This is a genomic window from Variovorax sp. Varisp53 (assembly GCF_059491555.1).
This window is the reverse complement of record NZ_CP168512.1, coordinates 3,658,546-3,770,037: the sequence shown is the minus strand read 5'-3', so window position 1 is coordinate 3,770,037 and position 111,492 is coordinate 3,658,546. Positions and strand designations below refer to the sequence as shown.

Below are 111,492 nucleotides of genomic sequence, written 5' to 3'. Positions count from 1 at the left end.
CTGGTGTCCTTGAGCGGGCGCAGGTCGAGGATGCACTCGTGCGCGACGTGGCCGTTGGGGCTCGCGTACAGCGTCGGGTAGTGGTCCTTCAGGCGCGCGCTGATGTAGTTGGCGCTGAGGATGGCCGTTTCGGTCGCGGCCTGCAGGCCCTTCGCGCCCATCATGCGGCAGTACATCCAGCTGATCGGTAGCACCGCCGCATTGCCGAGCGGCGCTGCGGAAACCGCACCGACGCCGTTCGATGCGACGCCGGCCGTCGCATGGCCCGGCAGGTACGGCACGAGGTCTTCGACCACGCAGACCGGGCCCACGCCCGGGCCGCCGCCACCGTGTGGAATGCAGAAGGTCTTGTGCAGGTTCAGGTGGCTCACATCGCCGCCGAACTCGCCCGGCGCGGCCACGCCGACCAGTGCGTTCATGTTGGCGCCGTCGACGTACACGCGCCCGCCGTGCTCGTGCACGAGCTCGCACAGTTCCTTCACGCGCGTTTCGAACACGCCGTGCGTGCTGGGGTAGGTGATCATCACGGCGGCCAGGTTGGCGCTGTGCTTCTCGCAGGCGCGCTTCAGGTCGTCCATGTCGACGTTGCCCTGCGCGTCGCAGGCCGTCACCACCACCTGCAGGCCCACCATCTGCGCGCTGGCCGGGTTGGTGCCGTGCGCCGACGACGGAATCAGGCAGATGTTGCGGTGGCCTTGGCCCTTGGCCTCATGGAAGGACTTGATGGCCAGCAGGCCCGCGTACTCGCCCTGCGAGCCGGCGTTGGGCTGCAGGCTGATGCCGGCGTAGCCGGTGGCTTCGCACAGCCATGCGCGCAGCTGCGCGTCGAGCTGCGCATAGCCCTGCTGCTGCTCGGCCGGTGCGAAGGGGTGGATGTTGGCGAACTCGGGCCAGGTGATGGGGATCATCTCGCTGGTCGCGTTGAGCTTCATGGTGCAGCTACCCAGCGGGATCATGCTGCGGTCGAGCGCGAGGTCCTTGTCCGACAGGCTGCGGATGTAGCGCAGCATCGCGGTCTCGCTCTTGTGGGTGTTGAACACCGGGTGCGTGAGAAAGGCGCTGGTGCGGCGCAGGTCTTCGGGAATGAGCGGCACGGTGTTGGCGGCCAGGTCGTCGAAGCGCGGCATCGGCGTGCCGGCGGGCACGAACAGCGCCCACAGCGTCTCGATGTCGGCGCGCGTGGTGGTCTCGTCGAGCGAGATGCCAAGGTGCTGCTGCAGGCGCTGGCGCAGGTTGACGCCGCCCGCCTGCGCGCGCTCGATGATCGCCGCCGTGTCGTCGCCGGTGCGGATGGTCAGCGAGTCGAAGGCCGTGGTGTTGACCGGCTCGCGGCCCATCTGCGACAGGCCCCGGGCGAGGATGGCCGTGAGCGCCGCCACGCGCTGCGCGATGCGCGTGAGCCCGTCGGGCCCGTGGTACACGGCGTACATGCTGGCCACCACGGCCGGCAGCACTTGTGCGGTGCAGATGTTGGAGGTGGCCTTCTCGCGGCGGATGTGCTGCTCGCGCGTCTGCAGCGCGAGTCGGTAGGCGGGCTGGCCGTGCGTGTCGACGCTGACGCCGACCAGGCGGCCCGGCAGCGAACGCTTGAACGAATCGCGGCAGGCCAGGTAGGCGGCGTGCGGGCCGCCGTTGCACAGCGGCATGCCGAAGCGCTGGGTGGTGCCGCAGACGATGTCGGCGTCGAACTCGCCGGGCGCGACCAGCAGCGTCAGCGCCAGCAGGTCGGCCGCGACGATGAGGGCGGCGTCGCACTGGTGCGCGTGGCCCGCGAGCGGGCGCAGGTCGTGCACGTGGCCGGTGGTGGCGGGGTATTGCGCAAGCACGCCGAAGAATTCGCCGCTCACCATCAGGTGCGGCAGCGTTTCCGACACGGTGCTCACCTTCACCTCGATGCCCAGCGGCGCGGCGCGCGTCCTGATGACTTCGATGGTCTGCGGATGGCAGTCGCCCGACACCAGGAACACGTTGCTCTTGCTCTTGACGCTGCGCTTGGCGAGCGTCATGGCTTCGGCCGCGGCCGTGGCTTCGTCGAGCATCGATGCGTTGGCGATGGCCATGCCCGTGAGGTCGCACACCATCGTCTGGAAGTTGAGCAGGGCTTCCATGCGGCCCTGCGAAATCTCGGCCTGGTAGGGCGTGTAGGCGGTGTACCAGGCGGGGTTCTCGAGCACGTTGCGCAAGATGACGCCCGGCGTGTGCGTGCCGTAGTAGCCCTGGCCGATGAAGTTGCGGAACACCTTGTTCTTCGACGCCATCACCTTCAGCTCGGCCAGCGCATCGGCTTCGGTCGCCGGTGCGGGCAGCCGCATCGGCTTCGCGCGGCGAATGGCCGCGGGCACGATGCCGTCGATGAGCTCAGCCCGCGTCTCCGAGCCGATCACGGGCAGCATGCGCGCCTCGTCCGCCGCATCGATGCCGATGTGGCGGGCGAGGAATTCTTCGGCGTTCTCTAGTTGTTGCAGGGAGGGGAGGGCGTGGCTTGACATGGCGGGGAAGTAGGGCGGAAGGGGCGGGAGCGGTGGTCCGTATTCAGCAGCGCATCAAGACTCGGCGGCGAACTTGTCGTACGAGGCCGCATCGAGCAGCGCGTCGAGCTGCGCCGGCTCGCTCAGCTTGACCTTGAAGAACCAGCCGCCGGCCAGCGGGTCGCTGTTGGCGAGCGAGGGGTCGGCGCGCAGCGCTTCGTTCACTTCGGTGATCTCGCCCGACACGGGCATGAACACGTCGGCCGCGGCCTTGACCGATTCGACGACGCCGGCGACTTCGCCCTGGGCAAAGGTCTTGCCGACTTCGGGCAGGTCGACGAACACCACATCGCCCAGCGCGTCCTGCGCGTGCACGGTGATGCCGACGGTGGCCGCGCCGCCTTCGGCCGAGACCCATTCATGGTCCTTGGTGTACTTGATGCTCATGTGAAAAACTCCTCGTGGAAAAAATGATGATCGGGGTGCGTAGCCTAGCCGCGGTAGTAGCGGGTGGGCACGAAAGGCATGGTCGAGACTTCCATCGGCACCGGCTTTCCGCGCACGATGGCCTGGATGCGCGTGCCCGGCTCGGCGAAGGCGGTGGCCACGTAGCCCATGGCGATGCAGCGGTCGGCGGTGGGGCCGAGCAGGCCGCTGGTGACGAGGCCGATGTCCTGGCCTTCGAACGATTGCAGCACCGTGCCGTCGCGCACCGGAATGCGTTCGAGGGCAACGAGGCCCACGCGCTTGCGCTTCAGCGTGTCGTGGTCGGTGTGGCCTGCCGCGCCCACGGTGGATGCGGTGAGCTGCGCCAGGATCTTCGCGGCGCCCGGAAAGCCGCCTTCGCGCGCGCCGCCGGTGCGACGCACCTTCTGCATCGCCCAGTTGAGCGAGGCCTCGACCGGCGTGGTGGTGGTGTCGATGTCGTGGCCGTACAGGCAAAGGCCGGCCTCGAGCCGCAGCGAATTGCGCGCGCCCAGGCCGATGGGCTTGACCTCGGGCTGGGCCAGCAGCAGGCGGGCGAGGGCGTCGGCGTCCTTGGCGGCCACCGAGATCTCGAAGCCGTCCTCGCCGGTATAGCCGCTGCGGGTGACGAAGGCGGGAATGCCGCCGATCTGCACCGCTCCGCCCGTCATGAACACGAAGCGCTCGACGCCGGGCGACAGCCGCGCCAGCGTGGCGGCGGCCTGCGGGCCTTGCAGTGCGAGCAGGGCGTGATCGGGCAGGGGCTGCACGTCGCAGCGGGCGCCGATCTTCTGCTGGATGTGCGCGATGTCGGCCACCTTGCAGGCCCCATTCACGATCACGAAGATCGAGTCGTGGCCTTCGTTGAAGAACATCAGGTCGTCGAGGATGCCGCCCTCGTCGTTGATCAGCAGGCCGTAGCGCTGCTTGCCGGCTGGCAGGTCGATCACGTCGACGGGCATCAGGGTTTCGAAGGCGGCTGCCGCATCGGGCCCGACGAGGCGCAGCTGTCCCATGTGGGAAATGTCGAACAGGCCGGCCGCATCGCGCGTGTGCTTGTGCTCGGCCATCAGGCCGGCGGGGTATTGCACGGGCATCGAATAGCCGGCGAAAGGCACCATGCGGGCGCCGAGCTCCAGATGGAGGTCGTACAGCGGCGTCTTGAGAAGAGGGGCGTCGGAGGGAGCGGAAGAAGCAGCCACGGGGCACTCCAAAGGGGCAGTCGAAATCCATGGCTGCAACGCCATGGGCCACCCCTGCTGTCCGCTTTACCTGAGAGATTCGCCCCACGATCGGGGTTTGCTCCTTCGGTGGGCCGTTGCTTGGCAACGGCCTCTCTCCAGCAAGGAAACACCGGTGTTCACCAGTGCCTTGTCAGTCCTTTTGCCTGAGCGTTCGGGAATCCCCTGCGCCTTCGGCGGCCCCGGCATGCGGGGCTCTCTCCTGACCCGGCGAGTGTAGTGGATCGCGCAGCCCGCAGCCCCGGACTTGCCCCTCGTCCCTATCGCGACCACAGGCGCCACGCCGCGACGCCGACCGCGATCCACACAGCCACGACAAGCGCGGCGCCATACCGGCTGGTCGGCCTGGCGCCCGACTTCTGCATCCAGTCGTCGGCTTGCCGGCGGCACTCTGCGAGCACCGGCGGCGGAATCAGCCGGATCGCAAGCCAGATCAGCCCCGGCAGCAGGAGAACGTCGTCGAGGTAGCCCAGGACCGGGATGAAGTCGGGAATGAGGTCGATCGGGCTGAGCGCGTAGGCGACCACGAACATGCCCAGTGCCTTGGCATACCACGGGGTGGATGCATGCCTGCCCGCGAACCACAGCGTGACGCCGTCGCGCTTGACGCGCCGGGCCCAGGCGCGAAGCCGGGCGGACAGGGACGGTTTTTCAGCAGCGGAGTTCACCTCGCGATGGTGTCACAGGCCGCGTTCGCGCCCGTGGTGCGCTCTTCAATGAACGATTTCGGCCGGCGGCAGCAGCCGGTCGATGCGCTCGCGCAGCGATTCGGCCCGCTCCACTCCGGCGGTTTTCTCGATCTCGGTCAGCATCAGCGCGGCGATGGTCAGCATCGCCTCGCGGTCGCGCGCCTCGCGCAGCGCGTCGCGCATCTGCAGCGCGAACTTCGGGTCGCGCCGCACGAACATGCGCTCGCAGATGTCGAACAGGAACATGCGCGTGGTGGCCAGCGAGCGCTTGCCGTCGAAGGTGTCGGCCGAGGTGGGGAGACGGATCGGTTCGTCGGCAGGGATCGGCGCGGGCTGGGCGGGTGCCGGTGCGCCCGCGGCTTGCAGGCCCTGCAGATAGCCCCTCTGGATCAGCGCCCGGATCGCCAACTCGGCTTCATGCCGGTCGGGGAACAGCGCGCTGAAGTCGGTCAGCGAGCGCCGGCCGTCGGCCATCAGCAGCAGGGCGCGCTCGCGCTGGCTGAGCGTGCGCTGTCCGCCCTGGAGTTCGTCGCGCGCCTTGTCGGTCTTGGTGGGAAACATGGCAGCCACAGCTTTGGGGAATCGATGGGCACAGCATCGTTGCAAGCGGTGACATCTTTATTACCCGTTTTCCTCGCAGGGCCAATGGCCGCCCCGGCCGGCCCGCGTGTCCGCCGCACGCCTGGCGCGCTGCCCGGCGTGGACCGTGCCTCGGCTACTTGGTATAGACCAGGTCCCGCAGCGCGAGCGAGATCCACGGCACGTAGGTGATCACCATCAGGCAGGCCAGGATCACCAGCACGAAGGGCACCAGGTATTTCACGATCCGATCGAGCGAGATGCGGGCCACCGTACAGGCCGCGAACAGGTTCACGCCGAAGGGCGGCGTGATCATGCCCAGCGCGAGGTTGACCACCATGATCAGCCCGAAGTGCACCGGGTCGATGCCGAAGTGCACCGCCACCGGCGCCAGGATCGGCGCGAGCACGATGATGGCCGCACTGGTCTCGATGAACATGCCGATGACGAACAGCGCCGCATTCACGCCCAGCAGGAACATCGCCGGCGACTTCAGGACTTCCTGCAGCCAGTGGCCGATGGCGTCGGGTACGCCCGCGCGCGTGATCAGGAACGCGAACAACCCCGCGTTGGCGATGATGAACATGATCACCGCCGACGACAGCACCGACTTGCGCAGGACCGCGTACAGGTCCTGCAGCTTGATCTCGCGGTAGATCAGTATGCCCACCACCAGCGCGTAGAACACCGCCACCGCCGAGGCCTCGGTCGGCGTGAAGATGCCGCCGTAGATGCCGCCCAGGATGATGACGGGCATCAGCAGCGCCCAGCCGGCCTGCCACAGCGCGCGGCCGAAGGGCATGCGGCCGTCGCCGTCGTTCTTGCCCCAGCCCTTCCACTTGCAGAATGCCCAGACGAACAGCATCAGCGCCACGCTGATGAGAATGCCGGGGCCGAAACCCGCGATGAACAGCTCGCCGATGGACACCTCGGCGCTCACGCCGTAGAGGATCATCGGGATCGAGGGCGGGATGATCACGCCCAGCTCGGCGCTGGTGGCCTGCAGCGCCGCCGCGTACGCCGTGGGGTAGCCGTGCTTGATGAGCGCCGGGATCAGGATGGCGCCGATCGCGAAGGTGGTGGCCACCGACGAGCCCGACACCGCCGCGAAGATCATGCAGGTGAGCACGCAGGTCATGGGCAGGCCGCCCTGCACGCCGCCCACGATGCTCTTGGCGAACTCGACCAGCCGGCGGGAGATGCCGCCGGTTTCCATCAGGTTGCCGGCCAGGATGAAGAACGGGATGGCCGCCAGCGGAAACTTGTTGATCGCGTTGAACATCTCCTTCACGGAGATCAGCATGTTGGCGTTGGCCACCTGGATGCCCAGGATCGACGCCAGCCCGATGGACACCGCCACCGAGATCGACAGTGCGAAGCACACCACCATCGTTGCAACCATCACGACACTCATTGCGCGGTCTCCAGTTCGAGCCGCTTGGGATCGAGAAAATTGCCGACGATGCCGAACAGGCAGAACAGCGAGCCGACCGGCAGCGCCAGGTAGGACCACATCATGGAGAGGCTCTCGAGCCCGGCCATCGATTGCACGCGCCCGCGCATCGCATAGTCCCAGCCCCACCAGAGGATGACGAGCATGAGGGCCAGCGCCGCAATGCTCACCACCGCGTCGAGCACGCGGCGCACACGCGGCGGGCTCCAGCGGTAGAGCACGTCCACGCTCACCATCGCGCCCTGGCGGAACGCCATCGGAATGCCGAGGAACACCATCCAGATGAGGCTCACGCGGATCAAGATCTCGCTCCATTCGGCCGGCTGCTCAAGCACGAAGCGGGTGATGATCTGGAACACGCCCAGGGCCGATGCAATGACCAGCATCACGCAGGCCAGGACCATCGAGACGCCGGTGGTCCAGCGCTCGATGCCGAGGAATTTTTCTTTCACTTGTAGTCGCGGATCTTGTCGAGATTCGCCTTGCCGAATTCCTTCTCGAACTGGGCGTTCACCGGTGCCAGCGCGGCAACGAACTTGGCCTTGTCGACGTTGTCGATCACGGTCATGCCCTTGGCGCGCAGGTCGGCCACGCCTTTGGCGTCGTCCTCGTCGACACGCGCGCGGTTGGCCTTGGTGCCTTCCTTGGCGGCGTCGAGGAAGGCCTGCTTGTCGGCGGCGCTGAGCTTGTCGAAGCTCGCCTTGTTCATCAGGAAGATGCAGGGCGAGTAGACGTGGCCCGTGAGCGACAGGTGCTTCTGCACCTGGTCGAACTTGGCCGAGATGATGACCGGCAGCGGGTTTTCCTGGCCGTCGACCGTGCCCTGCTGCAGCGCGGTGAACACCTCGGGGAAGGCCATCGGCGTGGTGATGATGCCGAAGCCCTTGTAGGCCGCGATGTGCACCGGGTTCTCCATCGTGCGCATCTTCAGGCCCTTGAGGTCTTCGGGGGCCTTCACGTCGCGCTTGCTGTTGGTCATGTGGCGAAAGCCGTTCTCGGCCCAGGCCAGCGCCTTGAAGCCCTTGGCGTCGAACTTGGTCAGCAGGTCCTGTCCGATGGGGCCGTCGAGCACGGCGCGCGCATGGGCCTTGTCGCGGAACAGGAAGGGCACGTCGAGGATCTTGGTCTCGGGCACGAAGTTGGGCACCGGGCCGGTCGAGGAGAAGGCCAGTTCCTGCGTGCCCAGCTGCACCGCCTCGATCGACTCGCGCTCGCCGCCCAGCGAACCGTTGTAGAAGGTCTGCACCTTGTAGCGGCCCCCCGTGCGCTTCTCGACTTCCTTGGCGAAGGTGTCGATGGCCACGCCCTGGTGGGAGTTCTGTGCCGTCGAGATGCTGATCTTCATGGTCGTCTGCGCGAAGGCGACCGAACTCAGGGCGAGCGAAAGGCAGGCGGCGGCGATGGGGCCGAATTTCATGGTGTCTCCGGGGAGTTGGGGTCAGGAGCGCGTCAGGCGCGCTTGACCTCGACTATGCAACACCGGGGAGCTTCACCGCGTCGGGATTTTCACGGACGTACTCGCGGATGACGGTCTCGAAGCTCTGGTCCGCCGACAGGCCCAGCGCCTTCGCGCGCGCCGTTTCGATGCGCCCGGGCCAGGTCTTCACGATGCGCATGATCGCCGGGTCGGGCGTGCGATCGAGCAGGGCGGTGGCGGCCTTGCCGGCCACGCGCTCCAGCGCCGCGGCCATCTCGCCGACGGTGGTGGCCAGCGACGGCAGGTTGAGCGCGGTGCGCGGACCCCACTGCGCGTCGCTCGCCTCGGCGGCGCGGATGATGCCCTCGATGGTGCGCGCCGGTGACGCGATGGCGACAGGCGTCGAATCGGGCACGGGGCAGGCCGCGCGCAGGCCGGCCAGCGGCTCGCGGATCATGCCGCTGAAGAAGCCCGAGGCCGCGCCGTTGGGCTTGCCGGGGCGCACGCTCACCGTCATGAGCCGCACGCTGCGCCCGCGCACGAAGCCCTTGCGCGTGAAGTCGGCCACCAACTGCTCGCCGATGAATTTCTGGATGCCGTAGCTGGTCTGCGGCGTGGGCAGTGTGTGGTCTTCGATGACCTTCGGCAGCGGCTGCTCGGGCGAATCGCCGAACACCGCGAGCGAGCTGGCGAACACCAGCACTGGCTTCGTGCCGAGCGCACGCACCCGTTCGAGCAGCGCATGCGTGGCTGCGAAGTTGCTGCGCATGCCGAGGTCGAAGTCGGCCTCGCATTCGCCGCTCACGGCTGCGGCCAGGTGGAAGATGGCATCGGCTTCGCGCCAGACGGTCGTGTCTGCACTGGGCGAGAGTTGCGCGTTGAGATCGCCCGTCACGGTGGCGATGCGCGCATCGGACGCGAGGTCGGCGGGCGCGCCCACGCGGTCGACCAGCGTGATGCGCTCGATCGGCCGGGCCGGTGCGCCGGCCAGCGAGAGGGTGCCTTGCTTCAACAGCGTGCGGGCGAGGCGAGCGCCCAGAAAACCGGCGCCGCCGGTGATGACGATGTGCATGGGTTTTGTCTCCTGTGAGCCGCCAGAATACGCGACGCTCCGGCAACACGAAGCGCAGCGGGGAGCGGAAATGAAAAAGCCCTCCGAAGAGGGCTCGCCGACAAGGCAAGGAGGCCTTACATCCCCACGTAGTTCGGCCCGCCGCCGCCCTCAGGCGTGACCCACACGATGTTCTGCGTCGGGTCCTTGATGTCGCAGGTCTTGCAGTGCACGCAGTTCTGCGCATTGATCTGCAGGCGCTGCTTGCCGTCCTCGGTGCCCACGAACTCGTACACGCCGGCCGGGCAGTAGCGGCTCTCGGGGCCGGCGAACTTGGCGAGGTTGATGTTGACCGGCACCGTCGCGTCCTTCAGCGTCAGGTGGGCCGGCTGCTGCTCTTCGTGGTTGGTGTTGCTGATGAACACGCTGGAGAGGCGGTCGAAGGTGAGCTTGCCATCCGGCTTCGGATAGACGATGGGCTTGCACTCCGCCGCGGGCTTCAGGTACAAGTGGTCGGGCTTGTTGCGGCGCAGCGTCCATGGAATGTGGCCCTTGAGCAGCCACTGCTCGACGCCGTTCATGAAGGTCGCGATGCCCAGGCCCTTCTTGAACCAGGCCTTGAAGTTGCGCGCCTTGTTCAGCTCGGTGTAGAGCCAGCTCTTCTCGAACGCGGCCGGGTAGGCCGTGAGCTCGTCGTGCTGGCGGCCGGCCTGCACCGCCTCGAAGGCGGCTTCGGCGCACAGCATGCCGGTCTTGATGGCGGCATGGCTGCCCTTGATGCGGCTCACGTTCAGGTAGCCGGCTTCGCAGCCGACCAGCGCGCCGCCCGGGAACACCGTCTTGGGCAGCGACATCAGGCCGCCGGCCGTGATGGCGCGCGCGCCGTAGCCGATGCGCTTGGCCGGCTTGATGCCCTTGGCCTCGTCGCCTTCGAGGTACCAGCGGATGTTGGGGTGCAGCTTCCAGCGCTGCATTTCCTCGAAGGGGCTCAGGTAGGGGTTGCTGTAGTCCAGGCCCGTGATGAAGCCCATGGTGACCTTGTTGTCCTCCATGTGATAGAGGAAGGCGCCGCCGTAGGTGTCGCTCTTCATCGGCCAGCCGGCGGTGTGAAGCACGAAGCCGGGCTGGTGGCGCTTGGGGTCGATCTCCCACACTTCCTTCACGCCGAGGCCGTAGGTCTGCGGGTCCTTGCCGGCGTCGAGCTTGTACTTCGCGATGAGCTGGCGGCCGAGGTGGCCGCGTGCGCCTTCGGCGAACACGGTGTACTTGCCCAGCAGCTCCATGCCGAGCTGGAAGTTCTCGGTCGGTTCGCCGTCCTTGCCCACGCCCATGTTGCCGGTGGCCACGCCGCGCACCGAACCGTCTTCGTTGTAGAGCACTTCCGCCGCGGGGAAGCCCGGGAAGATTTCGACGCCCATGTTCTCGGCCTGCTGCGCCAGCCACTTGGTGAAGGCGCCGAGGCTGATGATGTAGTTGCCGTGGTTCTGGAAGCAGGCCGGCAGGAACAGGTTGGGGGTGCGCAGGCCCGACTTCTCGCCGAGGAACACCATCGCGTCGTCGGTCACGGGCTGGTTGAGCGGCGCGCCGAGTTCTTCCCAGTCGGGCAGCAGCTCGTTGAGCGCGCGCGGGTCCATGATGGCGCCCGAGAGGATGTGCGCGCCGGGCTCCGAGCCCTTTTCGAGCACCACGACCGAGATCTCCTTCTCGTGCTGCGCGGCCAACTGCTTGAGCCGGATCGCGGTCGAGAGGCCGGCCGGGCCGCCGCCGACCACGACTACGTCGTATTCCATGGCTTCGCGAGGGCCGAACTGGGCGAGGATTTCGTCGTGGGTCATGTGGGTTGGGTCGATAATGATTTTTCGAGGCGCGGGGCATTTTATGCGGCGTCCACGGGCGGTCCGTGTCACTCGCGGACGGGTCTGTTTCGTCACCTGCGCGACTCCACAGGATCCAGTTCATGGCTTACAGCATCGATCTTTCCGGCCGCGTGGCCTTCGTCACCGGCGCCTCCAGCGGGCTCGGCGCCCAGTTCGCGAAAACCCTCGCCCGTGCCGGTGCCGCCGTGGTGCTGGCCAGCCGCCGCGTCGAGAAGCTCAAGGAGCTGCGCGCACGCATCGAAGGCGAGGGCGGCGACGCCCACGTGGTCGAGCTCGACGTGACCGACATCGGCAGCATCAAGGCCGCGGTCGCGCGCGCCGAGACCGAGGTCGGCCCCATTGACATCCTGGTCAACAACTCGGGCGTGAGCACCACGCAGCGCCTGCAGGACGTGACGACCGACGACTACGACTACATCTTCGACACCAACGTGAAGGGCTCCTTCTTCGTCGCGCAGGAAGTCGGCAAGCGCATGCTGGCGCGCGCCACGGGCACGGCACCGGGCACCTACATCGGTGGGCGGATCATCAACATCGCCTCGTCGGCGGCGCTCAAGGTCATGCCGCAGATCGGCACGTATTGCATGAGCAAGGCCGCGGTGGTGCAGATGACCAAGGCCATGGCGCTCGAATGGGGCCGCTTCGGCATCAACGTGAACGCGCTGTGCCCGGGCTACATCGCGACCGAACTCAACGAGGAGCACTGGACCACCGAGGCAGGCGCCAGGCTGGTCAGCATGCTGCCGCGCAAGCGCGTGGGCAAGCCCGAGGACCTGGACGGCCTGATCGTGCTGCTGGCCAGCGGCGAGAGCCATTTCGTGAACGGTGCCGTCATTGCGGCCGACGACGGGTTCGCGCTCTGAGTCCGCGGGCCTGGACCGGCATTGCCGCCGGCCTGGGCGCGGGTGCGCTCTGGGGGCTGGTGTTCGTGGCGCCGCGCATGGTGGGCCACTTCGGCATGGTCGACATCACCGCTGCGCGCTTTCTCGTGTTCGGCGCGGTCTCGGGGCTTGCGGTGTTCGCGCGGCCGGCCGCCGTGCGCTGGCCGAACGGTCGGCAGGCGCTCGCGGCGCTGGGGCTCAGCGTGCTGGGCTTCAGCGGCTACTACCTGCTGCTGGCCTTCGGCATCGCGGCTGCCGGCACCGAGGTGCCGAGCCTCGTCATCGGCACGATCCCCGTCTGGATGATGCTGCTGGGCCGGCCCGCGGGCCTGCACATGCGGGCCTTGCTGCCCGGCCTGCTGCTCACGGGCGCGGGCATGGCACTCATGATCTGGGGCGTCTGGTCGGCGCACGGCGGCGCGGGCGGGGTCGGTGGCGCGCGCTTCGGCGGGGGCATTGCGCTGGCGCTGTGCTCGATGGTGAGCTGGACAGTCTACGGCCTGCTCAACGCTGCCTGGCTGCAGCGGCACCGCGAGGTGCACGCGGCCGACTGGGCCAACTGGCTCGGCATTGCCACCGGCCTCGGGGCCTTGCTGCTGTGGGCGGCGGCGGGCAGCGATGTCGCCACGCTGCAGTCGCAGCCCGACGGCATGCTGTTCATCTGGATCGCGCTGGCGAGCGGCTTCGGTTCGTCGTGGCTCGCGACCATCCTGTGGAACGTCGCGAGCCAGCGGCTGTCTGCGAGCCTGTGCGGCCAGCTGATCGTGAGCGAGACGCTGTTCGCGCTGCTCTATTCCTTCCTCTGGGACGGCCGTTGGCCGCTGGCCACCGAATGGCTGGCGGCCTTGCTGTTCGTCCTGGGCATCCTCGCATCCATCAAGGCCCACCGATGAGAATCGAAATCCCCGAAAAGAAGAAGCTCGTGTACGAAATGTCGATCCCCATCCGCTGGGGCGACATGGACGCCATGGGCCACCGACATATATGTAGTTAGCGGCATTCGTCGAGCACACAACCCCAACACTGGGGCGGCTCTGCGACCAGATGATGCTCAGATAAGTTCTTGCTTCTTATTTGAGCACACAGATCGCACATCCTAGTCGATGCTCGCATAATTTGGAGCGGCCAGCGTGCGGTCACCCTGGCGTTGCAGGCCGATAGTCAGTACGGCACTTCAGTTCCGGATGGCATTCAGGCATCCAGCCTCCACCCCTACCAAGCTACTCGATTGCGTCAGATCAAGCCGAGCATGCGGGCAAAAAAACGGCGCATCGGACGCGGCGTCAGGCTCCCACCTTCTTAGACCCCAATGGGACTACTCGACCATCCGTAAATGCGGACAACTGAACCCGGAGACCTTCGAGCGCGAGATTCAGGTCGGCCGTCAGCGCTTCAAGCTCAAGAATCCTTTGGTCGGCGACTTCGCGCAAGGCGCGGTCTTCGCGCCAACGTAGGGCGTCGATAGCGTAAGCATTGCCAATCTCCTTGTACATTTCTTCCCAGGTTCGAGGTGCTGGTTCTGCGACCCTTGTGTCACTGTCTTCAGTTCGCGATTTAAGGATTCTTTCCTTGATTGCACTTAGCCAGTCGTCAATCTGAGTCTTCAGCTCGCGATGCTTCTTGCCGTACAAGGTGACTTTTCCAATTCCCCCGCGTTTGCAAATCTCTTCCAAGGTTAGGCGCCCTTCGTTGTACGGGTACACATCGCGATGCTCGATAAGTTCCTGATCGATCAAGGCCATAGCGTTCTTCATCTTTGTGCGGATCTCCTGACTGCGGCTCTCGCCGTTGGCTGTGGCCGCCGCCCGCTTCAAGGCGTTGACCGAATCCCTGCGAGGCTGATCCATAGACGTTTTCCCAGGCATACCCTTTGATATGAACCTGGAGTCACACTGGTAATGCCAAGCCGCAACTATCCAAAAAATTATCCAAGTATAAAAAAATGTACTACGATCAAATTGCTGAATGCGAGGAGGGGGTGCTCTTCATCATTCGGTGACAAGGGGGCTTCCGAGCCGACGCAAGCCGGATGCTCCGTATCAAAGACCGCAACTTTGGAGAAGAGCATGAAGAAAAGTTCGCTTCCCTGTGCAGCAATGCTGGCGACTACGGGAGCCTTTGCACAGTCGTCCGTTACCGTATACGGGGTCGTCGACACCTCGATCGGAAGCTATTCCAACGGCGTGGCGTCGACGGTCAAGATGGTCCAGGGGGGGCTGATCCCCAGTCAGTTGGGGTTTCGCGGGACGGGGGATCTGGGTGGAGGTCTATCCGCAAAATTCATTCTCGAGACCGGCATAAACACGGACAGTGGATTGGGCATTGCCTCGAACTCTAATAACCAGAGCACCGGAGCGAGCACCAGCGATGCCATGACCTTTAATCGACGCGCGGTCGTTAGCCTGCTTGGAAGCTGGGGCGAGGTGCGGCTGGGGCGCGACTATACGCCGGCCAACTATGGCCTAGTCAAGTTTGACCCGTTTTTTGCCAATGGCGTGGCACAGTCATCCAACCTGAATCTGCAGGGTGCAGGTTTTACCGGTGTGCGTGCCTCGAACAGTATTGCCTACCTATATAACGACGATGGTTTCAGTCAATACAACGACGGCCTCTATGGCAAGGTCATGGCCTGGGTCGGTGAGAATTCGAGCACGGCCGCCAACCGCGATGACGGGAGTGGCTTCGGCTTTCGTGTCGGTTATCGCCAAGGCCCCCTGAATGTGTCGTTCGCCACGCAGAAGTCAAAGGTGCTGGCATTCGGAGACATGCGGATGACCAACATTGGTGCGTCCTACGACATTGGCTTCGCCGAGCTGGTTGCCCAATACGACGTAGCCAACAGCGGCTTGCCAGGAACCCGGCATGGGAACCTGCTCGTCGGTGCCAAGATTAAGGCGGGCAACGGCTATATCCCGGTGTCCATGAATTCGTTGAGGGTCAACGATGCTGCGGGGCGCAAGGCGATCATGCTGGGCATCGGCTATGTTTACACGCTATCCAAGCGTACTTCGCTGTACACGAGCTTTGCGTACTTGGACAACCGCAATGCCGCATCCGCGTTCGGCATCAATCCCGGAGGCTTGGGGGGGGTGGCTGGGCGTGATGGGCGCGCCGTCGAATTGGGCGTCAAACACTCGTTCTGACGGTCAGGAACCGTCCCTTCGCCGACCAAGCGCTGTTGTACCGGTGGATGTCGGAAGCAACTACCCCAATGAGCTCCTCAATGGTTGTGGTCGTCCAGTCCCGAGGGTAGAAAAACTCCGATTTCAGCCGGCCGAAGTAGCCTTCGCATGCGGCGTTACCGGCGGGCCTGTGCTCTGGTGACCGTCTGCGCACCGCCAAGGGCGCCGCACGGGTCAATGCCAAACGCGTCTACCGCGTCATGGCCGCAGTGGGCCTGCTGTTGCCCAAGGCACTGCGCAGGCGCCAGTCCACACGCGCGCACGAGGGCCGCGTCGCGCGTTGCGCGCAGCGACCTGCGCTGGTGCTCCGATGGCCCGGAAGTCAAGTGCGACTCGGGTCAGACGGTAACGGCCACGTTCACCAAAGACTGCTGCGACCCGGGAGTGATCGCTTGGCGAGCATGGGAAGGAAAAGGCTTGTCAGGCGAGCCGGTGCGCGAGATGCTCACCGAAGTCGTGGAGCGACGCTTTGGCGCCGTGGAGGCTGTGCCGGCGGGACACGAGTTGGAGTTCCTTGGCGACAACGGTGGCGCCTACATCGCTGCTGACACGCGGGTACTGGCACGCTCGCTGGGCCTCAAGCCCGTCAAACGCCCGTGTGCAGCCCGCAAAACAACGGGATGGCCCGGGGCTTCGTGAACACCTTCAAACGCGATTACGTGGCGCGCTTGGACCTGCGCGACGCACGGACCGTGCTCGCGCAGTTGCCGGCGCCCCGCGAGCACTTCAACGGGGTGCATCCGCACTCGTCGTTGAAAATGCGCTCACCTCGGGAGTTCAGGCGCCAGCAGGCCGCAGTGACTGACCAGGCGCCTTATTGCGAATAGGTCGGGCCTGGAATACGAGGAGCAACATCAGCCTCGATGTCACGAAGCGCATGCGCCAGAAATTGCTCCACACCCTGGTCTGCGAGATCATTGCTGATCTCGATGAGAAGACGCGAGAGATCGTGCTGGCTATCAGTCCACGAGGGGCAGGTTGCTTGGCCAACCCGACGGTTTTGCGTTTGGCTTGATCGCCTTAACCTGCTGCCACAGGGTTGATGCGATCCGCTCTAGCGCCGATTGAGTGACGCCTTCGAACCGAAGGACCAGCACTGGGTTGGTGTTCGATGGGCGCACGAGGCCAAACCCGTCGCTCCAATCGATGCGCAATCCGTCGATATTTGTGACGACTGCAGGCGCGTAGCAGTCGCTCCCCTGAACCAGCCGATGCATGATGTCGGTGGCTTCGACTGGCGTGCAGGGGACATGAATCTCCGGTGTTGAGAGCGCATCGGGCAATGTCTCCAGCACGGCGCCAGCATTTGCGTATGCACTCACTATTTCAAGAAGGCGGCAGGCGGTGTACGTGCCGTCGTCAAAGCCGAACCAACGCTCCTTGAAGAAGATATGGCCCGACATCTCTCCACCGAGGAGTGCGCCCAATTCCATCATCCGGCTGCGCACGAGAGAATGTCCCGATTTGTACATATCGGCGCGGCCACCGAAGCGGTGGATCCAGGGGGCTAGCTGCTGGGAGCACTTTACGTCGAACACGATGGTCGCGCCGCCATGCCGCGCCAAAACATCGCGCGCGAACAGCATGATCTGCCGATCGGGCACGATGTTTGCCCCGCTGCGCGTAACCACGCCCAGCCGATCGCCATCGCCGTCGAACGCGAGGCCCAAGTCCGCCTCGCCGCTTTGTACCGCAGCGATCAGATCGCGTAAATTCTCCGGTCTGCTTGGATCGGGGTGGTGATTCGGAAACCGCCCGTCGACTTCGGTGTGAAGCTCCTCCACCTCACAGCCGATCGCCCGGAGGATGGAGGGGGTCGATGCGCCGGCGATCCCGTTGCCGGCGTCGACCACCACGCGCAAGGGGCGCGCAAGGCAGATGTCGCAGATGATGCGCTGCCGATATGCCGGCAAAATGTCTACACGGCGAGACGATCGGTGCGAACGGAGCACCCACGCTTCGCTCTGGATAATGCGCTTGAGGGTCTGGACGTCGTCTCCGAAGAACGGTGCCTCAGCCAGCACCATTTTGAAGCCATTGTCTTGACCCGGGTTATGGCTGCCGGTGACCTCAATGCCGCTGCGGCATATCGTATGGGTCGCGAAATAGAGCATTGGGGTCGTCACCATGCCGAGATCAATGACCTCCATACCGGCTTCTCCCAGTCCGGCGCGAAGCGCCTGTGCCAATTCGGGGCTGCTCAGCCGCCCGTCGCGTCCCACTGCGATGACGCGCTCGCCACGCGTCCACGCCATGCTGCCGAATGCTCGCCCGATGCCCCGCGCCAGCTCCGCGGACAGCCCCTCCAGCGTGCTGCCTCGAATATCGTACGTCTTGAACAAGCTTTCATTGAGGTTCATTTGGACTTGGCATCCTGTAGATGCCTGACAAGTACGCGGCGAGGGTCGAAAATGTCCAAGCCTCATGGCTTTGTCATGAAAACATTGACCAGTCTAAAATATTGGATGAAACTATGCAAGTGGATACGAATAACGCATTCCGAAACGGGACGATTGATATCGATTTTGTCGAGCTAGGTCAGCGCCTGAGGGCCTATCGCACAGGCGCCGGGCTGAAGGCCGAAGACGTGGCCGCATCCCTGGGACTGTCACGCGCGGCTGTCTACCTGCTTGAGAAAGGCGAGATCGTGAAGGTCGAAACGCTGGTGCGGCTGGCAGCGCTGTTGGGAGTGTCAACCGCATCCTTGCTGGGCGTGGAGATGGAGTACTACTCCAACGCTGTCGCCTACTTTGAACGCATGCGGCAGTTGGAGGTCGACTCCAAGCATCTGATGATGCACTTCGAGCCGGTGTCCTTTCTCCTGACCACCGATGGCTACTTGGTGCACCTACGAGAACGGCTGATGGATGCGGTGCCCAAGGGAAGGGCGGCGCGCGAGCGCTGGGAAAAGCAGGTCGACGACATCATCAGCGTGTTCCAAGAGCGCAAGCGCCACTATATCGAGCACCGCCCCAGCATCACGAATTTGATTGGCCTGCGCGAGGTTGAAGGGTTCTTGCGTTTTGGGCTCCTGGGCCGCGCAGAGTTCTCGCCTGCGGTCCGCAAACGCCGTGTTGCGGCCGTGCAAACGGAAGTTGCACACATCATCAGCTTGCTGGAGTCCGAATCGATCGGCGTTCAGGTGGGCGTGGTCGAGGGCGGGATGCCCGGCGTCAACTTCCAAATCTTTCGCCAGAAGAACCGGTCCTACGTGGGCGTGAGTCCTCTGCGCCTGCACGAGATTCCAGAGGTCAATTCGGCCGTGGCGTCGATGACTGCTTCGCCCGAGGCGGTGACGCTCTATCAGGACATGTTCAAGGCTTGGTGGTTGCGCGCATCCAAGGGTTCCGACGGCTCCCGGCTGATCAAGCAACTGGTCTCACGGCTTCAAAGAAAAGGGGCGTAGGCAATGCCGATGGTGTCACTTCGTGGCGTAGCAAAGAGTTTTGCCTCCGAGAGAGGGGGCGTGGAGGCGTTGTCCCCAGTGGACCTCAGCATCGCCGAGGGTGAGTTCGTGTCGATCATCGGTCCGTCCGGCTGCGGCAAGTCCACCTTGCTGCGGATCCTTGCCGACCTCGAACGCAGTAGCGCTGGCGACATTGAGTGGGGTGGCCGGCCAGGGCGCCGCGCAGTGGGCTTCGTGTTTCAGGAACCGGTGTTGCTGCCTTGGAAGTCGGCCCTCGGCAATATCGTGTTCGCGCTGCAGGCGTTCGGTATAAGGGGTGAGTCCGCGCGCTCTGAGGCGCGCCGGCTCCTGGCGCTGGTGGGCCTGGAGTCGTTTGCCGATGCGTTGCCCAGCCAGCTGTCCGGTGGAATGCGCCAGCGTGTTGCGATCGCGCGCGCGCTGTCCTACGATCCCGAGATCCTGCTAATGGACGAACCTTTCGGCGCGCTCGATCTGCTCACTCGCGATGACCTGAACGACAAGCTTCTTGAGATCTGGGCTAAAACAGGCAAGACCATCGTGCTGGTCACCCATAGCGTGGAAGAAGCCGCCTATCTGTCTGATCGCGTCGTCGTCATGTCGGCTCGGCCTGGTCGGATCAAGAAGATCCATGACGTTCCTTTTGCGCATCCGCGGTCGGCTACCACCAAGCTGTTGCCCGGGTTTCATCGGCTGATGGCAGACCTCAGGAGCGACCTGCGGTGAGTCCTGCGCAAAACCTTCTGCGACGTGGCCGCGACATCGGTCTGGCGACCGTCTCCATCGTGCTCGCCTGGTGGTTCGCCACGCTGGATGAGCGCGTGCCAGCCTATCTCCTGCCCACGCCGGTGTCGGTGTGGCAAGCGCTGGAAATGATGTTTGCAAACGGAGATATCTGGAGCCATCTGGGCGCAACGCTGTCTGTGATCTTCCTAGGCTTGATCGCAGGCTCTCTGGCTGGCATTCTCGGTGGCGCTATCCTGGCCAGCTTCGACATATTGCGTGTATGGCTCAATGGCACGCTGCTCTTTCTACAGATCGCGCCCAAGATTGCGCTGGCTCCGCTCTTCCTTATCTGGTTTGGGCTCGGGATTGCGTCCAAAGTCGCGTTGGTCACGTCCTTGGTCTTCTTTCCCGTCCTGATCGGCACGATGCTGGGCATCAGGTCGTGCGATGCGAGTCTGATCGATCTCGCGCGCATCCTAAGGCTTTCATGGATGCGGGCGCTGCTGACGATTTTCCTGCCTGCGGCCGCAGCCGACATCCTAGCCGGGGTTCGCGTGGGATGCCTTCAGGCGGTCGTCGGTGCGGTACTGGCCGAGTGGATCTCAAGCAAATCTGGCCTCGGCCATCTCATGATCCGTGCCAATTCGGTCTTCAATACGCCGCTGCTCTTTGCCGCGGTTGTGTTAACGGTCCTGGTTGGAGTCCTTCTCTATTTCATGGTCGAAAGCCTCGAGGTCCGGGTGTTGCGACACAGGATCTAGCGTGACTGACAAGAGTTCAGAACCTTCCCGTTCGGCGCGTTTTCCCTGGCGCGAAGGCCGCCCGCCCCATTTGCCAATGGGGCCTGGGGAGGTCCCCCGCATTGTCCTACTGCCGGGCGATCCAGCCAGGGTAGATCTGGCGGCAAATGCGCTCGAGGACTTCAAAATCGTCGGGCAGACGCGCGAGTTCCGGTTCGGCGTTGGCTTCTGGGATGGTGAGGCGGTCGGTGTGTGTTCAACTGGTATTGGCGGGCCGTCTACGGAGATCGCCGTCGTCGAGCTCGCCAACATCGGGATGGAGATCGCGATCCGCGTGGGGGGCATGGGAGCGATCAATCCGACCATCAGCCTGGGCGAACTGCTCGTCGTGCGTGAGTCGCTTCGCGGCTCTGGCGCAGCGGCTTACTATGCCTCGCCGCGCGAGCGGGTGCTGGCGGATCCAAGCGTCGTGGAGGCGCTTTTGCTGAAGGCCGGCGAGATGCAGATGCTGGCGCGCTGCGGCGTTGTCGCCACGGTCGACTCGTACTATGCCGGCCAGGGCCGCCCCTACCGTGCCGGCGGCAGTTGGATAGACACCACTGCTGACTGGGTTGCCCGCGGTGCCGATGGCCTGGAAATGGAGACCGAAACGGTGTTGGCGGTGGCACGCCGACTCGGCGTGGCCGCCGGTGCAGTACTCGGGGCGCACAACAGCCGACCCACCGACGACTGGCTGGAGAGCTACTCTCAGACGCAGCTTAATGTCCTGCGCGCAGGTGCGGCCGCAGGCGTTCACGTGCTGAGGCAGCGCGATGCTTCGCGTCGATAGCCCGCCACGAGACCCCTTCCCTCAACCGATCACTATAGAGGCCTACAATGAAACGTCGCCAACTTCTCCAGGCCGGTGCTGCACTTGCCGCGCTCCCTCCGGTTGTGCGTGCCCAGTCGGCGCCGACTGCCGTGACGCTGCAGATCGACGGTGCGGCGGTTCCCTTCTACGCACCCATCTACGTGGCAATTGAGAAGGGCTACTTTGCCAAGCGTGGCATCAATGTAAAGCTGCTGTATGCGAGTGCTGCGGAAATCGCCAAGAACGTTGCCGCAGGCAACGTCGATTTTGGCTTCCCGAACGCCGACGCGGTGCTCGCCGCGCGGGCCAGCAATGTGCCGATAAAGGTGATCCATAGCAGCTATCAGCGCAGCATCGGGGCCACGCTCTTCAAGCATTCCTCAGGCATTAGGACATTCGCCGACCTCAAGGGAAAGCGTGTCGCCGTCACCACCATCGGCAGCCCCAACTACCTGCAATTGCAGGTAGGGCTCAAGGAGGCTGGCCTCAGCATGAACGACATCCAGTTGGAGGTCATCAGCACCGGCGCTATCGTTCAGGCCCTGCAGGCCGACAAGGTTGATGCCGTGGTGTTCTCTGAATTGCGTCGCTACAACTTGGAGGCCGACGGTGTGAAGGTCGGGGTGATCCTGTCAAACGATTTCTTGCCATCCTACGGGAACGTGGTGGCGGCAAGCGATCGGCTGGTTCAGCAGAAGGGGGCGCTCGCCAAGGCTTTCACTCAAGCGTTGTCCGAGTCGTTCCAATGGACGATCGACGGCCACGCCGAGGAGGCAATCGCATTGGCTATCGACAAGTACACTCCGACTTGGAAGGGGCAGGAAGCTCTTCTGCTGCGTGCCCTGCGCGAGACCTTCATTCCCTCGGTCTGGCAAAGTGCCTACACTAAGGCGCACGGTCTGGGGGCGGGGGATTTGGTCGCATGGCAAAGGAGCATTGACGTGCTGGCACAGCACAAGGTGATCCCGAAGCGGTTTGCCGCTGCCGATCTCGTTGTACAGCCGTCCGCGCTCCTGTGATCGCACTGCCCCGATGACGCGTTTGTTGCGGCACCCGGTAACGGGGACTATTCTCTCTCTAGCTGTTTTCGTTGGTATTTGGTGGGCGGCGGCGGTATTGCTACAGCTTCCGTCCTACCTGCTGCCGACGCCGCCTACGGTGTTAGAGCGGGTGGTCTTCCTTGCGAACAATGCTGATCTCGGAACGCACATGGCAGTGAGCGCGATCGAACTGCTTGCCGGTTTCTGCGCGGGGGCCATCCTAGGTGCGTTGACGAGTTCCTGGTTTGCTCACATGCCACTCGCCGAGAGGCTGCTGTCGCCGTTGATCGTATTGGTCCAAACCGCGCCGAAAATTGCGCTCGCGCCCTTGCTGGTGCTCTGGCTCGGTTTTGGAATCAGTTCCAAGGTCATGCTCGTCGGCGTTGTCGTGTTTCTGCCGGTGATTGCGTCGACGCTGGCAGCGATCCGGTCCATACCGAGCACAGTGTCGGACTTGACGCAGGTGCTGGACCTGTCTGCGGCCAGTCGCTTCTTCCATGTTGAACTGCCCTATGCGCTGGCGGGAACCCTGGCGGGCATGCGGATCGGAGCCACACAGGCCATAACCGCGATCGTGATCGGTGAACTACTCGGTGCCAGTGCAGGTCTTGGCGTGCTGCTGGCGATGGGCCTGGAAAACAGCGACGCAGCCATCGTCCTCGCCGTGATCGGGCTCCTATGCCTTCTTGGCTCCGCCTTATACGCGGCGGTTGTGTGGTGCGAATCGTATCTGCTGCGCTGGCATCCTTCACGGCAGGGGCCAGCCTTTTCCTCAGAAGCGAATCATTGATCCTTCGCGGCGTGTTGCCGACAACTCCCAGTTTCGGAGAACAGGGGCCAGCCGCATTGCAATGATCCCGTGCACTAAGCTTGTCTTGTGAGTTCCATCGAAATTCATGATCGGCGCTGTTGAGGGTGATGCTGCCTCGATTTCACGTACAGCAAGAAGTTGATCGCTTCTGAAGTACGTTCCGGTGCCTGAACGGCTACCGCCAAATCTTCTCGCGACTTGAGAGTCTCGACGTGATGTTCCTTGATTCCATCAGCTTCGCGCTGATCGCCGATGGACGTCGATTGTGTTAGTGGGCCTAGTCCGTAGCCTCTCACGTCAAGGAAGACGGAGTGCGTCGCAAGAATGTGCGTGCGGCCCACCAAAAAAATGAAACGAATGGCGAAGCACGCATGCGGCACATGCGACCGTAGTCCCGGCTTCTACGTATGCGTCCGGCGAAGTCAGGGTACTTCCGGCGCACTAGCTGCGCATGGTCGCTATCCACGCGATGCTTGAGCCGTTACGCACGATGCAGTACCCCGCTCCACCTGTCATGGGCTGCGGGAAGTATTCCCAAAACCAGAGTTCGTCTTCCGACTGCAGGTTGAGCAGGAAGTTGTCCCATCGCTCCTGCCAATGAGGACTGATCGGGATTCCGAGTTCATCGGACTCTTTGCGCAACTCAGCTTCAGCTTCTACGCGACCGAGACGGCGCTGCCAGCTTTCAACTGGTGGGTATGGCTTTTTGTTCACTGAGCGCTTCTCCGTCCTGCAGTATGCCAGCGCCTCCTAAGGCGCTGATGACCTTAGGTAGGCGCTCTCGTTGGCTGCCACTGATGCGGCAGCAGCTCTGCAATGCGGCTAGCCGGGTGCGTAGGAAGCCGCTCGAGAACATCCTTCAGGTACGCGTGCGGCTCGTGGCCGTTCAGACGCGCCGAGTGCACCAGGCTCATGACGGCCGCAGCTCGCTGGCCGGCGCGCAAGCTGCCGGCGAACAGCCAGTTCTGTCTACCGACGACTTGGCGCCCGAGCGCACTCGCATGCTTACGCACGTCGACTTCCCATGCGCATGACGTATGTGCAGTCGCGGAGCGAGATTCCGGCAAATCCTCCGTGTTTCCTTGGAGGTAGGAACTAGGTTGCAGGAAGCGTGGATCGATCAACTCGCTCGGCGCCAGCGATGAGGGCAACCGTTGATCGCCTTGCTCGATCCAGCGGCGCAACAGGTTCGCATTGAGGCCATTGGCCAATGCCACCGAGGCGATCGACACGCCGGGCCGAGAGCAGGCGGCAACCAGATTCGCCTACGGCAGGAAGAGGCGGGTCATGGGCAGTGATCAGGCAACTGCGAGGTCAACGGTTGCTCACCTGGCAACGTGGCATGCGAAGGGCCCCTCGGACGGCTGGAGAGCTTTTGTCTTACGGAACAATACCAGTCTAAATTTTTATCCAAATCCCCTTGCGCCTCTTTTTAATCACCCATACACTAACTTTTCCTTCCCACTCGGGTAGGAAACGTGAGGTCTTCGGACCTTTTCATCAAGGCAAATTGAAGGAGCTTTTTATGAACGACCTTATCGCTCAACTCAAGCGCGGCTCAGTTATGCAAGGTTGCCAAGGTGGCGACGATTGCACCGACCCTAAGTCGGAGTAAGCGTTTGAAGGCGCGTTAAAAGCGCCGAGTAGTTCGGATTTGCAATTAGCAAGCGTCACCCTGTGGCGACCGAAGACCATCCGAGGCCCGTTCCGATGTGTTGGTATGCGGGATGCTTTTTGCATGTGAATTCCTATGGATCCGCCTGTTGCGCTCCCTAGGATGCGATGGCCTTAAGTCGTCGCCTTTTCTTTGCATGGGTTTGTGTGTTCGAACCTATTGAGGCATGGAGGCGCAATGGCCGGAACAATCACTCAGCTGCTATCAGATTTGGTCTCTATTCGGAGCGTCAATCCCCAACTTACAGGGGCATCCGCCACTGACGGTGAGCAGGCTGTTGCCCACTATGTCGCCGATTTCCTTGCGCAGCGAGGAGTCAGCGTTGAGCTGCAGCAAGTGGCGCCTGGCAGGCATAACGTAATTGGGCACGTAGAGCGCGGAGCGAAATCCGACGAGAAAATCATCCTGCTTAGTGCACACATGGACACGTACCCAGCCTCTGATGAGGAGGCGCTTGAGTTCAGTCCGCGTCTCGAAGGTGGATACCTCATTGGAAGGGGGAGTGCAGACGCAAAAGGCTCGCTCGCAGCGATGCTTACTGCATTCGTGTCCACGCTGAAGTCGCCGAGCCGCCGCGAATCATATGTAGTCGCATCCATCGACGAAGAGTACGGTCTGTGTGGTTGCCGGACTCTATGCACGCATGGCATGAGGCCGCACCTGGCAATTACGGGAGAGCCGACATCCCTTGTCCCGATCTACGCACAGAAGGGAATCGTGCGCGCCAGTGTTTACATTTCTGGACAGGTAGACCACGCGGCTTACCCTGGACCCGAAAACGCGGTGTTCAATGTGGGCCGAGTTCTTTCCGCCATGGAGGACTGGAACAGGGCGTTGCGTGAGACCAGATCCGATCATGATCTTGGCTCAACCACAGTGACGCCGACGAAGGTCGAAAGCGGTGGAGACATGAACAAGACGCCCGAAGGCGTTCGAGTCTGGTTCGATGCCAGGCTCGTGCCGGGTACCACCACAGCGTCCTTCTTGTCGGAGATGACAACGTACCTGGAGGGGCGCGTTGGAGATATCTTTCGTCTTGAAGAGCCCTACTTCTCGTCCCCGTCCAACCAGTGCTCCATCATCGATCCACTCGTCCAGGAGCTCTTCTCAAAAGTCGCATCAGCGGTCGGTAAGTGCGAGCCCGACGTTTTTTCGTATGGAAGCGAAGCTGGCTTCCTTGCGGAAATGGCAGGTTCGTCGCTCGTACTTGGGCCTGGTGACGCGAAGTACTCACACGGCCCTGGAGAGCGAGTTCTCGTAGACGAAGTTGTCACAGCTGCCGACGTTTACTCAAGAATCCTTGTCAGTTCGGAATAGCAGATGTGACCGAAGCGCTACACGCGCTTTCATTATGGAGAACTTATGTCAGCAACAAAAGTAAAGCCAAACGCCTCGCACAAAGATCGCATATGCCTCGCGCTCGATCTGAACGACGAAGCGCAAATTCTGGCAGCCGTAGACGCGTTCAAAGAGCATGTGGGCTACTTCAAGTTGAATTCAGCATTCACCTTGTTCGGGCCGGATTTGGTCCAGAAGATTCTTGCGCGTGGAGGAAAAATTTTTCTCGACCTCAAACTGCACGACATTCCGAACACCTTAAGCGGCTATGGAGAAGCGATGGTGCGGCTTGGTGTGCACATAGTGACGGTACACATCTCTGGCGGCTCCGAAATGCTGGAAGAGTTTGTCCGCTCTGCGAAGCAAGCCGCGGGGCAACTGAAGAAGCCGAGGCCAAAGCTCATAGGAATCACGGTTCTAACCAGCATTGGGAGAAGCGTGATGAACGCCGAAGTTGGCATTGAAGGGACCGTCGAAGACGAGGTTCTGAGAAAAGCCCGCATAGCGGCAAGCGCCGGGCTGGACGGTATCGTTTGCTCGGCTGGTGAACTCGAATTCATCAGGCCGCATCTCCCACAGGGCTTCCTGCTTGTGACGCCTGGGGTCCGACCCGAGGGGTCAGGCAAAGACGACCATCAGCGTGTTTACACGTATGCAGACGCAGTAAAGGGAGGGTCCGGGCTTCTCGTCGTGGGCCGCTCGGTGTTGAACGCAAAGAACCCCGATCTTGCAATAGCAGAGATCTACAGCGCACTAGAGGCCGCCAATGCTTGACCTCACAAAAAAGCCCGTGATCGCTTGCGTTCACCTCCTCCCAACACTCGGGTCGCACAGATACGACGGCGATGTCGAGCAGATATATGACTCAGCAGTAGCGGAAGCGCGTGCCTTCATGAGCCACGGAGTCGACGCCATCATCGTTGAGAACTTTCGAGATGGGCCCTTTTACCCTGCGGGGGTTCCGGCAGAAACGGTTGCTACCCTCGCTGGCGTCACGCGGGAGATCATAAGGATCGCCGATGTCCCAGTGGGTGTTGCCGTTCTCCGCAACGACGCCGAAGCGGCGATGGCGATCGCCGCCGCTACGAACGCTTCGTTTATCCGGGTCAATGTCCATGTTGGAGCAGTGCTCGCGGCGCAGGGCGTTGTAGAAGGGCGCAGCCACGCCACTCTGAGGCTCAGGGCGAACCTGAAAGCATCCGTCTCCATCTTTGCGGATGCGGGCGTGAAGCACTCAAATCCTTGGGTATACCCCAAGCTGTCCGACGAAGTCCGAGACCTAACTCCACATTCCGACGCGATCATCGTTTCAGGTGCAGTAACCGGCGTGGAGACAGATGCTGGTGATCTTCGTGTCGCCAAAGCCTCAACCTCCAAACCCGTACTCATCGGCAGCGGGGTAACTCCAGAGAATCTGGGCAAGGTCTTCAACTTCGCCGATGGATTCATTGTCGGCAGCTACTTCAAAGTTGACGGCATCCCGACAAACCCGATCGATCTGGCTCGGATTCGGGCGTTCATGACAGCAAAGAAGCAGGCTCACTCGGCTGTCTTGGCGTGAGGCCCTAAGGAATCCCCGTGCCGATCACGTTTGATTTTCAGCAGTTCCTGGAGGACGGAGCCCGCGGACGCCGAACCCTTTCGGAAGCTATTCGGGGCATGACCGCATCAGCGTGCGGCAGCATCGATGCCGAGGCGCTCACGGAATCCGTGCTTCTTGAGCCACGCCTTATCGGGTGGCACTTCGGACCCGCAAGCAGAGCCGTGCCCATTGAGCAATTGCTGTTTCGAATTCTTCCGCATGACATCAACCGCGAGATAGAGGTCGGATCGGGCGAATCCGGCGCCATCACACTGCCAGGTATAGGGAGTGTTGAGACTGCGCTCCCAAATGCTCGACTCCGGCTCTCTCGGAGGTCGGGAGAGAACGCATTCGATGTCCGCGGACCGGGCGGGCCCGTTCAGTGCACCTTCTCCGAGCGGCGCAACGTTCCCGGGACTGCCATCGAACTGATCGAGGAGATGGATGCGGTCGTGAAGGGGTTCCTCAGCCAGAACATTGGCGGTCACGAGCAAATCACGATCGTGCGCGCCAGGCGAGAACTCATGGCAAACCTGTCACGTGCCCTGATCCTTGTCGAAAAGCATCTACCGCGGATCGCAGAACTATTGCGCCGCAGTGTTCAAGCGATCCTTCTGTTTGAGCATCCAACGCTCAACTCCTTTGCCGCACTCCAGATGCATGGAATGATCTTTCTGAACGTCAGGCGCGGGGCTACTGTTCTGTTCTTTGTGGATGGTCTCGTGCATCAGGGAGGGCATGTGGTGTTTTCTGAGGCCACTCTCGAAAGGCAGATGTATTTTAAGGTTTCGCCGGACGAGAGCCTTCAGACCATCACGGGAAGACGCGATGGACGTACAGCTTACGAAGCCCTACATGGCCTGTACACGGAGTGCGCGCTTCTCGAGGCGTTCAGCGGCTTGGGGCGGGCTGATCTCGACGTTTCTGAGCGACAGGAACTGGCGGCTCGAACCGGCTTTGTGCTCCGGCGATTCCGTACGGATATGCGCTTGATGCAAGAGCACGCCAAGGCTGTTCTCTCGCATCACGGCGAGCCGCTGTTCGAGTACTTCGCTGAGAAGCTCCGACATTTTGACACGCTTGCCGCGCCCGACACTTCTGATTATTCCGGGCACGCCGATGACTTTGACTTCTCCGCATTCCTGAAGCAGAACCCAGGCTGGCAAGCGAGCCGCCGATCCCTGATTGAGGAGGAATCATGAAAATCACCCACTTGGCACTGCTTACAAGAGATGTCCAGCTGTCCGCTGACTTCTACAAATCATTGGGGCTCGTCCCGCTGGTTGAAGGACCCGGGTACGCCCGCCTCAGGAGTGTCGAGTTGGAAACTACGCTGTCGCTGATCGACGCTACCGAAGTGGCTCCCTCAGGCGCGACGATCTATTTCGAGGTAGCAGACGTCGATTCAGAGGTTCAGAGGCTGAAAGGTCTCGGCATAGGCCCCGTTGAGCCTGCGAAAGATCAACCCTGGGGATGGAGAGAAGCTCGATACAGGGACCCATCCGGATACGCAATTTGCTTGTTCTGGGGAGGCACCTCACGTTTGAATCCAAAACTGGACGCCTGAACAAATCCTTACTTCAAGGGGAGAGAAACATAGCCATGAGTGCACCACGAATCACACCGGACCAACTTGAGAGTGTTTTCAACGATGGGCCCAAGCGGTCAGGTGCCTTGATTTCCATCGTCGGGTTTGATGGATCGGGCAAGACGACACAAATAGAGGCATTGGCCGAAAGATTCAGGACGGCCGGTCACGAGGTACTTGTGACTCGCCAACCGACCGACTGGTACCGTAATGAAGGGTCAGTACAGCAATTTCACGATGCAGGCGGCTCACGCGAGCGTGCTCGGATTCTTTCATTGTTCGCCGCCGCCGACAGGCATCGACATGTTCAAGAAGTGATCCTGCCCGCGCTCAGCAAAGGCCAGGTGGTTCTATGCGACCGGTATGTCTATGCAACCTTCGGAGTCTTCATCCACCGCGGAGTGGATGCCGAGTTCCTGGCCACCATCAACCGCGGAATTCCGCGGCCCGATCACGCCTTCTACCTCGACGTGCCGACGGCGATCCTCAGCAGGCGACTCCGAGAACGCGACGGCCTCAACCTGAAGTTCGAAGAACGTTCTGATGAAAGAATTGAGTCCATCACCTCTACCTATCGCGAGATGGGCGCTCATCTGGAGCGGGTGGACGGTTCTCTGCCAGTGCAAGAGGTGAGTGACGACCTTTGGCGCAGATGTGGTGCCTTGCAGAAGGTCTTGACGCCTGTCCTTTGAACCTGGCGCAATAACTCGCCGGATTTGCCGCGGGGATTCGGAGCCAGTCAGTAAGGACCTTGATTCAGCGCTACGTTGCTCGGATCTCCTGGTTATTCAATCGACTCGTCAACAGAGTCTCAGGCAAATCCAGCGAATCTCAACTATCCATTCAACGGCGGAGGGAGACTATGTCCATGTCCAATATAGCAAGAGCGAAAGCTTTCCACGGTGGGGCGTCCTTCGAATTTATCGGGTCTCGATTCGACGATCTTTCGAGGATCAACAAATGTATCAACGCAGACGTGTTGGACGCCTGGTTTGATCCTTCGCCGATGGTAGTGGCGACGATTCGGGAGCACTTGCCATGGATTCTCCGGACATCTCCGCCCACTCACTGTGAAGGATTGCTTGAAGTTCTGGCCGAAGGACTTGATGTTTCCACTTCCAATTTGCTCGTGGGCGCAGGGTCGTCGAATCTGATTTTCCTGGCTATGCAGCGATTGCTGGGGGCGCATAGCAAGGCTTTGACTCTGGATCCAACCTATGGAGAGTATCTTCATGTATTCGAACAAGTGATTGGTTGTGAATACATAAGAGCGCCGCTTCAGTATGAGCCTCACGGAGCATATTCGTTGAACATTCAGGGCTTGATTGACACGATTAAAAAAGAACGCCCAGACGTGGTTGTCCTGGTGAATCCGAATAGCCCAACCGGGACATTCATCAAAAAAATGGACCTGGAGAACTTACACAAGGCCATTCCGGAAGAAACGCTGCTTTGGGTGGACGAAACCTACATTGACTACGCCGATGGATCTCAATCGTTGGTGGCGTACGCAGCAGAAAACAAAAACATTATCGTGTGCAAGTCACTTTCCAAGATATACGGTTTAAGCGGAGCTCGATCAGCTTATCTGTGTTCCAGCCGGGAAGTTATTGATAGGCTTGCTCCATTTTCACCACCTTGGGCGGTAAGCCTTCCAGCCCAAATCGCGACAATCGCTGCAGTTCAGGATTTAAATTACTATTCGGAAAGATACAAGGAGACCCACAGTTATCGGGAGATTCTTGCAGCGGGGTTAAGGCAGATGGGATTCAAAGTTCATAACTCCGTTGCGAATTTTCTGTTGATTGAAATTCCTGAAGAATCCGGAGTCGCGAGTGACTTCGTTCAAAGATGTAGAAGGTTTGGCTTATATCTTCGAGACATATCGAGCATGGGCCGCAACGTCAATAAATACATGGTAAGAATTGCTGTCAAGGATTCCGTCACCGTTGGAAGGATTATTGCGATTATCAAAGAGGTGTTGGCCAGCATGCGCGAAACGAGCGCGTGCAAGAGTCATGAAAAACAAAATGAGAGAAGGCCGCAAATCTTTCAATGAATTTATGCCGCAGCTGAAAATCAGCCAAGCCGCTCGATTTCTTGCGGCATCTTCTTGGCCACGTCTATCTCGTGTATCGCGTATCAATTAACGGGTTTTTTCGAATGAAAAATGTAGTCATTTCTTCGACGCACGCAAGCGCACTGGGGGGCAGGATTTCCATCGAATTTGAAGATGTGCTGCGAAATCTTCATTTCGGCGAAGACGATATCGTATTGATTGGCGGTAGTTTGATGGATGGATATGGCTCCAACACCTCCGATTTTGACGTCTACGTGATTTCTGAAAAACCACCAAGGTTTGAAGAATTTCCTGTGCATCGACATCACAGGTACGTATGCCAACAAGGAATATTGAATTCAGTCACGGACTATATGCCCTCGACAGGAAGGATCCTGGACACACAGTATAGAACCAAGGAGCAGTTAAGAGCCTTGCAAACTTCGGTTCAGGGCGCATTTTCTCAGGCCTCCCAACGAACAAAGATGCTGATCAACACAATGTCGGTGTCAGATCAGAGGACCATTTATAGGCTCTATTCTGCGCATGCGTTGAAAGGCAAGGCCGAGTTCGAAAATTTGATGAAATCAGGACTCTCGCGCGATCAATTTTGTTACTTGTTATTTAGAAACGTTGCGCTGGATTATCCGCTTTTCAATGATGTCGTCGGTGCCTGGCGCGATGGTGATTTGCTGATGGGATGCGAGCGTGCGCGATTCTTCTTGTCGAGGATAGCGCAAGGATTGACCAATATGTTCGGCAACACGAATTCAGAGATGAAATGGATCCTGAGAGCGCTGGAACGTTTGCCGGACCCAATCCAACCCATGGTCATGAAATATCGCGAGCTGATCTCCAGAGGGCTCGGCGGAGCGCATGAGATGAGACAGGTGATTCTGGATTGTATAAATCTGTCCGACGAATTTTACGCCACCAGCCGCAGCCTGTTGAACTCCACCTCCTGTTTTATGAGCATAGAGGATTCCGAGCGTATTACTCGACAGGAGATTGACGGCTATAAATCATGGCACCGTGATTTGACTAAAGAGTTCGCAATCAGATGCAGGTTGTTTCGGTCGGGCCTTCCGCCGCTGGTCGAATTTTTGCCAGAGACCGAGGGGGAGAGGCTGTCGCTCTTCTTGGATCATAGTGATCTGCAGCTGACGAAAAATTCGTCGCAGCCCGTTAATTTTTGAAGGGGACCCTGCCGTGCTGCCCAAGACCATCTCCAGCGGCATTGGCGTCCATGCAGCGACGGTAGCTATCCTGACGACGGCAACCCTCAATGGCGATAGCCCCCCATATGCGGCATTGGAGGGGGGCGCTTTTGCGCTCAGCGCTGTGCTGATTTTCGCCACCGCCGCCTTGTTGCGGCAGTCCTTCGCGCCACCTCGACAGCAGCCTGCCAACAACAGGCGAGGTGCATCACGGGGCGCTGGCGATCTTCATCGAATCAAGCTGCAGCAGCACTTCATTGAGCCCGCCCTGAACATCTCGCATGTCCTTGATGCGTCTTGCGTTCTTCAGTGGCGCGCGCAGTGTGATCCGCGAGGTGCGGTTTCGCAGGAGCCCTTTTCCTGCAAATTTCCCCAGGGATTTCGATGAACCTCAAGCCTGCGCAGCGCGCCACCACCCCATTGTTTCGCCCCCGCCTGGACGAGCCAGGCTTGCGCGAAGCCAATCCTGCCTTGATTTCATCTGCAGCAAGAAGTTGGTACGTGCCTGTCGCACGGGCCAAACGATGTGATGCCGCTCCCGCGCTCGGTCGGCGCATCGCCGCCGTCCGACCCCTTGGGGCGAAGTCCGTCTGAATCCAGCTTGAGCAGGAACAGTACCAAAGAGACTACGCAATGATGAGATGCACGCCGAACTACAGCCAATTGGTAGCTTCCTCTTCCATCGGTGGGGCAAGCAGCGAAGCGACAGCGGCAGGTTCCTACGTCATCTGTTTCATTGGCGCGGGACCCAACACGCTCTATTGTCTGGAGAGGTTGGTCACTCGCCTGCGTTCCGGCAGCTTGCGTATCCCGGCTTCGAGCTTGTCGGTATCGGTTTACGATAAATCTGGCAGCTTTGGACCTGGAATTCATTCCAAAGACCAACCGACAACCAATCACCTGAACAGAACTGCGGAACAGGTTTCATTGTGTGCGGACGTCACTCATAAAAAGCTGAACATAGAGGTTTATGAGAGAAGGGTTGAAACGCTGCATCAATGGGCCGTAGAGAAATTCAAATCCACAAACAATCCTCGTTATCACATAGCACCCCAACAATGGGTGGATCGCGCGCTGGTTGGAGAGGCCCTGAGCGACACGTTTGATAACTTGGTTGCCGAGCTCAGGGATCTGAAGGTAACCGTGACGCTCGTGGCGGCCGACGTCATTAATCTTGTTCCAACAAGCGAAAGCAAGTACAAGATCATTTGTGCAGAGCCGGTGCCGGAAAACACGTCCACGGCAGATTTTGTGTTTCTATGCACTGGCCATACTTCCAATAGGCCTGAACCCGGAACTGTGGCCGAGAGGATGATGGATCTGTCTGATTCAAAGACGTCCTCATTCAAGTATGTTCACAGCGTTTATCCAACAGAAAAAATAACAAATGAAATTGCCCCGCCTTCCAGCATGCTGGCGTGTTTTGGCATGGGACTGGCCGCCATCGATTGTATCAATTGGTTGACTTCTGGCCGCGGCGGCTACTTTGTGGCGGATCGAAATCCCCACAAACTGAAGTACATCCCCAGCGGATTCGAACCTCGCAAAATCTTTCCGATAAGTGAATCCGGCTTGTTTGTCAGGGCGCGTGCTTATAACGAAAAAGGGAACGTGGAGGAAAGACGTCACGTCGGGATTGTATTCAATGAATCCACGTTCGATTCTCTCCGAAAAATTACAATGAATCGTGGGGGTGGCAGGCACGTCATCGACGGCGAAGTGATACCGTTACTCGCGCTGGAAATGATGATGCTGTACTACCGAACATTGCTGTCGATGGCGGCTGTTCAGGCAATTGAGGAAACCATCAAGAAGCAGTTGGAGAGTTATATCTGCAGCTGTCGCCTGCGTTTCGAGGCACCCGCCATCTGGAAGATTTATCAATCAGCCCAGGTGCAGTATCAGGATTGCTTGAAGCACGTGCACAAACTGCTGACAACACCGGAAGAAAAGAGCCCGCATCCTGGCCTTGCGGAGCGTAAGGCGATTTCTCAATTTATCAAGGTTCGGTTGGGTCCGGAAATCGATGATTTGTTGGCAGGAAAGAGCAATTTTGAATTTCTGGAAGTAGCGAGGCACCTCAATAAAAGCCAATCGCCGTGGGGGCATGACAACTCGATCTTGCGACACCTGTTTGACTGGAATGACGTTCTGGATCCTCTCGCCCGTTTTTGTTCCGAAACTGGCGACTTGCATGCGACAGCGGCCTCATGGTTGGAGAGCGACATACTCAACGCAAGCCAAGGAAATTTGTCCAATCCCATAAAGGCTGCGATTGATGGCGCCATTCGGGATCTCCGGCCTTGCTTCAGGGATCAAGTTGAATGGGGCGCTGGTGGGCCATTGGGAACTCAAGAGCTTTTCTCTAAATGGTACCGGGCAACCAACCGGCTTGCAGTTGGAACGTCGCTGGAACTCATGAAAAAGATTTTGGCTTTGACAGATGCAGGCATAGTGGATTTGTCGTTCTGCAGAAATCCAGCCAAGGAAATTCGCAGCGATGCTCTGTATTTGAAATTGGGTGACCGGGTCGGCTGTGTGAATGTCGGATTGAATGCAATTGTTCACAGATTCAACTTATCGCTCAGCGATAGTGAGCTATATCGAAATTTGCGATTGCAAGGTATTGTGCGAGAGTGGAGTATCTCCGACGGGGTTGAGTCGTATTCCCCCGGCTCTTTGGATGTCGAGAGAAATAGTCGCTTGGTCATTACGCGGAAGGGGGAAACTCTTCCGAACATGGTGGCATTGGGCAGCCTAGTTGATGGGCCGTTTTACTACCGATTGGCCTTGAGCCGACCCTATGTCGCGGATACGATCCTGTTTGACGCAGACCAAGCATTAAAGAGTGCTATAGCGCATTGGAGTTCGTTGGACAGGAGGCTTGCGGCATGAGTCTCTTTGCTCCAGTCGCTTTGGGTGACCTGCACCTTGCGAATCGAATGGTCATGGCGCCCCTCAGTCGGGCCCGTGCCGACGCCACTTCGCGTGAGGCGCTGGACCGGATGGCCATCTATTACGGTCAGCGCGCATCGGCAGGTCTGATCGTCAGCGAAGCCACGCACGTGTCGCCGTACAGCGTCAGCCGGCCTGGCGGGGCAGCGATTCACAGCGAAGCGCAGATGGATTCGTGGCGCCAGGTCACCAGGGCAGTGCATGAACGCGGTGGCCTGATCGTCCAGCAGATATACCATGTGGGACGCAAGGCTGCGACGGAGCAACTACCTCGGGGAGCTTCGCCGCTTGCCCCGTCGGCCATCTGTGCAGGTGGGGAAGTCATGACCCCCGTCGGGAAGCGCAAGTTCTCCGTCCCCAGGGAGATTGAGACTCACGAGATCCCAGGTATCGTGGCCGAGTTTCAGAAGGCTGCGCGCTTCGCAGTCCGCGCCGGCTTCGATGGCGTGGAGATTCATGCCGCCAACGGCTACCTGATCGACCAATTCCTGCGCAGCGCGACCAATCACCGTATCGATCAATACGGAGGTGTGATCGAGCGTCGCGCCCGCTTTTTGTTGGAAGTGGTCGATGCCGTTGCCAGTGTCGTCGGCAAGGGCCGCGTCGGGGTGCGGCTGTCACCTGCACCCATGGACGACGGCACGCACGATTCAGACCCGACAGCGCTCTTCTCCTACGTCGCTCATGCGCTGGGCGTGAGGCAGATTGCGTATCTTCACCTGGTGGAGGACGTTTCGCTGAACGCCAGCGACCGCCTTTCGCTCGCACTGAAACGAGCGTTTGGTGGGCCGTTGATCCTATGCGGCGGGTTCACACGCGCAAACGCCTTGGACGCCATCGAGGCAGGGCTGGCCGACTGCATCGCCTTTGGAACACTTTACGTTGGCAATCCGGACCTTGTCGAACGGTTTCGCGCGGGGGCACCGCTGAATCGCCTCAGGCCGGAGTTCTATCGCGAGGGCGGCGATGAAGGCTACATCGATTACCCCTTCCTTTCCGAGTCGAATCTCTTCGTCAACAAACCATGATCACGACGCTGCGGTCAGAGCCCGTCGTCATTCCCCGGTTCAGTCCAGCTTGCTGCGACAGAACTGAATTCCTGCGCCTGACGGGTAACCGACAACACGTCGTCTTCGGATAGAAGACGTCACGACAATGAGCAAGGGGGATTCCAATGCATGTAGGTTTGTTTCACCAAATGTGGGCGTTCGCCGACACAACCGACCGGCGTTGCATAGAAGACGCAATCAAGGACATCATCCTCGCCGACGAGCTCGGATATGACTCATGCTGGATTGGCGAGCATCATCACAATCGCGACAAGCCTCTCTTCGGCCGGATGCCCCAACCGGAGTTGCTCATCGCACACCTCGCGGCAGAAACGCGAAAGATTCGCTTGGGCACGGGTGTCAAGGTGCTCCCTTTCGACACGCCTTGCCGCTTTGCTGAGGCTATCGTGGTACTCGATATGCTGACCAAGGGGCGAGCCTCGTTCGGAATCGGCATGAGCATGCGCAGTGACAAGTTGTCGCCTACGCACGACCGGGGCGCAGAGTTCCGTGCCCAGTTGTCGCAGCTACTGCGCTTGCTTGACAAGGATGTCGGCATGGGGCTGGAGCCGATCACGCCAGAGCCGCTGCGAAATTACCGTGGCGTGATCTGGGTTGCTGCACGCGAGCCAGAGACAGTCGCTTGCGCAGCAGGATTGGGCCTGAACTTTGTGGTGGGTCAGTTGGAGCAAGCATCCAAGCAGCGAGAATTCGTAGACGCCTACCACCTTGCCGGAGGCAAGGGAGAGGTTCGAGGGGTTCGCATGGTTCACGTCGCAGAGAGTGACGATGAAGCCTGGCACTTCGCTGAAACGGCGGCGCGCCGGATGTATCAAGCACGAACGACCTCCGCCTACGGCCGACTCGCTGCCGCCGAGGGGCGACTCGCCACATCAGCGACCGATGACCCCTCTGAAATGATGCGTCAGATTGAGCTGATCGCTGGCTCGCCGCGGACTGTGGCCGACGCGCTGGTGAGCTACATGGAGGCCGCACGTGTCGACCGCGTGGACGTGATGATGCACATTCCAGACATCGATCGCGATGCCATCCTGCGCTCAATGCACCTCTTCGCGGCGGAAGTCCTGCCGATGCTGCGCAGCCGCAAGCAATTCAACGTTGGAGCCCCCGAGTAGCAGCAAGGTGCCCTGCTCAGGCTTTGGATCAATCGATGGACTTTGGTCACTCAATAACCTCGCAGGTATACGTGGCTGGCGACATCAGTGGGCTGTCGCAGCTTGCCGGCGATTACGACACCGTGATGTGTGACCTCTGGGGTACGCTGCACGATGGTGTGGTGCTGTTCCCCGACGCGGTCGCGGCCTTGCAGCGCTACCGCGCCGTGAGAAGGGGAACAGTCGTACTACTGTCTAACTCCGCCAGGCCCTGCGCCCACATCCAATCTCACCTCGAGGCTATGGGTTTGTCGCGAGATAGCTGGGACGCCATCGTGACGTCGGGAGATGTCTGCGTCGACTTTTTAAGCGCGCGGTTGCACATTCCTCTCTTCCACCTCGGGCCAGACCGTGACCTCGTCCTTTACGACGAGGTAGAACGTCGTACTGGTGTTCGGCCAACCCTGTGCAATGCCGAGAGCGCAGAGATGGTGGTTTGCACTGGCACTAGCGGGCGTGAGCCGGCAGACTTTGATGAACTTCTGAAACGCCTCGCCGCACGGAACGTGCCTATGTTGTGTGCGAACCCCGATCTCATTGCGCCAGATGGGGCCAAGTTTGTATTCTGCGCGGGAACTTTGGCCTCTCGCTATCGCGAATTTGGAGGCAGCGTGCGCTACACCGGCAAGCCCTACACACCCATTTATGTGAAAGCGTTGGCTGTGGCTAGTTCACTTTGGTCTCCACCGAAGCGCGTGTTGGCAATTGGTGACGGCTTGGAAACAGACATTCGCGGCGCCGCGCAACAAGGCTGGGACGCGATGCGCGTCTTCTACGAGCCGCGGCAGGAACGCCGCGATGCTGACAGCGGCAAAGGTCACGCACCACCGCTGCTCTCGAACAAGGTGCAGGGTGGCCTCGTCTGGTAGCAGAGCACGTCTGCACAACCGATCACGCGGGTTTCGATCTGAAGGGTACCAGTTGCAGTCTCGAGTTGCTTTCTACGCTTACTACGTCACGCTGTATGGGCCTGTGGCTATCACGATCAGCTTTCTTCCGCTGTGGATTAAATCGCACGGCCTGAATGAGCAGCAAGTTGGTCAATTGTTTGCCTTTGGATCATTACTAGGACTAGCGATCAATCCCATTGTCGGGCTGATCGCCGACATGTGGGGAAGCCGCAGAAGCGTGCTACTGATCCTGCTGGGTGGATCGTCGGCTGCGGCCTTGTTGCTCTTGAACGCTCGCAGCCCCGTTTGGGTGTTCGCGGCGTATATGGCCATGCAGGCCTGCTCTACCGCTCTCATCCCCTTGAGCGAATCGATAGTCCTGAGCAGCACCACACGCTTCGGCCTAGACTTCGGTCGCCTTCGCGGCATCGGCTCCTTGTCGGTGGTGTTTGTCACGGTAGCCTTGGGCGCGGTCCTTGACCGAATTGGACTGGATAACGTGGTGTTGGCACTGGCTTTTTTCTATCTGATCCAGACTGCAATGGCTACTTGGCTACCAAACGCGCGCGTGGTAGCGAGTCGTGCGACAAAGGCCTCTTTGGTGCAGGTGTTGCGTCTGCCAGGATTCGTATTTTTCCTATGTGGTGCTGCCGTTTCCCAAGCCTGTCACGGTCTCTTCTACGCTTACAACGTGATACTCTGGAAGAGCCTCGGCCTGTCGTCGTCGTCAATCGGCGCCCTGTGGAGTCTGGGCGTGCTGGTTGAGATCCTGACTTTCGTGCTCGGCAGCCGTATCTTGGCTCGCGTGTCCGCCCCGACGCTCATACTTTGCGCCTGCTTGGGAGGTGTGCTGCGCTGGGCCCTGCTCGCCGAAGCCCAACACCCCAGCACGCTGATCATCGTCCAGTTGTTGCAGGCGGCTACGCTCAGTTGCACTCAGTTGGGTGCAGCCCAGTTCATCAAGACAACTGTGCCGCCTCAGGCCATCTCCAGCGGCACTGGTGTCTATGCGGCGACGGTGGGTATCCTGACGGCGGTAACCGTCTACGGCGGTAGCCATCTATATGCGGCATTCGGAGGGCGCGCTTTTGCTCTCAGCGCGGTGCTGTGTTTCGGTGCGGCCATCGCCACAGCCTTGCTGCGACAGTCCGTCGTGCCACTTCGACTGCAGGCCTAACGGCAGCAGGGGGCATCACAGGGTGCTAGCGAGCCCCGTGATCGCGCTCGCAGCCTCAGAATTTCTCATGCACAGGATGCGGCCGAGCAGTTCGCCGCGATGGTTCGCGGAAACGAGCAGCTTCGACTGATTCTTGGCTTGCAGTGCCGACGAATAGGCGAATAACGGCGTCCACACCGAGACGTCTTGCGAGGAAGGCATTGCGGAGCCTGCATGACCGAAGTGCTGGAGGGACGACCCGACCATCGCGACTCGTTCCCCACCGCGGATGAGAAGGCTGCCGGGAATCGAATTCTTCCGTGCGTTTCGCGCAGCTGTTCCCGGCCCCTCATCCTCAATCTCTGAGGTCCGGCCATGGCGCGCGAAGGCACGCCTCTAAGCCTCTGCGCATGATCTCGAGATGCAAGCGCTTGACCGCGCGTGAGCCGCGTCCTTCCCTCCGTTGGTAAAGGAGGAGTCGGCGTGTTCAGAAGACCGTCACGTTCCACTCGTAGTCCGTCGCCACTTCACCGAGCATACGCAAGCGCTTCGCCGGCTCGGCGTCGAGTGCGGCGACGATCTTCGTGGTCAAGGCGACCATCGTGGCTTTCGCATTGTCGGCAAACTCGGCCGTGATCCCCTGGTCCTCATACTTCTGGACGAAGGCTTGCGCGGCGACCCCGATGACGAAGTACAGGCCTGCATTTCCGACGTCGACTTTCATGAGGTCGAAGGCCCCGCGGTACAGCGCCTTGAAGGCGTCGGAGCCTGAAAGGTCGTTTGAAAATCGGTCGCTGATTTCTTTGAAGTTCATGATGCGTTGCTCTCAATGTGGCTGGTGATGGAACTCTTGCCGCCGTGCGCCTGGGACCAGGCGACGGGATCTCGAAGGAAGTCATTGAGTTCGGCCATCGCTTCGGTGGTGAAGTCGCCTCGACGTACCGCAACGGCCCGGATGTCGTGCCAGGTTGCCAAGGCATGCACCTTCAGTCCCAGCGCAGCGAGGAGGCTGTCCGCGCCGAACATTTTGTAGTCGAACAGCACGAGCACGTCATGGACTTCCGCGCCCGCCGCACGCAGCGCCTGCACGAAACTGATCTTCGATGCGCCGGCGGCCATCATGTCGTCCACAAGCACCACCCGCTCACCGGAGCGCAAGACACCTTCGACCTGACGCGAACCTGCTGCGCGTTTCCTGACGTACTGCATCGGCAGGTCCAGCGCATTCGCGATCCAGGCCGCCAGCGCGATGCCGCTGGACTCGCCGCCCGCGACGGATGCGGCACCTGAAAGACATCCTTGGGCCTTCAGCGCATCGACGGCATGGCCGACGAGAGTGCGGCGGGCTTCGGGAAAGGAGAGCAGCCGCCGGCAATCCATGTAGACCGGCGTCGCCCATCCGGAAGGCAGCCGAAAAGGCTCGTCCGTGCGCAGTGTCACGCAGCCGGAATCGATGAGGTGGGCCGCCACGGCGAGGCGAGTCTCGGTCGGGAGGGGAGGTGTTGTCATGGAGGTGGGCCTCGGCTAGTGAATTCGATCCAGCAGTTTGCGCAGGTGCACTGCCCCCGCCTTGCCCTTGTAGGCGGCCTTCCAGAGCCTGCCGATCATGGCTTCGTACATCCGCACAGCTTCCGGCGAAGCGGTGACAGTGGCGATGCCGTTTCGCACGTTGGGGAGCTCGCCCAGGCGGAACGGGCTTACAGCCAGCACACTGCCTTCTCGGCCGGAGAACACTTGGAAGGTCGCTGCCGGCATGGCGTCGTCGATGAGGCCGATCTGTACGTCGATGGGTTCGCTTTCCATCAGGTCGGCGATCCGTTCGACCTCGCGGCGCGCCGCCAGGCGGCGTTCGGCGCGCACGGTCTCGGGCAGATCGATCCGGCCGACCAGCCCCGTCTCGACGAAGCGCTCGAGCTCACGCAGCCCTATCAGGCTCACGATGTGAGGCTGCCGCCGCTGGAAGTAGGCGCGGCGCTCCAGCATGATCTGTAGCATCTTGTCGATGTCCGCAGAAGTGGGGCCCTTCCCCGAGCCCTTTGGCGAAGCCTCGACGAGCATCTGTTGCAAAACCGGCAGGTAGTCATCCGAGGTCAGCAGCAGGGAGATGGGCTCGAAGTGTGCGAGGATGCGGTCCGACGATTCCTCAAGCTGGCGCATGCGCTCGAACAGGCCAAGCGCCGTCGAGTAGTACTCCACTTCTACGCCGAGTAAGGACGCCAGCGAGGTGTCGAGCAGATTGGCCAGTCGCTCCAAGGTTTCGATCTTGACTATCTCTCCCTTCTCGAGCCGGTAGACGACCGCCCTTGAAATCCCGAGTTGCTCCGCCACGTCTTCCGCCAATAGTGAGGCGCCGACCCGGTAGGCGCGCAGGCGATTGCCTAGCGCTACGTAGTCGATCGACGACTTGAAGGTCAAATTCGCTGCTTCCATCTCGTTTCTCACCCTATGGATCGAAAAAGAAACTATAGGCGAAATTCGACACACAGAACCCTCGTCGATGCAGGGTGCTACTCCGATCGCTGTAGGAAGGACACCGCAGGGGGGCCAAGTGCTGAACGGGGTCACGCTGTAGCAGCCCCGTCGAGCGCCGTGCGCAAGGTCCATGGCAGGCTACTTCCGCCCAAGAACGGATGCAGCACTCCGCCGTCTGGCAGTGTCACGTCCTGAGGAACATTACAAGGCACGCGCTCGAGCGTCACCGTCGCGGCGTTGGGTGCCAGGCCATAGAACCTGGGGCCGTTCAGGCTCGCGAACGCCTCCAGACGGCCGAGCGCGTTCTCCTCGTCGAAGACGGTGCAATAGCTCTGCAGCGCGGCGGGTGCATTGAAGATGCCGGCGCAGCCACAGCCCGCTTCCTTCAGAGTGCGAAGGTGCGGCGCCGAGTCCGTGCCTAGGAAGAAGCGCGAGTCGCCAGACGTTGCAGCCTTGCGCAGGGCGATGCGATGGCGCTCTCGCTTGAGCACCGGCAGGCAGTAGAAGTGCGGGCGAATGCCGCCCGCGAAGATCGCGTTCCTGTTGAACATCAGATGCTGTGGCGTAACCGTCGCGCCGAGACGCCCGCTCGAATCGGCCGCCACGAAGTCTGCGGCCTCCTCGGTGGTGATGTGCTCCATCACCACCTTAAGTGCGGGAAAGTCGCAAAGCAACGGGCGGAGTGTCGTTTCAATGAAGGCGGCCTCGCGATCAAAGATGTCCACGCCTGGGGCCGTGCTCTCTCCGTGGAGCAATAACGGCATTCCGATGGTCTGCATCGTTTCCAGCACCTTGGCAATCTTGGCGATCGACGTGACGCCGTACTCAGAATGGGTCGTTGCCCCGGCGGGGTACAGCTTTGCTGCGGTCAGCACACCTTCTTCGAACCCCCTGCGCAGTTCGTCGGCCGGCGTCTCGTCGCAGAGGTAGGCCGTCATCAGCGGCACGAAGGCGACACCTGGCTGGAGTGCAGCCAGGATCCGGCCCCGGTAGGCCCGCGCAAGCGCGGTGGTCGTCACCGGCGTCTTCAAGTTCGGCATGACGATCGCCCGGCCGAATCGCGATGCGGTATACGGCAGCACCGTGTCCAGCATGGCGCCATCGCGCAGATGCAGGTGCCAGTCGTCTGGGCGGCGGATGGTGATCCTGGTCGTCATGGTGAGGCTCACTTCAATTGCATGAATGCCACGTCCATCGCACGGACACCGAGCATGAAGTCGTCGATTTCCATCGCCTCGTGGGGGTTGTGCGAGCCGTTCTGGTTGCGCACGAACAGCATGCCGCTCGGGATGCCGGCGTTGGCAAACAGCGAGGCGTCGTGACCGGCGCCGCTCGGAATGACCTCGAACGCCGCATCTTGCGCGGTGCAGGCATTCGCGAGTACGCCGCAGATCTCGCCGTCCATCGTGGCGGGCTCGCTGAGCATGCGGCCATCGAACTCGAAGCGAACACCGCGCTCGCGCTCGATGGCGGCGCATTCGGCCCGCATGAGCTGGTAGAACGCCTCGAGCGTGTCGGTGCTCTTGCTACGCGCCTCGAGGCTGAAACTTACCTGTCCCGGGATTCGTGAGATCGAATGCTCGACGGGGTCGGTACTGACGATGCCCGTGGTCACGACCAGGTCGGTGCCGCGCTCTAGCAGCACGCGCCAGTGCTCGTCGATACGCATGATCAGGTCCGCGACCGCGAACATGGCATCGTGGCGCAGCCAGCGCGGGACGACCCCCGAATGCTGCGCGTCACCGTGGCAGACCACGCGGTTGTGGCGCACGTTGCCTCGGATGCCCGAGACCACGGCGAGGGGGAGTTTCCGGGCGACCATGACTGGCCCCTGCTCGATGTGCAGTTCGATGTAGGCCTTGATGCGCACCTTGTCTAGCAGCAGTTGTTGGGTTCGGATCGCATCCACGTCGGCACCGCATCGGCGCATGCAGGTCTCCATGGATTCGCCCGTCGTGCGCTGCTTCAGTGACAGGTCGCTTTCGCTGATCTTGCCGAGAAGCGCGCCCGATCCCATGTACGCCTTTCCGAACCAAGCGCTTTCTTCGCCGCGAAAGGCGACGACCTCGAGCGGCCGATCGTAGGACCTGCCGCTGGCCTTCTGCGCGACCAGGCACAGCAGGCCCGCAACCACGCCGGCATAGCCGTCGAAGTTGCCGCCTTGCGGCACCGAGTCGATGTGCGAGCCGGTCCAAGTCACCGCGCTTACCGAGGCGGTCCCCGGCAGGCCGAACACGAGGTTCGCAGCCCTGTCGGGCTTGACTTCGAGCCCCTCACTTGCAGCGAACGCACGCAGGTAGTCAGCGGTATCCGATTCGCCGCGTCCGTAACTTTGCCGCGTTACGCCCACCCCGTCGAAGGTCAGCTCGCGGACATCCGAGAAGAGCTTCTCGGCCATGGGTTGAAGCTCCAGCAGGCTCATGGTCACTTCACCTTTCTTCTAGCCCGATTGCTGTGCGAAGCGCAGCCAGCGGTCCGAGAGTTGTCGGTCGAGCTTGACCTGACCGGTCAGGTCGCGGATGTTCTTCACTCCCGTCTCTTCGCAGTAGGCGACCAGGCCATCGATGATCTTCTGCATGACGCCAGGATCGATGAAGGAGGCCGTACCGACCTGCACGGCGCTCGCGCCGGCCAGCATGTACTCGACCGCATCGTGCGCGTTCGAGATACCGCCGCAGCCGATGATTGGGATGCGCACGCTTCGATAGCACTGATGCACCATGCGCAGCGCGATCGGCTTGATGGCGGGACCCGACAGGCCGCCCATCACGTTGCCGAGCTTGGGTTTGCGCGTACGCACGTCGATCGACATGGCAAGAACGGTGTTGCCCATCACCAGCGCATCCGCACCGGCCTCTTCCGCAGCCCTGGCGACGACCGCAACGTGCGAGGCGTTCGGCGTGAGCTTCGCCCAGACGGGATGATGGGTGCGGCGGCGGATGGCGCTCACGACCTTGTATGTCGTCTCCGGCGTCATCGCAAAGGCCATGCCGTCGGCCTCGAGGTTGGGGCACGAGATGTTGGCCTCTATCACGGCCACCTCAGGCAGGGACATCTTGGTCACGGCGTCTGCGAACTCGTCGACGGTGTCCGCCGAAATCGAGACCACGACCGGCGTATCGAAGCGCGTGTACGGTGGCAGCACCGATTCGCGGTAGTAGTCCAGTCCCTTGCTGGGAATGCCAATGGCGTTCAGCATGCCGCTGTAGGCCTCCGACACGCGCGGCGTCGGATTGCCCGCGCGGCTCTTGGGCGAGACGCTCTTGATCACTAGCGCCCCGAGCTTGTTGAAATCAAGCGCTTCTGCGTATTCGATGGCAAAGCAGCCGGATGCCGGCATCACTGGGTTGCGCAGTGAAACCTCGCCGACCCTGACATTCAGATCAGCCAAACTCCACCTCCCCGACGACGTCGCAGATGGGAAACACGGGGCCTTCGCGGCAGACGCGAAGGAATTGCTTGTCGCCGTCCCGATCGAAAAGCCGCACGCAGGACAGGCATACGCCCATGCCGCAGGCCATGCGCTGTTCCATGGCCACTTCGCCGCGGGTGTGCGGATAGTCGACAAGGATGTGCTGTAGCAGCATCAGCACGCGGTGCGAGCCGCAGGTGTAGATGATGTCGTGGTGCTCTTCGTCGAGCAGGCGTCGGATAAGGACGTCTGCGGCCTCGACCGAGGAGCTGCCGTCGGAGTCATAGATGCAATGCACTTCGGCCTCGATACCGCGCAGGAACTCGTCTCGCATCAGATCCCTAGGCGCTCGCGCAGACATCACCGCGGTGATCTTGATGCCCGCCTTCGCCGCGTGCTGCAGCAAGGGCGCCATCGTTGCTAGCCCGACGCCGCGCGCGACGACCATGATGCGCCGGAAGCTTGGCTCCAACGCGAAGGTGTTTCCCAATGGGCCGACGATGTCCATGTGATCACCGACGGGCAGATGCGCGAGCGCATGGGTCCCGACGCCGGCCACGTTGTAGAGGAACTCGATCGTCCCCTCTTCGGGGCCAATGCCATAGACGCTCATCGGGCGGAGAAGGAAGGGCTTGAGGTCGCTCGTAGTCGGGCACTTCAGCTGGTAGAACTGGCCCGGCTTCGTGAGGCTCGCCAGGTCGGCCGTCGCCGAGAGCTTTAGGTACTTATACCGGTCGTTCACCCAGCGGTGCTCAGCGACTTCGCAACGATATGAGGCGACGCTCTGGGCGTTGCGCTGAAAGCACGCGCTTTCTGCCCCAGGCACGGGTGGATGCATGAGCTTGAACGCGGGCGGCTGGTTGTCGGTGTAGGCGAGCATCATTCGAGCGCCTTCCCTTTCAGTTCGGGGATGAGAAAGAGGGTGGCGACCATGTCGAGCAGATAGATCGCAGCGAGCAGGGCAATGGCGATCTGGAACGAATAGGCTGCGACGAGAGCGCCGACCACCACAGGCCCGAAGCCTCCTATTCCGCGACCGATGTTGAACAGGACGTTTTGCGCCGTGGCACGTGCTTCCGTGGGGTAGGCCTCTGAGATCAGGGCGCCATAGCCGCCCAGCATCCCGTTGACGAACATGCCGAGAATGGCGCCGACCCAAAGCAGTGACACGGGGTCGGACAATTGGGAGTACGTTAGGACCATCACCACTGCGCCCGCCTGGAAGAGCAGAAAGCTGGGCTTGCGTCCAAGGCGATCGGCCAGCTGACCGAACAGAAAGATGCCCGCCATCATTCCGAGGATGGTCACCGACGCCCACATGGCGGACTTTGTCAGGTTGAACCCAAGCTTGTTGGCAAGGAAGCTTGGCATCCAGATCATGATCCCGTAGTAGCCGAAATTCTGGACAGCGCACAGCACGACGATGCCCAGACTAATGCGGGTCGTGCGCGCATCCTTCACGAGCAGCTTGAACGACTTCAACTTCGAACCCTTGGTCTTAGGTTTGCGGACGAAGACCTCAGGTTCGTGGAGCCTGTTTCGAATCACCCACGCGACGATCGCGGGGAACACTCCCACGAGGAACATTCCACGCCAACCGATATGAGGCATCAGCAGCGGCGTGAGCAAAGCAGCCCCGAGCACCCCAAGCTGCCAACCCAACGCCACATAGGAAGACACTCGCGCACGGTGCTTGGCGGGCCAAGCTTCGGCAGCCAGCGCCATGCCGATGCCGAACTCGCCGCCCAAACCGATGCCAGCGATGGTCCGATAGATGAGCAGATCCCAGTAGCCCTGCGCAAAGGCGCAAAGCCCGGTGAACACGGCGAACAGGACGATCGTCCAGGTCATCACGCGGATGCGCCCGAAGTGATCGCTGAGCGAGCCGAAGACGATGCCTCCAATCACGGCACCCACAAGCGTCCAACTCACCAGCGAGCCGGCCTGGCCCGGCGTGAGATGCAGGTCCGCCGAGATGGCCGTGAGCATGAAGCCGAGGATCAGCAGGTCGAAGCCGTCCATCGCATAGCCGATGGCGGATCCGGCCAGTGCCTTCCAGGCGTAGCTGGACACCTCTTCGTTGGGCCGCAGGGACGTTGTCGATTCGAAAGTTGATGCCACTTCAGGACTCCTGGTACGACGTGAAACGGCTCGGCGCCGGCAGATTGATGAATTGTGGAAACGGCTTCTAAAGCCATGTCCTTGTTTTTGTTTAAGATACTAGTATCGAAAATGATATTTTTCAAGAAAAAGAGCGCTGAGATCGCCTTTTGCGGGTTGATTACCCGGGACCAGGAGTTGGAGCCGGAAACCGGCTCACGGAAGCCAGGGGCGATGGCGGATGACCGCCCAGTCCTCGCTCCAGTCGAACTGGAACGCTTCGCCGGGGCCGAAGGCCAGCGGCACGAAGGTGCCGAGCCCGGTGGTCTGCTGGACCTCGTGGCGGCGCGCATGCCATGCGCGCGCAAAGGCGGCCACCCGGTTGTATGACCCCTGGTAGCCTAGCGCCGCCAGATCTGCGTGCATCTGCTTGAGCGTGCGCCGCTGCTTGCGGGACTTGGCGGTCTCACTCTTGAGCCACCCACCGAGCTTCTCGGCAAACGCGTCCAGCTTGCTGGGGCTGATGCGCTGTACGCGGTCAATTAATCACGCTCTTGTTCAGTGAACGATGAGCTGTGAGGCTACGTGCCCATGTAGAGCAACATGGACATGTAGAGATGACAGAGCAGTACGCAGAGTTGAGAAGCCGGTTGGTTGTGGGACGCAAGAGTGACGGTCGCGCAGGCCGAGGTTGAAGACATCGACGAAGAGGAGTCGACGCCGGTCGCGGGCCATCAACTTAAGAAACGCGGACGCAAGCCGCTGGACTCCGCGCTGCCGCGCGAGATCGTGCGCCACGAACTGCCCGAGGCCGAGCGTGTGTGCGCGCATGACGGGCACGCGCTGGTGGAGATCGGCGCCGAGGTCAGCGAGCAGATGGATGTCCCGGTCTACCGGTCCGACATCGAGAACGCGCTGACGAAGACGCTAGGTGCCGGTTCGACCGAGTGGCTTTCCACACCCACGGCCCTTCTGCTTGAGCCAGCGAATGTTCCTTGATGCGCTTCCGGTCGGAGCAGAAGCTGGCTCGGTTGCATCTCTTCTTGAAAGCACCATCGTTCTTCGCGATGGCACTCGGACATCGCTTGAACGCGATCGGTTCGGTGCAGCTATATGACTGGGTCGATGGAATTTACCGGCCTAGTGCAATGCTGGATGATGCTGAATAGCAGCATCGCGGACTTGGCGCGAGCTTGTACATTGATAGCAGTGCATGCACCTAACTTCCGCGCCATCTCTATCGCAACTACATCTCGAAATTAAGATGCTAATTGAACAAGCATTCATGGCGCTGCCCGAGTTTCTCACTGGGCAGCCGTTCAAAAAATATAAATACGAAGGGACGATCGTCACCGCGTTTTCGATGGCGATTTTGCAAGAGCTAAATTCTAGAAATGTACTGAACCCAGTCGCAGCTCTTCGCGAAGAGGTGAATTATCCAGCTGCTCCAAATTGGAGGGCAGACCTCCATCTTGATTTGGAAGCTCTCAAAATATTCACGCCCGAACTAGCTTCGTACGGCTATTACAAGGCGAACTGGTTGGAGGCAAAATTTTGCAGGTTAAATGACAATGGAAAAATCACGATCCCTGCCCTGAAATCCACTCTTCTACTTTTGAAAGACTTGGTCAGGCTTTGTACTTTGCCTCCGGATTCAATTGCAAATGAACGGTCCGAATCTGCCCGGTATCTGTTGCATGCATATCAAGGTGAGCCGAAACAGTACTTTACCTACAGTAGAAATGGCGGAGGGGGACGAAGCAAAAGAGATTGGCTCGACCTCCTTATAGCCCCCGGAAAACACGCTATTGGCTCGTTGGATTTGGAAAAGGAAAATAGCGATACGTTTAATTCGGTTATGGGTGTTGGTTCGCGTTATATAAGGGCAAATTGCAGCATTACGAATTTATGTCATGTGCCTGCGGTATATGGCGATGGCGTTTATTACATTGTTCTAACAAGAGTGGACGACTTCAGGGTGAAGGTTGGCAATAGATGGATGGCACGACGCAACGGAATTATGATGGAAAGTCACGATGGCGCAACATACTTGCTTCAAGCGTCGATTGCGAGGCTGCTTAACGAGTGAATTTACAGACAATTGCTCTTAGCCGAGTGGCAACGAAGCTGAGAGATTAAATAGGGCGATCAATCGCCTCTATGTACGTCTAGGCGGAACTATTGAGTCCTCAAGGAGGGGCTCTAGCCGCTTACGGTGCTTCGGATGTCGATACCTAGCATGTCAGGGTGTCTCGATGAGTAGTATGCGTATGCTGGCGTATAGAGCCTTCTTTCTGCATCAATCGTCTGAAACTCATTCTTCTTCCCGATTCGCGATGCTCGCAGAACCGTTGTCAGTCATGCATATAAACCTGAACAACGGCACCTACTTTCGCTATCTCGAAACCGCGCGCATCGACTGGATCCGCTCGATCGGTGTCGAGCCCACGCCGGGCGGCGAGGGCATGGTGATCGTCAACGCCTTCTGCAACTTCTACCGGCAGATCGAATACCCGGGCAACGTGCGGATCAAGATGTACGTGAGCGACCCGGGGCGCACCACCTTCGAAAGCTGGGCCACCATGGTCCGCGAAGACGCGCCCGACGTGGTCCGCGCGGCCGGCGGCGCAACCACCATCTGGGTCGATTTCCCGAAGCAGAAGGCGCTGGCGCTGCCGGACTGGCTGCGCACGCTGGTGAGCGACTGAGCAGGAGCCGCTGACGCAGCTCAGGCCGGCTGCAGCACGATGCGAGCCTCGAAGCCATGCGCCGCGGCCGCCGGCGGCGACGAGAGTTCGAGCCTCGCGCCGTGCTTCTCGACGATGGTGCCCACGATCGAGATGCCCAGGCCGTAGCCGGCGCGGTCGGAGCTGTGGCGCACATGGCGCTCGCGCAGGGTTTCGAGCTGCGCGGGGTTCACGCCGGGGCCGAAGTCCCGCACGGCAAGGGTGCAGGGCGCCGTCACCTCGACGACGACGCGGCCACCCCCGTAGCGCAGCGCGTTCTCCACCAGGTTGCGCAGCGCGATCGCGAGCGCGTCGACGTCGCCGAGGGCCAGCGGCGTGGCGCTGTCGGGCACCTTGAGCACGAGGCGCTCGGTGTTGCGCGGGTCTTGCCAGAAGTCCTGCGCCACGGCGCCGGCGAGCTGCACCAGGTCGACCCGCGTGCGTGTGAGCGAGGCGCCCGATTCCGCGCGCGACAGCTGCAGCAGCTTCTCGGTGCGGTGGCTGAGGGTGCGCAGCGGATCGAGCGCGGCCTGTACATCGTTGCGCTGCAGGTCGTGCTCGAGCGCGGTCTGCAGCCGCAGGCGGGCGGCGGCAAGCGGTGTTCGCAGTTCGTGCGCGGCGTTGGCCGCCAGGGCGCGCTCCACATCGAGCGAGTGCGCCAGCCGTTCCAGCAGCCGGTTGACGTGGTCGCCGACGGTGCGCAGCTCCCTCGGCAGGCCGGGCAGGGCGATCGGGCTCAGGTCGGCGCCGCTGCGCTTCTCGATCTCGCCGGCCAGCTCCTGCAGCGCCCGCAGCTCGGCGCGCGCCACGTTGCGCAGCACCAGCGCGAGCAGCGGCAGCACCGCGCCGAGCGGAATGATCAGGCCGAAGAGCGTGCGGTTGAGGGCATGGCGGCGTTCGTCGAGCGGGTCCGCCACCTGGAAGAACAGGCCCAGCGTCGGATGGCGCACGGTGTAGATGCGCCAGCTCGGGTTGTTCGCGAAGCCGGCGGCCAGCGGTACGTCGAAGGTGTCGGCGGGCGCCTCGGCGGAGCGCAGCAGCACGTGTTCGTGCAGGTCGACGATCTGGTAGATCACCGCGTCCTCGGAGAACAGCTGCTTGGGCGCGATCAGCGGTTCGCGCGGCGGCTCCTGGCTGGGTTGCTGCAGCTTTTCCAGTTCCTGCACGGCCATCGCGAACATGCGGTGCGAAACCTCGACCATTTCGTTGTCGAAGTTGTGGTTGATCTCGCGGTCCACATACCAGACCACGGCGAACACGCACAGCAGCCACACGCCGCCGACCCAGAGGATCAACGTGCGGGTCAGCCGGCCTGCGAGCGTGTCGCGGCCGGCCACGAGCTTGTTCAGGCTCATTCGTCGTCGTCCGCCGAGAACGACAGGCGATAGCCGAGGCCGCGCAGCGTCTGGATGTGGTTGCGCCCGAGCTTGCGGCGCAGGCGGCTGATGAAGACCTCGAGCGTGTTGCTGTCGGCCTCGTCGCCGAAGCCGTAGAGCGCATCGGCAAGGTTCTCGCGCGTGTGGATGCGCTCGGGGCGCGTGGCCATGACGCGCAGCAGCGCCCATTCCTTCTGCGTCAGCGTGATCGGCGAGCCGTCCTTGCGCACCATGTCGTGCGCCAGGTCGATCTCCAGCGTGCCGAGCTGCAGCACCGGCGCGCTGCTCGCGCTGCGGCGGCGCTCGACCGCGCGCAGGCGCGCCAGCAGCTCGGCCGGGTCGTAGGGCTTGATGAGTTAGTCGTCGGCGCCGGCATCCAGGCCGCGGATGCGGTCGGTCACCTGGTCGCGTGCCGTCAGCACGATGACGATGGGGCGCTCGGGCAGGGCGCGCACCTGCGGCAGCAGCGAGAGGCCGTCGCCGTCGCCCAGGTGCAGGTCGAGCAGCACAGCCGCGTATTGCACCGAAAGCAGGGCGCCGCGGGCGTCGGCCAGGCTCGAAGCCACGTCGACCACGAAGGCCTTGGCCAGCAGGTAGCTGCAGACGGCATCTGCCAACGCAGTGTCATCTTCGACCAGCAATATGCGCACGCCATGTCCTTCCAACAAAAAATGGAGTCTAGCGCTGCCCGGTTGCACGGGGCCTGCCAGTCAGGTTCGGTTCATCTTGCTTCAGGCTGGGTTCATTCCGCGAACGTAGGCTCGGGTCTGTTTTTCAGTCCTGCCTTCGTTCATGACACGTTTCCCGCTATTTCGCCTGGGGGTGCTGACCCTTTTTGCACTGGTTGCATTGATGGCATGGGACGCGACGGGGGCAGATCTGGCGCTGGCGCGCATGGCAGGTTCGCACGCGGGTTTTCCCTTGCGCGACAACCCTTTCATGGTTCACGTGATGCATGAGGGCGCCCGCAATCTGAGCTGGGCGCTCGTGGTCGCGCTGTTCGCCGCGATCCGGTGGCCGTTCGGCTTCCTGCGCCGCCTGAGCACCGGGGGGCGCGCCCAGCTGGCGCTCACGGTGCTGGCCTCTGTAATCGCCGTCAGCGTGCTCAAGCATGCCAGCCAGACCAGTTGCCCGTGGGACCTGCAGGAGTTCGGCGGCGTTGCACGGTATGTGTCGCACTGGTCGTGGGGCGTCAACGATGGCGGGCCGGGCGGGTGTTTCCCTGCCGGCCATGCGTCTGCGGCCTTTGCCTACGTGGGCGGGTACTTCGTGCTGCGCCGGGTGTCGCCCCGTGCGGCGGCGATCTGGCTGGGGGTGTCCTTGGTTGCGGGGTTCGTGCTGGGCGCGTCGCAGCAACTGCGCGGCGCCCACTACATGAGCCACACCCTCTGGACCGCATGGGTCTGCTGGGTGGTGGGCTTCGCCATCGAGGCGGCAGTGACTCGCTTCAAATCGCGCACGCTGAAGCCGGCGATGCCCGCACATGCAGGATCTTGATTTCGCACTGTTCAGGCTGATCAACGCGGACCCTTCGGTGCCGGCCTGGAGCCTGCGTGTCGCCGAGTTCTCCTCCAACCTGCTGCCGGCCCTGCTGACGCTCGCCATCGGGGTCTGCGCGCTTTTCAGCCGGCGCTGGCGCCATGCGCTGTTCACGGTGCTGGTGAGCGTGCTGGCCGTGTGGCTGATCGTGAACATGATCCGCACGCTGATGCCGGTTCCCCGGCCTGCGTTCTATGGCCTTGGCATCCAGTGGGTGCCCCAGGGCGTGCGGCCTGGCTTTCCGAGCCTGCATGCGGCCGGAACCTTTGCCGCCGCCTTTTCGCTCTGGTGCCTGCCTTCCCGCGCAGCCATGCTGGCGGCGCTGCTGGTGGCTGTGGTGGTGGCGTGGAGCCGGGTGTTCCTGGGCCTGCATTTCCCCTCCGATGTCGTCGTGGCGGCAGTGCTGGGCGCGGTGGTGTCGATCATCGTGGAGCGCGGCGTCAGCCGGCCGCTGGGCCAGGCCGCTTCCGGCGCGCTCGTGGCTCGCAGGCGCGCGAAGATGCGACTGCGCCGGGCCAGCCTGAACACCGACTGAAGGGGCAATTCAGGCTCGCTTCAGGCGGACTCGCTACATTCGCCGCATGTCTGTTTCGCGAATCGAGCCCGCACCCCTGCAGCGGGCGAGCACTTCTGACCCCAAAACGCCGCACTCACCCGCCTCCGTCTCGTCGTGGGAGCGCTTCAACCAGTGGTTGAAGCAGCCGCGTTCGGCCGCCGTGCTCGTTCTTTGGCTCAGCCTCTACCTCGTACTGACCACTAACTGGCCGCTGTGGAACGAGCTGGCCCGTATCGGCGGTGCGCCGAGCACCTACATGTCCACCATCGTGGTCATGAGCCTGCTCACGCTGTGCGGCTCGGCGGCCATGCTGTCGCTGACCGCCTGGTCGCGCTGGATGAAGCCGCTGTGGCTCGCCGTGGTCGTGCTGGCCGCGGTGGTCCAGCACTACATGCTCCAGTACCGCGTGGTGATGGACCCGACCATGATCGCCAACGCGCTGCAGACCGATCCGAACGAAGCGCGCGACCTGCTGAGCTGGCGCATGGCCTTCAACGTCGGCGTGGTGGTCCTGCCCGCGGCCTGGCTGCTGTGGCGGGTGCGCGTCACGCCGATGCGCTTTCTGTCGAAGCTCTGGCGCAACGCCGCGCTGCTGCTGCTGTCGGTGCTCGTCGCGCTGGGCGCGGCGGTGTCCATGAACCGCGAACTGGCGCCGCTGATGCGCAACAACGTTCATCTGCGCTACATGATGAACCCCATCGCGATGCTCTATTCCACGGGCTCGCTGTTCATCAAGCCGCTGTTCAAGCGCAGCGGCAAGCTGATTCCGATCACCGCCGGCACGGCGCTGGGCGCCAGCTACGCGGCCCAGACCAAGCCACCGCTGTTCGTGGTGGTGGTGGGCGAAACCGCGCGCGCCGACCACTTCGCCTTGAATGGCTATGCGCGTGACACCACGCCCGAGCTCGCCAGGCGCGGTGTGCTGAGTTACCGCGAGGTGCGTTCCTGCGGCACCAACACGCTGGCCTCCGTGCCGTGCATGTTCTCGCCGCTGGGCAAGGAAGGCTACGAATCGCGCAAGGACGACTACGAGACGCTGGTCGACGTGCTGCAGGCTGCGGGCCTGGCGGTTTTCTGGCTGGACAACCAGGCCGGCTGCAAGGGTGTGTGCGTCCGCGTGCCGAACGCCTCGGCCTTCGAAGGCCTCGATGCCGCCACCAAGAAGGCGCTGTGCGACGGCGACGAATGCCTCGACGACGTGATGCTCAAGGGCCTCGACGAGCGCATTGCCGCGCTGCCGGCCGAGCGCCGCGCCAAGGGCGTCGTGCTGGTGATGCACCAGATGGGCAGCCACGGCCCGGCCTACTACAAGCGCTCGGCGCCTGACGTGAAGCGCTTCCTGCCCGAGTGCAAGACCAATGCGCTGGCCGAGTGCGGCCACGCCGAGCTCATGAACGTGTACGACAACTCGATCGTGCAGACCGACCGCTTCCTCGGCCAGACCATCGACTGGCTCAAGGCCCAATCGAAGCAGTACGACCCGGCGATGCTGTACGTGAGCGACCACGGCGAGTCGCTCGGCGAATATGGCCTGTTCCTGCACGGCGTGCCGTACAGCTTCGCGCCCGAGGCGCAGAAGCACGTGCCGATGGTCACGTGGTTCAGCGAAGGCATGAGCCAACGGCGCAAGCTCTCGCGTTCGTGCATGGAGGCGGGGCTCGACACGCCGCTCACGCACGACAACCTGTACCACACGGTGCTCGGCGTGATGGACGTTGCCACGCCTACCTACAAGCCGGCACTGGACGCGCTGGCTTCTTGCCGCGGGAAGGGCTGAGCTTTCTCGGGGCTTGCCTGCGGTTGATGTCGGGGGCATTCGGGGCGCGATCACGCCGACGGGGTACCTTGCTCCGCGAATGTCCCCCGGCCTTCGGCCTCCTCCTTTATTTCGCTGCGCAAGGCACCCCATCGGCGTGATCGTTGGACAGAGCGGTCGTTGATCAGCGGTTCACCGGCAGCGTGCCCTCGTGCACAGGGCATCGGGTGCTCCCCGCAGCGAAATAAAGGAGGAGCCGAAGGCGGGGGACATTCGCGGAGGGGAGTACCCGGTGGCCTGTGCACGCGTCCCGAACAGACCCCGCATCAAATCAGGCTCCCTTCTTCTCCCGAGGCAACCGCCCCATCAGGAAGAACTCGTTGTTCGGCTGCATGCCGCTGAAGCTCGCCAGCCGGTTGCTCAGGCCGAAGAAGGCGGTGATGGCCGCGATGTCCCAGATGTCCTCGTCGTCGAAGCCGTGCGCGTGCAGCGGCGGGAAGTCGCTGTCGTCGATCTCGTGCGAGCGGTCGCAGACCTTCATCGCAAAGTCGAGCATCGCGCGCTGGCGCGGCGTGATGTCGGCCTTGCGGTAGTTCACGGCCACCTGGTCGGCCACCAGCGGCTTTTTCTCGTAGATGCGCAGCAGCGCCCCATGCGCCACCACGCAGTACAGGCACTTGTTGGCCGCGCTGGTGGTGGTGACGATCATCTCGCGGTCGCCCTTGGTGAGCGAGCCTTCTTCCTTGAGCATCAGCGCATCGTGGTACGCGAAGAAGGCGCGCCACTCGGCCGGCCGGCGCGCGAGGGCGAGGAACACGTTGGGCACGAAGCCCGCCTTTTCCTGCACGGCGAGGATCGCGGTGCGGATGTCTTCGGGCAAGTCTTTCAGTTCGGCGAGGGGGTAGCGCTCTGCGGCCATGTTGTCTCCGGTGCGGGTTGCTTTGATGGAGCCATCATAGGCAAGCCGCACCGCAGACGTGGAACCGCTCCTTCTCCTACTTGAGTGCCTTGCCCTGCGTCGCGCCCAGCGGCGTGTGCAATTGCGACGGCTCCCACTCGCCGGTGTTGTCGTTGCGCCCCTGCAGCAGGTAGCGCGTGTCGGCCTTGCCGTAGTTCTGCACCGCCATGGCCGAGAACTTGCCGATGTCGGTCTTCGGGTCGCGCAGGCGGTTCACGATCAGCACCTTCTTCGTGTCGGCGAAGTCGGCCATCATGTTCTGGTCGCCTTCGCTGTCGCCGGCCACGAAGCTCGGGCCGTAGCCGTACTTGGCGACGAGGAAGCGCTGGATGTTCTTCGTCTTGCCCGGGCCCTGCGTCTGGTCGTAGCCGCGGCGGAACTCGGGCTGGATCACGCCATTGGCATCGCGCTCCAGCTCCATCGCGAGCACGCGCTCGGGCGGGTTGTTGTAGCCGAAGGCGGGGTTCGACGAGATTTCCTTGATGACATCGACGAACGACGCCGAGCACACCCACACGTCGAAGCCCGCGTTGCGGAAGGCGGCGTACAGCGCCTGCATCTCGGGCTGCAGGCGCAGGCCGTTCTTCCAGCTCACCGACACCACGCCCGCGCGGCCCGGCAACGCGGCCGGTGAAGTCCACTTGACCTTGGCGACCGGCTCCTTCAGCTGCCATGCCACCGTGTCGGCCGTGAGCTTGCGCACCTGCGCCTCGGTCATGCCGGCGAAAAGATAGGTCACCCACGGGTAGGCCGTGTCGTGGTCGAAGGTGTCGCCGATGGCTTCGTAGAGATAGCGCACCTTGGTGGTGAACGCGATGTAGTGCGGATTCAGCTTCACGGCCGCCAGCGGCTGGCTGCCCTTGAGGCCGGCGTAGTTCTGATAGAGCCAGGTGTAGCTGGCCACGATGTCGGGCACCACCAGGTCGATGTTGACCGACCCGCCGGCCGCGTTGTTGAACGGCGGGAGGAAGTCTTTCTTCGGGATGTTCTTGCGCAATGCCACCTCGAGCTGCGCGGGCGTGGCGCCGAACACCAGGTTCTCGAGCTGGTAGATCAGCGAGGCTTCCTCGATGTCGAGGAAGACGCTGGTGTTGTCCCAGTCGAACACGACGTAGGGCGGCCTGGCAGCGTTGTAGCCGGGGCTGTCCTTGCCGAGGCCGGCAATCAGGCCTTCGATCTGCGCGCGGTTGAAGGCGTCCCAGTGGCCGGGCGACAAGCCCTTGGCGGGCGAGAGGCTGGCGCAGCCGGTGGCGACGAGCGCGGTGGCGAGGGGGGTAAGGAGAATGAGGCGGCGTTGCATGCGTTCCCTGTTGTTGTGCGGTGTGGATGGGAGGCGCCGAGCGTATGCGGCGTCCGTGACACTTCCGCGTCGATCTACGCATCAGCCGTGCCAGCCCGGCGGTTCGCCTAGGCGCGGATGCGTGCGTGCTGCTGTTCGATGAACTCCGCCACCCGGCGCACGAGCTCGCGCTTGCCTCCTGCCGCCTCGACGCTCGCCGCGGCCTGCACGGCGACGATCTCCCCGATGGCACGGATCGTTTCGTCCGCCTGCGCCGCCGACAGGCCGAAATGCGAAGCCGCAGCGCGGGCCAGGTCGAGGCTCGAGGCGTGCTGCCCCGGAAGAATGGCGAGCTCCTGGTAGCCCGTGTGGCCGCCCAGTTGCATCACCAGATCGAAGGCAGGCGCCAAGCGCCACCGTCCGTCTTCGTCTCGCAGCGCGCCATGGTTCTTGACGTGATCGTCGCTGTTGCCCACCGCCAGGTTGAACACCAGGCGGCGGAACAGTTGGGCCAGGTCTTCTTGCGGCCGGCGGGAGATGCGCCGCAGCATCTGCGCCAGTTCGACGTAGCTGCCTCGGCTCGATTCATAGGGCACGTCGAGCAGTGCCGAAGCCGAGAGGTAGTGAAAGCGCCGCTCGCCGGTCACCGGCCCCGCCCGGTCGAAGCGCTCGACCAGCAAGGCGTGCCCCGAAGCGATGGGCTGCAGCCGGAAGGGCGGGACTTCGATGCCGCAGGCACCGGCGAGCCAGAGCGTGGCCGCTTCGATCACCTCCACGTCATGGTCGTCACCGCGCGATGCGAACTTGGCGATGCAGCGCCGGCCCTCGTTCGCAAAGGCTGCCTTGGGGCGCGCACCGCCCAGGCTCCCGCCGCGCAGCAGCCGGTGCATGTCGGGGCCGATCTCCATGCCGGCTTCGACACGCCGGGACGCTTCGGCGAGTTCCTCCAGGGACAGGAGTGTCGAAGGCGGCTCTTCGCTTTCGATGGGCAGCGATTCGGCGAAGACCATCGCGCCAATGCGGTCCTCGTTGGTCAGCAGCAATGCATCGATGTCGGAGAGGGGCTTGCCTTGGCGTATTTCAAGCACCTTGCGGCCCCAGCTGTCGGGCAGCGCATCGCGCAGCGTGAGCGGCATGGCCCCGCCCTCGCGGATGCGGCGCTCGGCCAACACGAAGGGAGCATCGCGCAGCGGCAGGTGCGCGGGGTTGAGCGGCGCGGCCGCCGCATCTTCGAGATAACGCCGGCCGTAGGCGAATTCCCCCGACTCCACCACGCCGCGGCGAACAACCTTCATCAAGCCGGCCGGCTGCACCCGTTCGCCGGTGTGGTGCGCGAGGCCGACGTAGATGCGCCGCTCGACGTCGGCGTTGTCAGAAGTCACGTTCACCTTCCGCAATCACACCCGCAGCGCCTTGCGTGGCCGGCCTGCGCACTCGGCGCTTCGCGGCCAGCCCGGCGGGGGCCGGGGCCACGCCGTCGAGCGAATCGATTTCGCCGAACAGCCAGAGCGCATGGGCCATCAGGCCGATGCTGGTGCCGGGCTTGCCGGATTCGAGCGCTCGCAGGGTGTTGGGTGAACACAGCAGCCGCTCGGCCATTTCGGCGACCGTCCATTCGCGATGGACCCTGTGCGCCCGCAGGCGCAGGCCAAGCCTTTCAAGGGGCTCGACGGTTTGCGAGGGCAGGGCCGAGAGGCTGAGGCTGCTTTTTGACATCAATAAAATGACTATTAAACGGCTTAAGAGTCATTTTATTGCGTATTTTTAGATATGGGAAGGCCGTCTATCCAGGCAACCCCGGCCTCACCCCACCGGGTTGCTTCAGCACTGCGAGATCGCTCTCGTCCTTCAGCCCGACGCCGGTCAGCCCGCGGCGCAGGGATTCGCGCATCAGCCATGCCAGCTTGAACGCGGCGGTTTCATAGGACAGGCCTTCGGGCCGCACGTTGGAGATGCAGTTGCGCTCGGCGTCGTGCCGGCCGCGCTTGGGCGAATGCGTGAGGTAGATGCCGAGGCTGTCGGGCGAGCTCAGGCCGGGGCGCTCGCCGATCAGCATGACCGAGAGCGCCGCGCCGAACAGCTCGCCCACCTCGTCGGCCAGCGCCACGCGCGCTTGCGTAGCAATGACCACGGGGGCGAAGCTGGTGTCAGCCGGCAGCTGCGAGCGCAATGCGGCCAGCAGCGGAGCCGCATGGCGGGCGACGGCGAGCGAAGAGAGCCCGTCGCCGATCACGATGCAGGCGTCGCAGCCGTAACGCTGGTCGCCGAGCAGGCGCGTGGCGTCGTCCTCGTCGAGTTGCCGGCCGAGGTCGGGGCGGCGCAGGTATTCGGTGCGATCCGCTGCACGGCTGCGTGCGCGCGCCACCTCCCAGTGCTGCGAGCGCAAGGTGGCTTCGAGCGCGTCGACGTCGAGCGCGGCATGGATGGCATCGCGTGCCATCGCATGCGCCCAGCCGAAGCGCAGCGTCTCATCGGTCGGCATGCCGGCGCCGACGCGGCCCAGCGCCAGCCGCGCGGGCGTGGCCGAGCGCCATTGCGCCCAGGGGTTGGGTGTGACTGGTGAATCGCTCATGACGCAAGCGCGGACAGCCCGCTCATGTCGGCCAGCAGCCGGTTGGCAGCAGGCGGCGCCAGTTGCCCGGCCGCGTTGGTGATCTGCATGCGCTGCAGCCAGGCCTCGAATTCGGGCGCGCGCTTCAGGCCCAGTGTTTCGCGCAGGAAGAGCGCGTCGTGGAAGGAGGTGCTCTGGTAGTTGAGCATCACGTCGTCCGCGCCCGGAATGCCCATGATGAAGTTGATGCCCGCCGTGCCCAGCAGCACGAGCAGCGTGTCCATGTCGTCCTGGTCGGCCTCGGCGTGGTTGGTGTAGCAGATGTCGCAGCCGATGGGCAGGCCCAGCAGCTTGCCGCAGAAGTGGTCTTCCAGCCCGGCGCGGATGATCTGCTTGCCGTCGTACAGGTACTCCGGCCCGATGAAGCCGACCACCGTGTTGATGAGGAAGGGTTTGTAGCGCCGCGCCAGCGCGTAGGCGCGCGCCTCGCAGGTCTGCTGGTCGACACCGAAGTTGGCATTGGCCGAGAGCGCGCTGCCTTGGCCAGTCTCGAAGTACATGACGTTGTCGCCGATGGTGCCGCGCTTGAGCGACAACGCCGCGGCATAGGCCTCGTCGAGCAGCTCGGGCGTCACGCCGAACGATAGGTTGGCCTTCTCGGTGCCCGCGATCGACTGGAACACCAGGTCCACCGGCGCGCCGGCCTCGGCGAGCTTGAGCGTGTTGGTCACGTGCGTGAGCACGCAGCTCTGCGTGGGAATCTCGAAACGCTGGATCACCTCGTCGAGCATGCGAAGCAACTGGCCCAGCACGGGCATGCTGTCGGAAGCGGGGTTGAGGCCGATCACCGCATCGCCCGCACCGTAGAGCAGCCCGTCGAGCGTGGAGGCCGCCACGCCGCGAAGGTCGTCGGTCGGATGGTTGGGCTGCAGCCGCACAGCCAAGTGGCCGGGCAGCCCGATGGTGTCGCGAAAGCGCGTGACCACGCTGCACTTCTTCGCGACCGACACGAGGTCCTGGTTGCGCATGAGCTTGGACACGGCTGCGACCATCTCGGGCGTGAGGCCCGGCGCCAGCGCGGTGAGCGTGGCTGTGGTGGCCGCTTCGGACAGCAGCCAGTTGCGGAAGTCGCCGACCGTGAGATGCGCGACCGGCGCGAACGCCTGCGCATCGTGGCCGTCGATGATGAGGCGCGTGATGTTGTCGCTCTCGTACGGAATCAGCGCTTCGGTTAGGAACTGCTTGAGCGGCGTCTCGGCCAGCACGTGGCGCGCGGCCATGCGCTGCTGCGCGGTGGCCGCGCCGATGCCCGCGAGGTAGTCGCCCGAACGCGCCGGGCTCGCGAAGGCCATGACCTGCCGCAAGTCGTCGAAGGCGAAGACATGGCTGTCGATGGTGGTGCGGTACAGCATCTGTCAGGCGGCGGTCTTCGAGGAAGACAGCATCTCGTCGGGCGCGGCCGCTTTGCGCTGCGCCGAGGTCAGCAGGAAGTAGCCGTACGCCGCTGCCATCAGCACGATGAACAGCAGCGTGAGCATGCCGTTGAACCACACCATGGCGCCCAGGCACACAACGCCGAGCCCGAGCGCAATGGCCGGGAACACGGGGTAGAAGGGCGCGCGGTAGGTGCGCAGCAGGTTGGGCTCGGTGCGGCGCAGCTTGAACAGCGCTGCCATCGAGATCAGGTACATCACGATGGCGCCGAGCACGGCCATGGTCACGATGTTGGCGGTGAGCGTCTGGCCGCCGAACTGCACCCACTCGTCGCTGAAGATCGCGACCACGCCGATCACACCGCCGGCCAGCAGCGCGCGGTGCGGCGTGTCGAAGCGCGGGCTCAGACCGGCGAAGTAGCGCGGCAGGTAGCCCGCGCGCGCCAGCGCGAAGATCTGGCGCGAGTAGCCCATGATGATTCCGTGGAACGAGGCAATCAGCCCGAACAGCCCGATCCACACCAGCATGTGCAGCCAGCCGCTGTTGTCGCCGACCACAGCCTTCATGGCCTGTGGCAGCGGATCGTTGATGTTGGCGAGCTTGCGCCAGTCGCCCACGCCGCCCGCGAAGATCATCACGCCGAAGGCCAGCACCACCAGCGTGACGATGCCCGTGGTGTACGCGATGGGAATGGTGCGGTGCGGATCGCGCGCCTCCTCGGCCGCCATGGCCGCGCCCTCGATGGCGAGGAAGAACCAGATCGCGAACGGAATGGAGGCGAAGATGCCCGAGATGGCCGCGCCGTTGAGCACGCTGCCGCCCGCCCAGCCGTTGGCCACGAAGTTGGCCATGGTCCAGCCCGGCGTGACCACGCCCATGAACACCAGCAGCTCGACGATGGCCAGGATGGTGACGAACAGCTCGAATGCCGCCGCGATGCCAACGCCGACCCAGTTGAGCCCGATGAAGATCACGTACGCGCCCAGCGCGAACCACTTCGGGTTGATGCCCGGGAACTGCACGTTGAGATACGCACCGATGGCCAGCGCGATGGCCGGCGGCGCGAAGACGAATTCGATCAGCGTGGCAAAGCCCGCGACGAAGCCGCCGTTGGGACCGAAGGCGCGCCGCGCATAGGCGAAAGGCCCGCCCGCATGCGGGATGGCAGTCGACAGTTCGGTGAAGCTGAAGATGAAGGTGGTGTACATCGTTGCCACCAGCACCGTGGCAACGAGGAAGCCGAGCGTGCCGGCCGTGTTCCAGCCGTAGCTCCAACCAAAGTATTCACCCGAGATGACGAGGCCCACCGCGATGCCCCAGAGCTGGACGGGACCGAGCACTTTCTTCAGGTGACCGGTGCCTGAGTGGGCGGGCGTCGGGCCCGTGCTGGCGGCTGCGGTGGAGTTCATGCGGCTTCCTCTCTTCGTGGATGTTGACAGTGCACATTCCGCAAAGCAAGGGCTGTTCCACCGCGCGCATCGGTCCCGAATATCCCCTTACAGGCCCGGCGGGCCGCTGGCCATAATCGACGACTTTCAACCTCCGAGGTCTTTCGTGAAGTCTCTTCTCTGCGCCGCACTCGTGTCCGTTCTCGCCGCTCCCGCCGCCTTTGCGCAATCCGCGCCGGTGACCACGCCCAGCGGCCTGGTCTACCAGTCGCTCAAGGAAGGCACCGGTGCCTCGCCTGCCGCGACCGACACGGTCAAGGTGCACTACCGCGGCACCTTCCCCGATACCGGCAAGGAGTTCGACAGCTCCTACAAGCGCGGTGAGCCCACCGAGTTCCCGCTCAACGGCGTGATCCCGTGCTGGACCGAAGGCGTGCAGAAGATGAAGCCGGGTGGCAAGGCCAAGCTGACCTGCCCGCCGTCGATTGCCTACGGTTCGCGCGGCGCGGGCGGCGTGATTCCGCCGAACGCCACGCTCAACTTCGAAGTGGAGCTGGTGTCGGTTACCAAGCGCTGATTCTCTTCAGGGCGTGATCGCTCAGAGCATTCGTTGATTGCCTGCTCACCCGCAGCGTGCCCTGTGCGCAGGACATCGGGTGCTCCCCGCAGCGAAATAAAGGAGGAGGCCGCAGGCCGGGGGACATTCGCGGAGGGGAGTACCCGGTGGCCTGCGCACGCGCCCCGAACGACAGCCCCGCCCGCAGTCAGACCCCCGGCTGATACTGATACAGCCAGGTCTCCGTAAGCGTCTTGTCCCCGGTTTTCAGGTAGAGCCGCATGTCGACCGGCTCGTTGCCTTCAGGCGTGAAGTCGAACTGCGCACGCCAGTGCCCCGGCACGCCATTCGGCACAGCCTCGGCGAAGATGTACGAGAACTTGCCGCGCGCCGCCGTCAGCACCACCTCGGGCTTCACGCCGAAGGGCACGGTGGTCAATGGCTGGCCGACGAACTCGACCATGAACTTGCGCACGCCCTGCGGTCGCGGCTGGCCCGGCTGTCCGCCGCGGCCGATGCGCGTGGCCACGCAGCGCGCGAGCGGCGACGGAAACGGCTCCTGGTCGGTCCAGTGCAGCCGGTACTGCAGGCTGTAGCTCGCGCCCGCCTTGGCATCGGCCTTCGGCACCCAGAAGGCGACGACGTTGTCGTGGATCTCGTCGTCGGTCGGAATCTCGATGAGCTGCACCGAGCCTTCGCCCCAATCGCCCAGTGGCTCGATCCACAGGCTCGGGCGCTTCTCGTAGCCCACGCCGTCCTGGTAATGGTCGAACGCGCGGTCGCGCTGCAGCAGGCCGAAGCCGCGCGGCTTGGTGTCCGCGAACGCGGATGCGCGCGTCTGCGTCGGGTTGTTGAGCGGGCGCCAGATGCGCTCGCCCGCGCCGTTCCAGATCGCGAGGCCGTCGGAGTCGTGCACCTCGGGGCGCCAGTCGATGGCCGTGGGCTTGATGGTTTCCGAGTACCAGTACATCGACGTGAGCGGCACCAGGCCCAGGCGCGACACGTCGCGGCGCAGGAACATGCGCGCGTCGATGTCCATGATCACGGCCTTGGTGCGCTGCATGACGAACTTGAACACGCCCGTCACGCTCGGCCCTTCGAGCAGCGCGTAGACCGTCATCGAGGTGGTGTTGTTCGCGGCCGGCGTCTCGAAGTAGAAGCGCGTGAAGCTCGGGAATTCCTCGGGCTTGTCGGGCACCGCCACGTCGAGCGCAATGCCGCGCGCCGACAGCCCGTACTGGTAGAGCTCGCCGATGGCGCGGAAGTACGAGGCGCCGAGGAACGCGACCCAGTCGTTCTTTTGCCAGTCGAGCTTGGCCTGGTCGCCCAGCCGGCTCTCCTGCAGGCGAAAGCCCGCGAAGCCCGCGCCCGGCGGCAGCGCGCGCGCGGGGCTGTCGGGTGGCATCGAGAAGTAGGTGGGGCTGTAGAGCACCTCGCGGGCGAACGCATCGCCGTCGGTGTTCTCGAGCACGTGCATGCGCACCGGCGCCTGGAAGAAGCGGCCGAGGTGGAAGAAGGTGACCGGGAATGCGCCGGGCCCGTCGCGGAACAGGGCGTTGGCGGGGTCGAACTTGATCTTGCCGTGCGCGTCGTAGTCGATGCGATCGAGCACCTCGGGCGCCAGCGGCGCCGCGGCCGCATAGGGCCTTGCGGCGAGCGACTTCGCTTGCGCGACCAGCGCGTCGAAGGAGAAGGGCGCGGGCTGGCTCAGTTGCAGTCCGTTGGCGGCCAGTGCCTCTTCGGGCAGTCCGAGGGCGGCGAGTGCGGCAGCGGCTCCGCCGGCGGCAAGGAAGGATCGGCGATCAAGCATGTGGTTCTTGAGGGTTGCGAATCTTTGGGGGAAGAAGGGAAAGCGGCGGAACGACAGCGCATTTTCCGCGAATGGGAACGCCGGCAAGCTTCGCCCGGCGCGGGATCGAACCGCGTCAGCCATCCAGCGCAAGCCGGGCCGGACAAAGCCGGCAATTCACGAAATTGTGCGTTTATGTATCGGCCTCGTTCTCCGCCTTCAACGCGTAGAGCGCATACAGCGGTACGCCCAGGAACAGCATCACCAACGGCGCGAACAGCGTGTAGGGCAGGCCGATGCCTTCCAGCACGCCGTAGGTGGCGGCCAGTCGCAGGCGCGGATGGGGCTGCGTCAGCTCGGCCGGCCGATGGATGCCCCAGTGGAATTCCGCGCCGGTCGCGCGCACCGAAGGGTGCTGCTTCGCGTGGCCCACCGCGAGCCAGCACAGGGCGTCGAAGACCAGCATCGAGCCCGCAGGCGCGCGTTCGCCGAAGGTGGCGAGTACCGCCTCCACCTGCTCGGGCTTCAGGTACATCAGCACGCCTTCGGTGAACAGGAACACCGGCCGCGCATTGCGCCTGCGCGGCAGGCCCAGTTGCTCCCACCAGCCGGGCGCGGTCAGGTCGAGTTCGCGCAGGTCGTGGCGTTCGTTGGCTTCGGGGATCAGCTCGCGGCGCAGTTCGAGCACTTCGGGCAGGTCGGCGTCGGTCATGCGGGACTTGCCGTCGTCCAGCCACTGGAAGTAATGGCTCAGGCCGCAGCCCATGTTCACCACGCGTGCTCCGGGGTGCTCCTTGAGGAAGTCCTGGGCCAGGCTGCGGAAGCGCCGCGTGCGCGAGAGGATGCCGTAGATGGTCGCCCGGTCTTCCGGCAGCGCGCTGCCGTCGTCTCGGATCTGCTCCAGGATGCCGGCGGCGTAGGCGTCCCGCACGGCCATCTGCGGAAAGATGGCGTCGCCCGAGGCACGCGCAGCGAGGGGAATCCGCAAGGTGGAAGGGACGGCCGAGAGGCGCCGCGCTTTTTTTCTGGTGGTCATGAATGCGAGGGCGAGGCCATGCGCAAAGTCTGGCCGCTGCGGGATCGCGGGGCAAGTCAGTCTTTGGTTGTGCGGGCAGGCTTCGCCGGCCGCCCTGTCAGTGCCCGGCAGGCTTGCCGCGCTGGCGTGCGAGATGGCGGTAGATGGTGCTGCGGTGAACGCCGAGGCGGCGCGCGGCCTTCGCCACGTCGTGCTCGCAGGCCTTCAACGCCTCGTCGATGGCGTGGCGTGTGATGGCCTGCAGCGGCTCGGCGTGTGCAGGGGCGCACTCGAGCGGGTCGTCGGGCAAGACGGTAGGCTGCGCGCCCAGCAGGTGCGCGGGCAATGCGCTCGCCGTCACCGAGTCGCCCGTATCGGCCAGTGCCACGATGGCGCGCAGCGTGCTGCGCAGCTCGCGCACGTTGCCCGGCCAGCGGTAGGCGGCCAGCACTTCGAGTGCGTCGTTTCCCAGCTGCAAGTGCTTGGCCGCGCCGCCCGCTTCGAGAAACAGCCGCGCGATCAGAGCGTGCCGGTCGTTGCGCCGGCTCAAGGGAGGCAGGGCGACGGTGAACCCCGCCACGCGGTACATCAGGTCGGCGCGAAAGCGTCCGGCTTCCACCAGCGCCGGCAGGTGGCCGTGCGTGGCGCAGACCAGGTCGAAGTCCACCGCCACGCCCTGGCCGCCGCCCAGCGGCGTGACCACGCGCTCCTCGAGCACGCGCAGCAGGCGCGTCTGCAGGGCCAGCGGGATCTCCGCGATCTCGTCGAGGAACAGCACCCCGCCATGCGCTTCGCGGATGCGGCCCCCCATGCCCTTGCGCTTCGCGCCGGTGAAGGCGCCTTCCTCGTAGCCGAACAGTTCGGACTCGATCAGCGTCTCGGGCAGCGAGGCGCAGTCCACCGCCACGAAGGGGCCCGCGCTGCGGCGACTCGCGGCGTGCAGCCGGCGCGAGAAAACTTCCTTGCCGCTGCCGGTCTCGCCGTTGACCAGCACGGAGACGCCTTCGTTCAGCACCCGCACGGCCTTGTGCAGCAGAGGCTGCACATCGTCGGTTTCGGGCTCGGCCACCGCGCGCCGCGTGGGCGTGCGCGAACCGCCGGCCGCATTCGAACGCTCCATCACCGTCGCGATCTGCCGGCCGCCCGGCAGCGTCAGCAGGCTGCGCCGGTGTTCCATGCGCGGCCAGTTCGCGCCGAGAAAGGCCTCGGCGTCCAGCTCGAGCAGGCCGTCCCACGAGCGCCCGAACAGTTCGAGCGCCACCCGGTTGGCCGCGACGATGCGCCCGCCCTCGATCACCATCAGCCCTTCGCGCGCGGTGCCGATCAGCGCCGGGCGCGCATGGAAGCGCAGCACGTGGCCGTTGGCCTCGGCCAGCATCATGCGGTGCTCGACCTGCTGCGCCGCCATGCGCACCAGGCCGAGCGCATGCGTGTTCACGCGCACCGTCTCGCCCGAGATGTCGAGCGCGCCCGCCAGTTCGCCGCGCCCGGTGAAGATGGGCGCCGCCGCGCATCCGAGCGTGCCGTTCTGCGCCAGGTAGTGCTCGGCGCCCAGCACCATCAGCGCCTCGCGCTCCGCCAGCGCCGTGCCGATGGCGTTGGTGCCCCGGTTGTGCTCCGACCATTCCACGCCGGGCTGCAGCGCGATGCGCTCGGCCTTGGGAAGGAAGTCGGCGCTGCCGACCTCCTCGAGGATCAGGCCGCTGGCGTCCGACAGGATCACCACGCAGCCGTTGCCGACCGCATGCTCGGCCAGGGCGTCGAGCTCGGGTTGCGCGCAGTTCAGCAGCCGCATGGCCTGCTCGCGCCGTTCGCGCAGCAGGGCCAGCGCCATCGGCTCGGGGTCCGTGGCCTGGTGGCCGACCGGGCGGCAGCGCTGCCAGGAGCGCGAGATGTGCGGGGCGATCCACGGCGCGGGATCGCGGCCTTGTCCAAAGAACAGTTCGCGGGCCTGCGCCACTTTGATCGACGGCAACTGCGCTTCGCTCATGCGTGTCTCCGAGAGGTTTTCGCCTTGTGCGACATCCTAGTCGCCATGTTCGCGCGGACATGTCGCATATTGCGAATGAAAACCCCCTGCGGCATGCGAATGCCCAGGAGGAAGTACCCAGGGAATGTACCGATCCGGCCGGGTACGCGGCTTGCGATTGCTCAAGCAGGCCGCCGCATGTCGCGGCGCCACCAGCAGCAAATGGAGACAAGTCATGGACATGCTCGAACCGGGCAAATTCGGCACCGCGGTACCGTTCAAGAAGCGCTACGGCAACTACATCGGCGGCGAATGGGTTGCGCCGGCGGACAACCAGTATTTCGAGAACATCACGCCCGTCACCGGCAAGGTCTTCTGCGAAGTGCCGCGCTCCACCGCGGCCGACATCGAACGTGCGCTCGACGCCGCGCACAAGGCCAAGGGCGCCTGGGGCCGCACCTCGACCACCGAGCGCGCCAACATCCTCAACAGGATTGCCGATCGCATGCAGGAGAACCTGGCCGTCCTCGCGGCCGCCGAAACCTGGGACAACGGCAAGCCCATCCGCGAAACCACCGCGGCCGACCTGCCGCTGGCCATCGACCACTTCCGCTATTTCGCCTCGTGCGTGCGCTCGCAGGAAGGCGGCATCAGCGAGATCGACCACGAAACCTTCGCCTATCACTTCCATGAGCCCATCGGCGTGGTCGGCCAGATCATTCCGTGGAATTTCCCGATCCTGATGGCCGTGTGGAAGCTGGCGCCCGCGCTGGCTGCCGGCAACTGCGTGGTGCTGAAGCCGGCCGAGCAGACGCCGGTGTCGATCCTGGTGCTGCTGGAGGTCATAGGCGACCTGCTGCCGCCGGGCGTGCTGAACGTGGTCAACGGCTTCGGCGTGGAGGCGGGCAAGCCGCTGGCGTCGAGCAACCGCATCGGCAAGATCGCCTTCACCGGCGAAACCACCACCGGCCGGCTGATCTCGCAGTACGCGAGCCAGAACCTGATTCCGGTCACGCTGGAGCTGGGCGGCAAGTCGCCCAACATCTTTTTCGCCGACGTGATGGACAAGGACGACAGCTTCTTCGACAAGGCGCTCGAGGGCTTCGCGATGTTCGCGCTGAACCAGGGCGAGGTCTGCACCTGCCCGTCGCGCGCGCTCATCCAGGAGTCGATCTACGACCGCTTCATGGAGCGTGCGCTGAAGCGAGTGGCAGCCATCAAGCAGGGCAGCCCGCTCGACATGGCCACCATGATCGGCGCGCAGGCCTCCGGCGAGCAGCTCGAGAAGATCCTGTCGTACCTCGACATCGGCAGGCAGGAGGGGGCGAAGGTGCTGATCGGAGGCGAGCGCCAGCGGTTCGAGGGCGACCTGGCCGACGGCTACTACGTGAAGCCGACCGTGTTCCGGGGCCACAACAAGATGCGCATCTTCCAGGAGGAGATCTTCGGCCCGGTGGTGTCGGTCACCACTTTCAAGGACGAGGAAGAGGCGCTTTCCATCGCCAACGACACGCTCTACGGCCTGGGCGCAGGCGTGTGGAGCCGCGACATGAACCGCGCCTTCCGCATGGGCCGCGGCATCCAGGCCGGCCGCGTGTGGACCAACTGCTACCACCACTACCCGGCGCACGCGGCCTTCGGTGGCTACAAGCAGTCGGGCATCGGCCGCGAGAACCACAAGATGATGCTCGATCACTACCAGCAGACCAAGAACCTGCTGGTGAGCTACAGCGAGAACAAGCTGGGCTTCTTCTGATGGGCACCACCGGCGAAGTCCTGCGCGTCACCGCGACCGATCCCGCGCTCGCGCTGATCGACAGGCTCGCCGCAAAGCACGGCCCGCTGATGTTTCATCAGTCGGGCGGCTGCTGCGACGGCAGCGCGCCCATGTGCTATGCCCAGGGCGAGTTCATCGTGGGCGACTACGACCGGCTGCTGGGGTACATCGGCGGCATGCCGTTCTATATCAGCGGGCCGCAGTTCGAGTACTGGCAGCACACGCAGCTGATCATCGACGTGGTGCCGGGGCGCGGCGGCATGTTCTCGCTGGAAGGGCCGGAGGGCGTGCGGTTCCTGACGCGCTCGCGGCTGTTCACGCAAGAGGAGTGGGCGGTGCTGGAGGCCGAAGAGGCAAAGTGAAGCGGACAAGGGCGTCGCGCCTCATGGCCCGGCCTGGCGCAGGAGGTGTTCGGCCAGCAGCTGCGCAGCAGGCGAGAGGACGGCACTCGTCTTCGTCGCCATCAGCAGCCGCCGCGTGGCCCATGCGTCCTTGAGCCGAACCACCTTCAGGTCCAGCGCCGCCACCTGCGCCTTGCACGCCGCCAGCGGCACCACGCCGATGCCGAGGTTGGCTGCGATCATGTGGCACATCGCGTCGAAGCTGCGCACCTGCACGCGCAGGCGCATCGGGATGCCGGCCTGCTCGGCGGCGCGCGAGGTGAGTTCGAGCAGCGAGCTGCTGCGGTTCAGCCCCACGAATTCATGCGCGAGGCAGCTCTTGAAGTCGGTCTGCTTCACGCGGCTTCGCGCCAGTGGATGCTGCTTCGCGCACAGCACCACGAGTTCGTCGGTCTGGAAGGTCTGCACGTCGAGACCGTAGGCGGGCGTGTTCTCTGCGAACACGCCGACGTCGGCAAGCCCGTCGACGAGTGCGCGCACGATGTCGCCGCTCAGCTGCTCCTCGACTTCGACGCGGATGTCGGGGTGCTGTGCAAGAAAGGTCGCGAGCGTGGTGGGCAGGAACTCGGTCAGCGCCGACATGTTGGCCCACAACCGCACATGGCCGCGCACGCCACTCGAATAGTCGTTGATCTCGTTGCTGAACTGCTCGAAGCCCTGGAAGAGCCGCATCGCATGCTGCATCGCTACATGGCCGGCAGGCGTGAGCGCGATGCCCTGGGCGCTGCGTTCGAGCAGCTTCGATCCCGTCGCCGCTTCGAAGTCCGAGAGCCGCCGGCTAGCGGCCGAGAGCGCGAGGTGGCATGCCTCCGCGCCCTTGGTGATGCTGCCTGACTGAGCCACTGCGCAGAACAGGCGCAGCGTCACGAAGTCGACGCGCGCGGGGTTGATGGGGTCGGGCATGGGCGGATTCTAGGAGAGGGCGGGTGCCCCTTCGCGTTTTGCGAAGGGGTGCTGCCGTCATGGCAATTCCGCTGGATGCGATCTGTTCCTAAAGTAGTTGCAACCCAACCTGGAGACAGACGCGAACATGAATGCACTCGAAGGCCTGAAGGTGCTGGAGCTCGGCCAGCTCATCGCCGGCCCCTTCGCCGGCAAGACGCTGGCGGAGTTCGGCGCCGACGTGATCAAGGTCGAGCCGGCCGGCGTCGGCGATCCGCTGCGCAAATGGCGGCTGCTGCGCGACGGCACCTCGGCGTGGTGGGAGGTCCAGTCGCGCAACAAGCGCTCGGTGTGCCTGGACCTGCGCAGCGCCGAAGGGCAGGAAGCCGTGCGTGCATTGGCGCTCGAAGCCGACGTGCTGATCGAGAACTTCAAGCCCGGCACGCTCGAAGGCTGGGGCCTGGGGTGGGAGCGGCTGCATGCGCTGAACCCTCGGCTGATCATGCTGCGCATCTCGGGCTACGGGCAGACCGGGCCCTACCGCGACAAGCCCGGCTTCGGCGTGCTCGGCGAATCGATGGGTGGGCTGCGCTACCTGAGCGGCGAGCCGGGCCGGGTGCCGGTGCGCGTGGGAGTGTCGCTGGGCGACACGCTGGCGGCGTTGCATGGCGTGATCGGCGTGCTGACGGCGCTGCATCACCGCACGGCCCACGGCGGGGAGGGCCAGTTCATAGACGTGGCGCTCTACGAGTCGGTGTTCAACGTGATGGAAAGCCTGCTGCCCGAGTACGACGCCTTCGGCGCCGTGCGCGAGCGCGCCGGCAGTGCGCTGCCCGGCATCGCGCCGACCAATGCCTACCGCTGCGAAGACGGGCACTACGTGCTGGTGGCCGGCAACGGCGACAGCATCTTCCGCCGGCTGATGCGCGCCATCGGCCGCGAGGATCTGGAGAACGACCCCGGGCTCGTGCACAACGATGGCCGCGTGCTGCGCGTGGAAGAGATCGATGCCGCCATCGAGGCGTGGACGCTGAAGCGCAGCCGCGACGATGTGCTGGCCGCGCTCGATGCGGCGGGCGTGCCGGTCGGGCGCATCTACACGGTGGCCGACATCGCGAGCGACCCGCAGTACCAGGCGCGCGAAATGATCGTGGAGGCACCGACCTCCGACGGCTCGACGCTGAAGGTGCCTGGCGTGGTGCCCAAGCTCAGCGCCACGCCGGGGCGCATCGCGCACCCCGCGCCGCGGCTGGGCGAGCATGACGGCGATCTCCGTGGTGCTGGCTGGCCCGCGCGCCGCGTGAAAGGAGTGGCGGCATGAAGACGGGCAACGGCACGCGGCTCTTCATCAACGAGGTCGCGACGCGCGACGGCTTCCAGATGGAAAGCCGCTTCATTCCCACCGACGACAAGATCGCGCTCGTCGACCGGCTGAGCGGGCTGGGCTACGCCAAGATCGAAGTCACCTCCTTCACCTCGGCGAAGGCGATTCCGGCGCTGCGCGACGGCGAGGAGGTGATGCAGCGCATCGTTCGCCGCCCCGACGTGGTCTACACCGCACTGGTGCCCAATGTGCGAGGCGCCGAGCGCGCGCTGGACAGCCGCATCGACGAGTTCAACATCGTCATGTCGGTGAGCGAGACGCACAACCTCGCCAACCTGCGCATGACGCGGGAGCAGTCGTTCGCGCAACTGGCCGGGGTCATCGCGCTGGCGAAGAAAGCCCAGGTGCCGGTGAACGTGTCGCTGTCGTGCGTGTTCGGCTGCCCGATGGAGGGCGAGGTGCCGCTGGCGACGGTGCAGGGCTGGATCGACCGCTTCGCCGCGCTGGAGGTGCAGGGCATCACGCTGTGCGACACGACCGGCATGGCCTATCCGACGCAGGTGCGTGAACTCTGCGAAGCCGTGACTGCGAGCCGGGCGGCGCTGGAGTGGACGGCCCATTTCCACAACACACGCGGCATGGGCCTCGTGAACACGGTGGCTGCCGTGGAGGCCGGCATCCGCCGGCTGGACATGTCGCTCGGCGGCATCGGCGGCTGCCCCTACGCGCCGGGCGCGACCGGCAACGTGGCGACAGAGGACGTGGTCCACATGCTGCAGTGCATGGGCTACGACACGGGCATGGACCTGGCGGGCCTGGTCGCCGCCGCGGCGGAGCTGGAAGCGCTGGTGCAGCACGAACTGCCGGCCCAGGTCTCGCGCGCCGGCCACCGGTTGACGCGGCATGCGCCGCCGCCCGATTTCAACGACATCGTGACCCGCGCCCGGGAACGCGAGCACGCAAGCAAGGAGCTTCAACCATGATCGACCACCTGGACCACCTCGTGCTGACCACCGCGCACGAGGAAGCCTGCATCAGCTTCTACGTCGATGTGATGGGCATGGCGCTGGAGAGCTTCGGCGCCGGGCGCAAGGTCTTCCGCTTCGGCAACCAGAAGATCAACCTGCATGTGAAGGGCCACGAGTTCGAGCCCAAGGCGCAGTTGCCGACGCCCGGCTCGCTGGACCTGTGTTTCATCGCCAGCGTGCCGCTCGACGAAGTCATCGCGCGGCTCGGCGAGAAGGACGTGCCGATCCTCGAAGGGCCGGTGATGCGCACTGGCGCCACCTCGCGCATCCGCTCGGTCTATGTGCGCGACCCGGACATGAACCTGATCGAAATCTCGGAGCTGTCGCCCTGAGGCGCCTTCCGAAGACAGCAGGCAAGCGAATACAAAACCACCGGAGACAAACCATGAAACCCATCCACCGCCTTCTCGCGGTCGGCCTTGCGCTGGGCGCTCTGACAGCTTCAGCCAGCGAAACCTGGCCCTCGAAACCGATCACCATGATCGTGCCGACCGCGCCGGCCGGCTCCACTGACATCATGGCGCGACTGGTCGGCGATCCGCTGCAGCGCGCACTGGGCCAGCCCGTGGTGGTCGACAACAAGCCCGGCGCCAGCGGCAACATCGGCACCGAGTTCGTGGCGCGCGCCGCGCCCGACGGCTACACGCTGCTGATGCAGTACTCGGGCTACCACGTCGGCAATCCCTCGCTCTACCCGAACATCCGGTGGAGCCCTACCAAGGACTTCGTGCCGGTGGCGATGGTGATGCGCGCGCCGCACGTCGTTGCGGTGAGTGGAAAGCTGCCGGTGAAGTCGATGAAGGAACTCATCGAGTACGGGAAGAAGAAGGAAGGCGGTCTCTTCTACGCCTCCTCGGGCAACGGCTCGATCCAGCACATCGCGGGCGAGCTGCTGTCGCGGCAGGCGAAGCAGGCGATGACGCACGTGCCCTACAAGGGCTCGGGACCGGCGATCAACGACCTGATCTCGGGCAACGTCGACATGTTCATCACCACGCCGCCCTCGGTCATCGGCCATTTCGCAGGCGGGCGCATCAAGCCGCTGGCGTACACGGGCAGCAAGCGGCATCCGTCGATGCCCGACGTGCCGACCTCGGCCGAGGCGGGGCTGCCGGGCTACGAGGTGGAGTCCTGGTTCGCGGTGTTCGCGCCGGCGAAGACGCCGCCGGAAGTCGTCAACAGGCTCAGCGCGGAACTCCGAAAGATCGTGGAGAGCGAAGCCTTCCGCAAGAAGGTGGACGAGCAGGGCGCCTTCGCAACCTACATGGACCCACCGACGCTCGCGAAATTCGTCGATCAGGAGCTGGCGACGTGGTCGAAGGTGATCAAGTCGGCGGACATCAAGCCCGATTGACGCGGACGGCCGGCAAACCTAGCCCGCGATCAGCTTCTGCACCAGCTCGGCAGTGGTCGCGGCTGCGTACTTGCGCATCAGCCGCGCCCGGTGCAGCTCCACCGTGCGGTGGCTGATGCCCAGCGCCTTGCCGATCTCCTTCGAGGTCAGCCCGCGCATCACCTGCGCCGCCACCTCGCGCTCGCGCGGCGTGAGCTCGGCTTTCACGGCGCGGCGCGAGCCCAGGTCCTCGAAGGTCCAGATGCCGGCCTCGTGCGGCGCGGCTCGGTTCAGCGCGTGGCCCGTGACGTGGCACCAGAAGGTCTCGCCGGCGATCGCGCCATGCAACCCGCCCAGCCGCCTCATCATGCGGTTGTCCGCGTAGTGCCCGCTGGCGTTCAGGAAGGGCTCCATGCGCTTGCCGATGCGCTCGAACTCGGCCACGCTCGGGTACAGGATGCTGAACGAATGCCCGACCAATGCGGAGGGCGTTGCGCCAAAAATCTCGCACACGCGAACGTTGCAGGCCACGATGGTGCGGTTGCTCGACACCACCATGCCGACGGGCGCGTGTTCAAAGGCCAGCCGGTAATCGATCTCGGGCATCGGGGGTCACCATTACGAAATACTACGTATGCGAGTAGGTAGTATCGTTCAGGGCTTTCCCACCTCTCTCCATTCACCCATCAAGGAGCCCGAGTGAACAAGATTTATCCCACCGCGGACGCGGCACTCAAGGGGGTCGTGGCCGACGGGCAGATGCTCGCGGTCGGCGGCTTCGGCCTGTGCGGCATTCCCGAAGCGCTGATCGACGCGCTGAAGGACTCCGGCGTGCAGAACCTCACCGTCGTGTCGAACAACGCGGGCGTCGACGGCTTCGGCCTCGGCAAGCTGCTGGAGACGCGCCAGATCAAGAAAATGATCGCGTCCTACGTCGGCGAGAACAAGGAGTTCGAGCGCCAGTACCTCGCGGGCGAACTGGCCCTCGAATTCACGCCCCAGGGCACGCTGGCCGAGAAGCTGCGCGCGGGCGGCGCGGGCATCCCGGCCTTCTTCACCAAGACCGGCGTGGGCACGCAGGTGGCCGAGGGCAAGGAGCTGCGCGAGTTCGACGGCGAAACCTACGTGATGGAACGCTCGCTGGTGCCCGACGTGGCACTCGTGAAGGCCCACGTGGCCGACAAGTCGGGCAACCTGCGCTTTCGCCTCACGGCGCGCAACTTCAACCCGGCCGCCGCCATGGCCGGCAAGATCTGCATCGTCGAGGTCGAGAAGATCGTCGAGGTGGGCGAGCTGGCCCCCGACGACATCCACCTGCCGGGCATCTACGTGCACCGCATCGTGCTCAACGCCAAGCCCGAGAAGCGCATCGAGAAGCGCACCGTGAGCGCCTCGGTCGATGCCGTCGCCGCCAAGATCGAGGCCCAGACCGCCATCGCCCAGGCTGCCGCCGGCAGCGAAGTGCCAGCCAAGGTCGTCAACAAGAAAGAAGGAGCCTGAGATGCCCTGGACCCAAGACCAGATGGCGGCCCGCGCCGCACAAGAACTCGAAGACGGCTTCTACGTCAACCTCGGCATCGGCATCCCGACGCTGGTGGCCAACCACACCGGCACCAAGGAAGTGTGGCTGCAGAGCGAGAACGGCATGCTCGGCATCGGCCCGTTCCCGACCGAGGACAACGTCGACGCCGACCTGATCAACGCCGGCAAGCAGACCGTCACCACGCTGCCCGGCTCGGCCATCTTCGGCAGCCATGACAGCTTCGCGATGATCCGCGGCGGCAAGATCAACCTGTCGATCCTGGGCGCGATGCAGGTCAGCACCAAGGGCGACCTCGCCAACTGGATGATCCCCGGCAAGATGGTCAAGGGCATGGGCGGCGCGATGGACCTCGTGGCCGGCGTGAAGCGCGTGATCGTGCTGATGGAGCACGTGGCCAAGAAGAAGGACGGCACCGAGGACCTGAAGATCCTCGAACAGTGCACGCTGCCGCTGACCGGCGTGGCCGTGGTCGACCGCATCATCACCGACCTGGCCGTGATGGACGTCGTGCCCGAAGGCCTGAAGGTCGTCGAGCTGGCGCCGGGCGTGAGCTTCGACACGCTGCAGGCCAAGACGGGTGCGAAGCTGATCCAGTAGTAACAAGGCTGCGAACGCAACGACGACAAAGGGCAGGGCCGCGCAAGCGGGCCCTGCCTTTTTTTCTGGAGAGACGGAATGAATGCAAGCGAAGTTCTGGGCGACATCTGGCAGCAGGCGGGCCTGCCCGCCGAGGCCTTGGTGTTTGCGCGATTGACGGGTGCCGACCCAGTGCTGCCGTCGTCCTTCGCGGTCGGCACAGCGGCGCAGAGCACCATCGCGGCGGCCGCGCTCGCGGCCTGCGAACTGGGGCACCGGCGCGGCACGGCGCGGCAGCAGGTCGGCGTCGACATGCAGCATGCGGCACTCGACTGCACCGGCTGGTTCAGCCTCGACGGCCGCGTGCCCGAGCTGTGGGACGCCTTCTCGGGCATGTACCGCTGCGCCGACGGATGGGTGCGCATCCACGCGAACTTCAAGCACCACCGCGAAGGCGCGCTGCGCCTGATGCAGCTGGACCCGGCCACCGCCACCCGCGCCGACGCCGAGGCCGCGATGGCCGGCTGGCGCGCGGTCGATTTCGAAACGGCCGCCGCCGCGCAAGGCCTGGTGGCGACCGCGCTGCGCCGCTTCGACGAATGGGAGGCCTCGCCCCACGGGCAGGCGGTGGCGGCGCAACCGCTCTTCACCATCGAGCGCATCGGCGACGCACCGCCGCGCGCGCTGCCGCCGCTGCGGGGCGACCAGCGCCCGCTGAGCGGCCTGCGTGTGCTCGACCTCACGCGTATCCTCGCGGGACCGGTCGGCGGCCGCGCGCTCGCGGCCTATGGCGCCGACGTGATGCTGGTCAATTCGCCGCAACTGCCGAACATCGAAGCCATCGCCGACACCAGCCGTGGCAAGCTCTCGACGCACGTGGACCTGCGCACCGACGAAGGCCGCGCCGTGCTGCACGGCCTCGTCGCCGACGCACACGTCTTCGTGCAGGGCTACCGTCCCGGCGGCATCGCGGCGCTGGGCTTCGGCCCCGAGGCGCTGGCGCGCGAGCGGCCGGGCATCGTCTGCGTCTCGCTCACGGCCTACGGCACGCAGGGGCCGTGGGCTGATCGGCGCGGCTTCGATTCGCTGGTGCAGACCGCGATGGGCTTCAACCATGCCGAGGGCGAGGCTGCAGGCGACGGCAAGCCGCGCCCGCTGCCCATGCAGATCCTCGACGAGGCCACCGGCTACCTGATCGCCTTCGGCGCCGCTGCGGCGCTCTGGCGCCAGCAGCGGGAAGGCGGCAGTTGGCATGTGCAGGTGTCGCTGGCGCAGACGGGGCAGTGGCTGCGCGGGCTGGGGCGCGTGCCGGGCGGGCTCTCGGCGGCGAAGCCCGACCTGAAGCCGTATGTGGAAAGCTCGGACTCCGGATTCGGCAGGCTGGCCGCGCTGCGCCACAGCGCACAGTTGCAGCGCACGCCTGCCGCGTGGGTGCGGCCTTCGATGCCCCCGGGCAGTCATCCGCCGGTGTGGCCGTAGTCCCTGGTCAGGCGCCCAGCGCAGCCCGCACCTTCTCGCCCAGTCCGCGCAGCCGTTCGACCGGCTCGTTGGAAAACACGAAGCGCAGGTACTGCGCGCCATGCGTTTCGCCCCAGCCCTTCATCGCGGTGGCGCACACGCGATGCTTCAGCAGACGCTCCGACAGCGTCTGCCCGTCGATGCCGAAGTCGCTCGCACGCAGCAGCAACGACCAGCCGCCCGCGGGCACGCCGACCGGCAGTCCCTTGAGTTCATCGAGCACCGTGTCGCGACGCCGCTCCAGCTCGCCCACATACGGCGCGAGCGTGTGCGCCGATTGCGCCAGCGCCGTGGCCACCGCGTCCTGCGCAATGCCCACGGGTACCACCACGTTCGCGAGCGACACGGCCACGAGGTCCGGCATGTAGCTCTCGGGTGCCACGGTCCAGCCCACGCGCCAGCCGATCATGCGCAGCTCCTTGGCCGATGAACCCACCGTGATCGTGCGTTCGGCCATGCCGGGCAGGCCCGCGGGGTGGATGACCTCGCGGCCGTCGTACAGCAGGCGTTCCATGGCGGTGTCGAGGATCAGCGTCAGGTCGTGCCGCACGCACAGCGCGGCGATGGTGCGCCAGTCGTCCGCGTCGAAGTACCCGCCCGTCGGCATCGACGGCGACATCAGCAGCATCACGCGCACGCGGGGGCCGATGGCCGCTTGCAGCGCGGCGCGGTCCAGCTTCCATTCGCCGCCGGGGTTGAATGCAAAGGGCACGTACTTCGGCGTGCCGCCGGCGAGCCGGATGCGGTTGAGCAGGCCGGCGTAGGTCGGATCGGTCACCAGCACTTCGTCGCCCACCTCGACGGTTGCGAGCAGCGCGTTGAGGATGCCCGAGAGCCCGCCGGCCGAGATCACGCAGTTGCGTGCGTCGTAAGCAACGCCCGAGAGCGCCGACACATGCCGCGCCGCGATCTCGCGCAACCGGGACTGGCCGACGAATGGGAGGTAGCTGTTGTCGGCGTCTTCCGTGGCGGCACGCACGGTGCGCGCGATGGCTTCGGGGTCGGGCGGGATGTCGACGTCGAGGTTTTCCAGCCGCAGGAACGGTGGGCCGTCCGCGTCGTCGGCAATCGCGCCCATGCGGTCGACGCCGATGCCTGCGATGTGTTCGAGCCGTGCGGGGCGGTGGCGTGGCATGGGGCGAATCTCCGTGTCGGGGTTGGCTTGCTACGGGGCCGGCCTGCGCGAACGGGCCGGCCGCTGCTGCGACGCGCCATTCTCATCGCCGGGCGGGGCCAGGAGCAACAGCGCCTGCCGGGCCTGCGCCGTCTCGCGCAGGAAGCTCCACACCGCCTGCATACGTGCCAGGTGCTTGGTTTCCTCCGGCATCGACATCCAGAAGGTGCGCGTGAAGTTCGCCTGCCCCGGCAGCACGGGCCGCAGCGCGCTGTCGTTCTCGGCGATGAAGGCCGGCAGCACCGCGATGCCCGCGCCCGCCGCCACCGCACTGTGCTGCGCGAGCACGCTGGTGCTGCGCAGCGCGAAGCTGTCGGGGCGGTGCAGTTCGTCGAGGTACTGCAACTCCTTGCTGAACAGCAGGTCGTCCACGTAGCTGATGAAGGTGTGGCCGCGGAGGTCTTCGCGCGTCCTGATGGGCTTGTGCGCTGCCAGGTACTTCTTCGACGCATAGAGCCGCAGCGTGTAGTCGGTGAGCTTGGTGACGACCACCGGCCCGCGCGCCGGCCGTTCGAGCGAGATCACGATGTCGGCCTCGCGCCGCGACAGGTGCACGAGCCGCGGCATCGCGAGCAGGTCGATGGTGAGCTTCGGATGCTGCAGCGCGAACAGCGCGAGCTGCGGTGCCAGCACCACGGTGCCGAAGCCTTCGGTGGCGCCTATGCGCACCAGCCCCGACAGGCCTTCCTGCGAGGCCGGCGCGGTGCTCTCCACGGCCTGGAACGCGCTCTCCATCGCCTCGACCTGCGGCTGCAGCCGGCGGCCCGCTTCGGTGAGCCGGTGGCCGCCTGCCTCGCGCGAGAACAGCGGGGCGCCGACTTCCTTCTCCAGCGCCTGGATGCGGCGCGCGACCGTGGTGTGGTCGACCTCGAGGCGGCGCGCGGCGCTCATCAGCGTCCCGGAGCGGGCGAGTTCGAGGAAGTAGCGCAGGTTGTCCCAGTCCATGTGTGTTCGGGTTCTCGATGGAGGTTCGCATCCTCTGCGTCCTTTTCCGCATTCTGCATTTATGCAAAACCAAGGCGCAAATTTGTCTATTGTCATGGCAAATATGCAAAGCTAGGATGCACGCTGTACCGGCCCCCGACCGGCATCGCCTTCCCGAGATTCACAGGAGACAAACCCCATGGACGCCACCACCACCCCCTCGACGAAAGTCGCCACCGTCAAGCTGCTGATCGGCGGCAAGCTCGTCGAATCGAAAACCACCGAATGGCGCGATGTCGTCAACCCGGCCACGCAGCAGGTGCTGGCCCGTGTGCCCTTCGCCACGCAAGCCGAGCTCGACGCCGCCGTGGCCTCCGCCAAGGAAGCCTTCAAGACCTGGCGCAAGACCCCCATCGGCGCGCGCGCCCGCATCTTCCTGAAGCTGCAGCAGCTCATCCGCGAGAACATGGGCGAGCTGGCCGCCATCCTCACGGCCGAGCAGGGCAAGACGCTGCCAGATGCGGAGGGGGATGTGTTCCGCGGCCTCGAAGTGGTCGAGCATGCATCGAACATCGGCAACCTGCAGCTCGGCGAGCTGGCCAACAACGTGGCCAACGGCGTCGACACCTACACGCTGCTGCAGCCGCTGGGCGTGTGCGCCGGCATCACGCCTTTCAACTTCCCGGCCATGATCCCGCTGTGGATGTTCCCGATGGCCATCGTCACCGGCAACACCTTCGTGCTGAAGCCTTCCGAGCAGGACCCGATGGTCACCATGCGCCTGTGCGAACTGGCACTCGAAGCCGGCATTCCGCCCGGCGTGCTGAACGTGGTGCATGGCGGCGAAGCGGTGGTCAACGGCATCTGCGACCACAAGGACATCAAGGCGATCAGCTTCGTCGGTTCGACCAAGGTCGGCACGCATGTCTACAACCGCGCCACGCTGGCTGGCAAGCGCGCCCAATGCATGATGGGTGCGAAGAACCACGCCATCGTGATGCCCGACGCGAACAAGGAGCAGACGCTCAACGCACTGGCTGGCGCCAGCTTCGGTGCAGCCGGCCAGCGCTGCATGGCCGTGTCGGTCGCGGTGCTGGTGGGCGAGGCGCGCAACTGGGTGCCCGAACTCATCGAGAAGGCCAGGACGCTGAAGATCGGCGCGGGCACCGAAAAGGGCGTGGACGTGGGGCCTCTGGTGTCCTGCGCTGCCTACGACCGCGTGAACGGGCTCATCGAGCGCGGCGAGGCCGATGGCGCCAAGCTCGTGCTCGACGGCCGCAAGCCCACGGTGCCCGGCTACGAGAAGGGCAACTTCGTCGGCCCGACGATCTTCACCGGTGTGAAGCCCGGCATGACGATCTATGACCAGGAAGTGTTCGGCCCGGTGCTGTGCATTGCCGACGCCGAGGACATCGACGAAGCCATCGAGCTGATCAACAGCAATCCGAACGGCAACGGCACGGCGATCTTCACGCAGTCGGGTGCGGCCGCCCGCCGGTTCCAGGAAGACATCGACGTGGGCCAGGTCGGCATCAACGTGCCGATTCCGGTGCCGGTCCCGATGTTCTCGTTCACCGGCTCGCGCGCCTCGAAGCTCGGCGACCTGGGGCCGTACGGCAAGCAGGTCATCATGTTCTACACGCAGACCAAGACCGTGACCGCACGCTGGTTCGACGACAGCACCGTCTCGCACGGCGTCAACACCACGATCAGTCTCAAGTAAGAAGTCCGTCGGATGGACTTCGAACTTTCCGAAGAGCAGCGCGCTTTCGCGCAAAGCGCGCGCGACTTTGCGCAGGCCGAGTTCGCGCCGCATGCGGCGCAGTGGGACGCGGAGGCCGTCTTCCCGAAGGAGGCCATCGCCAAGGCCGGCGAGCTGGGCTTCTGCGGGCTCTATGCGCCCGAGCGCATCGGCGGCCTCGGGCTGCCGCGGCTCGATGCGGCGCTGGTGTTCGAGGAGATGGCCGCGGTCGATCCCTCGACCACGGCCTTCATCACGATCCACAACATGGCGACGTGGATGCTCGGCACCTGGGCCACCGATGCGGTGGCGCAGCAGTGGGGCGAAGAGCTCACGAGCGGGCGCAAGCTCGCTTCGTACTGCCTGACCGAACCGGGCGCGGGCTCCGATGCGGGTTCGCTCAAGACGCGCGCCGAGTTGCAGGGCGTCGAGTACGTCATCAACGGCGGCAAGGCCTTCATCTCGGGCGCCGGCTCGACCGATGTGCTGGTGCTGATGGCGCGCACGGGCGGCGCGGGCGCGAGCGGTATCTCGGCCTTCGCGGTGTCGTCCGACGCGCCTGGTGTCAGCTACGGCAAGAAGGAGCACAAGATGGGCTGGAACAGCCAGCCCACGCGAAGCATCAATTTCGACAACGTGCGCATTCCCGCGCAGAACCTGCTGGGCAAGGAGGGTGAGGGCTTTCGCATTGCCATGAAGGGGCTCGACGGCGGGCGCATCAACATCGCGACCTGCTCGGTGGGCGCGGCGCAGGGCGCGCTCGACGCGGCCCGCCGCTACCTGCACGAGCGCCAGCAGTTCGGCAAGCCGCTCGCGAGCTTCCAGGCGCTGCAGTTCAAGCTGGCCGACATGGCGACCGAGCTGGTGGCGGCGCGGCAGATGGTGCGTCTCGCGGCATCGAAGCTCGACGCCGGACATGCCGACGCCAGCACCTATTGCGCGATGGCCAAGCGCTTTGCGACCGATGCGGGCTTCAACGTCTGCAACGACGCGCTGCAGCTGCACGGCGGCTATGGCTACCTGAGCGAGTTTCCGCTGGAGCGGCTGGTGCGCGACGCGCGCGTGCACCAGATCCTCGAAGGCACCAACGAGATCATGCGTGTGATCGTTGCGCGAAAATTGCTGGAGGGCGACAGCGATATCCGCTGAAGTTTCCGCATCCAGAACCTCTCAAGACAATGACCGACTCCGTAGTTCTCTTCGACGAAATCAAGACCGCCGGCGGCCAGCGCTTCGGCGTTGCCACCCTCAACGCTCCGGCTTCGCTCAATGCACTTTCCGTGGACATGGTTCGCCTGCTCACGCCCAAGCTGCGCGAATGGGCGAAGGACGAAGGCATTGTCGGCGTGCTGATGCAGGCCGCCGGTGAAAAAGCCTTCTGCGCAGGCGGCGATCTGCGCCAGCTCTACCAGACGCTGCTCGACTGCGGCCCCGAGCGCAACACCTACGCCGAAGACTTCTTCCGCGAAGAGTACGAACTGGACCACCTGATCCACACCTTCCCCAAGCCTTTCCTGTGCTGGGGTCACGGCATCGTGATGGGCGGCGGCGTGGGCTTGCTGGCCGGCGCCTCGCACCGCGTGATGACGCTGCAGAGCCGCATCGCCATGCCCGAGATCAACATCGGCCTGTACCCCGACGTGGGCGGCAGCTGGTTCCTGCGCCGCACGCCGGGCCGCACGGGCTTGTTCCTCGCACTCACTGCCGCGAACATCAACGCGGCCGACACCATCTTCTGCGGGCTGGCCGATGTGCTGGTCCCGCAGGAGCGCAAGGGCGAGGTGCTGGAAGCCATCGCTTCGACGAAATGGGCCGGCGAGAACAAGGCCGACCGCGCCACGCTGTCGCGCATCCTCGCCAAGGCGGGCGAGGGCACCGAGATGCCGCCATCGAAGGTGCGCGAGCACTACGACACCATCAACGCGCTGATGGCGGGCGACGACCTGCTCGACATCGCAAGGCGTTTGCGCGATCTGCAGAGCGACGACACATGGCTGCAGACCGCAGCCAAGACCTTCGCCAAAGGCGCGCCCAGCTCGGCCGCGCTGAGCTTCGAGCTGTGGCAGCGCGTTCTGCGCATGTCGCTGGCCGAGGTGTTCCGTCTCGAATACTGGGCCTCGCTCGGCTTCTGCGCACACAAGGACTTCGCCGAAGGCATCCGCGCGGTGCTGGTCGACAAGGACCGCAATCCGCGCTGGAGCCCGGCCACGCTCGAAGAGATCACGCCAGCCTTCATCGAGGACCACCTCCGCCCGCGCGGCGAGATGCCGATCGAGCTGGCGTCGCTGGTCTGATCCACACGCATAGATTCCTGCACAGAACAACGGAGACAAGACATATGAAAATCGCATTCATCGGCCTCGGCAACATGGGCGGCCCGATGGCCATGAACCTGCTCAAGGCAGGCCATACGCTCAGCGCCTTCGACCTCTCGGCCGAGGCCTGCAAGAAGTTCGGCGCCGAAGGCCTGCCCATTGCCAAGTCGGCGGCCGAGACGGTGGCCGATGCCGAGGTCGTCATCAGCATGCTGCCGGCCAGCGCGCACGTCGAGGGCCTGTTTCTCGGCGGTGGCGGCAAACCCGGCCTGCTCGACAGCATCCGCGCCGGCACATTGGTGATCGACAGCAGCACCATCGCCGCAGCCACCTCGCGCAAGGTGGCCGAAGCCGCTGCCGCCAAGGGCATTGCGATGATCGACGCGCCCGTGTCGGGCGGCACCGGCGGTGCGATTGCCGGCACGCTGACCTTCATGGTCGGCGGCGAGACGGGTGACCTGGAGCGCGCGCGCCCGGTGCTCGAAAAGATGGGCGCCAACATCTTCCACGCCGGCGCGGCCGGCGCGGGGCAGACCGCGAAGATCTGCAACAACATGCTGCTCGGCATCCTGATGATCGGCACCTCGGAAGCGCTGGCGCTGGGCGTGGCCAACGGGCTCGACCCCAAGGTGCTGTCGGAGATCATGCGCCGCAGCTCGGGCGGTAACTGGGCACTGGAAAAGTACAACCCGATGCCGGGCGTGATGGAAACGTCACCCGCCTCGAAGAACTACGCGGGGGGCTTCGGCACTGACCTGATGCTCAAGGACCTGGGCCTGGCGCAAGAGAACGCGACCGCCGTGCGCGCGGCCACGCCGCTGGGTGGGCTGGCACGCAGCCTGTATGCCGCACACAGCCTCGCGGGCCACGGCGCGCTCGATTTCTCGAGCGTGCTGAAGCTGGTGCAGAAGGCTTCCTGAAGCGGGCTCTGTGATCAGCCGTAGTGGGAGTGCAGGGCCCACAACAGGCCGATCACCACCACGAAGAGCACCGCGAAAAGCGCCCAGGCACGCATGACTGCCTGGTCCTCCGTGATTTCGGCGGGAGCTGCCTCGGGAGGCTGGCTAGGAGCGGCGGGCGGCGGTTGGGTCATTCCCGACTGTACCCCGCGTCGAGGCGGCCGGGGCGAGCTTTGCAGAAGCGTCCATCCGCGACATCGCCCACATGATGCCGGCCGCCACGAGGTTGGCGCCCACGCTGGACAGGATCGGCAGCATGTAGCTGCGGCTGATGTCGAAGGCAAAGCCCGCGGCGGCGGGGCCGACCAGCGTGCCGAAGGCCACGCTGGTATAGAGCACCCCGATGATCGCGCCGATGTTGCGGCCGCCGAAGTAGTCCATGACCAGCGCCGGCAGCAGCGCGACGAAACCGCCGTAGAACGCGCCGTAGAAGAACGCGAACACGGCCAGCCCAGGGAAGCTGCTGGACGCCGCCCACACGAGCAGCGACAGGGCCATGCCCGTCGACATCAGCAGCATGGTCTGCGCACGCCCCATGCGGTCGGCCAGCCCACCGAGGAAGAATCGCCCGGCCGTGCTGCCGACGCCGATGGCGCCCAGCAGCAGCACCGCGGAGGCATTGGGCACGCCGTGGTCCAGCGCGTAGGGCACGAGGTGCACGAAAGGCACGAACAGGCCGAACGAACTGATGAGGCAGGCCGCGTACAGGCCGGCGAAGCGCCGTGAGCGCACTGCATCGCGCACCGTGAAGCCTTCGGGCCTGGCCGAAGCGGCCAGCGGCTGCGGCGGATCGCCATCGGGGCCGAGCCCCCGGTCGCGCGGATCGTTCTCTATCAGCAGCGCCATGCCCACGCCCACCACCACCGCCAGTCCGCCGAGCGCCAGGTAGGCATGCCGCCAGCCCAGCGTTTCGATGAGCAACGACGCCAGCGGCGGCATCACCAGCGTGCCCACGCCGATGCCGCTCACCGCCAGCCCCGACGCGAAGCCGCGCCGCCTGACGAACCAGCGCTGCACCGCGCCCAGCACCGGCACATACGACGCGCCGACCCCGAGGCCGACGCCAAGCCCGTAGGCCAGGTAGATCTGCGTCAGGCTCTGCGCCTGCCCCGCAACGGCCAGCCCCAGCCCGACCAGCACCATGCCGGCGATGGCCAGCCGCCGCGAACCCCAGCGGTCGGCCAGCGGCCCGCTCAGCACGCCCAGGCCGAAGTAGAGAAAGCCCGCCAGCGAGAACACCAGCGAGACCGAGCCGCGCGAGGCGCCGAAGTCTTTCTGCAGCGATTCGAGAAAGGCGCTGAAGGTGTAGGCGCAGCCGAAGCCGACGAAGGTCACGGCAAAGGCGCCCGCGACCACCAGCCAGCCGCGGAAGAGGCCCTTGCCTTGCGATGGAGGCGGAATGTTGCTCAACGGATGGCCTCCAGTAGATGGATCAGAATTTTTGAATTCATGATTGCGAGTAGCGAAGCAGATCGGTTCTCTTCTTTCCCTGTATGTGCCAATATTCCTGCTTCGAGGATCGCTTTGCAAACCAGAACTTCTGATCGGTTCAGATCAGATTTGCTAAACCATGGAGCACCAACTCCCACCGCTCAACGCGCTGCGCGCCTTCGAGGCCGCCGCACGCCATCTCTCGGTGAAGAACGCTGCGGACGAACTGTGCGTGACCCCGGGCGCCGTGAGCCAGCTCGTCAAGACGCTGGAGCTGCACCTCGGCGTGCAGCTGTTCCGCCGCGTCAACCGCGGCATCTTCCTGTCCGATGCGGGCCAGGCCTACCTGCCGCCGGTGCGCAACGCCTTCAGGCAGATCAGCGACGCCACGCAGAAGCTCGCCGTGCCCGCGGACACCGGCCTGCTCACCGTGAGCGCCACGCCGTTCTTCGCTGCCGCCTGGCTCGTGCCTCACCTCAAGTCATTCCAGAAAGCGCATCCCGGCATCGACCTGCAGGTGCGGGCCAGCAACACGCTTGCCGATTTCTCGCGCGACGGCGTCGACGTCGCCATCCGCCACGGCATGGGCCAGTACCCCGGGCTTGCCAGCCAGCGCGTGCTCACGGTCGAGATGGTTCCCGTCGCCGCGCCCGCGCTGGTTGCCGAGCACGGCAAGCCGAAGAAGCCGGCCGACCTGCTGCAGTGGCCGCGCGTGAACGACGCCGAGCGCAAGGGCTGGCGCCTGTGGTTCGAGGCACAGGGCATTGCCGACACCGGCCCGGCCCGCGGGCCGTCGTTCGACGATGCAGGGCTGCTGGTGGGCGCGGTGCAGGCGGGGCAGGGCGTCGGCCTGCTGCCCGCGGCCCTGGTGGCGAACGAAGTCGCAGAAGGCCGGCTGGTGCGGCTCTTCAGAGCCGCATGGCTGGAAGACTTCGCCTATTACCTTGTGTACCCGCAGGCCAGCCACGATCGACCGAAGGTGGCGGCCTTCCGCGCCTGGATCGGCGAGGCGATGCGCCGCGATCAGACGGCGGCGAGAAAGTCGCCGGCGTCCCCACCTTCGCATTTCCAGTCGGCAAAGACACCGACGAGGCTGCAGCTGGTGCAGCGGCAGCCGAGGTAGTACCAGCGCACGTCGCTGCTGTCGGCGTAGAGTGCCACGCCCGAGAGCAGCTCGAAGGCTTCGGCGCCGCAGACGCATTCGTGGTTCTCGAACTCGGCTTCGTCCGCGTATTCGGCGCTGTCGCCCATCAGGTGAACGTTGCCGCAGGCCGTACAGGTGCGCCTGGCCGCGCCCGTGTCCTCGTCGGTTTCGAGCTTGAAGACGCGTTGGCCGCAGTTGCATGTCGACGCCGCGAACCGCGTGGCCGGGTAGGCGTTGGCCTGGCTGTAGCGCTGCATTTCGGCCTGGGTGTCTTCCGGACCATCGCCGTACCAGTAGCGGCCTTTCTTCTTCAGAGCCATCGGGTCTTCCTGTCCTCGAGTGTGGATGCGAAGTTGCGATTCTGCAGTGCCATTGCTACAGCAGCTCGATCCCCGGCAGGCTCTTGAAGCAGCTCTCGCGCGTGATGCGCACGAAGTCCGCCAGCCACGGCTGCCCCGACGTGCCCTGCGTGCACGCCATGTAGAGCCGCCCCGTCAGCCCCTTGCTGCCCACGCGCCGGGCCGTGACATAGCCGCGATCGAGGTAGTTCTGCACTGCCCACAGCGGCAGCGTCGCCACGCCGCGCCCGCTCGCCACCAGTTGCAGCATCGCCACCGTGAGCTCGGTGGTGCGGCGGTGCGCGGGCTCCACGCCCGCTGGCGCCAGCACCTGCCGCACGATGTCGAGCATGTCGTCGGGCACGGGGTAGGTGATGAGCGTCTGGTTGGCAAAGTGGCGCGCCGTGAGATGCGTCTTGGCTGTCAGGGGATGATCGTTGGCCAGCAGCGCCATGATCTCGAAGCGAAACAGCGCGTGGTAGTCGACGGTTTCGTCGGGGTCTTCCTCGGACACGATCGCCACCTCGGCGCGGTTCTGCATCACCAGCGCGATCGGGTCGGGGTGAAAGCCCGAGACGATGTCGAGCTCGATCTCGGGCCAGCGCTGGCGGAACGCGTCCATCGCCGGCATCAGCCAGTCGAAGCAGGTGTGGCACTCGACCACGATGCGCAGCTGTCCGCTGCGCCCCAGCGCGAGCCGGGCCACGTCGCGCTCGGCTTCCTCGATGAGCGGCAGCGCGGTGTCGGCCAGCTGCAGCAGCCGCAGGCCGGTGGTGCTGAACTGCGGCGGCACCGACTTGCGCTCGAACAGCTGCGCGCCGTAGCGGTCTTCGAGCAGCTTGATCTGGTGCGACAGCGCCGATTGCGTGAGGTTGAGCAGCTGCGCTGCGCGCACCAGGCTGCCGGTGTCGCGCAGCGCGATGAGCGTGCGCAGGTGGCGTATTTCGAGGGGCGACTGCAACATGAAAATTATTCAATCGAATGGGCAAAAGGTTTCGTTTGAATCATATGCCTCAAACGCCGACCATTGCAGGCTCCCAAGATCAGCGATTACTACCTGCAAATGACCACCCGTATCCACACCCTCGGCTTTCCGCGCATGGGCGCCCGCCGGGAACTCAAGTTCGCCCTCGAAAAGCACTGGCGTGGCGAGATCGATCGCGCCGCGCTCGAAGCGGTCGGCGAAGAACTGCGCGCGCGCCACTGGCAGGCCCAGCGCGATGCGGGACTCGACTTCGTGACGGTCGGCGACTTTGCATACTACGACCACGTGGCCAACCATATCCAGCTGCTCGGCTGCGAACCGGGGCGCTTCGGCTTTCATGGCGACGAACCCGAACTTTCGCGCTACTTCACGATGGCGCGCGGCGTGGAAAGCGAAGCCGGCCACGTGCACGACGACAGCTGCAACCACGGCGCCGAAGGCACTTTTGCGCTGGAAATGACGAAGTGGTTCGACACCAACTATCACTACCTCGTGCCCGAGTTCGATGCGGCCACGCAGTTCAAGCTCGCGTCGACGCGCCTGTTCGACGAAGTGGCGCAGGCCCAGCAGGCCGGGCACGCGGTCAAGGCCGTGCTGCTCGGGCCACTGAGCTTCCTGTACCTCGGCAAAGAAAAGGAAGCCGGCTTCGACCGCTTCTCGCTGCTCGACTCGCTGCTGCCCGTGTACGAACAGGTGCTCCGGCGGTTGAAGCAGCAGGGCGTGGAATGGGTGCAGATCGACGAACCCATCCTTGGCCTCGACCTGCCCGAAGCGTGGCGCAACGCCTTCGAGCGCGCCTACTGGCAACTGGCCCGCAGCGCGTCGAAGCTGCTGCTGGCCACGTACTTCTCGCCCCTGTCGGACAACCTGCGCCTGGCCTGCCAGCTGCCGGTGGCGGGCCTGCACGTGGACGCGGTGCGTTCGCCGCAGGAACTGACGGGCGTGGCCGACTGGCTGCCGGCGCACAAGGTGCTGTCTGTCGGCGTGGTCGATGGTCGCAACATCTGGCGTACCGACGTCGATGCCGCGCTGGCCAAGCTCAGGCCAGTGGCGGAGAAGCACAAGGGCGAGCTGTGGATAGCGCCTTCGTGCTCGTTGCTGCACGTGCCTTTCAACCTCGAGGCCGAGACGAAGCTCGACACTGAGCTCAAGTCGTGGCTTGCCTTCGCCATCGAGAAGCTCGACGAGCTGCGCGTGCTTCGTGCGGCCATTGACGGCGATGAAGCTTCTGTCGCGACCGAACTGGCGGCCGCCCGCGCGGCAGTGTCGGCACGCCGCGCCAGCCCGCGCGTGCACCGCGCCGACGTGGCCCTGCGCCTGGCGCGCAGCGTGGCCGGCGACGACAGCCGCGTGTCGGTCTTCGCGCTGCGCCAACTGGTGCAGCGCACGCGCTTCGCCTTGCCGGCGCTGCCGACCACCACCATCGGCTCGTTCCCGCAGACGCCGGACATCCGCGCCGCGCGCGCCGCCTTCAAGCGCGGCGAGCTCGACGCCGCCGGCTACCGCGAGAAGATGCGCGCCGAGATCGCACTCGCCGTGCGCAAGCAGGAGGAACTGGGCATCGACGTGCTGGTGCATGGCGAAGCCGAGCGCAACGACATGGTCGAGTACTTCGGCGAGCAGCTCGACGGCTTCGCCTTCACCGCCAACGGCTGGGTGCAGTCGTACGGCTCGCGCTGCGTGAAGCCGCCGGTGATCTTCGGCGACGTGGCGCGCCCGGCGGCGATGACAGTGGAGTGGACCGCCTATGCGCAGAGCCTGACGAAGCTGCCGATGAAGGGCATGCTGACCGGCCCCGTCACCATCCTGCAGTGGTCCTTCGTGCGCGACGACCAGCCGCGCGCCACCACCTGCGAGCAGATTGCCTGGGCGATCCGCGACGAGGTGGTCGACCTCGAAGGCGCGGGCATCGGCATCATCCAGATCGACGAACCCGCGATTCGCGAAGGACTGCCGCTGCGCCGCGCCGGCTGGCCCGCGTACCTGAAGTCGGCCACGCGTGCCTTCCGCATCAGCGCTTCGGGCGTGCGCGACGAGACGCAGATCCACACGCACATGTGCTATTCGGAGTTCAACGACATCCTGCCGGAGATCGCGGCAATGGACGCCGACGTGATCACCATCGAGACCAGCCGTTCCGACATGGAGCTGCTGCGCGGCTTCGGCGGCGAGAACGACGCGGGTGGCTTTCGCTATCCGAACGAGATCGGCCCGGGCGTGTACGACATCCACTCGCCGCGTGTGCCCTCGGTCGACGAGATCGTGCGCCTGATGCGCAAGGCTGCGGGCGTGGTGCCGCACGAGAACCTCTGGATCAACCCCGACTGCGGCCTCAAGACCCGCGGCTGGCCCGAGACCGAGGCGGCGCTGTCGAACATGGTGGCTGCAGCGAAGCTGCTGCGCAAGGAACTGGTCCCCGCTTGAGCTGAGGAGGGGCAATGCGGGCGCGCCAATAATGGAGGCATGCTTTGCCCAGACCGTCTCTTCCCGTTCCGTTTCTCCCTGCTGCTCCTGTTGCTCCTGGCCCCCTTGATGGGCTGGGCGCAGAACCGCGCGGAAGCGCTGCTGCAGTTCGAAGGCGTGCAGGCGCGCTATGAAGCGTCCTATGCGCCCGGTGCCGTCGCGCGGGGTGCGAGGGAACTGCTGGAGCCCGATGACCAGGCCATTGCAGACAAGGCACTCAAGGCGCTGGACACCGCCGCCGGCCGTGCGTTCAACACCAAGGCCTCCGTGGCCGCGATCCAGCAGGAAGTAGCGTTGGCCGGCAACGGCGGTGCTGCTCCCAGCCCGCAGGTGCTGGCCGCCGTGGCGCATTTCGTGAAACTGCGCACCGACTACGCCGCCATGACCGAGGCCGGCAAGGCCGAGTTCTTCAGCCGCGAACGCGCCAAGCCTGCCGATCCGGCGCGCACCGAGCTGCTCGAACGCATGGCCGTGGCAGAGGTGCGCGAGGTCGACTTCTCGAGCCAGTTGCTGATGAGCGCGGTGGTCAAGCAGCTCGCGCGTGGCAACGGCGGCCAGCTCAGCTCGCTGCCGGACCGCACACTGGACATGGCTCTCGACACACTGTGGTCGCGCGGCGTAACGTCGACGCGCCCACGCAACCTGATGATCGTGGCGCGCGAGTTCGAGAAGCAGGTGACGCAGGCACAGCTCGCCGCACTGCCCGATGCGGACGTGGCCGCCTTGCTGGCCTGGCGCAACGACCCGCAGGCGGCGGCCGAGCGCGAGGCCCTGGTGGGCACCTACCGCGCCGAGGTCAAGGGAGCGGCGCGGTCGCGCTCCGGACGCTGGTGCGCGCCTGGCCGCGCTCCTGATCGCGCCTGCCGCCGGTGCTGCCGCATAGGGCATGAACCGGCTCTGGTTCTCGTCCACAGCCAGCGGCCGGCCCACGAACGGGAAGGCGCGCTGCGGGCAGGTCTCGCGTTCGCACACCTTGCAGCCCGCGCCGATGGGCGTGGGCACGTCGGGGTCGCGCAGGTCCATGCCCTTCGAGTAGACCAGCCGCGTGGCATGGCTGATGTCGCAGCCCAGCCCGATGGAGAAGGTCTTGTTGGGCGAACCGTAGCCGCGGTAGCCGTGCGACACCGTGCGCGCGATCCAGAGGTAAGCGCGCCCGTCGGGCATGCGCGCGAGCTGCGTGAGCACGCGCCCGGGCTGTGCGAAGGCCTCGTACACGTTCCACAGCGGGCAGGTGCCGCCTGTCTTCGAGAAGTGGAAATGCGTGGCCGACTGCCGCTTCGAGATGTTTCCCGCGCGGTCGACGCGGATCAGGAAGAAGGGCACGCCGCGCGCCTCGGGCCGCTGCAGCGAACTCAGGCGGTGGCAGATGGTCTCGAAGCCCACGCCGAAGCGGCGCGCCAGCTGGTCGATGTCGTAGCGCAGCAGCTCGGCGGTTTCAAGGAACTCGCCGTAGGGCAGCAGAAGCGCCGCGGCGAAGTAGTTGGCCAGGCCGATGCGCGCGAGCGAACGGGCCGTGTCGCTGGACAGCGGCGCGGTCGCCACCAGCTCTTCGAGCATGTCGCCGAGCTCGAAAAACGCAAGCTGCGTGGCGAGCTGGAATGCATGCTGCCCGGGCTCCAGGTGAGGCGAGAGCCGCAACACGCGCGAGGCCGGGTCGTAGCGCCGCAGCGCACCGGCTTCGCCATCTTCGGCGGGAACCACCTGCACGCCGTGCGCTTCGAGCAGCCGGCGCGCGAGGCGGTCGCCGGGGTTGCCTTCGCGCAGGCGCCATTGCGCAGCGAAGGCTTCGGCCGCATCGTCGAGCGGCGCGATGTGGTTCTGATGCGCGAAGAAGAAGTCGCGCACTTCCTCGAAGGGCATGGGCCGCGCCTGCGGCAAGCGCGCAAGGTCGCCGCGGCCGTCGCCGAGTTCGCCCGCCAGCGCCTCCAGCCGCTCCATCGCATCGCGGTGGCGCTGGTGCAGCGCCACCAGCGCGCGGCCCACGGCCGGCATCTGCGTGGCCACTTCGCGCAGCTCGGCCAGCGCGACCGCGTCGCCGCCCGGGTTGTCGGCCAGCGCCTCGCGCAGGCTGGCGATGAGCCGCGCTTCCTCGTCTTCCGAGAAGGCCTGGATGTCGACGCCCAGCGTGGCATGCAGGCGCAGGAGTACCGGCACCGTGAGCGGCCGCTGGTTCTGCTCGATCTGGTTCAGGTAGCTGGGCGACAGGCCCAGCTGCTGCGCGAGCGCGAGCTGGCTCAGGCCGCGCTCCTCGCGCAGGCTTCGCAGCCGCACGCCCATGAAGGTCTTCTTCATCGTCTGTGTCCGTTGTTCGCAAGATTCGCAAATCTGATCGCGTTTCCTTCGCAATCATTCGCCAATTCAGGTCTTCATTATGGGCACGATCTTGCGTAAATTGCGAATCATGCAAGGCACTCGCGGTTCGGTCCGTCTCATCGAGGTGGTGTTCCCGGAACACACCAACCACTACGGCACGCTGTTCGGCGGCCAGGCGCTGCAGCTGATGTCGAAGGCTGCCTTCCTGGGCGGCCGCGGCTTCGTGCGCGGCGACGTGGTGATGGCGCGCTGCGGCGAGGTGATGTTCCATGCACCGGTGCGCCTGGGCAGCACGCTGGTGCTCGACACGCACGTCTCGCGCGCCGGTCGCAGCTCGCTCACAGTGCACGTTCGCGGCTGCGTGCAGGACGTGGCGACCGAGGCGCTTGCGTGCGTGCTCGAAGGCGAGTTCGAGATGGTGGCGGTCGACGCCGCCGGACGCCCGAGGCGCATGGCGCGCCTCGCCGAAGAAATTTCCGAGGAGACCGTATGACCACCGACACCGCAAGCCCCACCGGCTTCAAGCCGAAGAAATCCGTCGCGCTCTCGGGCGTGACCGCGGGCAACACCGCGCTGTGCACCGTGGGGCGCACGGGCAACGACCTGCACTACCGCGGCTACGACATCCTCGACATCGCCGACGTCTGCAAGTTCGAGGAAATCGCGCACCTGCTGGTGCATGGAAAGCTGCCCAGCAGCGCCGAGCTGCGCGCCTACAAGGGCCGGCTGAAGGCGATGCGCGGCCTGCCCGCGAGCGTGAAGGAAGCGCTGGAGCGCCTGCCCGCCAGCGCGCATCCGATGGACGTGATGCGCACCGGTGTGTCCGCGCTCGGCTGCGTGCTGCCCGAGAAGGACGACCATTCGCTGCCCGGCGCGCGCGACATCGCCGACCGGCTGATGGCCTCGCTCGGCTCGATGCTGCTGTACTGGTATCACTGGTCGACGCAGGGGCGGCGCATCGAGGTGGAGACCGACGACGACTCCATCGGCGCGCACTTCCTGCACCTGCTGCACGGCCGCGCGCCCTCGGCGAGCTGGGAGCGCGCGATGCACACCTCGCTCAACCTCTATGCGGAGCACGAGTTCAACGCCTCGACCTTCACCGCGCGCGTGGTGGCGGGCACGGGCTCCGACGTGTACTCGGCCATCACCGGCGCCATTGGCGCCCTGCGCGGGCCCAAACACGGCGGCGCCAACGAGGTCGCCTTCGAGATCCAGAAGCGCTACGACACGCCCGATGAGGCCGAAGCCGACATCCGTCGCCGCGTCGAGGCGAAGGAAGTGGTCATCGGCTTCGGCCACCCGGTCTACACCGTGTCGGACCCGCGCAACGTGGTCATCAAGCGCGTGGCGAAGCAGCTGTCGGACGAGGCTGGTTCCACCCGCATGTACGACATTGCCGAGCGGCTCGAAACGGTGATGTGGGACGCGAAGAAGATGTTCCCCAACCTCGACTGGTTCAGCGCCGTGAGCTACCACATGCTGGGCGTGCCGACGGCAATGTTCACGCCGCTGTTCGTCATTGCGCGCACCAGCGGCTGGGCCGCGCACATCATCGAGCAGCGGCAGGACAACAAGATCATCCGCCCGAGCGCCAACTACACCGGTCCTGAAGACCAGACCTTCGTTCCCATCGCCAACCGCTGAAAGCCTCTTTCTCCATGTCCGCACACATCAGCAACATCCGCCCCGAACCCGACCAGGTGCTGGTCGACATCGTCGACTACGTGCTTGCCCACCGGCAGATCACCAGCGCTCTGGCGTACGAAACCGCGCGCCACTGCCTGATCGACACGCTCGGCTGCGGCCTCGAGGCGCTCGAATACCCGGCCTGCACCAAGCTGCTCGGCCCGATCGTGCCGGGCACGGTGGTGCCCAACGGCGCGAAGGTGCCGGGCACGCCGTATCAGCTCGACCCCGTGCAGGCGGCCTTCAACATCGGCACGATGATCCGCTGGCTCGACTTCAACGACACCTGGCTCGCGGCGGAGTGGGGCCATCCGAGCGACAACCTCGGCGGCATCCTCGCCACGGCCGACTGGCTCAGCCGCAATGCGGTGGCCGCCGGGCGCAAGCCGCTGACCATGCGCGACGTGCTCACCGGCATGATCCAGGCGCACGAGATCCAGGGCTGCCTCGCGCTGGAGAATTCGTTCAATAAGGTCGGGCTCGATCACGTGGTGCTGGTCAAGGTCGCATCGACGGCCGTGGTGGCGCGCCTGCTGGGGCTGACGCGCGACGAGATCGTCAACGCCGTGTCGCTCGCATGGGTCGATGGCCAGAGCCTGCGCACGTACCGCCATGCGCCCAATACCGGCAGCCGCAAGAGCTGGGCGGCGGGCGACGCGACCAGCCGCGCGGTGCGTCTCGCGCTGATTGCGAAGACGGGCGAGATGGGCTACCCGAGCGTGCTCAGCGCCAAGACCTGGGGCTTCTACGACGTGCTGTTCAAGGGGCAACCCTTCAAATTCCAACGCTCGTACGGCAGCTACGTGATGGAAAACGTGCTGTTCAAGATCAGCTTCCCGGCCGAGTTCCACAGCCAGACGGCGGTGGAGGCTGGCATGGCGCAGCATGCGCAGTTGCACAAGATCGGCAAGACCGTGGACGACATCGAGCGGGTGACCATCCGCACGCACGAGGCCTGCATCCGCATCATCGACAAGCAGGGCCCGCTGAACAATCCGGCCGACCGCGACCACTGCATCCAGTACATGGTGGCGGTGCCGATGATCTTCGGCCGCCTCACTGCCGGCGACTACGAGGACAGCGTGGCGAACGACCCGCGCATCGACGCGCTACGCGACAGGATCGTGTGCGTGGAAGACCCGCGCTTCACGGCCGACTACCACGACCCTGAAAAGCGCAGCATCGCGAACGCGCTGACGGTGGCGTTCAAGGACGGCACGAGCCTTGCCGAAGTGGTGGTCGAGTACCCCATCGGCCACAAGCGCCGCCGCGGCGATGGCATTCCGCCGCTCGAAGCCAAGTTCCGCACCAACCTTGCACGCCGCTTCGCGCAGAAGCAGCAGCAGGCCATCCTCGATGTGTCGCTCGATGCGAAGAAACTCGAGGCGATGCCGGTGCACGAGTACGTCGACCTGTACGCGGCCTGAACCATGCCGGCGAACAACGAATCCCCGAAGAAGGTGTTGCGCCGCCTGGCCGAGGCGCGCCGCGGCGTGCTGGTGCCGGGTGCGTTCAATGCGATGTCGGCCCGCGTGATCGAAGACCTCGGCTTCGAGGCGATCTACGTCACGGGCGCGGGCGTCACCAACATGCACCTCGGCCTGCCCGACCAGGCCTTCATGGGCCTGCACGAGATCGCCGAGCACACGGCGCGCATTCGCGACGCGGTGAGCCTGCCGCTGCTGGTCGATGCCGACACCGGCTTCGGCAATGCGCTCAACGTGCGGCACACGGTGCGTGTGCTCGAGCGGGCAGGGGCCGACTGCATCCAGCTCGAAGACCAGGTGAGCCCCAAGCGCTGCGGCCATTTCGCGGGCAAGGCCGTGATCGATACGGGCGAGATGCTCGGCAAGATCAAGGCCGCGGTCGATGCGCGGCAGGACAGCGATCTGCTCGTCATGGCCCGCACCGATGCGGCAGCGGTGCATGGCTTCGAGGCCGCCATCGAGCGAGCGCAGAAGTTCGGCGAGGCCGGCGCCGACATCCTCTTCGTCGAGGCCGTGACACTGGCCGAAGAAGTGCGCGCCATGCCGCAGCGCCTCGGCAAGCCGCAGCTCATGAACATGGTGATCGGCGGCAGGACGCCGACCTTCGGCGCGCAGGAACTGGGCGCGCTGGGCTATGGCTTCGTGCTCTACGCCAATGCCGCATTGCAGGGTGCGGTGGCTGGCATGCAACGTGCGTTGACCGTTCTGCGCGATACCCGCCGGCTGGATGAAGACCCGGCGCTGGTAGCACCTTTTGCTGAAAGGCAGCGCCTGGTCGGCAAGCCATTGCTTGATGAGCTAGAGAAAAAGTACGCGAATTAGCCGCGTTTTTGATGGCGGAGAGGGCACTTGAGTTAGCCTCGTCAGAAAGTTCCTCGTCATTGTTTCGATTTCATGAACACTGCGATTCGGTTGTGTAGGGGTTTGCCCTAGTAATCGTGATGCACACTTGAGGCACCCAAAGGCCCAATGAATAAGGAATTGAAATGAAGACCTCGAACATCCTCGCCGCCGCTGCTCTTTCTCTGCTCGCCGCCGCTGGCGCCCATGCAGAAAGCTACGAAGGCGTGCAGCCGCTGACTTCTGGCTACAGCCGCGCCGACGTGGCGCCCCAGGCAGTTGCCGCCGCCCGCGCCGGCAATGCATATGGCGACAACGACGGCGCTGCTTCGACCGCAACGCCCGCCCTGACCGCTTCGGCCGACCGCGCCGCCGTGCGCAATGAAGCTGTTGCCGCTGCACACGCACCGGGCCAGAACCTGCGCCCCGAAACCTTCGCTGGCAGCGTGATCCCCGCGCAAGCCAAGGGCCTGGCCTTCACGCGCCAAGCCGGCCTGTAATTTGTCGCGGCGCAAGCCGCTTCACTTAACAGCCAGACAAAACCGGACCATGCGAAAGCGTGGTCCGGTTTTTTTATTGCGTCATTTCAGCTTGACCCCGTGCCGATGGCAGTCGTGCGCATGGTCGTCCACGATGCCCGTGGCCTGCATCCACGCGTAGACGATGACGGGGCCGACGAACTTGAAGCCGCGCTTCTTGAGCGCAGCCGAAATATCTTCCGACAGCGGCGTCTTCACCGGCACGCTGCCAGTGCGGTTGACGATGGGCTTGCCGCCAGCCATGCCCCAGATGAACTCCGAGAAGTCTTCGCCCGCCGCCTGCATCGCAAGGTAGGCGCGCGCATTGCCGATGGTGGCTTCGATCTTCGAGCGCGAACGCACGATGCCGGTGTCCTGCATGAGCCGTTCGACATCGGCCTCGGTGAATTTGATGATCTTCTCCGGCACGAAGCCCTTGAAGGCCTTGCGGAACGCATCGCGCTTGCGCAGGATGGTGAGCCACGAGAGGCCGGCCTGGAAGCCGTCGAGCATCAGCTTTTCCCACAGCGCACGGCTGTCGCGCTCGGGCACGCCCCATTCGGCGTCGTGGTAGGCGGCCAGCAGCGGGTCGGTCTGGGCCCATGCGCAGCGGATCTTGGCGTTGCTGTCGTTCATCGTTCGGTATTTCGCTCGGCTATCGTCGGGAATGTTTTTCAGAATGAGGGGGTCACCCTGATGCAGCATTTTCGATTTTCATTGTCGGCCCTGTCGATGGTCGTGCTCGGCCTTGGTGCGAGCGTGCACGCCGAAGCACTCAGGAAGCCCCAGCTCGATCAGCTCGCCGCCGCATGGCAAGCCGGCAAGGTCCCGGCCGATTTCAATGCCTTCCTCGCGCAGGCAGCCAGGAGCAACCCCGCGCTGCAAGCCAGCGTGGCCGCCTATCGCGCGAAGAAACCGCTGGCCGGGGACGACCTCGTCAACATCGCGCGCCTGCTCGGCCTGTACAACCGCCTGCAGAACCAGCAGGCCGTGATCGCGAGCATCGGCGCCATGGTGGCGATTCCGACGGTGCGCAACGTGCAGGTTCCGCCCCACGAGAGCGCGCCGATCATCGAGTTCGGCAAGCTGGTCGAGAAGATGGCGGGCGACTTCGGCCTTGCCTACCGCAATGTCGACAACCGTATCTTCGAAGTCAGCCTCAAAGGCAAGGGCACGGAGGAGTTCGGCATCCTCACGCATGCCGATGTGGTGCCTGCGGTGCTGTCCGAATGGGTGCTCGACGACGGCACGCGGCTCGACCCATTCAGGATGACCCGCGTGGGCGACTTCCTCTACGGCCGCGGCACCATCGACGACAAGGGCTCCATCGCCGCCGTGCTCTACGCCATGAAGGCCGTGAAGGACAGCGGCCTGCCCATCGAGCGCAGCATCCGCCTGATGATCGAGACCACCGAGGAAACCGGTGGCGACGCCATGCAGTACTACCGCGCGAAGACGCAACTGCCGGCCTACAACATCGTGCTCGACAGCAAGTACCCGGCCGTGGTGGCCGAGAAGGGCTCGGGCGCGCTGAAGGTGCTGTTCCCGGCGGAAACGGCCGATGGCGCATCGACGGCGATCACGGCCATGGCCGGCGCCGCGTCGGCCAACGCGATCCCGCAGACGGCAACCGCCACGCTCAAAGGGGGCGACCTTGCCGCTGTGCTCGCAAAGCTCGAAGCAGCAAAGCCGGCCTTCCTGCAGAAGTACGAAGCGCAGGGCGGCAAGTTCGCCATCGACATCGCACGCGGCGCCGACAGCATCGAACTCAAGGTGACAGGCGTCTCGGCCCACGGCTCGCGCCCGGAGGAAGGCGTCAATCCGCTGCCGCGCCTTGCGCTGTTCCTGGAGGAGTCCGGCGTGCCGCTGGCCGCCAACCAGTACCTGAAGGCCGCGAAGTACATCGACGCGCTCTACGGCACCGGCTACTTCGGCGAGAAGATGGGCCTGGGCTACGCCGACGAATTCATGGGCCCGCTGACCTTGTCGCCGAATCTCGTGCGCATGGGCAACGACGGCAGGCTAGAGGTCACGGTCAACGTGCGCATGCCGCGCGGCCGCACGCCCGACGAACTGAAGGCGCAGGTCACCTCGAAGGTCAACGCCTGGGCGAGCGCGAACAACGTGAAGCTCGATGTGGTCTACGATCAGGGCAACTGGATGGCACGCGACCCCAAGGGCGCGTGGCTGTCGACGCTGCTCAACATCTACGGCGACACCACCGGCCTTGAAGCCAAGCCCGTGCCCACGGCCGGCAGCACCACCGCGAAGCTGATGCCCAACGCCATCAACTTCGGTCCCGCCATGCCAGGCAAGAAGTACACGGCGCACAACGCCAAGGAATACAAGGAAGTGCCCGACCTCGACGCCGACATGCAGATGTTCACCGAGATGCTGGTGCGCATCGGCAACCTGCAGCAGATGCAGTAGCGTCAGCGCAGGCCGTGTGCCTGCAGCAGGGCCTTGAGCCGCCGCACTTCGTGCTCCAGGTCGAGGATCAGCGCGGCGGCATCGAGCCCCACGCCGAAGTCGCGCTCCAGCCGGCGCACTTCGAGCGCGTGCTGCAGGTCTTCGCTGGAAAATTGCCAGCGCTCGGGCTGGGTCTCGGCCGTTTCGATCTGCAGGATGCCGACCTCGACCAGTTGCACGACCCAGGCGGTGTCGGCGCCGACGGCGTGCGCCAGTTCGCTCGCCGCGAGCGGCTGCGAGGCGCTGATGGCGGTGGCGGTCGTAAGGGTGAAGTTCACCATGCTCAGACTCCCAGATGCTGGCGTGGGTGGAACGATGCCGTGGCTTGCGCCAGCTGCTCGTAGGCCTTGCGCGCATCGTCGCTGTCGGCGGGGGGCAGGGCGATGTCGAGCAGCAGGTACAGGTCACCGGGCGTCTTGCCCGCGAGGCCCCGGCCCTTGAGCCGCAGCTTCAGGCCGTTGCGCGCATTGCGCGGCACGGTCACCTCGACCACGCCGCCGGTCGGCGTCGGCACCTGCACCTGCGTGCCCAGCGCCGCCTCGGTGGGTGTGACGGGCAGCGTCATGTACAGGTCGCGCTCTTCCACGCGGTACAGCTTGTGCGGCGCAATGCGCACTTCGAGGTACAGGTCGCCCGGCGGCTCGCCGCCGTGGCCGGGCATGCCTTGCCCCGCGAGGCGGATGAACTGGCCCGGGTGCACGCCTGGCGGGATCTTCACGCTGAGCGTGCGGTTCTGCCACTGCGGGTGGCCCTGCGCGTCCACGGTCTGGGCGCGCAGCGTGATTTCGCGCTCGGCGCCGTTGAGTGCGTCTTCGAGGGCAATCTCGATGGCCGCATGGTGGTCTTCGCCGCGCGCCTTGTAGTTCTGCCGCGCCGCGTCGCGCCGCTCGGCCTCGCCGAACAGCGACGAGAAAAACTCGCTGAAGTCGGCGTGGTCGGCCGGGCCCTGGCGCGGGCCGCGGTGGAACTCGAAGCCCTGGTCCCAGCCCGGCGGCGGCTGGAAGCCGCCCTCGGGGTGGCCGCCGCGCGCGACACGGTCGGCCAGCGCGTCGTAGGCCACGCGCTTTTCCTTGTCGCCCAGCACGTCCTTGGCCTCGTTGATGTCGCGCATGCGCTGCTCGGCGTCGGCCTCCTTGCTGACGTCGGGGTGGTACTTGCGGGCGAGCTTGCGGTAGGCCTTGCGCACTTCGTCGTCGGACGCGGTGCGGTCGACACCCAGTGCGCTGTAGTAGTCCTTGAATTCCATGGTGTGTGGCAGTTCGTTGTGTGGACGGCATCAGGGCCCGGGGCGCCGGGGTCGGTCAGGCCAGGGCTGCGTTTCCGTCGATTTGCCGCAGCAGCGGCGTTACGCCCCATGTGGGGCCCCTGCGCTCGAAACGCAATGGCTGCGCGTTGCCGAGCAGGCCGAGGTCGACGGGCACACCCAGCAGCGCGGCCAGCGCATAGAGCGTGCCGCCGTGCGCCACCACCAGCACCGGGGCGGGCAGCCGCAGGGCCTCGTCGAGAGCGGCGCGCGTGCGTGCGACGAACTGCGTGAGCGTCTCTCCGCCCTCGGGCTCGCAGGCCCAGTCGATGTTGGCGGACGAGGTGCCGATCAGCGCGCCGAAGTTGCGCTCGCGCAGCGCGGCCTGCGCGGCCGGCACCAGTTTCAGCGCCGTGCCAACGGCGTGGGCGGTGTCGTTCGCGCGCCGCGCATCGCTGCACACGACGGTGCGGATGGGCTCGCCCGCCAGCAGCCCGGCAGCGCGCGCGGCCTGCTGCAGGCCGAGCTCGCTCAGGGGTTCGTCCACCGCCTGGAAGATGCGCTGCGCATTGCGCCCGGTCTGGCCATGGCGCAGGAAGTAGAAGTGATCGCAGGCGGTCGACAGCGGTTGCGTCTCGGCGATGCGGACGAGCTGATCGAGGCCGCCGGTGCCGATGTGAACGGACGTGGTCTGTGACATGGCGTGTCGCTTTCAGCCGAACTTCATGCCCTTGGGGCGGCCCCGCAGCCGGTTGACGTAGGCGTCGAGCTTGGGCCGGTTCAGGATGCCGCCGAACGCGCGGTGCCAGATGAGCATCGAGCCGATCATCACGTCGGCCGCGGTGAACCGCGCGCCGAACAGGTAGGGGCCATCGCCCAGTTCGCGCTCGACCGCGTCCTTGGCCGCTTCGAAGTCCGTCCAGCCGCGCGCTCTGTTGTTGCTGCGGATCTTCAGCAGGCTGTCGCCCATCGCAGGCTCCAGCTGCGAGGTCGAGTAGACCATCAGCGACAGGTAGCGGCCGCGCTCCGGCGAACCGATGAAAGGCGCGAGCCGCTTGCCGGGAAACTTCTCGGCGACGTACATGCAGATGGCCGCGTTCTCGAAGACGCGCGTGCGTCCGTCGACCAGCGCCGGCAGCTTGCCCGCCGGATTGATCTTCAGGAACTCGGGTGTCTTGTGGGCCTTGTCCTTGATGAGCGTGGTCACGATCTCGTAGTCGACGCCGGCTTCGTCAAGCATCCATTTGGCAACCTGCGAGCGGCTGTGCGGGTCGAAATACAACTTCATCGTCATCGGCTTGTCTCCTTTGCCTCGAACGGTCAGAACTTGGGGATGCGCAGCGTCTTGCTGATCATGAGCGTGCCCGACAGGGCGAACAGCAACACCAGCGGATGCAGTTGCCACGGGCCGACGGCCCAGGCGGCGCCCCACAGGGCGTCGCCGATGCGGCCCTGCCAGGCCGCGTACGCCAGCACGCCCACCAGCACCACGCTGGTCGGGATGGGCGTGCCCTCGAAGTACTTCACCTTGTCAGCGCCGGCCGACAGCGCTTCGGCCGTGACGTTGTAGCGCGCGAGCCGGCTCACGCCGCAGCCCACGAAATAGATCAGGATCACGCAGTCCCAGCCGCCGTTCAGCCCGGCCGCGAAGCCGAGCGCGGCGGGCGCCACGCCGAACGAGATCACATCGGCGAGCGAGTCGAGCTCGCGCCCGAGGGCCGATTGGGTCTGGCGCCAGCGCGCGATGCGGCCGTCGAGCACGTCGAAGATGAAGGCAGCCGGCGCGAGCGCTGCCGCCCACAGGAACTGCGCCAGCGAATGGCTCGCCATGAAGGCCATCGCCAGGAACACCGCACCCACTCCGCAGGCCGCATTGCCGAGCGTGAACGCATCGGCGAGGTGGAACCCCCGGATCATCGAAAAATGCTTGCGGGCTGGCGCGGTGGAAGGAGTGGTCATGAAAGAAGGGTTGGCAAACGGCGAATGGACCGCACCTTAACCGAAGCGCGCGGCGCTTCCTGTAGTCGCGGTCCGACGGACAGGCGGCGCTTTCGGGCCGCCGAAGCTCAGCTGCCGTGGTGCGCTTCGACGATCCGCGCGAAGCGCCCGAGCAGCCCGGCCGCCGTGTCGGTAGGGCCTACGCGCTCGCGCAACGCGGCCGGATCGACGCCGGCGGAAGCCAGGTCGTCGGCCAGCAGGTCGATGTAGCCGCGCATGGCCTCGGCGTCGAACTCGGGGTGGAACTGCACGCCCCAGGCGTGCTTGCCGACCCGGAAGGCGTGCACCGGCTCGTGGTCGTTACCGGCCAGCCGCACCGCGCCTTCGGGCAGGCGAAGCGCGCTTTGCCAGTGCACCACGTGCGCCGGAAACTGCGCGGGCAGGCCGCGCAACAGCGGGTCGGTGGCGGCCGCCTCCTCGAGGGTGACTGTGACGGTGCCGACCTCCACGCCCGCCGGATGATTGCCTGCTTCGCCGCCGAGCGCATGCGCGAGCAGCTGGTGGCCGTAGCAGATGCCGAGCACCGGCGTGTCGTGCGCCACCAGCTGCGCGAGCCACGCGGCGGTGGTTTCGCTCCAGGGCTCGCGGTGCGACACCATCGCGTGCGAGCCCGTCACCACCACGCCGGAGACCGCTTCCGCGTCGGGCAGCGTGTCGCCGCGGCGCGGGTCGATCACCAGGATCGGCAGCGCCTGCGTGTCCAGCCCGTCGGCAATCCAGTTCTCGAAGTCGCCGCGCTCTGCGCGAAGGGCTTCGAAGGTGCTTCCAACCTTGACGATGACGAGCGGCTTCGGGGGCGTTTTTTCCATGCCCGCGATCATGCCGCAGACCGAAAGCGAGGTTTCGACGTGCGGTTTCAGCGCGAGGCTTCCCTGCTGTGCAGCAGGTCCATGAAGGCCCGGCCCACCGGCGAGGGCGACCGGCCCGCGCGCGTGATGAGCCCGATGGGCCGGGACATGGCCGGGCGCTGCAGCGGCACCGTCACCAGGTCGTCGTTGCGCGTGAGCTGCAGCGCCAGCCGCGGCAGCGCCGTGATGCCCAGGCCCGCGGCCACCAGCGCGCCGGCCGCGGCCACGCTCGGGTACTCCAGCGCCGGCACCACCTGCAGTCCGCGCTGGAGAAAGGCCGCGTCGGTGATCGGTCGGATGCTGCTGCGAAAGCCGCTGGCAATGAAGGGCCGCGTCGCGAACACCGACCACGCCACCGTCGTCCGCGCCGCCAGCGGATCGTCGCGCCGGCACAGCAGCATGAACGGGTCGTCGATCAGGTGGCGGTACAGCATCGGTTCCTGAGGCCCGGGGCGCACGCTGATGCCGAAGTCGGCCCGGCCTTCGTCCACGGCCGAGCGCACCAGCTCCGCCGGCCCTTCGATCAGCGAGAACTCCACCTGCGGGTGGCTGCGGCGGAATTCCACGATCGCGTTCGGCAGCAGCGCCGCGCCCGTGGACGGCAGCGACGCAATGGTGAGGTGGCCGCTTCGGCCTTCGAGAAACTGCGACAGCTCGCTGAACGAGCTGTGGAAGTTCTCCAGGATGCGCAGCGCAATCGGCAGCAGCTCGCGCCCGGCGGGCGTGAGTTCCACGTGGCGTGTGTCGCGGTCGAACAGCCGCGCGCCGGCCAGGTCTTCGACGATGCGGATGGTGCGGCTCAGCGCGGGCTGCGACACATGCAGCGCCAGCGCGGCGGCGCGGAAGTTCGAGGTCTTCGCCACTTCGGCGAAGGCCTCCAGCTGCTGCAGCGTGATGTCGATTCGCACGGGTGCATCTCTTGTGGATTGATCCATCCAAGTTATCACAGATATAGAAATATTCGTCTTCCCAGATCAATGCGGGAAGCCCAGACTGGCGCCACTGAAACGAGACAACGGGCCTGGCAACAGGCGCGGGACATGCAAAAAATACTGGAAGGCATCCGGGTGCTCGAACTCGGACAGGTGCTGGCCGGGCCGTTCGCGGGGGCGATCCTCGCGGACCTGGGGGCCGACGTGGTCAAGCTCGAACGCACCGAGGGCGGCGACGACGCGCGCCACATGGGCCCGGCGTTCCGGCATGGCGACGCGCTCAACTTTCATGTGTTCAACCGCGGCAAGAAGTCGGTGGCCATCGACCTCAAGAGCGCCGACGGCATGGCGGTGTTCGAGCGGCTGGCGGGAGAGTCCGACATCCTGATCCACAACCTGCGCCCCGGCGTCACGCAATCGATGGGCATCGACGGACCGGCGTTGTGTGCGCGCCATCCGCGCCTCGTCTACTGCGAGATCTCCGCCTTCGGCCACGCCGGGCCGTTGGCCATGCAGCCGGGCTACGAGCCGCTGATACAGGCCTTCAGCGGGTTGTCGAGCATCAACGGCGGGCCCGAAGACCCGCCCCTGCGCACCGGCGCCTCGGTGTGCGACCAGGGCACCGGCATGTGGGCCGTGATCGGTGCGCTGGCGCTGCTGCAGCGGCGCCACGTCACCGGCAAGGGCGGCGTGGTGAGCGCCTCGCTGCTCGAGACGGCGCTGGTCTGGACCGGTCAGAAGGCCGACGCCTATGCCAACGAAGGTCGCCTGCCCGATCGCCACCGCTCGGGCCACCCGGGCTTCGTGCCCTACGAATCCTTCGACACCGCCGACGCGCCGCTGCTCGTGTGCTGCGGCAACGACCGGCTGTTCGCCAAGTTCGCACACGAACTCGGCCGCGGCGACTGGACCGGCGACGAGCGCTTTGCCACCAACCGCCAGCGGCTGCGCCACAAGGCTGCACTGTTCGAGCAGATCGTGCCGCTGCTGCGCGCACGCACCCGCGACGACTGGGCTGCGCGCTTCGCCGCGGCCGGCGTGCCCTGCGCGCCGGTGCACACCGTGCCCGAGGCCATCGCGCACCCGCAGGTCGAGGCCCTGGGCATGTTGCAGGCCGTGCCGGGCGAAGACTTCAGGCTGACCGCGCTGCCGCTGTCGATCGACGGCGCGCGGCCGCAGCACCGCGCGGTGGCACCGCGGCTGGGCCAGCACAACGCGGAGTTCGGCGCGCCCGCCATACCGCCACAGAAAGACCAGGGAGCCGCACATGTCTGACTTGCCACGCCGCGTTCACTTGCACGAGGAAGGCCCGCGCGAGGGCTTCCAGATCGAGGCCGGCCCCATCGCGTCGGCCGACAAGGTGCGCCTCATCGAGGCGCTGGCAGAGAGCGGGCTCGAAGAGGTGCAATGCGTGTCCTTCGTCAACCCCGAGCGCGTGCCCGGCATGGCCGACGCCGAACTGGTCGCCCGGTCGATCCGCAAGCGCGACGGCGTGCGCTACTCGGGCCTGTGGCTCAACCTGCGCGGCATGCAGCGTGCGATGCGCACGCAGCTCGACATCGAAGGCACCATCGGCACCAGCGCGTCGGAGGCCTTTTCGGTGCGCAACAACGGCAAGGGCCTGGCCGCGCTGCGCGAGGCCCAGCGCGAAACGCTGGCGTTCTGCGTGGACCACGGCATTGCGGTCACGCGCGGCATCGTCACCACGGCCTTCGGCTGCAACCTCGAAGGCGTGATCGCCCCGGCCACCGTGGTCGAGCGCGTGGCGCAGATGCTCGACACCATGGCCGAGTTCGGCCTGCGCTTGCCGATATTGCGGCTGGCCGACACCGTGGGCTGGGCCCAGCCCAACGCCATTGCCGCGGTGGTGGGCGCCGTGCGCGAGCGCTGGCCCGAGCTGCGGCTGGGCCTGCACCTGCACGACACGCGCGGCACCGCCATGGCCAATGCATTGATGGGCCTGCAGATGGGCATCGACACCTTCGACAGCGCCTGCGCCGGCCTGGGCGGCTGCCCGTTCGCGGGCCACACCGGCGCGGCCGGCAACATCTGCACCGAAGACCTGGCCTTCATGTGCGAGGAGATGGGCATCGAGACCGGCGTGGACCTCGACGCGCTCATCGGCTGCGCGCAGCTGGCCGAAGAAATCGTCGGCCATCCGCTGCCGGGCAAGCTCATGCGGGCCGGCACGCTGGGCCGGTTCCGGCACTGAGCGCTTCACGCTACCTTGCAAGCCGAAGAACAAAACATTCCACAGGAGACAACGACATGCCGACTTTCTTCTCCCGACTCTGTGCCGCCTCGGCGCTCTGTGCGGCCGTGCTGGCTGCCGGCCCGGTGCACGCGCAGCCGTACCCGAGCAAGCCCATCACCATCGTCGTGCCCTTCGGCGCCGGCAGCGGCACCGACCAGCAGGCGCGCAGCATGGCGCAGGCGCTGGGCGCCGAGTACAAGGTGCCCGTCATCGTGGACAACCGGGCCGGCGCCAGCGGCTTCATTGCCGCGCAGTACGTGGCCAAGGCCGCGCCCGACGGCTACACCCTGCTCATGACCACCAACACCACCCACGCGGCCAACGAGCACCTGTTCAAGAAGCTGCCCTACGACCCGGTGAAGGACTTCACTCCGGTCACGCTGCTGTCCAAGGGCCACATGCTGCTGCTGGTGAATGCCGAGTCGCCCATCAAGTCGGTCGCAGACCTCGTGGCCGCGGCGAAGAAGTCGCCCGGCAAGCTCAATTTCGGCAGCGGCAGTTCGTCGAGCCGCGTGGCCAGCGAACTGCTCAAGCAGATGGCCGGCATCGACATGGTGAACGTGCCCTACAAGAGCAACCCGCTGGCTATCACCGACCTGCTGGGCGGGCAGGTCGACTTCATGTTCGCCGACGCGCCCACCGCACTGCCGCAGGTCAAGAGCGGCAAGCTGCGCGCGCTGGCTGTCAGCGGCAACAAGCGACTTGCCGCCGTGCCGGCGCTGCCCACCGTGGAAGAGGCCGGCGTGAAGGGCTACGACATGTCGTACTGGACGGCCGTGTACCTGCCGCCGGGCGCGCCCGCGGCCGTGACGCACAAGGTCAACGAGATGATGATCAAGGTCTCCGCTGCGCCCGCCGTGGTCGCCTACCAGACCACCACCAGCGGTGAGGCCGTGACCAGCACGCCCGAGGGGCTCGCGCAGTTCCAGGCGGCCGAGTCGCAGAAGTGGGGCCAGGTGATTCGCGCGGCCGGCATCCAGCCGGAATGACGACGCCGAGAGTGTGGGCGGGTGCCGGGGGCTCGCAAGGCGGGCAGGGTGCGGCTACAGTTGATGCATCTTTCGCAGCCGACCTGCAACCCGACCCGACCTCACCTCACTGGCCCATTCACCGATGCGTTCCCTGGCACTCTTCCTGTCGATCTTCGCCGCCGCGGCAGGCGCGCACGCGGAAGTGATTCGCTGCACCGATGCCAATGGGGCCATCTCGTACACCAACGTCGAATGCCCGGCGGGTAGCAAGCAGTCGCGCCAGGTGCAGATCCTGGAAGCGCCGGTGCCCGTCCCCAACCGCCGGCCCGACTACGCGCCACCGCAAGGCGCTGCGCCATCCACCCCGCCGCCTGCCCAGGTGGCCGCTAACCCGCCGTCGGGCCCCGCCATCATTCCGCGCTACCCCGCCGGCATGCAGGAGCTGCAGCAACAGCAGCCGGCTGCCGACCCGCCCGTCGTCATCCTGAGCCCCGACCCGTACTACGACGGCGTGCGCCCCATCCGCCGGCCGCCGCCGCACGTGCGCGACCCGGGGCCGCCGCCGGGCCAGCGGCCCTGCCAGAACCTCGCGGGCATCAAGCGCAACAACTGCTGAATGAGCGCAGGGGAATCCAGCAGGCCCGACAGCCTTCTTCCGTGGACCGTCTACTGCGACGGCAGCGCCATGCCCAACCCGGGCCGCATGGGCATCGGTGCCGTCATCACCGCGCCGGACGGCGCGCGCCACACGCTGTCGCAGGCCACGCACACCACCGGCTGCAACAACGAAGCCGAGCTGCGGGCGCTGACGCTGGCCCTGCAGGAGCTGCGCGCACGCGGCGCGACGGCAGTGCGGGCCTACAGCGACAACAGCATCCTCGTCGAGCAGCTGGCCGCGTCCGAAGCGAAGCCGATCGCGCGCATGGCCGCGTTGTTCGACGATGCCCGCGCCTTGCTCGCAAGCTTCGACGACGCACGCGTGCAGTGGATCCCGCGCCACCGAAACGGCGAGGCCGACGCACTGGCCCGTGCCGCGCTGGGCTTCGCGCCAAAGCCCCCGGCGCGGCACCCGAAGAAGAAGCGGCGCTAGGGCAGGGCGCGGAGCCCCTATCATCACGCGCCATGACAGAAGCCACTCCCCGCCCACCCCTTCCCGACCATCTCTCCATCGATCCGCGCAGCCCGCACCACGTGGCCGCCGCGTTCGAGCACGACATCGGCATCCGTTTCAACGGCAAGGACCGCCTCGACGTCGAGGAATACTGCATCAGCGAAGGCTGGGTCAAGGTGCCCGCCGGCAAGACCCTCGACCGCAAGGGCAAGCCCCTGCTGCTCAAGCTGAAAGGCAAGGTCGAGGCGTTCTACAAGTAAGCCGGTTCAGCGCCACTGCAGCAGCAGCGACCAGGGCTGGCGGCTCATGTGGCGATCGATACAGCCCGGCGCACCCAGGGTGCATCCCTCGGGCAGGTAGCTCGGGTCCAGCCACCGCGTGCCCGGCGCAAAGTCGAGCCGGCGCCGCGTGACCGACTGCAGCACGTTGCCGCCTACCGCGTCGAAGCCCGTGGCATCCACGGCCACCACCACGTCGCAGTGCATGGGCAGAGACTCGCCGCCCGTGTC

General features: G+C 64.7%; 107 protein-coding genes, 7 pseudogenes and 2 riboswitches (2 of these 116 cut by a window edge). Of the genes and pseudogenes, 61 read left to right on the top strand and 53 right to left on the bottom strand.

Annotated features, from left to right (window positions below; genetic code table 11):
• The 10 genes from gcvP to ACEOAB_RS17560 form a co-directional block, all read right to left on the bottom strand.
• Positions 1-2,489, bottom strand: the 5' portion of a protein-coding gene (gene gcvP / locus ACEOAB_RS17605) for an aminomethyl-transferring glycine dehydrogenase (protein WP_413750904.1). Its footprint begins 421 nt before the window's first position; only the first 2,489 of its 2,910 coding nucleotides appear in the window; its start codon is at positions 2,487-2,489; its stop codon lies beyond the left edge, outside the window.
• Positions 2,490-2,543: 54 nt separating this feature from the next.
• Positions 2,544-2,915, bottom strand: coding sequence for a glycine cleavage system protein GcvH (gene gcvH, locus ACEOAB_RS17600; protein ID WP_007834443.1), 372 nt, complete (start codon positions 2,913-2,915; stop codon positions 2,544-2,546).
• Between the two features lie 44 nt (positions 2,916-2,959).
• Positions 2,960-4,135: a glycine cleavage system aminomethyltransferase GcvT gene (gene gcvT, locus ACEOAB_RS17595; protein ID WP_056591726.1), complete on the bottom strand. Its 1,176-nt coding sequence runs from the start codon at positions 4,133-4,135 to the stop codon at positions 2,960-2,962.
• A gap of 47 nt (positions 4,136-4,182) precedes the next feature.
• Positions 4,183-4,286, bottom strand: a riboswitch (glycine riboswitch).
• 12 nt (positions 4,287-4,298) lie between these two features.
• Positions 4,299-4,389, bottom strand: a riboswitch (glycine riboswitch).
• 45 nt (positions 4,390-4,434) lie between these two features.
• A complete protein-coding gene (locus ACEOAB_RS17590; protein WP_413747626.1) occupies positions 4,435-4,842 on the bottom strand; it encodes a YkvA family protein in 408 nt (135 codons plus the stop codon).
• Positions 4,843-4,887: 45 nt separating this feature from the next.
• Complete coding sequence (locus tag ACEOAB_RS17585) at positions 4,888-5,424, bottom strand: hypothetical protein (RefSeq protein WP_056591729.1); 537 nt, start codon at positions 5,422-5,424, stop codon at positions 4,888-4,890.
• A gap of 154 nt (positions 5,425-5,578) precedes the next feature.
• Entirely contained in the window at positions 5,579-6,856 is a 1,278-nt protein-coding gene (locus tag ACEOAB_RS17580; RefSeq protein ID WP_056591732.1) for a TRAP transporter large permease, read from the bottom strand.
• Positions 6,853-7,347 carry a TRAP transporter small permease gene (locus ACEOAB_RS17575; RefSeq protein ID WP_056522364.1) on the bottom strand — a complete coding sequence of 165 codons (495 nt, stop codon included), beginning with the start codon at positions 7,345-7,347 and terminating at the stop codon, positions 6,853-6,855. The genes ACEOAB_RS17580 and ACEOAB_RS17575 overlap by 4 nt, the downstream gene beginning before the upstream one ends.
• Positions 7,344-8,312 (bottom strand): TRAP transporter substrate-binding protein, encoded by a 969-nt coding sequence (locus ACEOAB_RS17570; RefSeq protein ID WP_056522366.1) that lies wholly within the window; start codon positions 8,310-8,312, stop codon positions 7,344-7,346. Before ACEOAB_RS17570 ends, ACEOAB_RS17575 begins: the two co-directional genes overlap by 4 nt.
• Positions 8,313-8,364: 52 nt before the next feature.
• On the bottom strand, positions 8,365-9,384 hold the full coding sequence (gene denD / locus ACEOAB_RS17565; protein WP_413747625.1) for a D-erythronate dehydrogenase: 1,020 nt from the start codon (positions 9,382-9,384) through the stop codon (positions 8,365-8,367).
• 116 nt (positions 9,385-9,500) lie between these two features.
• On the bottom strand, positions 9,501-11,198 hold the full coding sequence (locus tag ACEOAB_RS17560; protein WP_413747624.1) for an electron transfer flavoprotein-ubiquinone oxidoreductase: 1,698 nt from the start codon (positions 11,196-11,198) through the stop codon (positions 9,501-9,503).
• 122 nt (positions 11,199-11,320) lie between these two features.
• Here ACEOAB_RS17560 and ACEOAB_RS17555 point away from each other — a divergent pair, with 122 nt between their 5' ends.
• The 3 genes and pseudogenes from ACEOAB_RS17555 to ACEOAB_RS17545 form a co-directional block, all read left to right on the top strand.
• Positions 11,321-12,103 carry an SDR family oxidoreductase gene (locus tag ACEOAB_RS17555; RefSeq protein ID WP_056591741.1) on the top strand — a complete coding sequence of 261 codons (783 nt, stop codon included), beginning with the start codon at positions 11,321-11,323 and terminating at the stop codon, positions 12,101-12,103.
• A 77-nt stretch (positions 12,104-12,180) separates the two neighbouring features.
• Positions 12,181-13,014 (top strand): DMT family transporter, encoded by an 834-nt coding sequence (locus tag ACEOAB_RS17550; RefSeq protein ID WP_495653007.1) that lies wholly within the window; start codon positions 12,181-12,183, stop codon positions 13,012-13,014.
• Positions 13,011-13,097, top strand: a pseudogene (locus tag ACEOAB_RS17545) (acyl-CoA thioesterase); the annotation flags it as partial. The gene ACEOAB_RS17550 and the pseudogene ACEOAB_RS17545, both read left to right, overlap by 4 nt.
• A 307-nt stretch (positions 13,098-13,404) precedes the next feature.
• Here the strand turns inward: ACEOAB_RS17545 and ACEOAB_RS17540 are convergent.
• Positions 13,405-13,968, bottom strand: coding sequence for a hypothetical protein (locus tag ACEOAB_RS17540; protein WP_413747623.1), 564 nt, complete (start codon positions 13,966-13,968; stop codon positions 13,405-13,407).
• A 219-nt stretch (positions 13,969-14,187) separates the two neighbouring features.
• On the opposite strand from ACEOAB_RS17540, the gene ACEOAB_RS17535 reads away from it, so the two are divergent.
• Positions 14,188-15,264, top strand: coding sequence for a porin (locus tag ACEOAB_RS17535; RefSeq protein WP_413747622.1), 1,077 nt, complete (start codon positions 14,188-14,190; stop codon positions 15,262-15,264).
• A gap of 156 nt (positions 15,265-15,420) precedes the next feature.
• Positions 15,421-16,130: pseudogene (locus ACEOAB_RS17530) on the top strand (integrase core domain-containing protein); the annotation flags it as partial.
• Between the two features lie 132 nt (positions 16,131-16,262).
• Here ACEOAB_RS17530 and ACEOAB_RS17525 read toward each other — a convergent pair.
• Positions 16,263-17,663 carry a phosphomannomutase/phosphoglucomutase gene (locus ACEOAB_RS17525; protein WP_413747621.1) on the bottom strand — a complete coding sequence of 467 codons (1,401 nt, stop codon included), beginning with the start codon at positions 17,661-17,663 and terminating at the stop codon, positions 16,263-16,265.
• A 20-nt stretch (positions 17,664-17,683) separates the two neighbouring features.
• Between ACEOAB_RS17525 and ACEOAB_RS17520 the strand changes: the two genes are divergently transcribed.
• The 6 genes from ACEOAB_RS17520 (at position 17,684) to ACEOAB_RS17495 (ending at position 22,873) form a co-directional block, all read left to right on the top strand.
• On the top strand, positions 17,684-18,709 hold the full coding sequence (locus ACEOAB_RS17520) for a helix-turn-helix domain-containing protein (RefSeq protein ID WP_413747620.1): 1,026 nt from the start codon (positions 17,684-17,686) through the stop codon (positions 18,707-18,709).
• Between the two features lie 78 nt (positions 18,710-18,787).
• Entirely contained in the window at positions 18,788-19,453 is a 666-nt protein-coding gene (locus ACEOAB_RS17515; RefSeq protein WP_413747619.1) for an ABC transporter ATP-binding protein, read from the top strand.
• A complete protein-coding gene (locus ACEOAB_RS17510; protein WP_413747618.1) occupies positions 19,450-20,214 on the top strand; it encodes an ABC transporter permease in 765 nt (254 codons plus the stop codon). The genes ACEOAB_RS17515 and ACEOAB_RS17510 overlap by 4 nt, the downstream gene beginning before the upstream one ends.
• 1 nt (position 20,215) lies before the next feature.
• Positions 20,216-21,022, top strand: a complete 807-nt coding sequence (locus ACEOAB_RS17505; protein WP_413747617.1) for a nucleoside phosphorylase — start codon at positions 20,216-20,218, stop codon at positions 21,020-21,022.
• A gap of 47 nt (positions 21,023-21,069) precedes the next feature.
• Positions 21,070-22,062, top strand: coding sequence for an ABC transporter substrate-binding protein (locus tag ACEOAB_RS17500; RefSeq protein WP_413747616.1), 993 nt, complete (start codon positions 21,070-21,072; stop codon positions 22,060-22,062).
• Positions 22,063-22,075: 13 nt separating this feature from the next.
• Complete coding sequence (locus ACEOAB_RS17495) at positions 22,076-22,873, top strand: ABC transporter permease (protein WP_413747615.1); 798 nt, start codon at positions 22,076-22,078, stop codon at positions 22,871-22,873.
• Positions 22,874-23,335: 462 nt separating this feature from the next.
• Here ACEOAB_RS17495 and ACEOAB_RS17490 read toward each other — a convergent pair whose 3' ends face one another.
• Positions 23,336-23,608: a hypothetical protein gene (locus tag ACEOAB_RS17490; RefSeq protein WP_413747614.1), complete on the bottom strand. Its 273-nt coding sequence runs from the start codon at positions 23,606-23,608 to the stop codon at positions 23,336-23,338.
• Between the two features lie 53 nt (positions 23,609-23,661).
• Positions 23,662-23,871: pseudogene (locus ACEOAB_RS17485) on the bottom strand (transposase domain-containing protein); the annotation flags it as partial.
• Between the two features lie 875 nt (positions 23,872-24,746).
• On the opposite strand from ACEOAB_RS17485, the gene ACEOAB_RS17480 reads away from it, so the two are divergent.
• The 14 genes from ACEOAB_RS17480 (at position 24,747) to ACEOAB_RS17415 (ending at position 39,599) form a co-directional block, all read left to right on the top strand.
• Positions 24,747-25,886 (top strand): M20 family metallopeptidase, encoded by a 1,140-nt coding sequence (locus ACEOAB_RS17480; RefSeq protein ID WP_413747613.1) that lies wholly within the window; start codon positions 24,747-24,749, stop codon positions 25,884-25,886.
• 45 nt (positions 25,887-25,931) lie between these two features.
• Positions 25,932-26,681: an orotidine-5'-phosphate decarboxylase gene (gene pyrF / locus ACEOAB_RS17475; RefSeq protein ID WP_413747612.1), complete on the top strand. Its 750-nt coding sequence runs from the start codon at positions 25,932-25,934 to the stop codon at positions 26,679-26,681.
• On the top strand, positions 26,674-27,468 hold the full coding sequence (locus tag ACEOAB_RS17470) for a BtpA/SgcQ family protein (RefSeq protein ID WP_413747611.1): 795 nt from the start codon (positions 26,674-26,676) through the stop codon (positions 27,466-27,468). The genes pyrF and ACEOAB_RS17470 overlap by 8 nt, the downstream gene beginning before the upstream one ends.
• 17 nt (positions 27,469-27,485) lie before the next feature.
• Positions 27,486-28,691, top strand: a complete 1,206-nt coding sequence (locus tag ACEOAB_RS17465; RefSeq protein ID WP_413747610.1) for a hypothetical protein — start codon at positions 27,486-27,488, stop codon at positions 28,689-28,691.
• Positions 28,688-29,056: a VOC family protein gene (locus tag ACEOAB_RS17460; RefSeq protein WP_413747609.1), complete on the top strand. Its 369-nt coding sequence runs from the start codon at positions 28,688-28,690 to the stop codon at positions 29,054-29,056. The genes ACEOAB_RS17465 and ACEOAB_RS17460 overlap by 4 nt, the downstream gene beginning before the upstream one ends.
• Before the next feature lie 35 nt (positions 29,057-29,091).
• Positions 29,092-29,769, top strand: coding sequence for a dTMP kinase (tmk, locus tag ACEOAB_RS17455; protein WP_413747608.1), 678 nt, complete (start codon positions 29,092-29,094; stop codon positions 29,767-29,769).
• A gap of 170 nt (positions 29,770-29,939) precedes the next feature.
• Positions 29,940-31,136, top strand: coding sequence for a pyridoxal phosphate-dependent aminotransferase (locus tag ACEOAB_RS17450; protein WP_495653006.1), 1,197 nt, complete (start codon positions 29,940-29,942; stop codon positions 31,134-31,136).
• A gap of 104 nt (positions 31,137-31,240) precedes the next feature.
• On the top strand, positions 31,241-32,332 hold the full coding sequence (locus tag ACEOAB_RS17445; RefSeq protein ID WP_413747606.1) for a hypothetical protein: 1,092 nt from the start codon (positions 31,241-31,243) through the stop codon (positions 32,330-32,332).
• Positions 32,333-32,345: 13 nt separating this feature from the next.
• Positions 32,346-32,741 (top strand): hypothetical protein, encoded by a 396-nt coding sequence (locus ACEOAB_RS17440; protein WP_413747605.1) that lies wholly within the window; start codon positions 32,346-32,348, stop codon positions 32,739-32,741.
• Positions 32,742-32,986: 245 nt separating this feature from the next.
• Positions 32,987-35,248, top strand: coding sequence for an FAD/NAD(P)-binding protein (locus ACEOAB_RS17435; RefSeq protein WP_413747604.1), 2,262 nt, complete (start codon positions 32,987-32,989; stop codon positions 35,246-35,248).
• Positions 35,245-36,336, top strand: a complete 1,092-nt coding sequence (locus ACEOAB_RS17430; RefSeq protein WP_413747603.1) for an alkene reductase — start codon at positions 35,245-35,247, stop codon at positions 36,334-36,336. The genes ACEOAB_RS17435 and ACEOAB_RS17430 overlap by 4 nt, the downstream gene beginning before the upstream one ends.
• A gap of 146 nt (positions 36,337-36,482) precedes the next feature.
• Positions 36,483-37,493, top strand: coding sequence for an LLM class flavin-dependent oxidoreductase (locus ACEOAB_RS17425; RefSeq protein ID WP_413747602.1), 1,011 nt, complete (start codon positions 36,483-36,485; stop codon positions 37,491-37,493).
• 71 nt (positions 37,494-37,564) lie between these two features.
• Positions 37,565-38,401 carry a TIGR01459 family HAD-type hydrolase gene (locus ACEOAB_RS17420; RefSeq protein WP_413747601.1) on the top strand — a complete coding sequence of 279 codons (837 nt, stop codon included), beginning with the start codon at positions 37,565-37,567 and terminating at the stop codon, positions 38,399-38,401.
• Positions 38,402-38,453: 52 nt separating this feature from the next.
• Positions 38,454-39,599 carry an MFS transporter gene (locus ACEOAB_RS17415; RefSeq protein WP_495653005.1) on the top strand — a complete coding sequence of 382 codons (1,146 nt, stop codon included), beginning with the start codon at positions 38,454-38,456 and terminating at the stop codon, positions 39,597-39,599.
• A gap of 15 nt (positions 39,600-39,614) precedes the next feature.
• On the opposite strand, the gene ACEOAB_RS17410 is transcribed toward ACEOAB_RS17415, so the two are convergent.
• Positions 39,615-39,800, bottom strand: coding sequence for a hypothetical protein (locus ACEOAB_RS17410; RefSeq protein ID WP_413747599.1), 186 nt, complete (start codon positions 39,798-39,800; stop codon positions 39,615-39,617).
• 12 nt (positions 39,801-39,812) lie between these two features.
• On the opposite strand from ACEOAB_RS17410, the gene ACEOAB_RS17405 reads away from it, so the two are divergent.
• Complete coding sequence (locus tag ACEOAB_RS17405) at positions 39,813-39,944, top strand: hypothetical protein (protein ID WP_413747598.1); 132 nt, start codon at positions 39,813-39,815, stop codon at positions 39,942-39,944.
• Between the two features lie 121 nt (positions 39,945-40,065).
• Here ACEOAB_RS17405 and ACEOAB_RS17400 read toward each other — a convergent pair whose 3' ends face one another.
• The 9 genes and pseudogenes from ACEOAB_RS17400 to ACEOAB_RS17360 form a co-directional block, all read right to left on the bottom strand.
• On the bottom strand, positions 40,066-40,392 hold the full coding sequence (locus tag ACEOAB_RS17400) for a hypothetical protein (RefSeq protein ID WP_413747597.1): 327 nt from the start codon (positions 40,390-40,392) through the stop codon (positions 40,066-40,068).
• Positions 40,389-41,087, bottom strand: a complete 699-nt coding sequence (locus tag ACEOAB_RS17395) for an orotate phosphoribosyltransferase (RefSeq protein ID WP_413747596.1) — start codon at positions 41,085-41,087, stop codon at positions 40,389-40,391. The genes ACEOAB_RS17400 and ACEOAB_RS17395 overlap by 4 nt, the downstream gene beginning before the upstream one ends.
• A 15-nt stretch (positions 41,088-41,102) precedes the next feature.
• Positions 41,103-42,008, bottom strand: a complete 906-nt coding sequence (locus ACEOAB_RS17390; protein WP_413747595.1) for a helix-turn-helix domain-containing protein — start codon at positions 42,006-42,008, stop codon at positions 41,103-41,105.
• A gap of 131 nt (positions 42,009-42,139) precedes the next feature.
• Positions 42,140-43,219: a dihydroorotase gene (gene pyrC, locus ACEOAB_RS17385; RefSeq protein WP_413747594.1), complete on the bottom strand. Its 1,080-nt coding sequence runs from the start codon at positions 43,217-43,219 to the stop codon at positions 42,140-42,142.
• Complete coding sequence (locus tag ACEOAB_RS17380) at positions 43,216-44,472, bottom strand: hydantoinase/carbamoylase family amidase (RefSeq protein ID WP_413747593.1); 1,257 nt, start codon at positions 44,470-44,472, stop codon at positions 43,216-43,218. Before ACEOAB_RS17380 ends, pyrC begins: the two co-directional genes overlap by 4 nt.
• Positions 44,473-44,490: 18 nt before the next feature.
• A complete protein-coding gene (locus ACEOAB_RS17375) occupies positions 44,491-45,441 on the bottom strand; it encodes a dihydroorotate dehydrogenase (RefSeq protein ID WP_413747592.1) in 951 nt (316 codons plus the stop codon).
• Complete coding sequence (locus tag ACEOAB_RS17370; protein WP_413747629.1) at positions 45,434-46,300, bottom strand: dihydroorotate dehydrogenase electron transfer subunit; 867 nt, start codon at positions 46,298-46,300, stop codon at positions 45,434-45,436. The genes ACEOAB_RS17375 and ACEOAB_RS17370 overlap by 8 nt, the downstream gene beginning before the upstream one ends.
• 41 nt (positions 46,301-46,341) lie before the next feature.
• Complete coding sequence (locus ACEOAB_RS17365) at positions 46,342-47,484, bottom strand: MFS transporter (RefSeq protein ID WP_413747628.1); 1,143 nt, start codon at positions 47,482-47,484, stop codon at positions 46,342-46,344.
• Positions 47,485-47,802: 318 nt separating this feature from the next.
• Positions 47,803-48,093: pseudogene (locus ACEOAB_RS17360) on the bottom strand (IS21 family transposase); the annotation flags it as partial.
• A gap of 186 nt (positions 48,094-48,279) precedes the next feature.
• Between ACEOAB_RS17360 and ACEOAB_RS17355 the strand changes: the two are divergent.
• The 4 genes and pseudogenes from ACEOAB_RS17355 to ACEOAB_RS17340 all read left to right on the top strand — a co-directional run.
• Positions 48,280-48,447, top strand: a pseudogene (locus ACEOAB_RS17355) (IS66 family transposase); the annotation flags it as partial.
• 113 nt (positions 48,448-48,560) lie between these two features.
• The gene (locus ACEOAB_RS17350) at positions 48,561-48,731 is read left to right on the top strand and encodes an SAVED domain-containing protein (RefSeq protein WP_413747627.1); all 171 of its coding nucleotides are present in this window, start codon (positions 48,561-48,563) and stop codon (positions 48,729-48,731) included.
• A 116-nt stretch (positions 48,732-48,847) separates the two neighbouring features.
• Positions 48,848-49,651 carry a hypothetical protein gene (locus ACEOAB_RS17345; protein ID WP_413747591.1) on the top strand — a complete coding sequence of 268 codons (804 nt, stop codon included), beginning with the start codon at positions 48,848-48,850 and terminating at the stop codon, positions 49,649-49,651.
• Positions 49,652-49,922: 271 nt separating this feature from the next.
• Positions 49,923-50,270, top strand: coding sequence for an acyl-CoA thioesterase (locus ACEOAB_RS17340; RefSeq protein ID WP_413747590.1), 348 nt, complete (start codon positions 49,923-49,925; stop codon positions 50,268-50,270).
• A gap of 20 nt (positions 50,271-50,290) precedes the next feature.
• On the opposite strand, the gene ACEOAB_RS17335 is transcribed toward ACEOAB_RS17340, so the two are convergent.
• Positions 50,291-51,643, bottom strand: a complete 1,353-nt coding sequence (locus ACEOAB_RS17335; RefSeq protein WP_495653004.1) for a sensor histidine kinase — start codon at positions 51,641-51,643, stop codon at positions 50,291-50,293.
• Positions 51,640-52,314, bottom strand: a pseudogene (locus tag ACEOAB_RS17330) (winged helix-turn-helix domain-containing protein). Before ACEOAB_RS17330 ends, ACEOAB_RS17335 begins: the two are co-directional and overlap by 4 nt.
• Before the next feature lie 142 nt (positions 52,315-52,456).
• On the opposite strand from ACEOAB_RS17330, the gene ACEOAB_RS17325 reads away from it, so the two are divergent.
• From ACEOAB_RS17325 to ACEOAB_RS17315, 3 genes are read left to right on the top strand one after another with little or no spacing between them, the layout of a single operon-like run.
• Entirely contained in the window at positions 52,457-53,161 is a 705-nt protein-coding gene (locus tag ACEOAB_RS17325) for a phosphatase PAP2 family protein (RefSeq protein WP_056594252.1), read from the top strand.
• Positions 53,148-53,738, top strand: coding sequence for a phosphatase PAP2 family protein (locus ACEOAB_RS17320; protein ID WP_056591753.1), 591 nt, complete (start codon positions 53,148-53,150; stop codon positions 53,736-53,738). The genes ACEOAB_RS17325 and ACEOAB_RS17320 overlap by 14 nt, the downstream gene beginning before the upstream one ends.
• Before the next feature lie 46 nt (positions 53,739-53,784).
• Entirely contained in the window at positions 53,785-55,536 is a 1,752-nt protein-coding gene (locus ACEOAB_RS17315) for a phosphoethanolamine transferase (RefSeq protein WP_413747588.1), read from the top strand.
• A 310-nt stretch (positions 55,537-55,846) separates the two neighbouring features.
• Here the strand turns inward: ACEOAB_RS17315 and ACEOAB_RS17310 are convergent, their stop codons facing one another.
• The 7 genes from ACEOAB_RS17310 to eat form a co-directional block, all read right to left on the bottom strand.
• Positions 55,847-56,434, bottom strand: coding sequence for a peroxidase-related enzyme (locus ACEOAB_RS17310; protein ID WP_056591758.1), 588 nt, complete (start codon positions 56,432-56,434; stop codon positions 55,847-55,849).
• A gap of 76 nt (positions 56,435-56,510) precedes the next feature.
• Complete coding sequence (locus ACEOAB_RS17305; RefSeq protein ID WP_413747587.1) at positions 56,511-57,773, bottom strand: HAD family hydrolase; 1,263 nt, start codon at positions 57,771-57,773, stop codon at positions 56,511-56,513.
• Between the two features lie 107 nt (positions 57,774-57,880).
• On the bottom strand, positions 57,881-59,134 hold the full coding sequence (locus ACEOAB_RS17300) for a type II toxin-antitoxin system HipA family toxin (protein ID WP_056594256.1): 1,254 nt from the start codon (positions 59,132-59,134) through the stop codon (positions 57,881-57,883).
• Entirely contained in the window at positions 59,124-59,468 is a 345-nt protein-coding gene (locus ACEOAB_RS17295) for a helix-turn-helix transcriptional regulator (protein ID WP_056591764.1), read from the bottom strand. The genes ACEOAB_RS17300 and ACEOAB_RS17295 overlap by 11 nt, the downstream gene beginning before the upstream one ends.
• Positions 59,469-59,535: 67 nt before the next feature.
• Positions 59,536-60,324 (bottom strand): ethanolamine ammonia-lyase subunit EutC, encoded by a 789-nt coding sequence (gene eutC / locus ACEOAB_RS17290; RefSeq protein WP_413747586.1) that lies wholly within the window; start codon positions 60,322-60,324, stop codon positions 59,536-59,538.
• On the bottom strand, positions 60,321-61,715 hold the full coding sequence (locus ACEOAB_RS17285; RefSeq protein WP_056591773.1) for an ethanolamine ammonia-lyase subunit EutB: 1,395 nt from the start codon (positions 61,713-61,715) through the stop codon (positions 60,321-60,323). The genes eutC and ACEOAB_RS17285 overlap by 4 nt, the downstream gene beginning before the upstream one ends.
• Positions 61,716-61,718: 3 nt before the next feature.
• Complete coding sequence (gene eat, locus ACEOAB_RS17280; protein ID WP_413747585.1) at positions 61,719-63,146, bottom strand: ethanolamine permease; 1,428 nt, start codon at positions 63,144-63,146, stop codon at positions 61,719-61,721.
• A 145-nt stretch (positions 63,147-63,291) separates the two neighbouring features.
• Here eat and ACEOAB_RS17275 point away from each other — a divergent pair, with 145 nt between their 5' ends.
• Positions 63,292-63,702, top strand: coding sequence for an FKBP-type peptidyl-prolyl cis-trans isomerase (locus ACEOAB_RS17275; RefSeq protein WP_007834494.1), 411 nt, complete (start codon positions 63,292-63,294; stop codon positions 63,700-63,702).
• A 187-nt stretch (positions 63,703-63,889) separates the two neighbouring features.
• Here ACEOAB_RS17275 and ACEOAB_RS17270 read toward each other — a convergent pair whose 3' ends face one another.
• The 3 genes from ACEOAB_RS17270 to ACEOAB_RS17260 form a co-directional block, all read right to left on the bottom strand.
• The gene (locus ACEOAB_RS17270; RefSeq protein ID WP_056591779.1) at positions 63,890-65,491 is read right to left on the bottom strand and encodes an OpgD/OpgG family glucan biosynthesis protein; all 1,602 of its coding nucleotides are present in this window, start codon (positions 65,489-65,491) and stop codon (positions 63,890-63,892) included.
• Between the two features lie 172 nt (positions 65,492-65,663).
• The gene (locus tag ACEOAB_RS17265) at positions 65,664-66,506 is read right to left on the bottom strand and encodes a class I SAM-dependent methyltransferase (protein ID WP_413747584.1); all 843 of its coding nucleotides are present in this window, start codon (positions 66,504-66,506) and stop codon (positions 65,664-65,666) included.
• 97 nt (positions 66,507-66,603) lie between these two features.
• Positions 66,604-68,475 (bottom strand): sigma-54-dependent Fis family transcriptional regulator, encoded by a 1,872-nt coding sequence (locus ACEOAB_RS17260; protein ID WP_413747583.1) that lies wholly within the window; start codon positions 68,473-68,475, stop codon positions 66,604-66,606.
• A 214-nt stretch (positions 68,476-68,689) separates the two neighbouring features.
• Between ACEOAB_RS17260 and adh the strand changes: the two genes are divergently transcribed.
• Both adh and ACEOAB_RS17250 read left to right on the top strand, forming a co-directional pair.
• A complete protein-coding gene (gene adh / locus ACEOAB_RS17255; protein WP_413747582.1) occupies positions 68,690-70,210 on the top strand; it encodes an aldehyde dehydrogenase in 1,521 nt (506 codons plus the stop codon).
• On the top strand, positions 70,210-70,593 hold the full coding sequence (locus ACEOAB_RS17250; protein WP_056591788.1) for a DUF779 domain-containing protein: 384 nt from the start codon (positions 70,210-70,212) through the stop codon (positions 70,591-70,593). The genes adh and ACEOAB_RS17250 overlap by 1 nt, the downstream gene beginning before the upstream one ends.
• Positions 70,594-70,614: 21 nt before the next feature.
• Here the strand turns inward: ACEOAB_RS17250 and ACEOAB_RS17245 are convergent, their stop codons facing one another.
• Positions 70,615-71,535, bottom strand: coding sequence for a LysR family transcriptional regulator (locus ACEOAB_RS17245; protein ID WP_413747581.1), 921 nt, complete (start codon positions 71,533-71,535; stop codon positions 70,615-70,617).
• 127 nt (positions 71,536-71,662) lie between these two features.
• On the opposite strand from ACEOAB_RS17245, the gene ACEOAB_RS17240 reads away from it, so the two are divergent.
• From ACEOAB_RS17240 to ACEOAB_RS17225, 4 genes are read left to right on the top strand one after another with little or no spacing between them, the layout of a single operon-like run.
• A complete protein-coding gene (locus ACEOAB_RS17240) occupies positions 71,663-72,835 on the top strand; it encodes a CaiB/BaiF CoA transferase family protein (protein WP_413747580.1) in 1,173 nt (390 codons plus the stop codon).
• A complete protein-coding gene (locus ACEOAB_RS17235; RefSeq protein WP_413747579.1) occupies positions 72,832-73,821 on the top strand; it encodes a hydroxymethylglutaryl-CoA lyase in 990 nt (329 codons plus the stop codon). The genes ACEOAB_RS17240 and ACEOAB_RS17235 overlap by 4 nt, the downstream gene beginning before the upstream one ends.
• On the top strand, positions 73,818-74,198 hold the full coding sequence (locus tag ACEOAB_RS17230; RefSeq protein WP_056591797.1) for a VOC family protein: 381 nt from the start codon (positions 73,818-73,820) through the stop codon (positions 74,196-74,198). The genes ACEOAB_RS17235 and ACEOAB_RS17230 overlap by 4 nt, the downstream gene beginning before the upstream one ends.
• Before the next feature lie 53 nt (positions 74,199-74,251).
• Positions 74,252-75,220: a Bug family tripartite tricarboxylate transporter substrate binding protein gene (locus tag ACEOAB_RS17225; protein ID WP_056591800.1), complete on the top strand. Its 969-nt coding sequence runs from the start codon at positions 74,252-74,254 to the stop codon at positions 75,218-75,220.
• Positions 75,221-75,238: 18 nt separating this feature from the next.
• Here the strand turns inward: ACEOAB_RS17225 and ACEOAB_RS17220 are convergent, their stop codons facing one another.
• Positions 75,239-75,805, bottom strand: coding sequence for a LuxR C-terminal-related transcriptional regulator (locus tag ACEOAB_RS17220; RefSeq protein ID WP_056522422.1), 567 nt, complete (start codon positions 75,803-75,805; stop codon positions 75,239-75,241).
• 93 nt (positions 75,806-75,898) lie between these two features.
• On the opposite strand from ACEOAB_RS17220, the gene ACEOAB_RS17215 reads away from it, so the two are divergent.
• The 3 genes from ACEOAB_RS17215 (at position 75,899) to ACEOAB_RS17205 (ending at position 78,797) form a co-directional block, all read left to right on the top strand.
• A complete protein-coding gene (locus ACEOAB_RS17215; protein WP_413747578.1) occupies positions 75,899-76,699 on the top strand; it encodes a CoA transferase subunit A in 801 nt (266 codons plus the stop codon).
• 1 nt (position 76,700) lies between these two features.
• Positions 76,701-77,339, top strand: a complete 639-nt coding sequence (locus ACEOAB_RS17210; RefSeq protein ID WP_056522427.1) for a 3-oxoacid CoA-transferase subunit B — start codon at positions 76,701-76,703, stop codon at positions 77,337-77,339.
• A 78-nt stretch (positions 77,340-77,417) separates the two neighbouring features.
• Positions 77,418-78,797, top strand: a complete 1,380-nt coding sequence (locus tag ACEOAB_RS17205) for a CoA transferase (protein WP_495653003.1) — start codon at positions 77,418-77,420, stop codon at positions 78,795-78,797.
• Positions 78,798-78,804: 7 nt separating this feature from the next.
• Here the strand turns inward: ACEOAB_RS17205 and ACEOAB_RS17200 are convergent, their stop codons facing one another.
• Together ACEOAB_RS17200 and ACEOAB_RS17195 are read right to left on the bottom strand one after the other, a co-directional pair.
• Complete coding sequence (locus ACEOAB_RS17200) at positions 78,805-79,971, bottom strand: pyridoxal phosphate-dependent aminotransferase (RefSeq protein WP_413747577.1); 1,167 nt, start codon at positions 79,969-79,971, stop codon at positions 78,805-78,807.
• 30 nt (positions 79,972-80,001) lie between these two features.
• The gene (locus ACEOAB_RS17195) at positions 80,002-80,955 is read right to left on the bottom strand and encodes a LysR family transcriptional regulator (protein ID WP_056591819.1); all 954 of its coding nucleotides are present in this window, start codon (positions 80,953-80,955) and stop codon (positions 80,002-80,004) included.
• 178 nt (positions 80,956-81,133) lie between these two features.
• On the opposite strand from ACEOAB_RS17195, the gene ACEOAB_RS17190 reads away from it, so the two are divergent.
• From ACEOAB_RS17190 to mmsB, 4 genes are read left to right on the top strand one after another with little or no spacing between them, the layout of a single operon-like run.
• Positions 81,134-82,657 (top strand): CoA-acylating methylmalonate-semialdehyde dehydrogenase, encoded by a 1,524-nt coding sequence (locus ACEOAB_RS17190; RefSeq protein WP_056591823.1) that lies wholly within the window; start codon positions 81,134-81,136, stop codon positions 82,655-82,657.
• Between the two features lie 12 nt (positions 82,658-82,669).
• On the top strand, positions 82,670-83,824 hold the full coding sequence (locus ACEOAB_RS17185; RefSeq protein ID WP_413747576.1) for an acyl-CoA dehydrogenase family protein: 1,155 nt from the start codon (positions 82,670-82,672) through the stop codon (positions 83,822-83,824).
• Between the two features lie 29 nt (positions 83,825-83,853).
• Positions 83,854-84,969, top strand: a complete 1,116-nt coding sequence (locus ACEOAB_RS17180; RefSeq protein WP_413747575.1) for an enoyl-CoA hydratase/isomerase family protein — start codon at positions 83,854-83,856, stop codon at positions 84,967-84,969.
• Between the two features lie 44 nt (positions 84,970-85,013).
• Complete coding sequence (gene mmsB, locus ACEOAB_RS17175; protein ID WP_056591832.1) at positions 85,014-85,910, top strand: 3-hydroxyisobutyrate dehydrogenase; 897 nt, start codon at positions 85,014-85,016, stop codon at positions 85,908-85,910.
• A 144-nt stretch (positions 85,911-86,054) separates the two neighbouring features.
• Here the strand turns inward: mmsB and ACEOAB_RS17170 are convergent, their stop codons facing one another.
• Positions 86,055-87,359, bottom strand: a complete 1,305-nt coding sequence (locus ACEOAB_RS17170; RefSeq protein ID WP_413747574.1) for an MFS transporter — start codon at positions 87,357-87,359, stop codon at positions 86,055-86,057.
• Positions 87,360-87,519: 160 nt separating this feature from the next.
• On the opposite strand from ACEOAB_RS17170, the gene gcvA reads away from it, so the two are divergent.
• On the top strand, positions 87,520-88,503 hold the full coding sequence (gcvA, locus tag ACEOAB_RS17165; protein ID WP_495653002.1) for a transcriptional regulator GcvA: 984 nt from the start codon (positions 87,520-87,522) through the stop codon (positions 88,501-88,503).
• Here the strand turns inward: gcvA and ACEOAB_RS17160 are convergent.
• Positions 88,404-88,844, bottom strand: a complete 441-nt coding sequence (locus ACEOAB_RS17160) for a hypothetical protein (RefSeq protein ID WP_413747572.1) — start codon at positions 88,842-88,844, stop codon at positions 88,404-88,406. The genes gcvA and ACEOAB_RS17160 overlap by 100 nt on opposite strands.
• A gap of 55 nt (positions 88,845-88,899) precedes the next feature.
• Positions 88,900-89,826, bottom strand: a complete 927-nt coding sequence (locus ACEOAB_RS17155; RefSeq protein ID WP_413747571.1) for a LysR family transcriptional regulator — start codon at positions 89,824-89,826, stop codon at positions 88,900-88,902.
• 99 nt (positions 89,827-89,925) lie between these two features.
• Here ACEOAB_RS17155 and metE point away from each other — a divergent pair, with 99 nt between their 5' ends.
• On the top strand, positions 89,926-92,271 hold the full coding sequence (gene metE / locus ACEOAB_RS17150) for a 5-methyltetrahydropteroyltriglutamate--homocysteine S-methyltransferase (RefSeq protein WP_495653001.1): 2,346 nt from the start codon (positions 89,926-89,928) through the stop codon (positions 92,269-92,271).
• Positions 92,272-93,180: 909 nt separating this feature from the next.
• Here metE and ACEOAB_RS17145 read toward each other — a convergent pair.
• Positions 93,181-94,602 (bottom strand): annotated as a pseudogene (locus ACEOAB_RS17145) (short-chain fatty acyl-CoA regulator family protein); the annotation flags it as partial.
• 109 nt (positions 94,603-94,711) lie between these two features.
• On the opposite strand from ACEOAB_RS17145, the gene ACEOAB_RS17140 reads away from it, so the two are divergent.
• From ACEOAB_RS17140 to ACEOAB_RS17120, 5 genes are all read left to right on the top strand, one after another.
• A complete protein-coding gene (locus ACEOAB_RS17140) occupies positions 94,712-95,116 on the top strand; it encodes an acyl-CoA thioesterase (RefSeq protein WP_413750415.1) in 405 nt (134 codons plus the stop codon).
• The gene (gene prpC, locus ACEOAB_RS17135) at positions 95,113-96,270 is read left to right on the top strand and encodes a bifunctional 2-methylcitrate synthase/citrate synthase (RefSeq protein WP_413750414.1); all 1,158 of its coding nucleotides are present in this window, start codon (positions 95,113-95,115) and stop codon (positions 96,268-96,270) included. Before ACEOAB_RS17140 ends, prpC begins: the two co-directional genes overlap by 4 nt.
• Positions 96,271-96,284: 14 nt before the next feature.
• Positions 96,285-97,739 (top strand): bifunctional 2-methylcitrate dehydratase/aconitate hydratase, encoded by a 1,455-nt coding sequence (locus ACEOAB_RS17130; RefSeq protein ID WP_413750413.1) that lies wholly within the window; start codon positions 96,285-96,287, stop codon positions 97,737-97,739.
• A gap of 3 nt (positions 97,740-97,742) precedes the next feature.
• Entirely contained in the window at positions 97,743-98,621 is an 879-nt protein-coding gene (locus ACEOAB_RS17125; protein WP_413750412.1) for an isocitrate lyase/PEP mutase family protein, read from the top strand.
• Positions 98,622-98,785: 164 nt separating this feature from the next.
• Positions 98,786-99,139: a hypothetical protein gene (locus tag ACEOAB_RS17120; RefSeq protein WP_056522489.1), complete on the top strand. Its 354-nt coding sequence runs from the start codon at positions 98,786-98,788 to the stop codon at positions 99,137-99,139.
• Positions 99,140-99,220: 81 nt separating this feature from the next.
• On the opposite strand, the gene ACEOAB_RS17115 is transcribed toward ACEOAB_RS17120, so the two are convergent.
• Positions 99,221-99,793, bottom strand: coding sequence for a DNA-3-methyladenine glycosylase I (locus ACEOAB_RS17115; protein ID WP_413750411.1), 573 nt, complete (start codon positions 99,791-99,793; stop codon positions 99,221-99,223).
• A gap of 60 nt (positions 99,794-99,853) precedes the next feature.
• Here ACEOAB_RS17115 and ACEOAB_RS17110 point away from each other — a divergent pair, with 60 nt between their 5' ends.
• Positions 99,854-101,587 (top strand): dipeptidase, encoded by a 1,734-nt coding sequence (locus tag ACEOAB_RS17110; protein WP_413750410.1) that lies wholly within the window; start codon positions 99,854-99,856, stop codon positions 101,585-101,587.
• Between the two features lie 2 nt (positions 101,588-101,589).
• Here ACEOAB_RS17110 and ACEOAB_RS17105 read toward each other — a convergent pair whose 3' ends face one another.
• The 7 genes from ACEOAB_RS17105 to ACEOAB_RS17075 all read right to left on the bottom strand — a co-directional run bounded on the left by ACEOAB_RS17105 (position 101,590) and on the right by ACEOAB_RS17075 (position 106,623).
• On the bottom strand, positions 101,590-101,907 hold the full coding sequence (locus ACEOAB_RS17105) for a chaperone modulator CbpM (RefSeq protein ID WP_413750409.1): 318 nt from the start codon (positions 101,905-101,907) through the stop codon (positions 101,590-101,592).
• Positions 101,908-101,909: 2 nt separating this feature from the next.
• Positions 101,910-102,872, bottom strand: a complete 963-nt coding sequence (locus tag ACEOAB_RS17100) for a DnaJ C-terminal domain-containing protein (protein ID WP_495653000.1) — start codon at positions 102,870-102,872, stop codon at positions 101,910-101,912.
• Positions 102,873-102,927: 55 nt separating this feature from the next.
• Complete coding sequence (locus tag ACEOAB_RS17095) at positions 102,928-103,569, bottom strand: histidine phosphatase family protein (RefSeq protein WP_495652999.1); 642 nt, start codon at positions 103,567-103,569, stop codon at positions 102,928-102,930.
• A gap of 12 nt (positions 103,570-103,581) precedes the next feature.
• Positions 103,582-104,163, bottom strand: a complete 582-nt coding sequence (locus tag ACEOAB_RS17090) for a glutathione S-transferase family protein (RefSeq protein WP_413751030.1) — start codon at positions 104,161-104,163, stop codon at positions 103,582-103,584.
• A gap of 26 nt (positions 104,164-104,189) precedes the next feature.
• Positions 104,190-104,828, bottom strand: coding sequence for a CDP-alcohol phosphatidyltransferase family protein (locus ACEOAB_RS17085; protein ID WP_056591886.1), 639 nt, complete (start codon positions 104,826-104,828; stop codon positions 104,190-104,192).
• A gap of 107 nt (positions 104,829-104,935) precedes the next feature.
• Positions 104,936-105,676: a glutamine amidotransferase gene (locus tag ACEOAB_RS17080; RefSeq protein WP_495652998.1), complete on the bottom strand. Its 741-nt coding sequence runs from the start codon at positions 105,674-105,676 to the stop codon at positions 104,936-104,938.
• Between the two features lie 47 nt (positions 105,677-105,723).
• A complete protein-coding gene (locus ACEOAB_RS17075) occupies positions 105,724-106,623 on the bottom strand; it encodes a LysR family transcriptional regulator (protein ID WP_056591889.1) in 900 nt (299 codons plus the stop codon).
• Positions 106,624-106,755: 132 nt separating this feature from the next.
• Here ACEOAB_RS17075 and ACEOAB_RS17070 point away from each other — a divergent pair, with 132 nt between their 5' ends.
• The 6 genes from ACEOAB_RS17070 to ACEOAB_RS17045 all read left to right on the top strand — a co-directional run bounded on the left by ACEOAB_RS17070 (position 106,756) and on the right by ACEOAB_RS17045 (position 111,243).
• Positions 106,756-107,922 carry a CaiB/BaiF CoA transferase family protein gene (locus ACEOAB_RS17070; protein WP_495652997.1) on the top strand — a complete coding sequence of 389 codons (1,167 nt, stop codon included), beginning with the start codon at positions 106,756-106,758 and terminating at the stop codon, positions 107,920-107,922.
• A complete protein-coding gene (locus ACEOAB_RS17065) occupies positions 107,915-108,859 on the top strand; it encodes a hydroxymethylglutaryl-CoA lyase (protein ID WP_413751266.1) in 945 nt (314 codons plus the stop codon). The genes ACEOAB_RS17070 and ACEOAB_RS17065 overlap by 8 nt, the downstream gene beginning before the upstream one ends.
• Before the next feature lie 56 nt (positions 108,860-108,915).
• Positions 108,916-109,890 carry a Bug family tripartite tricarboxylate transporter substrate binding protein gene (locus tag ACEOAB_RS17060; protein WP_413751265.1) on the top strand — a complete coding sequence of 325 codons (975 nt, stop codon included), beginning with the start codon at positions 108,916-108,918 and terminating at the stop codon, positions 109,888-109,890.
• 124 nt (positions 109,891-110,014) lie between these two features.
• The gene (locus ACEOAB_RS17055; protein ID WP_495652996.1) at positions 110,015-110,488 is read left to right on the top strand and encodes a hypothetical protein; all 474 of its coding nucleotides are present in this window, start codon (positions 110,015-110,017) and stop codon (positions 110,486-110,488) included.
• Complete coding sequence (locus ACEOAB_RS17050; RefSeq protein WP_413749532.1) at positions 110,489-110,962, top strand: ribonuclease HI family protein; 474 nt, start codon at positions 110,489-110,491, stop codon at positions 110,960-110,962.
• A 32-nt stretch (positions 110,963-110,994) separates the two neighbouring features.
• The gene (locus tag ACEOAB_RS17045) at positions 110,995-111,243 is read left to right on the top strand and encodes a DUF3297 family protein (protein ID WP_007834582.1); all 249 of its coding nucleotides are present in this window, start codon (positions 110,995-110,997) and stop codon (positions 111,241-111,243) included.
• A 6-nt stretch (positions 111,244-111,249) separates the two neighbouring features.
• Here the strand turns inward: ACEOAB_RS17045 and ACEOAB_RS17040 are convergent, their stop codons facing one another.
• On the bottom strand, positions 111,250-111,492 hold the 3' portion of the coding sequence (locus ACEOAB_RS17040) for a DUF2272 domain-containing protein (RefSeq protein ID WP_413749531.1). 777 nt of this gene lie beyond the right edge of the window; 243 of the gene's 1,020 nt are visible here — the last part of the coding sequence; its start codon lies off the right edge, out of view; it ends in the stop codon at positions 111,250-111,252.

Excerpts from the sequence above, each read along its gene's own strand:
- gcvH (WP_007834443.1), bottom strand. The coding sequence starts at position 2,915 with ATGAGCATCAAGTACACCAAGGACCATGAATGGGTCTCGGCCGAAGGC.
- ACEOAB_RS17585 (WP_056591729.1), bottom strand. The coding sequence starts at position 5,424 with ATGTTTCCCACCAAGACCGACAAGGCGCGCGACGAACTCCAGGGCGGA.
- ACEOAB_RS17580 (WP_056591732.1), bottom strand. The coding sequence starts at position 6,856 with ATGAGTGTCGTGATGGTTGCAACGATGGTGGTGTGCTTCGCACTGTCG.
- ACEOAB_RS17570 (WP_056522366.1), bottom strand. The coding sequence starts at position 8,312 with ATGAAATTCGGCCCCATCGCCGCCGCCTGCCTTTCGCTCGCCCTGAGT.
- denD (WP_413747625.1), bottom strand. The coding sequence starts at position 9,384 with ATGCACATCGTCATCACCGGCGGCGCCGGTTTTCTGGGCGCTCGCCTC.
- ACEOAB_RS17560 (WP_413747624.1), bottom strand. The coding sequence starts at position 11,198 with ATGACCCACGACGAAATCCTCGCCCAGTTCGGCCCTCGCGAAGCCATG.
- ACEOAB_RS17555 (WP_056591741.1), top strand. The coding sequence starts at position 11,321 with ATGGCTTACAGCATCGATCTTTCCGGCCGCGTGGCCTTCGTCACCGGC.
- ACEOAB_RS17550 (WP_495653007.1), top strand. The coding sequence starts at position 12,181 with ATGGTGGGCCACTTCGGCATGGTCGACATCACCGCTGCGCGCTTTCTC.
- ACEOAB_RS17540 (WP_413747623.1), bottom strand. The coding sequence starts at position 13,968 with ATGGATCAGCCTCGCAGGGATTCGGTCAACGCCTTGAAGCGGGCGGCG.
- ACEOAB_RS17535 (WP_413747622.1), top strand. The coding sequence starts at position 14,188 with ATGAAGAAAAGTTCGCTTCCCTGTGCAGCAATGCTGGCGACTACGGGA.
- ACEOAB_RS17525 (WP_413747621.1), bottom strand. The coding sequence starts at position 17,663 with ATGAACCTCAATGAAAGCTTGTTCAAGACGTACGATATTCGAGGCAGC.
- ACEOAB_RS17520 (WP_413747620.1), top strand. The coding sequence starts at position 17,684 with ATGCCTGACAAGTACGCGGCGAGGGTCGAAAATGTCCAAGCCTCATGG.
- ACEOAB_RS17500 (WP_413747616.1), top strand. The coding sequence starts at position 21,070 with ATGAAACGTCGCCAACTTCTCCAGGCCGGTGCTGCACTTGCCGCGCTC.
- ACEOAB_RS17495 (WP_413747615.1), top strand. The coding sequence starts at position 22,076 with ATGACGCGTTTGTTGCGGCACCCGGTAACGGGGACTATTCTCTCTCTA.
- ACEOAB_RS17480 (WP_413747613.1), top strand. The coding sequence starts at position 24,747 with ATGGCCGGAACAATCACTCAGCTGCTATCAGATTTGGTCTCTATTCGG.
- pyrF (WP_413747612.1), top strand. The coding sequence starts at position 25,932 with ATGTCAGCAACAAAAGTAAAGCCAAACGCCTCGCACAAAGATCGCATA.
- ACEOAB_RS17470 (WP_413747611.1), top strand. The coding sequence starts at position 26,674 with ATGCTTGACCTCACAAAAAAGCCCGTGATCGCTTGCGTTCACCTCCTC.
- ACEOAB_RS17460 (WP_413747609.1), top strand. The coding sequence starts at position 28,688 with ATGAAAATCACCCACTTGGCACTGCTTACAAGAGATGTCCAGCTGTCC.
- tmk (WP_413747608.1), top strand. The coding sequence starts at position 29,092 with ATGAGTGCACCACGAATCACACCGGACCAACTTGAGAGTGTTTTCAAC.
- ACEOAB_RS17450 (WP_495653006.1), top strand. The coding sequence starts at position 29,940 with ATGTCCATGTCCAATATAGCAAGAGCGAAAGCTTTCCACGGTGGGGCG.
- ACEOAB_RS17445 (WP_413747606.1), top strand. The coding sequence starts at position 31,241 with ATGAAAAATGTAGTCATTTCTTCGACGCACGCAAGCGCACTGGGGGGC.
- ACEOAB_RS17435 (WP_413747604.1), top strand. The coding sequence starts at position 32,987 with ATGATGAGATGCACGCCGAACTACAGCCAATTGGTAGCTTCCTCTTCC.
- ACEOAB_RS17430 (WP_413747603.1), top strand. The coding sequence starts at position 35,245 with ATGAGTCTCTTTGCTCCAGTCGCTTTGGGTGACCTGCACCTTGCGAAT.
- ACEOAB_RS17425 (WP_413747602.1), top strand. The coding sequence starts at position 36,483 with ATGCATGTAGGTTTGTTTCACCAAATGTGGGCGTTCGCCGACACAACC.
- ACEOAB_RS17410 (WP_413747599.1), bottom strand. The coding sequence starts at position 39,800 with ATGCCTTCCTCGCAAGACGTCTCGGTGTGGACGCCGTTATTCGCCTAT.
- ACEOAB_RS17405 (WP_413747598.1), top strand. The coding sequence starts at position 39,813 with ATGACCGAAGTGCTGGAGGGACGACCCGACCATCGCGACTCGTTCCCC.
- ACEOAB_RS17400 (WP_413747597.1), bottom strand. The coding sequence starts at position 40,392 with ATGAACTTCAAAGAAATCAGCGACCGATTTTCAAACGACCTTTCAGGC.
- ACEOAB_RS17395 (WP_413747596.1), bottom strand. The coding sequence starts at position 41,087 with ATGACAACACCTCCCCTCCCGACCGAGACTCGCCTCGCCGTGGCGGCC.
- ACEOAB_RS17390 (WP_413747595.1), bottom strand. The coding sequence starts at position 42,008 with ATGGAAGCAGCGAATTTGACCTTCAAGTCGTCGATCGACTACGTAGCG.
- ACEOAB_RS17380 (WP_413747593.1), bottom strand. The coding sequence starts at position 44,472 with ATGAGCCTGCTGGAGCTTCAACCCATGGCCGAGAAGCTCTTCTCGGAT.
- ACEOAB_RS17370 (WP_413747629.1), bottom strand. The coding sequence starts at position 46,300 with ATGCATCCACCCGTGCCTGGGGCAGAAAGCGCGTGCTTTCAGCGCAAC.
- ACEOAB_RS17365 (WP_413747628.1), bottom strand. The coding sequence starts at position 47,484 with ATGGACGGCTTCGACCTGCTGATCCTCGGCTTCATGCTCACGGCCATC.
- ACEOAB_RS17350 (WP_413747627.1), top strand. The coding sequence starts at position 48,561 with ATGCGCTTCCGGTCGGAGCAGAAGCTGGCTCGGTTGCATCTCTTCTTG.
- ACEOAB_RS17345 (WP_413747591.1), top strand. The coding sequence starts at position 48,848 with ATGGCGCTGCCCGAGTTTCTCACTGGGCAGCCGTTCAAAAAATATAAA.
- ACEOAB_RS17340 (WP_413747590.1), top strand. The coding sequence starts at position 49,923 with ATGCATATAAACCTGAACAACGGCACCTACTTTCGCTATCTCGAAACC.
- ACEOAB_RS17335 (WP_495653004.1), bottom strand. The coding sequence starts at position 51,643 with ATGAGCCTGAACAAGCTCGTGGCCGGCCGCGACACGCTCGCAGGCCGG.
- ACEOAB_RS17325 (WP_056594252.1), top strand. The coding sequence starts at position 52,457 with ATGACACGTTTCCCGCTATTTCGCCTGGGGGTGCTGACCCTTTTTGCA.
- ACEOAB_RS17320 (WP_056591753.1), top strand. The coding sequence starts at position 53,148 with ATGCAGGATCTTGATTTCGCACTGTTCAGGCTGATCAACGCGGACCCT.
- ACEOAB_RS17315 (WP_413747588.1), top strand. The coding sequence starts at position 53,785 with ATGTCTGTTTCGCGAATCGAGCCCGCACCCCTGCAGCGGGCGAGCACT.
- ACEOAB_RS17310 (WP_056591758.1), bottom strand. The coding sequence starts at position 56,434 with ATGGCCGCAGAGCGCTACCCCCTCGCCGAACTGAAAGACTTGCCCGAA.
- ACEOAB_RS17305 (WP_413747587.1), bottom strand. The coding sequence starts at position 57,773 with ATGCAACGCCGCCTCATTCTCCTTACCCCCCTCGCCACCGCGCTCGTC.
- ACEOAB_RS17295 (WP_056591764.1), bottom strand. The coding sequence starts at position 59,468 with ATGTCAAAAAGCAGCCTCAGCCTCTCGGCCCTGCCCTCGCAAACCGTC.
- eutC (WP_413747586.1), bottom strand. The coding sequence starts at position 60,324 with ATGAGCGATTCACCAGTCACACCCAACCCCTGGGCGCAATGGCGCTCG.
- ACEOAB_RS17285 (WP_056591773.1), bottom strand. The coding sequence starts at position 61,715 with ATGCTGTACCGCACCACCATCGACAGCCATGTCTTCGCCTTCGACGAC.
- eat (WP_413747585.1), bottom strand. The coding sequence starts at position 63,146 with ATGAACTCCACCGCAGCCGCCAGCACGGGCCCGACGCCCGCCCACTCA.
- ACEOAB_RS17270 (WP_056591779.1), bottom strand. The coding sequence starts at position 65,491 with ATGCTTGATCGCCGATCCTTCCTTGCCGCCGGCGGAGCCGCTGCCGCA.
- ACEOAB_RS17265 (WP_413747584.1), bottom strand. The coding sequence starts at position 66,506 with ATGACCACCAGAAAAAAAGCGCGGCGCCTCTCGGCCGTCCCTTCCACC.
- ACEOAB_RS17260 (WP_413747583.1), bottom strand. The coding sequence starts at position 68,475 with ATGAGCGAAGCGCAGTTGCCGTCGATCAAAGTGGCGCAGGCCCGCGAA.
- adh (WP_413747582.1), top strand. The coding sequence starts at position 68,690 with ATGGACATGCTCGAACCGGGCAAATTCGGCACCGCGGTACCGTTCAAG.
- ACEOAB_RS17250 (WP_056591788.1), top strand. The coding sequence starts at position 70,210 with ATGGGCACCACCGGCGAAGTCCTGCGCGTCACCGCGACCGATCCCGCG.
- ACEOAB_RS17245 (WP_413747581.1), bottom strand. The coding sequence starts at position 71,535 with ATGCCCGACCCCATCAACCCCGCGCGCGTCGACTTCGTGACGCTGCGC.
- ACEOAB_RS17240 (WP_413747580.1), top strand. The coding sequence starts at position 71,663 with ATGAATGCACTCGAAGGCCTGAAGGTGCTGGAGCTCGGCCAGCTCATC.
- ACEOAB_RS17235 (WP_413747579.1), top strand. The coding sequence starts at position 72,832 with ATGAAGACGGGCAACGGCACGCGGCTCTTCATCAACGAGGTCGCGACG.
- ACEOAB_RS17230 (WP_056591797.1), top strand. The coding sequence starts at position 73,818 with ATGATCGACCACCTGGACCACCTCGTGCTGACCACCGCGCACGAGGAA.
- ACEOAB_RS17225 (WP_056591800.1), top strand. The coding sequence starts at position 74,252 with ATGAAACCCATCCACCGCCTTCTCGCGGTCGGCCTTGCGCTGGGCGCT.
- ACEOAB_RS17220 (WP_056522422.1), bottom strand. The coding sequence starts at position 75,805 with ATGCCCGAGATCGATTACCGGCTGGCCTTTGAACACGCGCCCGTCGGC.
- ACEOAB_RS17210 (WP_056522427.1), top strand. The coding sequence starts at position 76,701 with ATGCCCTGGACCCAAGACCAGATGGCGGCCCGCGCCGCACAAGAACTC.
- ACEOAB_RS17205 (WP_495653003.1), top strand. The coding sequence starts at position 77,418 with ATGAATGCAAGCGAAGTTCTGGGCGACATCTGGCAGCAGGCGGGCCTG.
- ACEOAB_RS17200 (WP_413747577.1), bottom strand. The coding sequence starts at position 79,971 with ATGCCACGCCACCGCCCCGCACGGCTCGAACACATCGCAGGCATCGGC.
- ACEOAB_RS17195 (WP_056591819.1), bottom strand. The coding sequence starts at position 80,955 with ATGGACTGGGACAACCTGCGCTACTTCCTCGAACTCGCCCGCTCCGGG.
- ACEOAB_RS17190 (WP_056591823.1), top strand. The coding sequence starts at position 81,134 with ATGGACGCCACCACCACCCCCTCGACGAAAGTCGCCACCGTCAAGCTG.
- ACEOAB_RS17185 (WP_413747576.1), top strand. The coding sequence starts at position 82,670 with ATGGACTTCGAACTTTCCGAAGAGCAGCGCGCTTTCGCGCAAAGCGCG.
- ACEOAB_RS17180 (WP_413747575.1), top strand. The coding sequence starts at position 83,854 with ATGACCGACTCCGTAGTTCTCTTCGACGAAATCAAGACCGCCGGCGGC.
- mmsB (WP_056591832.1), top strand. The coding sequence starts at position 85,014 with ATGAAAATCGCATTCATCGGCCTCGGCAACATGGGCGGCCCGATGGCC.
- gcvA (WP_495653002.1), top strand. The coding sequence starts at position 87,520 with ATGGAGCACCAACTCCCACCGCTCAACGCGCTGCGCGCCTTCGAGGCC.
- ACEOAB_RS17160 (WP_413747572.1), bottom strand. The coding sequence starts at position 88,844 with ATGGCTCTGAAGAAGAAAGGCCGCTACTGGTACGGCGATGGTCCGGAA.
- ACEOAB_RS17155 (WP_413747571.1), bottom strand. The coding sequence starts at position 89,826 with ATGTTGCAGTCGCCCCTCGAAATACGCCACCTGCGCACGCTCATCGCG.
- metE (WP_495653001.1), top strand. The coding sequence starts at position 89,926 with ATGACCACCCGTATCCACACCCTCGGCTTTCCGCGCATGGGCGCCCGC.
- ACEOAB_RS17140 (WP_413750415.1), top strand. The coding sequence starts at position 94,712 with ATGCAAGGCACTCGCGGTTCGGTCCGTCTCATCGAGGTGGTGTTCCCG.
- prpC (WP_413750414.1), top strand. The coding sequence starts at position 95,113 with ATGACCACCGACACCGCAAGCCCCACCGGCTTCAAGCCGAAGAAATCC.
- ACEOAB_RS17130 (WP_413750413.1), top strand. The coding sequence starts at position 96,285 with ATGTCCGCACACATCAGCAACATCCGCCCCGAACCCGACCAGGTGCTG.
- ACEOAB_RS17125 (WP_413750412.1), top strand. The coding sequence starts at position 97,743 with ATGCCGGCGAACAACGAATCCCCGAAGAAGGTGTTGCGCCGCCTGGCC.
- ACEOAB_RS17120 (WP_056522489.1), top strand. The coding sequence starts at position 98,786 with ATGAAGACCTCGAACATCCTCGCCGCCGCTGCTCTTTCTCTGCTCGCC.
- ACEOAB_RS17115 (WP_413750411.1), bottom strand. The coding sequence starts at position 99,793 with ATGAACGACAGCAACGCCAAGATCCGCTGCGCATGGGCCCAGACCGAC.
- ACEOAB_RS17110 (WP_413750410.1), top strand. The coding sequence starts at position 99,854 with ATGCAGCATTTTCGATTTTCATTGTCGGCCCTGTCGATGGTCGTGCTC.
- ACEOAB_RS17105 (WP_413750409.1), bottom strand. The coding sequence starts at position 101,907 with ATGGTGAACTTCACCCTTACGACCGCCACCGCCATCAGCGCCTCGCAG.
- ACEOAB_RS17100 (WP_495653000.1), bottom strand. The coding sequence starts at position 102,872 with ATGGAATTCAAGGACTACTACAGCGCACTGGGTGTCGACCGCACCGCG.
- ACEOAB_RS17095 (WP_495652999.1), bottom strand. The coding sequence starts at position 103,569 with ATGTCACAGACCACGTCCGTTCACATCGGCACCGGCGGCCTCGATCAG.
- ACEOAB_RS17090 (WP_413751030.1), bottom strand. The coding sequence starts at position 104,163 with ATGACGATGAAGTTGTATTTCGACCCGCACAGCCGCTCGCAGGTTGCC.
- ACEOAB_RS17085 (WP_056591886.1), bottom strand. The coding sequence starts at position 104,828 with ATGACCACTCCTTCCACCGCGCCAGCCCGCAAGCATTTTTCGATGATC.
- ACEOAB_RS17080 (WP_495652998.1), bottom strand. The coding sequence starts at position 105,676 with ATGGAAAAAACGCCCCCGAAGCCGCTCGTCATCGTCAAGGTTGGAAGC.
- ACEOAB_RS17070 (WP_495652997.1), top strand. The coding sequence starts at position 106,756 with ATGCAAAAAATACTGGAAGGCATCCGGGTGCTCGAACTCGGACAGGTG.
- ACEOAB_RS17065 (WP_413751266.1), top strand. The coding sequence starts at position 107,915 with ATGTCTGACTTGCCACGCCGCGTTCACTTGCACGAGGAAGGCCCGCGC.
- ACEOAB_RS17060 (WP_413751265.1), top strand. The coding sequence starts at position 108,916 with ATGCCGACTTTCTTCTCCCGACTCTGTGCCGCCTCGGCGCTCTGTGCG.
- ACEOAB_RS17055 (WP_495652996.1), top strand. The coding sequence starts at position 110,015 with ATGCGTTCCCTGGCACTCTTCCTGTCGATCTTCGCCGCCGCGGCAGGC.
- ACEOAB_RS17050 (WP_413749532.1), top strand. The coding sequence starts at position 110,489 with ATGAGCGCAGGGGAATCCAGCAGGCCCGACAGCCTTCTTCCGTGGACC.
- ACEOAB_RS17045 (WP_007834582.1), top strand. The coding sequence starts at position 110,995 with ATGACAGAAGCCACTCCCCGCCCACCCCTTCCCGACCATCTCTCCATC.